Raw genomic sequence first — 115,343 nt, forward strand, 5'->3', positions numbered from 1 at the left:
CTTCTTTTCGACCAGTAACAATGTGCTTTACCGGTACCATCTCACCGGCACGCCTGACACGTTTCTGCTCACCGACGAATTCGCCTCGATGGCTGCGGACCCCAGCGGCACGATCTACATGATCGGCCGAACGGACATCGACGACGACGGATTCGCGGAAATCTATCGTTTGGATGATCCTTGCGGCGCCGAGCCGTCGCTGACCATCGTCGGCGATTATCTGCCCCGCCGCGTCGTATCGATGTCGTTCATCGGTGACACACTCTACATCACCTATCGCGCCGTCGCGGGCGAGAAACACTATCTCGCGACCGTCGACCTCGTCGCCCAGACCTACGCCGTTGTCGGACAAACCGGCGCGACGCTCGCAAACATCAACTCCACCGGCTACGACAACATCACCGGCAAGCTGTACGGTGTCGGAAACGGCGGCACACCGGATCTGCTCCTCATCGACTGGAAACTGGAAAGCGGCGTCGATCCTACTGCGACCGTCATCGGCCCGACCGGACAGAGCAGCTACACGTCCGGCGGCGATTTTCACGACGGCACGTATTATCATGTCGTCTCGGCGACGAATGCGGGCGTCAATGAGATTCTGCTCGGCACCCTCGATCTTGCCACGGGAGCATTCTCACTCTCGCGTGTTGTCGATTCCGGAATGCCCGTCGGTGACATCGGCCTCGCGATCATCGATATTCCGGAAGGCCAATCCTGCCCCAGTGTCGGTGGTTGCTGCTTCAACTCAAAAGGCCAGGGCTGCGAAGTCCTGACGCAGGCCGACTGCAACGCACTCGAGGGCAGTTACCTCGGTCATAACACGACGTGTGAGGACGATTCCGACGCGGACGGAATCACGGATTGCTTCGACGAATGCCCCGACACGCCGGCCGAGACGCCCGTCGATGATTTCGGATGCAGTTGCGCCCAACTTGGCAACGAAACCCCGCCGTCGATCGAGGGCTGCCCTGAAGATTTCGATGTCTTCCCCAAGGGCTGCGACTACACGATCGGCGACTATCGAAACTCCCTTGAAGTGTGGGACGATTGCGACGAGCTCGCGCAACTGACCATCACGCAATCGCCGGAACCGGGGACAGTCGTCGGCGAAGGTCAAACGCTCGTCACCATCACTGTCACCGATACGTCGGAGAACAGTGCCTCCTGCGAGTTCACAATAACGGTCTACATCTTCCCATGTGACTGCGATACGACGCCGCCCGTCATCGAAACATGCGGCGAGCCAGTGACACTTCAGGCCGGTGTCGATTGCACCGCTGAGGTGCCCGATCTGACCGGTGGTGTCATTGCCTACGACGAATGCAGCGAACCAACCGCGGTCGGCGAGCAGGGCAATTACGGATTGACGATAACGCAGAATCCGCCGGCAGGAACTCCGATCGGCATTGGTGACACGGTCGTGACCATTACCATTACGGACATGAGTGACAACTCGATCGACTGCGAAGTCACCGTCACGGTTGAGTTCGGCGAATGCTTCATCGATCCATGTGAGAACGATGAGACGCCGCCTGTCATCGAAGTCTGTCCGGAGCCTGTGACCCTGCAGGCGGATGAAACATGCTCCGCGTCGCTGCCCGATCTTACCGGCGAGGTCATCGCTTTCGATAATTGCCCATATCAGGAAGAACCGCAATCCAAGCCGTGGGACGAAGGTTCGAATGGAAACGAAAACCCCGTTCGAGGTGTCCAACCAGCCCTCACAATCACACAGGACCCGATCGCCGGCACCCCGCTGCCTGTGGGTCAGACGACCGTGACCATCACCGTGACCGACTCGTCGAACAATTCGGCCACGTGCGAAGTGACGGTGACGGTCGAGCAGGGTTCGTGCGTCAACGTTTGCGGTGAAAATGATCAGGAGGATCCGATCATCACAACGTGCGCGACCGACAGGACGCTACTGGCGGATTCGGAATGCAAGGCCATCGTGCCGGATCTGACCGGGGAAATCGTCGCGATCGACAATTGCTCGCCGGGCGAAGGTCTTGTCGTCACGCAGTCTCCAACGGCCGGAACGGTCATCGACGTCGGCGATACGCTCGTGACCATCACGGTCACTGACCAAAACGGAAACTCGTCAGACTGCACGGCGACACTTACGGTCGATGCCAACGGATGCGACCAGCCGATCAACGACAACAACAACAACAACAACAACGATAACAATAACAATAACAACAACAACATCAGCAACAACAATAACGAAGGACCTGGTCCGCAGCCGGTTCCTTGTGATCCGGCAACGGACAATTCGTTCAATATCCTCTTCAGCCTGCTGTTCCATGCACCCGTATGTGCCGTGGGCTGCCCGCTGTCGGTAGCGCTGACGATGTGTGGCTTCCTTGCGATTCGGTCCATGCGGCTCGGATCGCGCCGCCGGACCCGCCGCAGTCGGAAATAAGGGATCGATTCGCTCACCGCTGACAAGTTCACGGTGGCGATCGAACGCACACGACGCTTGTTGAGATGATTTCACGCGACGGGGTCGATTTCGGCCCCGTCGTGTTATTTCTACCCGATCGCAATGACACGCGATGCGGCCATGCGCCATGCTGGAGGGATCGGCGCTCGAGCGGCGCCGCAATTCACGAACGGCAGTGAACGTCGATAAGTGCCGCCCACCTGGCTGCGGACTGCTCCGCGTGCAGCCGTTCATCGAGCAGCGCACGGCCTGACGCACCCATTCGAGAACGAACTTCGCGATCGTCCGCCAGTCGCCGGATCGACTCAATCAGACCATCCACATCACCCTGTCGCACAGCCACTCCGGCGCCGCTCTCGCGCAGCCATTCCGCAATCTCGGAACGCTCGTTTCCGACAAATATCGCAGGCCTGGCCGCTGCGAAGATGCCATACGTCTTGTATGGCAGTGCCTTGTCGTACATCGCTTCGTGTTGAGAAATCAGGCAAATGTCGGCCGCCGTCAGCAGTTCCCCAAGCTGATCTGCGGGCTGATAGTCGATTAGCACCCCATTTGCGGGCAGATGTTCCCGAACGTACTCCCGCTGTGGTCCGCCGCCGATGAATTGGAATTGCAGGCGCGAGTCCCCTGCCAATCGACTGCACGCCGCCATAATTGTCTCGAACGGATGGGACAAGCCCATGTTCCCGGCGTACTGAATCACAACTTGGCCATTTGGATTGTGCCGCCGACGAAAATCGTTGTCAGACTGCACCTCCGAACTCGATGCTGCAAAATTTGCCAGTCCCAGAATCGCCGGATCGAATCCGTCATGAATCGTCTCGATATGTTCCGCGCCAAAACCGCGCGTCTCGATAATGCGTTTCGAGATGTCGCGCGAAATGCAAACCACACGCCGCGCATCACGCATCCAGCGACGATCAAAGTTCATCCACGTTCGATATACCGGAGACCATGACGACATCCGCTCCAGTGAAAGCGCAAGATCAGGATACAAGTCGAGCACGGTATATACATAAGGGCACCCGGCCGCCCGCGCAATCTTCCGAGCGATCCCCGCTCCGTGCGGAGGCGCCGTCGTCCCGATGACCAGGTCAATCGCCCCCAGTCCGGACGCGGCAATCGCCGCGTTGCGACCGAACGCAAGAAATCCCAGCCCCCGGCGCATGACACCCCTTGCCCCGATCGGCGGACGCTGCACGCGGACGATTCGAACACCTTCGTGCATCTCTTCATCCGGATATATACGCTGCGGATCGTCCCATGCCCGATTCCCCGCGATTACCGTCAATCGATCGTGCGAAAGCAGGCGTCGCAGGCGCGGAAGCCGGTCGCTCAGCACAGCGGCACTGGCACAAATATCCGGATGATAGAATTCGTTCAGAAAAACGATGTGTCGCTGTCGACTCATTGCAGACGCTCGCCGATCTCTCGCGCAAGTTCCTCGATCAACTGCGAGCGCTCTTCGTTCAACCTTGTCGATGGATCAAACGTCATGACAAGCATCGCCCCGTCATCAACTGGAAGCTCAACCACCGCGCCCTCGACAGACGGGCCCAGACCCTCCGATACCCTGCCAAGCTCGCCGACCGGCGTAATCACCCCGTCCACCGCCCACGGCCCGGTTTCAGACGCCTTTTTGTCGCCAAAACCTGACGCCACATCCGTCCGGGCCGCCTCGCTCCAGACCACCACGCCATTTTCCCGGCGCAGCTCGATCCGACGGCAACCCATCTCGCGCAATGCGATTGACAGTGCGTGCAGAATCTGCGTCTGATCGGCCGCCGAACGGATCTTGAGCTTCGCCAGCGCAGCCGCCGCGTGCAGAATCCGGGTCTCCTCGCGGCCGGACCAGCGGGCTGCCCAGCCGCCCCATTCCAGATATCCGAGCACGCGCGTGCCGAAGATCGCCAGAATCGCCACCGCCGCCATCGCCAGCCCCACCACCAGGTGATTCGCCGCAGCAGCCAGAATACAAGCCACCGACAATAGGAAGCTCACGGCGTAAATCTGAATCGCCGCCCGCGAGGGTGAGCGACTGCGATCCAGCAACCGATGATGAATATGATCCCGATCGCCCGCAAACAGCGGTTGCCCACGAAAAAGCCGTCGGGCGATCGTCAACAATGTGTCAAAGATCGGGTACCCCAATGCGAACAGCGGAACGAGGATCAACACGGCGGTGTGCGATTTCTGCGCCGACTGAAGCGATGCCAGCGCCAGGTACATTCCCAGCGCCAGCGATCCGGTATCTCCCAGAAACACACGCGCCGGATGAAAGTTGTACCGAAGAAAGCCGAGCAGCGCCCCGGCCAGCAGCAGCATCATCACCGACATGTAGTAATTGCCCAGCCAGATCGCAACAACCGCGTTCACTGTCGAGGCTAGAAAGCAGATGCCCGCTGCAAGTCCGTCTAATCCGTCCGTCAGATTCACGGCATTCGTCACGCCCACAATCCAGATCAGCGACAGCAGGTAGCCCACCGCCACCGGAAGCGGCACTGAATCAACGAACGGCATGGTCACCGCTTCGATCCGAAAACCGAGCGACACCGCAGCAATTGCAACCACCGACTGCACCATCAGCTTGATGTGCGGACGGACTGTGTGCCGGTCGTCAACGATTCCCAGCAGCAGCATCGCCAGCGTGCAGATCAGCAAACCGTAGACCTGCACTTCATACTCGCGCAGCATCTGCCCGACCCGGTTATCCAGCCGCAGCGCGACAAATGCCCCGACGAAGACAATCGCAAAAATCACCACGCCCCCGAGCGTCGCCGTCGCTCGTTCGTGGCGCTTTCGACCCCACGGCTGATCCACCCAGCCGAATCGCTGGGCCAGCAGAATGTAGGCCGGCGTGGCGATTGTCGTGGCCAGCGCTGCCGCGACGAAAAGAATCAGGTATGATTTGAACCCGCTCAGGGCGAGGACCCAATCGGGCCAGCGGGACGGAACAATGGCATCGGCAAGTGGCAAAATTCAATTCCTCGCGAAGCAATCGTCAGAATGCATTCTAATCGAATTGGACCGCGCGAGAACAAGGCGATCGGACCACGTGCTCTGCCGACCTTGACCGTCGACCCGAGTCACGAAAACAAACGGCATTCCCCTCGTGGCGGAGCCTGGCGCAACGACGCCGCCGAAAATGTCCAGATTGACGCAGTCCACCTGACGGCCGGAGAAACCACAGCGTGAGCCTGAGGCTGATTACAGGACGAGCCGGCAGCGGCAAGACACACTGGTGCCAGCAGGAAATCGTTCGGGAACTCACCCGCGAACTCATTGACGGGCCGCCAGTCATCATGCTCGTCCCGGAGCAAGCCGCCCTGCAAATGGAGCGCGGCCTGCTCGCCCTGCTCGAAACCCACAACACCAAAACCCTCGGCCGCTGCGAAGTCACCAGCTTCCGGCGGTTCGCCAATCGAATTCTCGCCGAATCAAGAGGACCCGCGCCCGTCCCGCTCACGCCGCTCGGACGTCAGATGGCGGTACGTCTGCTCATCAGCCGTCACCGCAAGGATCTTAAGGAGTTCGCAAAGATTGCCGATCGAGGCGGTTTCATCCGCCATATCTCGCACGGCATCGCTGAATTGATGCAGGAAGGCGTGTCGATCGACCAACTCGACGAGGCCGCCCGCCATGCCGAAGAAACAGCCGAACCGATGGCAGCCCGTCTGCACGACGCCGCGCTGCTGTATGGTGCCTATATGGACTATCTCGGCGATGCCCGCGTGGATCCCGAAGGCGTCCTCGACCTTGCACGCGCAAGGCTTGCCGGAACGACTCGGCTTCACGGCGCACGGATTCTCCTCGACGGTTTTGCCGGCTTCACCCGGCAGCAGGCTCGCATGATCCTCGATTTTTCGGCGTGCGCCTCGCAGGTCGATATTGCGATCCTCCTCGACGGGGCATCGTCGCCAGAGGACTCATGGCTCGCGCTGGATGAATCTCTCGATTCGAAACTCGACCTGTTCGCTCGAACGCGCAGCATGTGGCATTCACTTCGCCGAATGCTGATCGATCGCGCGATCATGATCGATTCACCGATTCACTTGCCGGGAAGGTCTCTTCGCTTCGATAAATCCGATGCGCTGCGCACGCTGGAATCGAGCCTCTTCAAAAACGCACCGGCTGCTTCAATCGAGAATCGTGTTCGCGAGCCTGGTTCGAACCCCGGCGCGACGCGCGCTGCCGAAGCAACACAAGCCGGCGCAATCGAGCAGAATTCAGTTCGCATCGTCCAAGCCCGCGACCGCCGATCGGAGGTGGCCTCCGCGGTGCGCGAAATCATCGATCTCACCCGGCGTGACAGCGACCCCATGCGCTACCGCGACATCGCAATCATCGTCCGCGATCTCGGACCCTACCACGACATTCTCTCTGCCGAGTTGGCAGCGCATGGAATTCCCTTCTTCATTGACCGGCGACGGTCGACCCACCACCACCCCCTTGTACAACTCGTCCGCGGATTGCTTCAACTCGCCGACAGCCGCGGCCCCATCGATGAGGCCATGATTCGAATTCTCAAATGCGGTCTTGTCGGCCTGCCGGATGCAACGACCGACGCAATCGAAAACCATGTCATCGCATTCAATCTTGCCTTTCCCTCGCAGTGGGAACGCCCGTGGCGAATACCTGCACCGACCGATCGAAATCCATCCGCCCGCACCGAGCCCGACGCCGATTTCCATGCAATCGAAGCGGCTCGATCCCGACTTGTGAACATGCTTGAGCCGATCTGGCCCAGAGCGTCCGCCGCGGGCGCACATCCAAAGTGTGGTACATGGCTTCGCCGTCTCTTAGCCGTGCTTCAATCGATGAACGTCGCGCAGACGCTCGATGCCTGCCGACGATCGGCCTTGACCAACGACGCCCTCGACGAAGCGGCGGAACACGAGCGGGTCTGGCTCGATCTTGTCAGATTGCTGGAGGAGATGGATGAATCTCTCGGTGAGGAGTTGATGACTGCACGGCAGCTTCGAGAAGTGCTCGAGTCCGGATTGTCAGACTTTTCACTCGGCCTGGTTCCGCCGACGCTCGATCAGGTCCTGGTCAGCTCAATAGAAAGAAGTCGCCACCCGCCCATACGTGCCGCGTTCATACTGGGGTTCAACGAGGGTCAGTTTCCGGCCCGTATCACCGAGGACACGATTTTCGGCGATGCCGAGCGCCGGTACCTCGCCTCGCAAGGGGCGAATCTCGGTCGCACTCGCGATGAATGCCAACTCGACGAGCGCACACTCGCCTACATTGCCCTGACACGTGCCGGGGAACTGCTCCGTATCAGCTACAGCGCCGCCGACGGTGCGAACCGTGTGCTCGAGCCATCGTCCTATCTTGTGTACGTTCTCGGAGCATTGCCCGAATTATGCATTGAACGGATTGAAGATGATTCCGTCGCGATCAGCACGCGCTCGCAGCTTGCACGCCGTCTCGCGCTGTCGATTCGACGCTGGGCGACCGACCAGTCTTCCACCGATGATGCCGCGACCTGGCTTTCGATCTACGAATGGGCTCGCACCGGCGCGGAGCCGCGAACCCGGGCCGCTGTTGCGGCAGCAATGCGGGCGCTCCAGCCGATCGAACCAATCAGACTCAGTACGCAAGCCGCCGCAGCGCTCTGGCCGCCGCCCTACCTAACCAGCATCACCCAGTTGGAGAAAATGGCGGCTTGCCCGTTCCAGCATTTCGCGGCATACGGACTGCGTCTCTCGGAACGTGCCCGACATGAGGTCTCACAGCAGCATCTCGGTAACCTGTACCACGCCGTGCTCGAACAGTTCGTCAACGAATTGATGGAAACCGGCAGGCAGCTCGGAGAGTTGACGGACCAGGAGATTGTAGACACATGTAACCGTCTCTGTGCACAGGCCCTGAATCTGTACGCCGACGCATTGGGTCTGTCAGAAGACGAGATTTGCAAAACCAGATGGCGGTTCGGCCGTGAACTGCCGTTTGCGTTGCGCGCACATCGCGAATTGCTCGGGAAAACATCCATCAAGCCCGCCATGACGGAAAAATGGTTCGGCGTGAACGATGGCGATCTGCCCGCAATCGAACTCACGCTGAAGAACAACATTGTTCATGTACGTGGAAAAATCGACCGAGTGGATTTTGTACAGACGAGCGACCGAAGGCTCGCCGTCGTTTTTGACTACAAACGCACGACGGAACGCCGGCTGAAGCTCGACATGGTCTACCACGGCCTGGCGTTGCAATTGCTCGCATATTTGCTCGTCCTGCGCGATGCGGATGCCCGGACCGCGAACCGATCCGGCGGCAGCGCCCGCATCGTCCCGGGCGGAGCCTTCTTCCTGCCCCTCCTCGGCCAGCTTGCAAAGGTCGATCATCCGGACGATGCGTCCGAACTATGCGATGAGATCATCAGCGCGCTGCGCCCGCGCGGCATCGTCGATTTCGATGCAATCGATGAACTCGACCCGGAAGCCGGTGATGGCAAATCGAAGGCTTTCGCGGTGCAGAAGCGAAAAACCGACCGGAAAATCAGCAATCTGGACAAATCCGATGCGGTGCCCGGGCCGGCACTGCCGTTAATCATCGATCATGTCCGGAGCCGAATGACAGAACTGGCGGAGTCCTGGATCGCCGGTGATGTGCGCGTATTGCCCTATCGATACGGGACCGAAATGCCCTGCACCCACTGCCTCTACCGCGCCGTCTGCCGCTTCGAGCATGCCACTCACCCGACTCGCCGGCTGGAGCCGATGTCGCGGACCGAGGTGATAAGCCGGTTCATTCCGATCAACGATTCCGGGGCAACAGACAGGAAACGGGACACGTACCTTGAGTGACATCGAGTGGACATCATCACAGAAAGAAGCGATCCACACCTTCGATCGCAGCCTGCTCGTCTCGGCCGGTGCGGGCAGCGGAAAGACCGCGGTGCTGGCCGAGCGCTGCGCAAAGCTCGTCCTCGATGCCGATCCGCCATGCGAGATTGATCAGCTGCTCGTCGTCACCTTCACTGAGGCGGCAGCCGCCGAAATGCGCGAGCGGATCGGCCGTTCTCTGCGCAAGCGACAGGCGGCCAATCCGAGCGACAGCCGCTTGAAGCGCCAGTTGTTTTTCCTCGATACCGCGCAGATCTCTACGATTCACTCTTTCTGCCGCACGATTCTCAATCGGTATTTCGCCCAGGCCGACATTGATCCCCAATCGCCGATCCTCGATCCGAATGAGGCAGCCATCATGAAGCGCGAAGCGGTCAGAGGTGTCTTCGACTCCTCCGCCGCGCGCCGAGACGCCGGGGGCGCGCAGTTCCTTGAGTTTCTTGCCGCCTATGGCTCATCGGAAAAGTACCTGCAGGACATCGTGCTTCGGCTCTGCGAGTTCCTTGCTTCACTGCCCGATCCCGAAGCCTGGCTGGACACGTCCTATCTGCGCCTGATGCACGCCAACAAGTGCGAACCATCCGAATTCTGGCTTGATTCTCTGGGAATACTGCTGATCGAGGAGTGCGCCGCGCGGAAGGAGATGGTAATCCACGAGCGTGCTCGACTGATGGCATTCTGCCCGGATGTCGACGAGGCCCGGCAGGCGCTTCGACCGTTCCTAGAAAGTCTCGACCAGATCGAGTCATCGCTCGAAGGATGGCGATCATCGCTCGAACGTGATCGATCCGCTGCCACAATCAATGAAGTTTGCCTCAAAGGCATTGCCGGGTTTCAATTTCCTGCCCTGCCGCGCAGACGCGCCAGTGCGAACGCCGACGAGTTGCTTTCCGTTTCCGCGACCGTGGTCAATCAGGGCCGGAGCGCGCTGGAGAAAATCCGCGACTCATTTCAAAAAGACCTTCAGGAACGCTGGAGCCGTTTCGATGTCGCCGGATGGACCGCCGGACTCGATCAAACCCTGCCCCACATGCTACAGCTGCTGGGCGTCGTCCGCGCCACGCGCGATGCCTACCAGAATGCCAAGCGCGAGCTGGGCGTGATCGATTTCAGCGATCTCGAAAGGATGACCTACGACCTGCTCCTCGATGAATCCAATGGCGTTGCAGCGCGTCTCCGCGACGAAATTCGTCACGTCCTCGTCGACGAGTACCAGGACGTAAGTCCGATTCAGGCCGAGATTCTCCGTCTCGTCAGCCGCGACGACGATCCGAACCGTGAAGGCAATCTCTTCACCGTCGGTGACGTCAAACAGAGTATCTATCGCTTCCGATTGGCGGAGCCCGCGCTGTTCCTGGCGCGACAACGCCGATTTATGGAAAACCCGACAGACAAGAAATTGTCCGAAACGTCCCCCGGCCAGGCGCCCTCGAAACCACCCGGACGCGCGATCGACCTGGTCAGCAATTTTCGAAGCGATTCGAAAATCATCGATGCAATCAATGCCGTCTTCGAGAAACTCATGGCGGCCGACCTTGGAGGAATCAACTACGACCGGCACGCCCGTCTGGTTTACGGCCCCAAGGCTGACGATTCATCGAGCGCAACGCCTATGGCATCTGGCGCGCCGCCAATCGAGTTGCACATACTCGAGACATTCAAACGGGCCGCTGCTGCGAAGGCGTCCGATGACAACGGCGACATGGACCGAATCGAGCTTGAGGCCTACGCAATCGCTGAGCGGATCAAGGCTCTCGTTGCAGAAGGACGCCAGTACGGCGAAATCGCCATTCTGATGCGATCCATGAAGCCGCGAGCCGAGATCGTCGCACGCACGCTCAACCTCCTCGGCGTTCCCGTCCACGTCCAGACCGCCGGCGGCCTATTTGATACACTCGAATCGCGAGATATCCTGTCGCTGCTCGCCGTGCTCGACAATGCACGGCAGGACATCCCCCTCGCGGCGGTCCTGGCATCGCCGCTGCTCGGTGATCCACTGGACGCGACAACGCTCGCCGGTGTCCGCGCATCGCTGGGACCGGACGGCCGATCTCTTCCTTTTCACGTGGCGGCATCAACCCTTGCCGCGGGCAACGATTCGTCTGAAATCGCCACGGCCCTGCGCAGCCGCTTCAGGATCCTCAACGATTGGCGTCGTCGCATTCACCGCCGGCCCGTCGCGGAAGTGCTCTGGGAAATCTACGAGGAATCAGGCTATCTCGCCTATGTGTGCGGACTGCGCGATGGTGAACAGCGCTATGCCAACCTTGTGGCATTGCACGAACAGGCCCGCAGATTCGGCGAATTCCAGCGGCAAGGCCTGAATCGCTTCCTGCAGTTTATCGATGCGATGCAAGACTCGGATCAGGACCTCGATGCCGGCGCCGTTTCAGTTCCGACCGGCAACGTCGTGAAAATCATGAGTATCCACCGCAGCAAAGGCCTCGAATTCCCGATCGTCATTCTGGCGGAGATCGGCAAAAAATTTAACACACAGGACGCCAGCGGCCCGATTCTCTACGATCGGCGGCTCGGAATCGCGATGAAAGCGGTCGACGCGGAAAAGCGAATCATCTATCCGACGCTCTCGCACAACCTCGTGCGGCAGGCCAACCTCACGGAGATGCTCGCCGAGGAGCTGCGCGTCCTCTATGTGGGCCTCACGCGCGCCAAGCATCGCCTTATTCTCGTCGGCACGGGCCAGGCCCACATGCTTCTCGGCGTCGAGAAATTCGAAGCCGGCCCGCTGTCAATTCTCACTCGCCGCAGTGCAACATCCTTTCTCGATTGGGTTGTCAGCGCCATCGGCGCCCAGCCGCGTAAACTCATCACTACACTCGATTCGCGCCCCGTAATCGGCCCGCTCTTCGCCACGCAATGCTACACCCTGGATCAGATGTCATCCTGGACCATTGAACCCAAGCCGCCCACAAAAGTGATCGAGAGGCTCCGCGCCGCAGCTGCAACCCTGCCGCTCGATGCACCTACTCCGTCGGCCGTCAGACCCGCCGCCGCCAAGTCCACTGGCGATGCGTTCAATCCGATTTCCATGATCGAACGCCGCCTCACCGTCCCTTATCCAGCCGAGGCGCTCACCCATGTCCCGGGCGTCGTGGCCGCCAGCATCTTGAAACGCACATGGAACACAATTTCCGACGACGATCAGCCAGTCGGCGCGATGCCCGCCGGACGGTCGCCCGGCATGCGAGCCGCAAATATCTCTCCCGCCGATTTTCGTCTGCCCGCATTCGCCACCTCCGAAACCGCTCCCGCCGGTCCAAGGCTTGGCACCCTCACGCACGAATTCCTGCAGCAGATTGACCTGACGCGCCCTTGCGATGAACAAGACCTGAAAGCACAACTCGCAGAATTCACGAGCCTCGGCTGCATCGGCGCATCCGAAGCGGCCGCAATCGATATCGAAGCCCTCGCATGGTTTTTCCAAACTGAGCCCGGGAAACTCCTGCGAAAGCCGGGCACGCGCGTGCTTCGCGAACAGCCGTTCGTGCTCAGCGTCGATCCAACAAAGTACGATCCGCGCGCAGTCGCCGGCAGCCCCGACGATATCATGCTCGTGCGCGGAATCATTGACTGCCTCTTCGACGCGGGCGATGGTTGGGAGGTCGTTGACTACAAGACCGATCGCGTCAGCGGGCCGGCCGTCGACGAGCGAGCCGCCATTTATGATGGACAACTCAAAATCTACGCGGCGGCCATCGAGGCATTATGGCGCAGCCGACCGTGTCGATCATGGCTGGCGTTTCTGCACCCGCGCCGGATGGTGCGGGTCGGTTGACCCAACGCGACGTCGCGAGCGATCCACCGACCCGTTATCATGAATCCGCACGCAGCGAAATAGCCGAACACCCGAATCAAGACCTCGACCGGCCAACCCGGCTCCCAAGAGCCTGCCTCGGACGAAACGGAGACTTCACCGCATGACCGGACCCGATCCCAGATGGCACAATGTCACGATCATTCGCCATCCTGTCGTACAGGAGCGACTGACCGTCGCAAGAGACAAACGCACAAACGTCGAGCAATTTCGAAGACTCGTCGGCCATATTGCTCGGCTGATGGCGTTCGAACTCACACGCGACTACGCCACGATTCCCGTCGAGATTGAAACTCCGATGGGACCGTGCACCGGCTGCAAACTCGCTCGCGAACTGACCCTCGTCCCGATTCTACGAGCCGGACTTGGCATGGCCGAGGGCGTTCATCAGCTCTTCCCCGGCGCCAGAATGGGTCACCTCGGTATCTTCCGGGACGAGCGAACGCTTGAGCCGGTCGTCTATTATGCCAAGCTTCCACCCAACATCGCCGCAACCGACGTCATCATCATCGATCCGATGCTCGCCACTGCCGGATCACTCAATACCGCGATCGATGCGGTCAAGAAAACCGGCGCGACCAGCATCAAGGTGCTCTGCCTCGTCACTGCGCCAGAAGGCATCGAACGACTCAACGCCCGACATCCGGATACGCAGGTGTACACCGCCGCGGTTGACGAACGGCTGAACGAACGCGGCTACATCATCCCCGGCCTCGGAGATGCCGGCGATCGCCTCTTCGGAACGGCCTGACCCATGGCAAGCGCGAAGGCGAACCGCCATGACCTCGCCTATGGTCTTCGCCCGCGCACGCCGGCCTTTTCGACCCATCCTTCGTTTCGGAGGAATTGGAAATACCAGTCACCTTCTGACGTTATGCTCTTCGACGCATCAATTTCAGAGGGCCCCGGCAAATGAGAACAGATCGATTGAACCGGCTTATCATTTCAATATCGTGGCTGGCTGGCGTCCATTTGGCTTGCGGCGCGCTGGCCGGTACGGAGGGCATTCCCACAACGGCGCCGACATCAAAGAAAGTCCGCATTCGGGGTTTCGAGCTCGAATCACGCCATCTGCTCGTCGATGGAATTGATCGAGAGTACCTGCTCTTTGTCCCCTCAGAAAGGCCGAACGCCAGTGACGCTCCGCCCATGCCGCTCGTCATGATGCTGCACGGCGGCGGCGGCAATGCAAGGCAGGCCGCCGACGAACTCACAGAGGGCCGCTGGATGGAATTGGCCGAACGCGACCGTTTCTCCGTCGCTTTCCCACAGGGCGTCGGCAATCATTGGAATGACTGCCGCAGTGACGACACTCGCGTGACCGGTGCGATCGCCAACGATACGAAGTTCCTGCTTAAAATGATTGACGACATCGCCGGTGCGCTCCCAATCAACTCAAAACAAATCTATGCCGCGGGCGTATCCAACGGTGGCATGATGTCTTTCCGGCTGGCGATTGAACTGCCCGAGCGTTTGGCCGCGGTTTGCTCCTGCGTCGGCTCCGTCGCGGCCAACTCCGAGTGCCGGACTCCGACAACGCCAGTCCCCATACTCTACATGGTCGGCACAAATGATCCGCTGATGCCCTACGGCGGTGGTCCCATTGCTCCCTCAGCGCGCAATCCGCTTGGACGCGGCACGGTCCTGTCTGCCATGCAAACTCTCGACTTCTGGCGCACCGTCAATCATGCCGACGCAACGCCAACGATCGAACACCTGCCCGATTCGAACAAGGACGACGACAGCTATGTTGTCATAACAGCATGGCGGCCCGATCTCAGTGATGCCGATCCGGCGCGGACTGGCGGCACGGCATCAGGCGAGACCGGCTCGCACACCCGTCGCACCCAGAAAAACGCGGATGCCTCAGGCGTAACCGCGGAAGTGGTCTACTACGAAATGATCGGCGGCGGCCACGGCTGGCCCGGCGGAAGGCAGCATGGACTCCTTTATCAGCGGATCGTCGGCAGGAAAAACCTCGATTTCAACGCGACTGACGAAACCTGGAAGTTCTTCTCCCGCCACGCGAAGCAGTAACCCCACGCCGGATTCGACCGGCAAATCGCATCATCCGAGCTGTCCGGTCAGTCGTTCACATGCCACAGCCACGGCATCACCAATCTTCGAAACGTCCGGGCCGCCGCCCTGTGCCATATCTGGACGGCCGCCCCCCTTGCCGCCGACGACCGGCGCGATCGCCTTGATCAGATCACCCGCCTTCACGCCCCGGCCCACGACGTCCGGCGTTACCGCCGCCAGCAGTGTCACCTTCCCGCCTTCGTCGCTCGCGAGCAGCACCGCCGCCGATCCGGCCCGCGAACGAAGTGAATCCGCCGCAGCGCGGAGTTGATCCGCCGTCGCGCCGGCCAGCGCGCCGCAGATTATCGAAACGCCGCCGGCTTTTGTCGCGTTCGCCAGCAGTTCATCGACGTGAGACATCACCGAGGCGGTCCCGGCCTTGGCGGCTTCTTTCTGCGCGTGTTTCGCTTTTTCCATCAGGTGGGCGATATCAGCACGCATGCGCATCTTCTCAACGACCGGCACCGCGTTTTCATTGATGAACGCCGTGATCTCCGCGATTCGCTGGGGGAGTGCGGCGGAATCAGCCTGAGCGGCATCCTTCAACAACCGTGCCAGCGCCGTGGCATGTTGTTCCACCCGCCTCGCGTGTTCGCCCGTGACCCCGACGACGCGGCGAATGCCCTTGGAAACTGCCGATTCTTCAATCAGACGGAAACGGCCGATCTCGCCCGTGCGCTTCACATGCGTGCCGCCACAGAATTCGACGGAATATCCCATCCACTTCGCATTCTTCGGATCCTGCAGCATCTCGTCGATCGGCGCGCCGATCGAGACCACGCGCACTTTCTCCGGATATTTCTCGCCAAACACCGCCCGCAGCGTATCAATCTGCCGAGCCTGCGATTGTTCAACCTCATTCTCCGAGTAAACCGGCAGATCGTGATTGATCTGTTCAACGGTGAGAGATTCGATCTTGGCGAGTTCACCCTCCGTTATCGCGGCGTTGTGCGACAGGTCGAAGCGGGTCTTCTCGTCATCAACGAGTGACCCTTTCTGCTGAACATGTTCGCCGAGAACTTCACGCAACGCCCAGTTCATGATGTGCGTCGCTGTGTGGTTCTTCATGATCTGCTGCCGGATCGGATCGACCACCAGCGAGCAGCTCTGCCTCTCCGTCACATGGCCCTTCGTGAGCACACCGAAATGAACGATCGCCGGACCATATCGCTTGACGGTTTTGACCTGAATCTCACCGCTGGCCGTGCTAATGCGGCCGGTGTCCGATACCTGTCCGCCTTGTTCGGCATAGAAGCAGGTCCGCTCCGTCGTCACATGGACGCGGCTGCCAACCGTCGGAGGCTCGCCGTCCAGATAATCGCACGCGGTGATCACACTCTCACATGCCGGGCTGTCGGAATACTTCCCCGAATCATCGCACGCGGAAAGCCCCGACAGGAATTCGGTCCCCGGTTCCTCGAATTGATCGCGCGAACCCTTGCCGCCGGTCCGAGCCCTCTCCCTCGCCGCCTCCATCAACCTCTCATACTCCCCGATGTCGACGGTAAGGCGCTGTTCCTCGGCCATGAGTTCCGTCAGGTCGATCGGAAAGCCGTACGTGTCGTGCAGCTTGAAGGCATCTTCGCCGCCAATGCGGCCGTGGTGATGCTTGCGCGCATACTCGGCGGCCTCGTTGAATAACGCGATGCCGCGATCGAGCGTTCGCCCGAAGGATTCCTCCTCGTCGCGCAGGATGGCCGCGACATGTTCAACGTTCTTGCCGCCGTGGGCTGATTTCAGTTCAGGGAATGCCGCGCCCATCGCCTCGGCCACCGCCGGCACCAGCCGGCACATGAAAGGCTCGCGCGTGCCGAGGTATTGCCGGCCATAACGCACGGCGCGCCGCAGGATGCGCCGCAATACATAGCCGCGCCCTTCGTTGCCCGGCACCGCGCCATCCGTCAACGCAAACGTCAGCGTACGGATGTGATCCGCCACCACGCGATACGCGATATCGCTCATCACCGCGGCGCGTTCGACGTCGCTCCGCGGATCAGCCCCGGCGTCCCTCACTTCCAATCGCCCTGTGTACGCGCCCGAACCGGTGACGGTCTGAATCGCCGCGAAGATCGGAGCGAAAACATCTGTGTCATAGTTGCTGAATTGCCCCAGTCGGCCGGCTTGCATGCCCTGAATCACTGAGCAGATCCGCTCGAAGCCCATGCCCGTATCGACGTGCTTGGAAGGCAGCGGCGTCAGCCTCCCGTCACTTCCGCGGTTGAACTGAATGAACACGAGGTTCCATATTTCCATCACACGGGCGTCGCCGGCATTGACCAGCCGTCCCCCGCTCTTGTCCGGCGTCAGGTCGATGTGAATCTCGCTGCAAGGGCCGCACGGACCGCTGTCACCCATCTCCCAGAAGTTGTCCTTCTTGTTTCCTGGATGCACCCGTTCAGGAGGCAGAATCTTCAGCCACAGTTCGCGGGCCTCGCTGTCAGGCTCAAGTCCCTCGCCCGCGTCGCCCTGAAAGTACGTCGCGTGCAGCCGATCGGCCTCAAGTCCCCACACATTCGTCAGGAGGTCCCATGCCCATGCGATCGCTTCCTTCTTGAAATAATCGCCGAATGACCAGTTGCCAAGCATCTCGAAAAACGTGTGGTGATACGTGTCATGTCCCACGTCGTCCAGATCATTGTGCTTCCCCCCGGCACGAATGCACTTCTGCGTGTTGGCCGCCCGCGTCGGCATGCCCGGCGTCGCGCCGGGCCATTTATCGACATCCGGTTCGCGCTGGCCCAGAAAGATCGGCTTGAACTGATTCATGCCGGCGTTCGCGAACATCAGAGTCGGATCGTCCTGAGGCACGCAGGAAGATGACGGCACGAATGTGTGCGCGCACTTTTGCCGGAAATAGTCAATGAACTCCTGGCGAATCTGAGAAGATGTTCGTTGCTTCATAGCCCGGCGATTATCGCGGGCTGCCCCCTTGTTCACAAGCCGTGCCGGTCGCTCGATCGCCCCCTCAACGTCGCAATGCGCCTCAATGGCCCCCGCCCGACAGATTAAGGCCCACAATCCCCAGGATGATGAGCCCGAGCGAGGTCACCTTGACGGCCGTCACCGGTTCCTTGAAGTAAATGAATCCGGCGATCGCGATCAGAGCCACACCGCTTCCGGCCCAGATGGCGTAACCCACGCCGATCTCCATTCGCTTCGTCGCGAAACTCAGGAAGACGACGCTCGCAAGGTACAGAACGATCGTGACGATTGAAGGTATCGGCTTCGTGAAACCGTTGGACAACTTCATCGCGATAACCCAGCCGGCCTCGCAGACAATGGCGATGATGAGATTTAACGCGATCATGGGCGGAGTATGGTACCGCCGTCCGGACTGGAATGATACAACGAGACACGGCCTCGCCGCCGCGCGAGACCGTGCCTCATGGTTCAGTCCATTGAGCGCCGTGGAGCGATGCTTCAGCCGCGTCTGGATCGCCGGCGCAGACTCCCGACACCGACCAGAAACAGAGGCGCCATCATGGCGGCCCCGCCACCCGCGCCACAAAGTCCCGCGTCGGGTCCATCCATTGGATCGCCGTCGGAGTTGTCATTGGCGTTGCTGTTCGAGTTGCCGTTGGAATTGTTGTTCGAGTTACTGTTTGAGTTACTGTTTGAGTTGCTGTTTGAGTTGCTGTTGCCGTTGTTGTTGTTGTTCTCGTTCGGAAGCGCGCCGGCTTCACAGGCGTCGCCGATGCCGTCGTTGTCCGAGTCTGACTGACTGAAATTCGCGATCATGGGACAATTATCACAGGCGTCTCCCACGCCATCATCATCGGAATCCAGTTGATCGGGATTGGCAATCTGCGGACAGAGGTCGCATGCGTCGCCGATGCCATCCCCGTCCAGGTCTGACTGATCCGTATTGTGAGTCCACCAGCAGTTGTCGCAGGAATCTCCGACGCCGTCGCCGTCGCTGTCTGACTGGTCCGGGTTGACAACCGTCGGACAATTGTCGCAGGCGTCGATGACGCCGTCGCCATCGGTGTCCACCTCACACTCGTCCAGCACGCCGTTCTGATCGCAGTCCTTGCCCGGATCGAGCTGAATCTCGATCGTGTCGGCGACGTTGTTATGGTTGCAGTCGAGCAGATGACCCTCAATGCGGATCAACAAGGCGCGCGTATCATTCAGATTCACGCCGAGGCTCGAAAATGGATACCATGGAAGGCCTAGATTCGAACGATAGTACACTTGCTGCTGCGGAGTGCCCATGCTTCGGTCGGTCGCGATCACGAATTGCTGATTGACCGACGGATTCCATCGCGCGCCGATGTAGAAGTTCCCGGAATCGATGCGAATCTGTGACGCCGAAATATTAAAGCCGTAGTAGTCATAACTATTCATTGCTGACAGGACTTGAACGGCGGGAATCTGCGCCACCAGCGTCCCCGGCAACCCGCCCAATCCGTCAGCCTTGAATACGACAATATCGAATTCCAGGGCGAGGTCAGCCGTTTGTGCCCGCCAGTTGATGCATACTGAATCGAGGATGTACGGATACACCGGCGGCGTGAATCGCTGAACCGCGAACACCTCGTACAGGCTCAAACTTGGATTCAGGCCGTAATCCACCGAGTCATCCGAAAGCCCGAATCCGGACACGCAATTGGGCGACGCGGCAGAAACGGCCTGCGGTCCGGTAATCACGTCCGCCTGAATTCGGGGCGCGCCCGAAAGTAAAACCCCGGCCGAAATCACCGCAATTGCGATTCTGTCCAGGCGGAACGATGAGCAAGTGTATTTGTGCATGGCTATCCGAGACTCCCCAACGAGAGGCGATCAAACTCTGGCCTGGCCACCATGGCCCGCCTTACCCCGTTGTAAACAAGACCCCGTGCCAAACCCCTTCCCGGACCGCCCGCAAACCCAGGATTCCGCGATGATTCCGCGCAGAACCTGCCCGTCCAGATGCCTGCCGTATCTTGCCGATATTAAAGGACATACGTTCGCGGACGACCGCGTCCGTTTCATTCGCAAACCTTGCTGGCTGCGATGCTTAGTACGGCCGGCCCGACGACTCATACGAGGAGCGCTCAGCCTGTGACGCCCGAAGATCGACGTGCCTTGATGTGGAGAAATTGCCGCCTGATCGGCGCATTGGTGTTCTATGCTTTCGCCTGGGTGGCTTTGCTCACATACAGTTCAACCGACTGGCCGAATCCCGCGATCTGGCCGCAATCCGATCCGGTCAGCAACGCCTGCGGCCGAGCCGGCGCCTGGTTTGCATTTCAATTCATGTATTACCTGGGTGTTGGGACGTTTCCGTTGTTTTTCATGCTGACAGTTGCCGCGTTGATGCAACTCATGCGCCGGCGCATCCGCGATATCGCATTGAGATGCACCGGATTGATGATGATCGTGTGCATTACGTCGGCTTCCGCGGCGCTGATTGACCCGACGCCGATCGACGGGCTGGTCGAAGGCCGCGGCGGAATCGTGGGTATTGCGATGGCGGAATTTCTCCGCACGAACCTTCAGACTTTTGGCGCGACGCTCGTTGTCGCGTTTGTCTATATCGTTGGCTTCCTGCTTGCGGCCGACGAGGTGCTGATCTTTCTCCCGCGAATCATCCGATGGTCGCGCGAGCGTCTGATCGAGGCTGTGGCGGCGTTTCGTGGCGCGGGGCAGGTGCGTCGGACGCTGACCCCGGTGCTTGCGGGTGCAGGAAACAATGCACCGTCGTTCAGTGCGCCCGGCACGCGCCGCAAAAAAGATACGCCGAAGGACCGAGCCGAGCCGAACGAAACGGACGAAGAAGACATTGTTGAAACGAACGACGACGACGATACCGACTCGATCGAAGATGCCATCGATGAGACACTTCCGAACGAAGCGGACGAGGAGCCGGTCGATGCCGCGGAGGAACCTCCGGACAGTCCGATCAACCGCGACCTGGTCATTCGCATGTTGGGCAAGGATCGGGCCCAGGGCAAGACACCGCCGAGCGCCTGGCCGAAGGAACTCGGAGACTATGTCCTGCCACCGCTGACGCTGCTGGGCGATCCCGAAGTGAAATACAGCGAGACACAGGAAGTCGTCGTCCGCGAGAAAGCGGAGATTCTTGAGCGCACCCTTCAGGATTTCCGAATTGACGTGCGCGTGGTGGAAATCGACACCGGACCGGTCATCACGATGTTTGAATTGGAGCTCTCTGCCGGGACAAAAGTAAGCCAGATCGCATCGCTCTCAAATGACATCGCCCGAGCGCTCAAAGCGCCGGCCGTCCGCGTCGTGGCCCCCATTCCCGGCAAGAACACGGTCGGAATCGAAGTGCCAAACACGGACAAGGAGAAGGTGCGCATCAAGGAACTGATCATGCTCGGCGGCGTGCGACCGACCAAGATGGCGCTGCCTGTGTTCATCGGTAAAGACGCCAGCGGAAACCCGCTGATTCAGGACATCGCGCGCATGCCGCATATGCTCGTCGCCGGCACGACGGGGTCCGGAAAATCCGTCGCGATCAACACGCTCATCATGTCAATTCTCATGACGCAACGACCGGATCATGTGAAGCTGATTCTTGTCGATCCGAAAGTCGTGGAGCTGTCCATCTTCAAGGAGATTCCGCATCTGATGTGTCCCATCGTCACGGACATGCAGAAGGCGTCGATGATACTTGAGTGGGCGACGCAGAAAATGGACGAACGGTACGAACTTCTCGCCGAAGCCGGCGTCCGCGATATCAAGGACTTCAACAATCTCGGCCGCGAAAAGATCTATGATCGATTCCAACCCGCGACCGAAGAAGAGAAGATGCAGATTCCCACCCATCTTCCGTACATCGTGATCGTGATCGACGAATTGGCGGATTTGATGATGACCAGCGGCAAGGAAGTCGAACTTTTCCTGAGTCGCCTGGCCCAGAAGAGCCGAGCCGTCGGTATCCACTTGATCGTCGCGACGCAGCGACCACAAGCCAACGTGGTCACCGGCCTGATCAAGAGCAATCTGCCCTGCCGCATGGCCTTTCGTGTCGCCAGCCGCATGGATTCCCGCATCGTGCTCGATCAGAACGGGGCCGAAGTGCTGATGGGAGAAGGCGACATGCTCTTTCTGCCGCCGGGCTCCTCCAAGCTCGTGCGCGCCCAGGGAACGTATATCGAGGACGACGAACTGCGCGCCGTGCTTGGTGACCTGGCTGAGAAAGCCCGGCCGCAATTCCATCATGAATTGCAGCGACTCACTCCCGGAATGTCGGAAGGCGACGGCGAGCGGGATCCACTATTCGACAAAGCCGTTGACATCGTCGTGGCAAGCAAGCGCGGCAGCGTGAGCCTGCTTCAGCGGCGTCTTGAGATCGGCTATTCGCGAGCCAGCCGGCTTATCGAACAGATGGCGACGGCGGGCATCGTGGGCGACTACAAGGGCAGTCAGGCCCGCGAAGTGGCGATCACCGAAAAAGAATGGGAAGACATCAAACGACAGCGTGACCGTGAAGTGAATGAGGGCAACTTCCGAGCAGACATGGACGCCGATGAAGACGATCTCTACGGCTCCGCCGATCTGATGGACGACGATGATGATGGCGTGCCGGACCTTATCGACGAGGCGGCCGACCTGAGAGACTGAGCGGTCGAACCTGACGCAGCGGAAAAAATTGCCGCCGTCCGCACGATTCGTGCGACTATTTGCAAATTGCCTCGCGCACGTTGGTGAGCGCCTGGTGCATCTGGACTTCGAAATTCGTCCATTCCGGGTCGAACCGCAATTCGCCGTGAATCGCTCTCAGTTGCGCAAAACGAGAAACCGCTTTTCCCAGCATCCGCATGGCCAATTCGATATTCAGCAGGGCTTGATGCAAATCGCCCGCCGTGAGTTCACCCGCTGTGGACGCGCTATCGCGATTCGTATCATTCGCCATGTCTCTCCGCGCTCCTGTCGTATTTGTGGAATGTGACCGGCCGAACCCGGATATTGCGTATCTTAGCTCTCCGGATGTGGAGTCGCAATTCGAGCGTGCTCCGGGCAATCAACCGCCCCGATTCGCTTTGGGGCCATTAATTCACGTCTGTCGAACCAACGGCGGCCTCCACGCGAAGGAAGCCCAGCTTCTTACATGCCGCGGCACAGATGATCGGCAGGAGAACGAATATGATGGCCGCCACCGCTATCGGCAGCATGGCCAGGAAGACACCGAGTAACACGAAACACAGCTCCAGCCCATAGCACATGACGACTGTCGACCGTACTGATCGACCCCGATCTCGCAATTGATCGTAAAAATGACTGCGATCGCCCTTGAACAAGGGCTTCCTGTTCAGACGCCGCCGCCCAACGGCCAACGCGGTATCGAAGATCGGAAAACCGAAAACGATGGTCGAACAAATCAAACCGCGCCAGCCCGCGTGCTCCGCAAAGAGCGCAATCATCGTCGCAATCGAGAATCCCAACAGCAACGAGCCGCTGTCACCCATGAACATTGAGGCTGGATTGAAATTAAAGAAAAGGAATGCGAGGCACGCGCCGATCACGGCGGCGGAAAGCGTCACCACCAGCAACGCTCCTGCCTTTGACATCGCACCACAGCCACCCAGCGGAGCCGCCAAAGTGATAAACCCGACGCATGCAATGGCCGTCACGCCGGCACACAAGCCGTCCATGCCGTCAATCAAATTAGTCGAGTTCGTTGCGCCGGCGATGATGAAAGCGATCAAGGCAAACGCGAGTGACGCGTGGACCGCAGACCATTGGTCCATCGCGGTGTCTCCGATGAGCGGCGCGGCGAGCGACGTCAGCAAGGTGCGTCCGACGCCGCCGTACAGAAGAACGCCCGCCACGGCGGCCTGCATGAACAGTCGAAATATCGGCGGCAAATGTCGAATGTCATCGATGAGGCCGATGAGCATCAGAATCGTCCCGCCGGCGGAGATCCAGAGGACGGCGTGCCCCGTCTGTGAGAATCTCTCGGCACTGAATCCGTCCGGCAGCAGAATGGTGAGAATCAGCGCGGCAAGCCAGCCCAGATAGATGGCGATACCCCCAAGATAGGGAATCGGCCGGTCGTGGGGTTTCAGGCCGCCGTCCGGACGGTCGAAGAAATCCAGCCGAATAGACGCGCGCCTGACAATCGGCCCGAAGATGAGCGCGACAGCCGAAGCTGCGACAAACGGCCAGATGGCGGCAGTGAAAAGCTCGCGCACAGGTGGTTCGCGTGAAAGCTCGCCGCGGCGTCGGCGAGGGCCGGTCTATTCTCCGTAGAACTTTCGAATGGCCTGAGCAATTCGCTCCTGTTGAGCGGGCTTCAACTCCGGATAGATCGGAATCGCCAGGACCTCATCCGCCGCCCGTTCGCAATTCGGCAGATCGCCGCGCTTGCCGCCGAGTTTTGCGAAGCACTCCTGAAGATGGAGCGGCACGGGATAATAGATTTCAGTGCCAATACCCTGCTCCGTGAGATGCTTTCGCAGTTCATCCCTGCGCGGCACGGCTATGACATACTGGTTGTAGATCGAGACGTTTCCATTCAGCACGCTCGGTGTTCGGACGCTGCTGCAGCCGGCGAACAGGCTGTCGTATCGTTCGGCATTGGCTCTTCGGCCGCGTGACCAGGAATCGAGATGGCGGAGCTTGACGCGAACGATGGCGGCCTGGAGCGCATCGAGACGGAAATTCCCTCCGACGATCTTGTGATAGTACTTCGGTTCGGATCCGTGGGTGCGAATGAGGCGGCACATTCGCGCGAGCGCGTCGTCATTTGTGACGATCATGCCGCCATCGCCGAAACAACCGAGGTTCTTGCTGGGAAAAAACGAAAGCGTGCCGCAATCGCCCATGCTACAGGCCGGCTTGCCGTGGTGTGTCGCGCCGATGCTCTGTGCGGAGTCTTCCATCACGGCGATGCCCCGGGCCCGGGCAAGCTTCATGATGGCGGTCATGTCGGCACACTGGCCGAAGAGATGCACGGGCACGATCAGTTTGGTTCGCGGCGTGATCTTTTCGGCGATCAAATCCGCATTGGTGTTGTAGGTGTGAGGATCGCAGTCAACAAAGACCGGCTTGGCATGGAGCCGAGCGACACAACCGCCGGTGGCAAAGAAGGTGAAGCTCGGAACAATGACTTCGTCGCCGTGGCCGATGTTCATCGCCATCATGGCACAGAGCAGCGCGTCCGTGCCGGAGCTCATACCAATGCCGTGTTTGCAGCCGCTATATGCGGCGACATCTTGCTCGCAGGCTTCGACTTCGGGGCCACCGATGAAGTACTGAGCATCGCACACCTTGTCCATCACGGCGCGAATTTCTTCACGCATCGGTGCGTATTGCCCCTTGAGATCAAGCAGCGGGATGGGTTCGTTCCTCGTGGCGGCAGCCGTCGCGGTGTGCATCGGGATCTTACTCCGGGATGAGCGGAACGCGTCGGCATCGCGCCGACCGGACCGTCGAAATTTCGTTAGCGAAGGTCCAGCGTAACGGGGGAATCCGGTTCAACGCAAGTACAGGTGAAATGGAGGTACCACGCTACGGGGGCCGCCCCGCCAAGCACGACGTTGCGGACATGAATCCAGCAACCGATCGCCGTTTTTTCCGCTATTCAACGACCCAGGTGTCACCGGCATTGAGCAGCGTTTCGAGATTGCCGGGGCCCTTGGCCTTGATGGCCTCATCTATCTGATGCTTCATGCCATCGTCAAATCGCGGACGATCGACCGCCCGGAAGACGCCGATCGGCTCGGGAAAGTTCGGATAGTGCATACGCGACAACGCGTAAGCGAGGCTGGGCTCTGACATTTTCTCGTCATGGAAGAGCAGGTCGTCCTCCTTGACCGAGCCTTCCTTAAGCGAAACGATCTCCGGCTCCATCCCGTGCATTCGGATACCCTTGTCGCGCGCGGCGCCGAAGATCAGCGGCTTGCCGTGCTCGAGGACGACCGTGGTTTCGCTCTTGGTATCCTTTTCGGTGGCATATTCCCATGCGGCGTCGTTGAAGATATTGCAGTTCTGGTAGATTTCGACAAACGCCGTGCCGCGGTGGGCGGCCGCTCGCTTGAGCACCTCGGCCATGTGGGCGACGTTTCGATCGATGGTCCTGGCGACGAAGGTCGCTTCGGCACCGATTGCGATTGAAAGCGGATGCAGGGGATTGTCAACGGATCCGAAAGGCGTGGACTTTGTCTTTTTACCGAGTTCGGAAGTGGGTGAATACTGCCCCTTCGTCAAGCCGTAGATGCGGTTGTTGAAGAGCAGGATCTTGATGTCGAGATTCCTGCGGATCGCGTGGATCAGGTGATTTCCGCCGATGGAGAGTCCATCGCCGTCACCCGTCACAACCCAGACCATGAGTTCCGGATTCGCGACCTTGACGCCGGTTGCAATCGCCGGGGCTCGACCGTGAATGGAATGGAATCCGTAGGTGCTGACGTAGTAGGGAAAGCGGCTCGAGCAGCCGATACCTGATACGAAAACCATCTTCTCCCGCGGCACACCAAGATCGGGGAGAATCTTCTTGACGGTCGCAAGGATGGCATAATCGCCGCACCCGGGGCACCAGCGGATGTCCTGATCGCTCGCGAAATCTTTTGCCTGCAACTGGGGAAGCGCTTCCGTAGCCATAATCATCAGATCCTGTAATTCAAACTGCCTGGGGCATACGCCCTTATATTCTAATCAATTCCTCAATGACCACCCGATCCAGACCGTGCTCACTTCGCGAGAAGCTCACCGATCCTGGCTTCCAGTTCGGAGATTAGGAATGGCTTGCCCTGGACCTTGTTCATCGCATAAGCATCGACCAGATACGTCGCCCGCAGAATGAACCGCAACTGCCCCGTGTTCAATTCAGCGACGAGCACTTTCTTGAAGCTCTTGAGCACCTTTTCGAGATTCTTCGGGAAGGGATGCAGATACCTGATGTGGGTGTAGGCGACCGATTTGCCCTCGGCCTGAACCCGCTCCACGGCGCTGCGAATCGCGCCGGCGGTGCCGCCCCAGCCGACAACAAGCAACTCGCCCGACTGTGGGCCATGAACGACCTGGTCGGGAATATCGTTGGCAATGTTCATCACCTTCTGGGCGCGGGTGTGAATCATGTGCTCGTGGTTGTTCGGATCGTAGCTGACGTTGCCTGTTCCGTCGGCTTTTTCGAGTCCGCCGATGCGGTGCTCGAGCCCCTTCGTTCCGGGGACGGCCCAGGGGCGGACCAGATTCGCATCCCGCTTGTAGGGATAAAACGCCGGACCGTCGCCGTTGCCGTTGGGTTCGGTGGCGAATTTGACGTCAATGCGGGGCAGATCCTTTACATCCGGAATGGACCACGGCTCCTCGCCGTTCGCGATGTAACCATCCGTCAGGAGAATGACGGGCGTCATGAACTTCATCGCGATGCGGCAGGCCTCGATGGCCGAATGGAAGCAATCAGACGGCGAACTGGCGGCAATGACACAGACCGGGCACTCTCCGTTGCGACCCAGAACGGCCTGGAAAAGATCCGCCTGCTCGGTCTTGGTGGGCAGACCGGTGCTGGGCCCGCCGCGCTGCACGTCGAGGATGACAAGCGGCAATTCAGTCATCACGCCCAGGCCGATCGCCTCACCCTTGAGCGCGAGACCCGGACCGCTGGTGCCTGTGATCGCGAGATCGCCGGCGAACGCCGCGCCGATGGCGGAAGTGATGGCGGCAATTTCATCCTCCGCCTGGAATGTCTTAACGCGGAAATTCTTGAATCGCGCGAGGTTGTGCAACACATCGCTCGCGGGCGTGATGGGATAGCTGCCGTAGAACAGTTCCTTTCCGCTCAACTGTGACGCCGCAACGAACCCGAGCGAGACTGCCTCATTGCCGCTGATGCGCCGATATTTCCCACGAGTGAGTTTGGCCTTCGGCACCTGATAGGCGTTCTGGAAGTACTCGCAGGTTTCACCGAAGGCATGTCCGGCGATAAAGGTCTTCCGGTTGGCGTCTTCGATGTCGGGGCTCTTGCCGAATTTCTGCTGGATCCACTTGAGGGTAGGCTCAATCGGCCTGCTGTACAGCCAGCAGACCAACCCGAGGGCGAAGAAATTCTTGCAGCGATCGATCTGCTTTTCGCTCAGCCCGGAGTCCTTGAGGGCTTCCTTGGTGAGCTTAGAGACCGGCACGCGGAAGACTTTTCGGCCTCGAATCGAACCATCCTCGAGCGGGTTGTTTTCGTAGCCGGCTTTCTTCAGATCGGTCTTGCCGAAGGAGTCGTCGTTGACAATGACCATTCCGCCTTCCCGAACGTCAGGCAGGTTGATCTTGAGGGCGGCCGGGTTGAACGCGATGAGTGTGTCGACGGTGTCGCCGGGAGTGTGGAGATCGTGGTTGCCGAAGTGCACCTGGAAACCGGAGACACCCGCAACGGTACCGGCTGGAGCGCGAATCTCGGCCGGATAGTCAGGGAAGGTGCTCACGTCGTTGCCGAAAATCGCGGACGTTCGAGTGAATTCCATGCCCGTTAGTTGCATGCCGTCGCCGGAGTCGCCGGCGAATCGGATCGTGACGTCACTCTGCTCTTGAACCGGTTTGTTGTATACTGCTGTGCTCATCGTACTTTATGAAGCCTCACGTCGCGTCCGAATACCTTCGCGGCATTGCGGCGGGTCGAACGCTGAATCTATGTGACTTTCCCATCATCCGAGCCGCGAACAGGCGGCACTCGGATGAATGACACATTCATGGTTATCCTAGTGGACGCTCCCGGCACGTTCCGTGACGTTTCGCGCGCAACAGTACCGGGACGCGCTCCGCACTACGGGCGATCTTCCTAAATGTTCGGCTTTATTCTCGTCGGGAATTGATGAAAGAAGCGACACAATCATCGTCTGGTTTAAGCGGACGTTTTCTTTCCGACCTCAACGGCTGATCGGCTTCTTACCGCCCGTCAGGCTGCCCCTTTCCGCAACCGTCTATCCCGCACCGTCGCGCGAGGCAGACCGCCAAAAAACAGATCTGTAGAATACCCCATGCAACGTCCGCTTTCCAGAGCGAATCCCATCGTTCCTGTTCAAAAACTGCTTGCTTGCCCTAACGCGAACGAGAATATAAACTTCCCCGGCTCGGAGGTGAATCCGACCGTTTCCGGAGTCCGGCGACCTCTCCGGCCTGCGAAATGCGGTCCTTTGGCTCCGAAACCGCGGCCATGGCGGAATTGGCAGACGCGCTAGGTTCAGGTCCTAGTGAGAGCAATCTCGTGGAGGTTCGACTCCTCTTGGCCGCATTTTCCCACCGCCCCGATCGCCCCAAACCGGGTCGCAGGGGGATTCCAGAAGCTGTGCAGCCCGGCCGGCTGGCATGACGCAGCGGACCGGCTCGATCCGGTACCGCAGTCGCATTGTGCCAGACCGAGAACTCTCGTCCTCGACGCGGCCGGGGCCTGTGAAGACTCATCTCGTTTATCCCGAATTCACACGCGGTAGCAGTTGCAATTACCGTGATTCCATGCGGGTTACGAGCCATCATCTCGACGCCGGATCGAGTTTCCGACGCACGGAAAAAGTACGTGGCGGACATAACTTGGGCGTAAGCTTCGACTCGATCGTCTCGCCTCACTGGACTTCCGCCGGTGATGCCACGATCGCGACATTATCCAGCTTGATACCGGAACTCGCCTGACTACCGCCTGATGCAAACCGGCCGCCGACGACAAGCTTTGAATCGTCGGTGAGCAGTGCCCGCACATCGAGGTAACCGGATTGAGCAAGCCCGGCGCCAAACGGCGACCACACGCCCCGGTCCCAGAACGCCAGTCCGTTTGCAGATGTCCCACCGGCCGTGGTGAAATTGCCGCCAATCGTCAGTTTGCCACCAAACGACCGGACAACCAGCACCGCCGGAGTACAGGGATCCCCGGCACAACCGCCAACGCCGTCGCCATATGCTGTCCATTTCGAACCGTTCCAGCGGGCTACACGATTCGCCGGGGTCGCGCCGATTTCCGTGAATGCGCCGCCGGCGACGAGCACATCGCCGATCACCGTCAAATCATGGACGGCCCCATCGGCACCGGCGCCAAACTCCGACCAGGCCGTTCCATCCCAACGAGCGAGGCGCCGGGCGGGTTCGGAGCCGGAAAAACTGAAGCTGCCGCCGGCGATCAGTTCCCCCTTGTACTCAGCCAACGCAAACACGGGGCCGTCGAGACCCTCACCCATCGCATGCCAGACTTGGCCGTCCCAACGAGCGATTCGCGAAATGGGTGTCTGCCCGCTTGCGTTGAAGAGCCCGCCGGCAATCAACTCACCGTTGAACTGGCCGATCGTGAGGACCGCCGCATCGAGTCCATCACCCATGGCATGCCAATCCGTGCCGTCGAATCGGGCGATGTTCTCCGTACCGACGATCCCCGCCTGGGTGAAGACGCCGCCGACAATCAAGTCAGCACCGAGAATACCCATGTCATTGATCGGCCCGGTGGTGCCTCCCGACTGAACCTTCCAGACGGACGGACTGACGGAGTCATCGAGCCACGAGAGAAAATTCGGTCCGCCGGCAGCGAGCAATTTCCCGCGATAAATCACAAACGCATTGACCGGACCGGTCAGTCCGTTCGCGACAGCCTGCCATGTGAATTGTGCCCGAGCGTTGTCGGGCTGGTTGCCGTCCGATGGCAACCCGATGCGAAGCGTTTCGCAGGCGCCCAGCGCGAGAACAATGGAAGGCAGTGCCCATCGCGCGCAAGACAAACGGCGTTTGCGAGGCCAGCCATTCGGTAAGACTCTACCTGATGCGATAAGAGACGCCGGATGCAGTTTGATAAGGCAGGAAGCGATCATCGAGTCATCCCCGTTCTGCGAGAGCGAGCATGATACCGCGGGCCCGGCGAATGCAATACGAGCCCGGCCGGCCCGCCAATTAAACGGGGAGAGCCATGAGTCGCCTATTCGATTCTCCGATCGCTCTGTTGCCTGAGCGCCGCGTAGTCGACCGGGCGTTTCTCGACGAACGCCCGCATTCCTTCGGCGACCTCGGCGGACCGATTGTGAATGCTCAACCAGTCCCGGGCGTGTCCGATCGTTGTATGCCAGGACAGGTCGCGCCAGAAATTGAGCTGCTGCTTGGCATAACGGATGCACTCGGGCATCTTGTCAATCAGCTTTGCCGACATGACATCCACCGCGGCATCGAGCCCGCTGCGCGGAACGATCTGGTTGACCAGCCCCCATTCCAGCGCTCGCTTCGCCGGGATTTCCTCGCAGAGAAACAGAATCTCCCTGGCTCGCCGGTCTCCGACAATCAGCGGCAGAAACTGGGTCGCCCCCGCCGCAGCGACACTGCCTCTCGCAGCACCGACCTGTCGGATGATGATATCGTCCGCCGCAATCGCCAGATCGCACGACATGTTAAACTCGTTTCCCCCGCCAACGACCATGCCGTTGAGCCGCGCGATGGTCGGTTTGCCGATATTGCGCAGGCGTTCATGGCATTCAATGAACAGGCCCATCCATTTCCAGTATCTGTCCGGCTGGTTCACGAATTCGTCGTTCTGCTCCTTGACGTCTGCGCCTGTGCAGAAGGCGCGGTCGCCTTCGCCGGTGAGAACGAGCACGCGGACATCATCATCCCACGACGCGTCCTGAAACGCGGCGTTTAACTCCAGCAGCATCGGGCCGTTTACCGCATTGAGTACTTCCGGCCGATTGAAGGTCACCGTCGCGCGATGATTGTGCTTTTCGTAGTGGATAAGCTTGAAGCCGAATGAGTCGGCCGGCCGACCGGCGTAGTTCATCTGAACCTCTCCTTGAAGCGTTCGCTCCGTCGCTCCCGACATTTTACGTTGGAACAGGGCATTGGCGCCAGCATAGTGTACCAATGTGGCGTGGCTTTGTGCGAGGCATTACGATCCGAGACGATGGCCGGGGCCGGGGCTTTGACACCCGGCGTCTGCGAGTCACATCACGGGGAGCCGGCGGATGGTTTCGGACAACGTGGCCACCGAAGTATGCAGGAAGTACCTGCGATTGCATCTGTGCGACGGCATCGGCGCGGTGCGCTTCGGCGCGCTCCTGCGGGAGTTCGGCGACATTGACCGCGTACTGGGCGCAAGTGTCCGCGAGATGGCACGCGTCCGAAGCATCAGTGACCGAATCGCGGAGCGCGTCGCCCGGGAACGCGGCGAAGTCGATGTCGATCGGGAGATAGACCTCGCGGGCAGCCGCGGCGTGCGCATCGTCTGCATGGCGGATGCTGACTACCCGGCGCCGCTGCGCATGATGGATGATCCGCCCCCATGCCTCTATTACCGCGGCACGTTGCAGCGCGAGGATGCCGTTTCCATGGCAGTCGTGGGTTCGCGCCAGTGCTCACGCTACGGCGCGGAACAGGCGGACCGGTTCGGCTCGCTGCTGGCTGGCGCGGGATTGACGGTCGTATCCGGCATGGCTCGGGGTATCGACTCGGCGGCGCATCGCGGCGCGCTTTCGGCCGGCGGAAGGACGCTTGCCGTCATCGGATGCGGACTATCTTATTTGTATCCACCGGAGGCGACCGAACTCGCGGAGCGGATCGCGGCGTCGGGCGCGATCCTGAGCGAACTGCCGATGAGCGTCGCGCCGGATTCAAAGAACTTCCCGCCGCGCAACCGGATCATCGCGGGCTTGTCTCTTGGCGTGCTCGTGGTCGAGGCGGCCCGGCGCAGCGGCGCGCTCATCAGTGCGAAGCTGGCATGCGAATACAATCGCGAGGTGTTCGCGATACCGGGCCGAATCGACGTCGCCAGCGCCGACGGATGCAATGAACTGATCAAATCGGGGGCGGCCAAGCTCGTGATGAAGCTGGAAGACATCATGCACGAACTGGGACCGACTGGCGAACTGCTCATGTCTGGGAGCGCCGCGTCAAAGCACCCTATCGACAATCAGACCACAACGGCCGAATCGAGCACGCTTTTCAATTCGACGGCCGATGAATCGATTGCGACCCGGAGCGGCGCGCCCGTGCAGAACCTGCCGCGACCCGGAGTGTCTCTGACCACACAGGAAAAGCACACGCTGGAACTGCTTGCAACCGGATCGATGCCGATCGAGACGCTGTGCGACGTAAGCGATCTGCCTCCGGCCCAGGTTGCGGCCGCCCTGACAAGCCTGCAATTAAAAGGTCTGATTCGCCGCAAGGCGGGCGATGATTTTGAGCGCATCGGCTGATCCGCCGTTCAGAAACTCCGCGCCGCGACATGCTCGGGCATCGATGCGGACGCTCAGTCCTCGTCCTTTAACCGTCGGCTCATCAACTCGCTCAGCGTCGCGATGACTTCCTTGCCCTCGAAGAGCACAGCATGAACCGCTTCGGTGATGGGCATTTCGACGCCGCATCGGGCTGCCAATTGGACCACGCTCCGCGTGGTCGGGATGCCCTCGATCACGGAAGGTGTCGATTTCATGACATCTTCAGGCTTGTTCCCTTTTCCGATCAGTTCACCGGCCGATCGATTGCGGCCCATCGGCGAGATACAGGTCGTCACCAGATCGCCCAGGCCGGCCAATCCGGCGAAGGTTTCCGGTCGGGCCCCCATCGCGACGCCCAGTCGCTGAATCTCGACCAGGCCGCGCGTAAGCAGCGCCGCTTTCGCGTTGTCGCCGGCCTTCAGTCCGTCCACGACTCCGGCGGCCAGGGCGATGACGTTCTTCATAGCGCCTGCGAGTTCGACTCCCAGCAGGTCGGTGTTGGTATATACGCGGAACCATTGCGACGAGAATGTCTGCTGCACAAGCCGGGCGACCTCGCGATTCTCGCTGGCCGCCACGACGGTCGCTGGCAGGCAATTCGCGAGTTCCGCCGCGATGCTCGGCCCGCTAAGGGCAACCACCGGCACGTCGCCCAGCACATCCTGTACGATCTGCGTCGGCCGAAGCAGGGTGTCATTCTCGATTCCCTTCGACACGCTCGCGACCGGAACGCCGACGGGATAATGTTCACGGATGGATGTCCAGATCGCGCGCATGTACTGGCACGGCACGGCGGTCAAAATCAACTCCGCGCCGCTGAAGACCGCCCGCGCATCGTGCGTGAAGGATACGCGATTGGGAATTTTCAGACCGGGAAGGTAACGCCGATTCTCGCGCGTCACCTTCAACGCTTCGATGTGTTCTCTCGAACGCCCCCACATGCGCACATGGATGCCGCGGTCGGCGAGCATCACGCCGCAAACCGTTGCCATTTGCCCGTCGCCGATAATGGCCACCTGTTCGATCATGGCGGCCTATTAAAACGAGGCACGCCGGTGGCGGCAACCGTGGCGACGAAGCACTTAGGACCCGTTATGCTCGCCGTGGAATACGACCTTATGCCGATTTGCCCATTCAGTCGTCGAGATCAAGGTCATCGAGCGTCAGTACACTCACATCCGCATCATCCGGGCCGACGGCCGTCCCGACGCCAATCGTTCCCATGCCCCATTGCCTGGCCAGGCGCAGATTAGCGGGCGAATCCTCGATGACCACACAGCGTGGCGGCGATTCGCCCAAGCCCTCGGCCGCAACGAGGAACCGATGCACGATGGCTCGGTCGGAGGACGTACTCAAAGCCGCCGGGCTGCCATCATCCGCCCGCATCGATTGCTCGCAGGATTCCACGACTATTTGTTCAAACCAGTCGGCAACGCCGAGCCGATCGAGAACACTGCGAGCGTTGCGACTGGCTGACACGGCCGCCAAGCCGATGCCGTCAGCACGCAGCGATTCCACCAATCTGGATACACCCGGCAGCACATCGGCAGGGCTCAGGCGAGACAAGGAAGCGACGTAGAACTCGTTCTTTCGCGACATGATGGAGTCCAGCCGCGACGGCTCCACCGACGATGGATCAATCGATGAAGCACAGAGAATCAGCTCCAGCGAACCGCGCCTCGAAACGCCCCGTAGCGCATCGCACACGGATTCGGGAAACGGCAAACCGGCCTCGCGAATCGCATCACGCCAAGCATTGAGATGAAGCGACGCTGTGTCGGCAATGACGCCGTCCACGTCAAACAGGGCGGCGCGAACCTGATGTCGATTCGAGAGAAACGGACGGCCCCCGTGCACCAGCGTTGGAATTTGAGAAGTCATACTATCGTTATCGACGATCACGGTGAATCGTCTCAAACCGATGTGCTTGACTCCCGCAACCCCGACGGCTGAAATCGGCGCCGCATGAACGCCGTACCCGGTAGGCCGACTATTCCCGATTCAACGCTCCGAGCGGTCCTGGTGTTTATCGCCATCGGTCTGTACTTCGGGCCGCCGTCTTTCCGCCGTACGATTCCGCCGCGCGGTCAATTCGTCGCGCTGGCCGAGTCCTTCCTGCGAGGCGAAACAAGCTTCACGATCGAGCCCGGATCGACACTCCGCGTCGGCGAGCTAATCGCCGCGCCAACGCCGAACCACTTTTATTGTGCGTACCCTCCCCTGCCGGCGCTGCTATTGATGCCGTTCGTGTGGCTATTCGGAACGGCGGTGACCATCGAGGGATTCACGAGGTCAATCAGTGTCGTCGTGGTTCTGTTGATTGATATGGTGCTCGCGCGCCTGCCGCAGCGCATGGGGCTTGCGCCATTGCCACAATCGACTCGCATCATGCTCACCGCGGGATTGGCTTTTGGTACGACGATCTGGACCAATGCCGACATCGGCATGGACTGGCATCTGGCGCACGTTGTCGCGCTGGCGGCCATGTTGATCGCACTGTGGGAATATGCCGGTGCGAATCGGCCTTGGCTGGTCGGAGCATGCATCGGTCTTTCCGCACTCTCACGGCCGACAACGATGTTCACCTGCCTCTTCTTCGCGATTGAGGCGATTCGCCGGCGAGAGTTTTCGAAACTGATCGGGCTGTCGATCGGACCGCTGGCCGCGATCGGCCTTCTGGCGGCTTACAACCAGGCTCGATTCGACTCTCCGTGGGATTTTGCGTATGACCGCATGTTGCTGACGGGCGAGGGCGCCCGGCTGATGGCAATGCATGGGCAATTCTCGATGGCTTACATCGGGCGAAATCTGTTCTGGTTTTTCGCGGCTCCACCGTGGCTGATCGAACCTCACAGATTTCCATGGATTGGATTCGATCCGCGCGGCATGTGCATGTTCATTGCGTCGCCAATCTTGTTGCCGGCGCTTTACGCGGCGATTCTTAATTGGCGTGACCCGGTGGTTCGGTCTGCGACGATTGCCGCGCTCCTGGCGCTCATTCCGTTGCTTCTCTACTTCAACACCGGCTACTGGCAGTTTGGACATCGGTTCAGCATGGACTACTGGCCGATGCTCATGATACTGACACTTTTCGGTTTCCGAGCGATTGGTCGGACGGCGGGGTTCACCCTGGCAGTGGCGTCCATCGCATTTCATGGCGTTGGCGTATTCCTGGCGCCGGTGGCTCACTTGCCGATTGATTGAGGTACCGAGTGCCACGGTTGTGCCGGCGAGCAATGGTCCCGGAAAAATAAATTCACCGGCATTTTATTTGGCACTTTATTAGACGTGGTGTATAATTGCGGAAAGAGCAGCGCAGGTGGATGCCGCTGTGATGATCAAGGCCGTTGGATCACGCGACTGTCAATCATACCCTGCATTATCATCATTATCAGTTTACTCCTGATGGTCGCGGTTCAGTTCATTGCATTCAATTGAGCCTTCCGGATTCATCACACCAGGCAGCAAACCTACCCTGTTCGTGACATTCTGATCTTTCTCTCACTGTGCGCAGGCATCGGCGCGGATTGTGGATTCCGCGCCATGCGTCAATTGCCATGAGCTTGACACTGCCCTGCTCACAGAGGCCGGAGAAGGTTCGCGCCCATTCCGCGCGCTCGCTCGATCTCGCATCGTAAACTGGTGGGACGGTCGGCGGCGCGTGGCGGGCGGTTTCGGCAGGTCCGTCACAGCGCCCGATCAACCCTCGATGCGTTGGACGCCGCCGAGCGCGCAGAACTCGGCAGGGCAGGTCCGCGCATTCGACGCGACCGCCGGTTCGAACGGAGCTTCCGACGACCAGCCAGTCGTCTTTTCGCTCGCTTTGCGGTGGTGACAGAACATTCCGTGAAGCCAGCAGAAAAGGAGGTGAAGGGAGAACCGATTGCGAATTCCGGCGGCGGTTCGCGGCGGCGGACCGCCGCTGCTTCTTACAAATCGCCGCCTGCGCGCGACCTCGGCTATTCGATGTCGTCGTTCGCCGCGGCGTTGTCGTTCATGCGGAGCGGCCTTGAGGAACTTTCCGAATTCGCGTCTGTATATTCGGCCATTTCAACAGCCTCGGCCGTAGCGTCCGCAATTTCGGCCGCGGCCGAGCCAGGTTGTTGCACGTCGCCAGAGTAGCCCGCGCCTTTCGGTGCGAGCTTCAGTGCCTCGACCTGGGGCAGGTCTTCCAATGATGGCAACCCGAACACTTCGAGGAACCGCTTCGTGGTGCCGTAGAGAATCGGGCGGCCCAGATCCTCCGCACGACCGACAATCTTCACGAGATTCATTTCGCGGAGCTTGTTGAGCATGTCGCCCGCCGCCACACCGCGCACCGATTCGACCTCGGCGCGGGTACAAGGCTGCTTGTAGGCGACGATTGACAGCGTCTCCATTGCGGCAGCCGTCAGCTTCGTCTCCTGCCGCACACGCAGGAGCTTGACCAGCCAGGTGTTGAATTGCGGCAAGGTGAGAATCTGGTATCCACCGGCAATTTCCTCGATTCGAAAGGAACTGCCTCGCGACCTGTATTCCTCATTCAACGCGTCGATGTGTCGCCGAACGTCCTTCGACGATCCGCTGCCCATGATCGACGCAATCCTGGCGGCCGACATCTGGGTATCCGAGGACAGCAAAATCGCCTCGACGATGCGATTGGGAGCGGGTTCGCCGGCTGCCGCCGTGTCCGAAGGCGTTGTCTGCTCAGTTGGAATTTCTTCAGACCGCGCGGCGTCTGATTCAGGAGAGAACTCCTCGGGAGCGTCGGCGTGCGTGGGGGTTTCCATGATCGAAGGTGCGCCGTCCATGGCGAAGACTCCTCAAAGCGTGGGTTCACGTTGCAGGCTCATATTGTAATGGATACAGGCCTTCAGGATCAAATCGTCGATGCAAAGCGTGTCCGCGATTGGCATGCGCGGCATGTGGTTCGCCGCCTCGATGCTCGATTTGAAAGAAGCATCCGTTGAAAAGCGGGATTGGGTTTGACGTTTTCTTTGAGTATGGGCCATACTGCCGACATGGAATGGAGCTTACTTTCAGGTCGCGCCGGTCTCGGGCTGCTGGTGCTGACTGTCGGCTTTCTCGGCTTCCTGGGGCAAGCCCGCGCAGAGCCGGATGAGCCGCGTTCTGTGGAGCAGCTCGTTGGGCGGCTCCGGACCGGCAATCCGGATGAGCGATCCGGCGCTGCGTACGCCCTCGGCGAAATTCACGAGAACGCCGAAGTCGTCATTCCGGCACTAATAATGGCCCTCTCTGATGAGAGTCCGCGCGTGCGATGGCACGCCGTCACTGCCATCGGAAAATTCCAGGAAAGCGGCATTTCGGCCGAAGCTCCCTTGCGCGAATTGCTCAAGCAGGGAGACCGGACGTTGCTTTTGGAAACGAGTGTCACGCTGGGGCGCATCGGCGCCAAGTCGGCGGAGACCGCCGATGCACTGCTTGCTCTGCTGGTCGAGCCGGATGCGGATATCCGACGCCAGGTGCTGGGCACGCTTGGAGCGATGGGCCCGCTCTCGGAGGCGAATGCTGAGCGAATTGTCCCCCTCTTCACTGACGATGACTGGAATGTTCGCACGGAAGCCGCAATCGCGTCGAGAAAAATCGGCGTTTGCACACCTGCGATCATAAAGGCCCTGGCCGGCGCGCTCGATGATCGAAACATTTATGTCCGGATCGCCACGGCCGAAACCCTCGGTTCGTTCGGCAAGCGTAGCAAGGTCACATCGCCGCGACTGCTGCATTTGATAAGCGAGGACAAAGACACGCGTGTGCGCCGCGCCGCATTGCTTGCAGTGGGATCGATGCGGGCGGACGATGAGGAAACACTGCACGCGCTCTCAGAGATTCTCATCGATCGGACCCATCCGCTGCGCCGAGAAGCGGTGGAGGTTCTCGGACAGATTGGCGAGCCGGCAGCCGCACAAATCGTCAGCGTCATCGCTGACGATGACAAGAACATTCGACGGCGGGCGATCGAGGCGATTCGGGAGATCGGTACGGGGGCGGTTCCACCGTTGTCCGCACTGTTGAGATCGACGGACCCGGGAATCCGCAAGCGCGCGGCGGAGGTGCTGGAGGAACTGGGCAAGTCCGCCGAAGCCGCAGTTCCGGCCCTCGGCGACGCCATGGAAGATCCCGACGATCTGGTACGCACCGCGGCAGTTCAATCGCTGGCTGCGATTGGCAAGACCAGTCTGCCGACTCTCATTCGAGGACTCAAATCCGAGCGCCTGTCGGTTCGAGAGGAGTGTGCCAGGGCTTTGCAGCGACTCGGTCGCAAGGCTGCGCCTGCGGTCCCGGCGCTTGTTGATGCGCTGTCAGACCCGGATGTGTCCGTGCGGGCGGGCGCGGCGCGGACGCTCGGAGCGATTGGCAAGGCCGCGAACTCTGCGGCCGGAGCCCTGATTAAGGCGATGGACGATCCTGACGACGGGGTGGCGTTGCGTGCGGCCGTGGCGCTGGGCAAGACTTGTGCGGAATCCGAGGAGACGGTCGCCCCACTGATCAACGCGCTGCTTCGGGGACGACCACGCGATCGGCGGGCGACGGTGTACGCACTGTCAAAAATGGGAGAGAAAGCGGTCGATTCACTGATCGAACTGCTGAAAAACGAGGACTCTGAGGTTCGCTGGCATGCAATCGACGCGATCGGCCGGATCGGTGCGGCAGCGCACGAGGCCGAGCCGGCACTGCGGGCACTGCTCGAGGACGAGGACGAGTCGGTCAGGAAAAACGCGGCATGGGCGCTGGTTCAGATCAGCCCCTGATGCCCGCCGCCGTGAACGAATCGCTGATTGAGATAACGTCGTTCTGACGATATCATTACGAAGCGACGGAACGCTCTTCCATCAGATGACGCCGGCAGGGATGCGCAGATGGCAAACGACGATCGGTGTATTGCGGTATTCGACTCAGGCATCGGCGGCTTGACGGTCGTTCGCGAATTGCAGCGCCGCCTTCCCAATGAAGAAATCGTCTATTTCGGCGATACGGCCCGGGTGCCTTACGGCATCAAGAGCGGCGAAACGGTCACGCGCTTCGCGAAGGAGAATTGCGAATTCCTGCTGCGCTTCGATCCCAAGATGATCGTCGTGGCGTGCAACACGGCGAGCGCCGCGGCGCTGCCGGCGCTCTCGGAGTGGCTTCCCATTCCGGTCAGCGGCGTGGTTGAGCCGGGCGCGCGTGCTGCGGTTCTTCAGGGTGAAGGTCGGACAATCGCGGTGATCGCAACCGAGGCGACGATTAACTCGGATGCGTATCGTCGCGCGATGAAGCGATTCCAGCCGGACGTGCGGGTGATTCAGAAGCCATGCCCGCTTTTTGTGCCGCTTGCGGAAGAGGGTCGTCGATGTGACGATCCGATCACCCGTGCGGTCGTGCGCGATTATCTCCAGCCGATTGTCCGGCTCGATCCTCGCGTGATCGTGCTGGGTTGTACGCACTATCCCCTTCTGCGGGATGCCATCGCCGAAGTCGCCGGACCGAAGATCGTCCTGCTGGACTCCGGCGAGCAGACGGCCAAGGCGGTCGTGCAACAGTTACAATCGTCCGATTCGCTTTCCTCGCGGCGCGGCCCGGGAAAACTAACCTGTTATGTCAGTGACAACCCGCAACGATTTCGGGAACTGGGTCAGCGTTTTCTCGATCATCCGGTCCTGGATGTCACGTGGATCTCGCCCGAGCAGTTCTTTGCCCATGACGTCAACGCCGCAGTCTGAAATCACGCTGATCGAGGCTCCGGCTCGATGCAGACCCTCACGGCGGCTTGCCCTGATCGTCCTGTCGCTGGGCACAATCTGTGTCGTCACTCCGGCATGCGAACGAACAGGTCGTGGCAAACTATTCGAAAGCCGGAAATCCAGCCGGGATTATCTCGATCTGGCGCTCGAGTCGCAAAACGCGGACGAACGCCGCCGTGGCGTCGTCGGTCTCGCAAAAGGGGCCGATGGCCAGCGAGACTGGGCCGTCAAAGTATACGATACGCTGGCGCGGACTGATCCGGACGCGATGGTTCGCTGCGCCGCGCTTCGAGCTCTTGTGCCGTGCGAGCATTCGCCTCGCGTCGATACCTGCATCAAGCTGTTGCGAAGCGCCAGTGGACCGATCGAGGGCGTTCGAGAGGCGCCGGCAACGGTTCGATGGCGGGCCGCCCTGCTGCTGGGCCACGCGGTGCGAAGCGGCGCCTTTTCAGACGAGGAACGCGGACGCATCGTCGAGGTGTTGATCGATCGGGGCGCAAAAGAGCCGGATCAGAACGCGCGCCTGGCGATGATTGAAACGCTTGGCTACTTCCCCGAGCGCCGGGTGATTGAAATGCTCATCGGCACGCTGGAGTCAGACAATTTCACGCTGCAGCACGCCGCCGAAATGTCGCTGGCGATGCTCACGGGGGTGACGCACAATCACGATCCGGATGCCTGGGCCGCCTGGTACAAGTCAGTCGCTGATCCGTTCGAGCGTGCCGGCACCATGCCGCCGGCCGCGCTGTCGAAGCGCGGCGCGAAGTCCCATTGGGATTGGCTGGGCTGGTGGGAGTAGTGAGCCAGCGTCTTGAAGTCACACGCCGGCGGCCGCGGGCGACATGGCGTCGTCCAGCATCGCGCAGAACTTCCGGTCACGGCGGCCTTCCCAGCTCTTGCTGTGATACGCGGCGGACGCAATGATCGGAAATGCGATCGTCGCTTCGCTGAACACCATTTGCTCGAAAGCTGTATCGACCTTGCCCCAGCTTGAGGCTTCCTTAAGCGTGCTGCTGGACAACGCCCCATCACGAACGTCGGCAATGGTGATTTGAATCGCGTATTTGTGCATTTCCGGATTGGCGCCCAGGATATCGGCCGCAACAACGATATCCTGCGTGAAATTCTTGGGCACGCCGCCACCGATCATGAAGAGACCTGTGACGGGATTCTTCACTTTGATCTGCGTCAATTCGTAGAAATCCTGCATGCTGTCAATTGTCATGCGGGGTGAGCCCATTCGCGTGCGAATGTACTCCACCAGCCCAAGACCGGCGGAGCAATCGTTGAACGCCGGCGCGAAGATCGGCACCTGCTTCTCAAAGGCGGTCTGCACGATCGAATCGACGCCCGCGCCATGCTCCTTCGCGTAGCGGCCCATCTCAAAGATGAACTCTCGCGAAGAATACGGCCTCGCATCCAGCCGCTCGGCGATCTTGAGGCAGGTTTCGTCGCAAACCCGCAGATCGTCTTCATCAATGAATGTGTCGTAGATGCGGTCGATGTGAAGGTCGCGCAGCTCGTTATCATTGAGTCCGGCTTTGTAAACTTCGGGCGCGATGTAGTGCCGGAATCCGAGCGCTTCGAAGAAGTCCTGATCGACGATGTTGGCCCCGGTGCTTACAACGGCATCAACCATGTTGTGCCGCATCATGTCGATAATGACCTTCTTGAGCCCCGCGCTGATGAGCGAACCCGCAAGACAAAGGATCACGGCGCATTCCTTGTCCCGCAGCATCTTCTCATAAATCTCTGCGGCGCGGGACATATCGCGAGCACTGAACGCCATCCGGCTCATTGCATTGATGAGCGGCCGCGTGTCAATCTGGGTGATGTCGATGTGCTCGATCGTCCTGGACAGCAGTTCCTTCTTGGTCGCCATACGAATCTCCGTCGGTAAGCGGGTCCGAAACCGGCGTGCCATCTTAATCGGACGGGCCCCAAGTCTCAACGCACCGTCAACCCCACATGAAAAAGCCCACGAGCGGTGGCTCATGGGCTCTTTGATTTCAGGTTTCAGGCAATCTGAATCCGCCGACTCTCTCGTCAGAAAGCGCTCGCGGTTTCGCCGGACCGGCGATTTCGCACCGAACCCAGCTTTCGCGCGGACTCCCACCGATCCGACTGGAGCACCGGATCGACACTTCGGCGATGATCCGAGAGCGTGTCGATCGGATCAAAAATCTCAAGACCCGGATCGCAGCACTGAATAAACCGCAAGCCCAGGCGAGCAATGCCGCGCTCCGGGCGACCGACGTTCATGACGACGGCCGTCTCATGCCGAATGCGTCGCGGTTCGCCGTCTTCATTGTTACCCGGGGTTTCAAACTGAAGATCGAGATAATCACCCATCCCGGGCGCGTTGAACGCCGTCATCACGACAGCAGCGCCGCCCGATGACAGGTCAACCAGATGTGCCGGAGCCTTCTCGGCCGCGCCATCCACGCGGATCATGATCGGAAGATTGGCCTGGGTTCGAGGGTCTCGTCGTCGTTCAAGCGGATCACGGACCATGATTTCGCCTCACAAGGGGTGAATCATCACAGACGCCCCTTCATTACATTTCGAGCGTCCGCCAAACAGCTTGCTCATCGGGCCGCGCCGACCACGCGTTAAGCTATTTTCGTTCCCGGACGACGCCGACAGGCGTGGAACTCGACAATATTGACAGAACTTCGATCCGCCCGACGCATCCAGGGAATACTTGTTTACCGCCTTTTTTCCGATTGCGGAGCACAATCGATCCCGAAGCGCCGATAAAATGGCCGTGAGGTCGGCTGGCGGACAGGCGAAGGGCGCGCGATTGATTCAAGGATCCCTCGCGGCAGTCCGGACTGATCAAGCAAAATTTCCCCAGATAGCCGCACTTGAAATGCCGCCCGTCTGCGGTCCTAATGTGCGATTTTCAATATTGAACGGTCCACCAACCAGAGGGCTGCCCGATGCGCTGGTCGCAATTCTTCATCGTCACCACCAAGGAAACTCCGAAGGACGCGACCGCGCCGTCGCATCAGCTCATGCTGCGTACCGGGATGATTCGCCAGTTGGCGGCCGGAATCTACAGCTATCTGCCGCTCGGCTATCGCAGTCTTCGCAAGGTTGAAGAGATCGTCCGCGAGGAAATGAACCGCGCGGGAGCGATCGAATTGCACATGCCGGTGCTGCATCCGATCGAACTGTGGGAAGAAACAAATCGAGTAGCCGCGATGGGCGAAGTCCTGCTGCGACTCGGTGGGCCCGAGGGCGATTGGCGTTCGCAGACCGTGCTCGGACCGACGCACGAGGAAGTGATCACCGAGATCGCCCGCGCGTATCTCGGCAGTTACAAGCAGTTGCCCATCAACCTCTATCAGATCCAGGTGAAGTTCCGTGGCGAGGCGCGGCCCAAATCCGGCGTGCTGCGGACCCGCGAGTTCCTGATGAAGGACGCGTACAGCTTCCACGACACCGCTGAAAGCCTCGATGAAGGCTACAGGAAGATGTACGACGCATACTGCCGGATATTCTCGCGCTGCGGCCTGCCCTATGTCGCGGTCGAAGCGGAGAGCGGTCCGATAGGCGGTGACGCTTCGCACGAATTCATGGTGCTCACCGATGCCGGCGAAGACTATGTCGCGCTGACCGAGAACAACGACTACGCGGCGAACACAGAGCGCGCCGTCTGCGCGGCTTTGGCACAACAGACCGAGGAGATGAAACCGCTAGAGGAAGTGCATACGCCGGATCAGCGAACGATTGACGAGGTCTCGGCATTTCTCGAGACGACGCCCGCTCGAATGATCAAGACCCTGATCTATGAATGTGCAACGGTTCGTGGTGATGACAGCGGAAAAGGAAAAACGCCGCCCGAACAGCTGGTGACCGTGGTCCTCGTTCGCGGCGATCACGACGTGAACGAAAACAAGCTATACCGCGTCACCAAAGCGCGACTCGAATTGGCCAGCCCCACCACGATTCAAAGGCTCACCGGCGCCGATGTCGGTTTTGCCGGGCCGCACAATCTCGATCGATCGGGCGTATCTTATCGGCTGATTGTCGATCAGGCCGTCAGCGTCATGCGCAATGGCGCCAGCGGCGCGAACAAAACGGATTATCATGCAGTCAACATCAATCCGGGCCGCGACTTCGCACTGGAAGGGCCGAATGTCGTGGTGGCGGACGTCCGCAACGTCGTTGACGGCGATCTGTCTCCGAAGGGAAGCGGTTCCCCGATCCGCCTGCGCAAAGCGATTGAAGTCGGCCATGTCTTCAAGCTGGGCACCAAGTACAGTGTCGCCATGAAGGCACACTATCTTGACAAGAACGGAAAGGCCCAGCCGCATATCATGGGATGTTACGGCATCGGTCTGACGCGCACGCTCGCGGCCGCGCTCGAAGCCCATCACGACGAAAACGGGGCGATCTGGCCGATGAGCATCGCGCCCTTCCAGGTGCTCATCATCGCGCTCGATCCGCGTGACGAGGAAGTCATGACCCTGGCGAGCAGGCTCCACGACGATTTGACCGCTGCGAATGTGGATGTGTTGTTTGACGACCGCGACGAGCGGGCCGGCTTCAAATTCAAGGACGCCGATCTGGTCGGCATTCCTCTGCGTGTGGTGATCGGCAAACGAGCCCTGGCGGAAGGCGTGGTGGAGTTCTCACACCGCCGCACTCCGAAGGATGTCCGCAAAATCCCTCCGGCCGACGTGCACCAGGCGGTGCTCGACGCCATCGAGAATTGACCGCGGTAGTCCGCGCCGACACGGTCGGTTGCGCCTCCCGGCGGCTTGCGAGAACGGCCGATTTCGCCTATCAATGGGAGCATGATCGATCGCCGTCACGCCCGAACGCTCGCCATGCAGGCTCTTTGTGTTTTCGACCATCTTGGGGACGAATTCGCCGGCGACCTGGATGCCTTTCTCGGCGATGAAAATCCTCCCGCGGAAGTGAGGAAGTATGCCCGCAGCCTCGTGGACGACTACCGAATCGATCGATCCGCGATCGATGAGTGCATCCAGTCAGTCGTCGAGAATTGGGAGTTGAAGCGGCTCGCTCCGATCGACCGAAATGTCCTGCGAATCGCGGTTTGTGAACTGTTCCACCGGCCGGAGGTTCCGCCGAAGGTGGCGATTAACGAGGCGATTGAAATCGGAAAAACCTTTGGCACGATGGAAACCGGCGCGTTTATCAACGGGATTCTCGATGCCGTCATGAAGCAGCGTACGGCAGGTGCTTCGGAAGCGACGGCCGAACCGGTCGCCCAGGACAGCTTAAACGGAGATGCGTAGGAATTTAGCATGGCCTGAATAGAAATCGGCATCACCAATCGTCCACAACAACGGTCCGCGTCCGAATTCACCCTTCGACTTTTATTCTCTTCAAATCCGCCATGGGTCTCTTCGATCGATTCAAGAAAGCGCTCACCAAGACCCGCGAGAAAATCGTCAGCGGGTTCAAGTCGATTCTCCCGTTTGGTCGTGCAATCGATGAAGCTCTGCTTGAAGATGTCTATGAGACAATGATCCGCGACGATTTCGGCCCCGCAACGGCCGACAAGCTGATCGGCGCCGTTCGCGAATCGTGGAAGAAAAAGGAAATCGCCCAGTCCCAGGACATCATCGAATTTCTGAAGCGATACATCATCGGCAAATGGCCGGCCGACATCCGATCACTCGCCAAGGCATCGAGCGGGCCGACGGTCATCCTCATCGCGGGGATTAATGGCAGCGGCAAAACCACGAGCGTCGCAAAGCTCGCGAATCACCTCAAGAAACAGGGCAATAAGGTCATGGTCGCGGCGTGCGACACTTATCGCGCAGCCGCGGTGCTTCAACTTACCGAATGGGCCGGCCGATGCGGCGTCGATATCGTCAAGCACGATCAGGGCGCTGATCCCGGCGCAGTCGCATACGACGCATGCGAGGCTGCCATCGCCCGAAAGATCGACATCCTTCTGGTGGACACGGCGGGGCGCCTGCATACGCAGGATCATCTCATGCGGGAGTTGAACAAGATCCAGCGCGTCGTTGAAAAGAAACTGCCCGGCGCGCCGCACGAGGTGCTGCTTGTGCTCGACGCGACGATCGGGCAAAACGCCGTTCAGCAGGCACGCATGTTCAGCGAGCATGTCAAGGTCAGCGGCATCATACTCGCAAAGCTGGATGGTAGCGCAAAAGGCGGTATTGTGGTCGGCATTCGCGACCAACTCAACGTGCCCGTGAAGTTTGTCGGCCTGGGTGAGTCGATTGACGACATTGAGCCGTTCGATCCGCATGTGTTCGTCGACGCATTGTTCGCCGAATGACCCCCACGGTCAGCCCTCCAAGGGACTAACGCCTCGACCCATCGGCTGTACCTCCTCATGGCTGGCTGAGCAGCAGATCCACAAAGGGCGGCACGTCTTCGTGATCGCATCGACCGTCACAGTTGATGTCGGCCGTCGGGAAGAACAGGAAGTTGAGATTGCCGACCGTCGCCTGCACAAAAATGCGAACGTCTGTTCCGTTGATGACGCCATCCGAATTCAGGTCTCCCGCGCCCAGACCGGCTCCCACCACCGACTGAATACCGGTGTAGGTTTTGTGGCGGGTCTTGATGACACCATCCGGAGCTTCCTCGATCGCAACAATATCCAGGCGGTGGTTGCCGCGGGCGAGGCTGCCAAGAGACAACGTGAAATCCTCGTAGTTGCGGGCTGCCTGTCCCGCTCCACCGGCCAGTGCCGCACCCACAAAATCAAAAGTCTCAAGCCGATCGACATACATGAAGACGCGGTCGATCGCGGGGCTTGAAGCCTGGGCGACGAATGCAGCAGGCAGTGCCGTGATGTCGGCATTGCAGTCATTTGAGGGCGAGACCAGCGTGAAATCCGGGTCCTCGATATCCACATAAATGACGATTCGGAATTCGCCGAAAAGCGGGCTGTCGGTCGGATTGCGATGCCGGAAAGCACGCACCGTGATATAGTGATAGCCCTCTCCCAGCGCCGCCGCATTGATCGTCTGCCGATACACGCCGGTCCCGCCGGTATAGCGGGGAGAATTTCCCGTAACGAAGTTTTCAAATCCGTAGCGCGGATCGGTGTGCAACGTGTTGCCCGGTCCGAAATCCACCTGCGAGTCGCCGTTGTAATCCACGAACCCCTGATCGATTCGGAACACCGCCTCGTCATCCGTATTCGGATCGAGCGGGTCGGTGTGGGCGGTCTGCAGGAGAATGTCAAACGTTTCCGAGCGAACGACTGTCACGGGATTCAGCCGCCGTCGATATGCCGGAATCCCGACTCCCTGTGGCGGCGCGACCGTAGTCGTCGCATTGTCTATCGAAAGCGTTCCTGTCGGAACGGCCGGTCCATAGATTACATATCCACGACCGTGGAATACGCCGTTCGCATTGCGATTGCGCGGCACATTGAGAAACTGTCCGTTCGGCGCGTCGCCATGTATGAGGCGGCCGTCTGCGCCGACGATAAGGAGGTTGGGAATCTGATTGTTCGGATCGACAATGGGATCGTTCGCATTGCCGGTCAGTTCATGCAGGCGTGTGCCCGCGGGAAAAGCGGTTTGAACGTTTCTCACATCATGGCCGTTTGATTCCAGGTCATTAAGCCCGACGAGCACATTGTCCGGACCGCTTGGCGTCCTGCGCGTGAAGGCCAGGACATCATTCTGCGACGGATTGACCGCATCCGTGTTGTTGATCGGAATGAAATAGCCGCGGGCGTACTGATTGTGAATCTTGATGAGCGTCGTGATTTCATTGCTGCCGAGTCCCAGCGCGTCGTCGCGCCCGTTTGCACGCGGAAAATTCGCCTGATTCGTACCGAATTGAAGCGCGTTGTGATAGACGATTGGAATTCCGGTGCGCATCAGCGTGTACGCCTGCACGACGGTGTCGTTCTCATCATCAGGAATGGTGTTGTCATGGCTGTTGACGTGATGGACGCCCAGACTGCCGTTGTTGAATCCGTCATCCGACAGGTCCACCGACGCGGACAACACGTTCGACCAGGACCCGGCGCCGTCCGCGTTGACGAGATCACGAAGCTGCCCCGCTTCGTTAAGGTCCAGCGCGTCGCGATTGCCGAATTCGGCGCCCTGCGCCGGCCACCCGCCGCCGTTGATCGACCGGCGGATCCAGTTCCGCATCGTGTTGTTGCCTTCGACGGCTTCGACAAAAGAGAACGGCGTCTTGACCAGCCCGTCAAAATCGACCCATCGCTGATAGACCACCGAATCCCAGAGATTGTCCCAGAACCATGTCTGAATGTGCTTGGCGGCATCCAGGCGAAAACCGTCCACCTTCAGCACTTCCAGGTAATACTGCGTTGAGCGCAGCAGAAGATCGTTGGCATTCTCGAGCACGGCATCGCCCGCAAGAGGATTCTCAAGATTGTACGGGAAGAACGTGAAGTTCAGCGTGCCGGGGTTGCGACTCGTCCCCGGATTCACCACGGCCTGGCCCGGCAGATCGAGATCGGGGTAAAACGCCGCATTGCTCGCCTTCGGGATGTTGTAAAGTGTCCCGGCGGGAATGTTATCCGGATGACCGGGAGTGACTGGATGACGAATGTACGAGTAGTTCTTCTGCTGCGCGATGTCGATCAGCCCCACGAGTCGACCATCATAAAGATTGTAACAGGGGTCGGCCGGTTGCTGCGACTGGGGGCACCCGCCGGAATAGACGTTGAAATCGCCATACAAATCGCCCGGACGACTTAGAACGAAGCCGGGGTAGCCGCCTTGTGTCACAAATGTGGCATCATTGTGATCGCGGAAGCCGTTGTGATTCATAATCAGGTCAACATAGACACGATTGGCCGCGCGGTGAAATTCGTCAACCATGATACGGAAGTCAGACTCGGTCCCGTAGTGAGTCGGACTTCCGGCAGTGCCAAGGTCGAATCGATCAAAAAGGTCGTAGCCCGCGCTGAACGTGCCGCCTTCGCCCTTCTGAATCGGCGGGAGCCAGACACATTCATACCCCGCGATGAACACGTCCGGCATGCGATGCCTGATCACGCTCCATTCCGCCTCGAAGTACTGAAGCATGACCGGCTCCGGCTCGTCGCCAAAAGTTGCGGAAGCCGGGATTGAGCAAACCGCCATGCACAGGCTCAACAAGATCGATTGTCGCATCAAACGTCCCCTCATGTCGTTTGTCATTTCTCTAATAAGGAAGCGAGTACGCAACTGGCCGCTGATCGCGTCGGGTCCCAGCCGCGCTGCTCGAACTGCGAGGGCAGACAACCCCGTGTATCAACGCAGCGGGCCGCGCATATTGCATCGCAGCCCGCCGCATAAAACCGTTCACACTCCGCATCAGTTCAGCAAGGCGTTGACGAAAGCCTGAATGTCGTTGCCGTTGATGCCCGCCGGTGGATTCGGATTGATGTCCGCTTTGAAGAGCGGACAGACATCCGAGTTCGTACCGAGCAGCACCTGAACAAAGACGTTGACGTCTGTCAGATTCACCTGCCCGTCACCATTGATGTCGGCGGGATGCGCGCCACAGAAGGCCGATTCCTCCAACTCGTAGGCCAGGCACTGCTCGCCCGCGAAGTTGGTCAGATTGATGGCCGGGCCAAATCCGAGGTTGCATACTTCGCCGCCCAACCCCGGCAGAAACTGATTGGATGCGAATCCTGTATTTCCCGTCACCAGTGCGAGGACTCGAATCTCCGGACCTCCGCCGGGAAGAATCTCGGCAATACCCAGATCGGCCAGCGAGATGCTCACTTCCATTCCCGAATCCACGTTGCCGGCATCGGCGTCGGATCCACCCAGACAATTGCAGGGCGAGCCGGCCTGTGTGCAGCCCGTTACACCGCCGACATTGTCGTTCCAGAATGCGACCAGCGCACAATTGTCGTTGTTGTATCGCGGATTCGGTCCCTGGTTGCCGAACCCGGTGTAGTTGTCCTGGGTCGCGACCGCCGGGCCCATATGCGACGGAATGTCCGTGCCGAGATACTGCGAAGGTGTCGAATACGTTCCCGAAATGACATACGTCTGCGGATTCAGCAACGCCGACACATCGACCGGATCGCCGGCCGTACTGACATTGGGAATGTTGTCACCGATGAACGCCGGCAGTGCCTGGTTGCTCCAATATCCCCCGCCGCTGGTGACGAACGCCGCAAGTTGAACAGTCGCTCCGTTTCCGCCCGGCGCGGCAAGCCCCAGCGAAGCGCGCGAAACTGCGAACTGATAGCCCGCCGTGGCGCTCGGTGCAAGCGATGCCTGCGTGTTATCGCCGGAATTGCCGTTGACCCCCGCGACATTGTCGTTGTTTGCGGCGTAGGTGTTGGATGCGATGGCGCCGTTCGTAACGCGGGTGATGTCGATCGGCGTGCTGGCCGTGTTATTCAGATTAACCAGCTTGGCCGTCTGGAACGAGTTGCCCGACCGCGTGGCCACGATCGCCCAGTCGGGATTGAAGCCGATCGGTAAGGCATCGTTCGTCAGACCCGTCAGCGCGCCGGGCCAGCCGGACGACCCTGACGTATTGATCGGGTTGGGCCCGGTTCCGACTGTCTCCAGAAGAATGACGATCGCGTTGCCGTTGCCTTCAAGGTTGCCGGTCAGACCGATGTAGAAATTGTTGGCGTCGTTCTGAAGGAACAGTTGATTCAGCTCACTGCCCGCATTGTCGCCCGCCGCGCGAAGCACGCCAGAAAGCGAATTCATATTCTGAAAACCGAGGATTCGCGACGTATTCAACTGGAGATCGGACAACTCGACCGCATACGACCCATCGCCAAACGTGGCGACTGAAATGGCGTAGTCCGCTTCGAGGCAGCTGTCGAGAACCGCGCCGTTCAGGCCCGTGCCGGGGCCGTTGCCGCCGACGGACTGAGGCGGTGTCGCGTTGCCGGCCAGCGTCGTTTCGCCGCCGGGCTTCGTGTCGAGCAGCACCACGTAGGCATTGCCGTTCAACTCGAGGTTGCCGGAGATGGCCAGCTTCAGGCGATCGGCCGTATTGCTGAGCCAGAGTTGGTTCATCTCGCTGCCGGCAGTGTACTGAACACCCGTCGGCGCCTGCGCGTCGCCGAAACAGCTGTAATTGTTCTGCACGGCCAGCGCATCCCCCGGATACTGCGCCGGAATATTGGTACCCGGCGGATTCGCGACGGTGAAGTTCGGGGCGCCATCAAATGAAAGCTCGATGGGATCAACCGTGATGTACTCGGCCGTGGGGAAATCAGCCGCGATCGACACCGGCGGATCGGAATCCGTTCGGAACCCGAGGCAATCGACGCCGCCGCCGACATCTTCCCGAAGATCCAGCGACCATGAATTCAGTGTTCCCGAGTTGCCGGTCACGTTGTCTGTCACGAACAGGATCCAGTCTCCGGCCGTCGGATCGACGTCGTTGAAAGTCAACAGCGAGTTGGTCGCCGGATTGTTGACATCGAATACTCCGGCTCCCGGAGCAACCCACGATGTCAGCGACGTGCCATCGTGAGCGAAAGTCGTCGCCATGTTCGCGCCGGACTGATTGCCGTTCCACAGTCGAACGGTTCGGTTCGAAGCGGGATTGAAGAGGTCGATGGTCAGTTCCTCAACCGCCGGGTGCGTGATGTTGACGGTCACTTCCAGGCCGGTGACGCGTTCGAGTCCCGCGCTCGTGGCATTCGTGGGTGTTAATGTGCTGGCAACCGTGGCCGGCGTGTCACCGACACCGGCATCGTCGATGACCGTCGGCGTGTTGACCGCGTCGGTCGACAGTCGGACTTCGCCGGTTGTCTTGCGAAGCGGAGGAAGCCACTGGTTGCTCATGAATCCGGAGCCGCTGATTACGGCCGCAACAATCTTGATCCCGGGATTTGCACCGATGTTGTATCCGAGACCGAAGCCCGGAGTCTGGCCCGTGCCGGGCGCTCCGTTGAGGTTGAGCGAGAACTGTACGCCGTTGGCGGCGGTGACCGCATTCAACGTCTGCTGGACAGGATCGTCGCCGGCAATGTTATTGACGCCACCGATGTTCTGAAGATTGACGCCGAACGCGTTCACGTCAGGATCGAGATGTCGCGCGCCGCTCGTGGAGAATTCCATTAAAACGACATCCGAAAAACCAAACGTCAAATCCTGCACGGTTGCGCGATGCTGTCCGTTTTGTCTCCAGTACTGAATGGCATATCGCGGGAAGAAGCCGTCGTGCAACTCCAATTCACCCAGTCCGCTGAATGCGCCGGAACCGCCCGTGTAGAACGATCCGTCTCCGAGCGGATTCGCGCCGAATCCGTCGCCGATATCCACGAAGATCACGATCGTATTGTTGAAGGTGTCATTGAGCGGCACGTTCCCGGATACACCGATGTACAGTTTCTGCGCATCGCTGGCGACATAGATTTCGTCGATCTCGGATCCGGGAGACAGCGAGGGCGAAAATGCCGCGGCATTGCCGAAACAGGTGTAGTTGTTCTGAGTCGAAAGCGCCGAGCCATACTTGCTCGGAATATTGACGCCATCTCGCAATCCGGAGGGCGCCGTGCCATCCGGATCGAGGAAGTAAGTCACAAACTGGTTGCTCGGAAACAGGAGTTGGAAATTGACGTTATTGGGCGGGTTGCCCGCCGGATCGTGCACGCCGATGCATGCGACTCCGCCGCCGACGTTGTTGGAGGTGGCCTTCAGTGGCGGAAGCGACTGATTGCTGATGAAACCCGTCCCGTTCACGAGGATCGCATGGACGCGGATGTCATCGGAGAACTGGAGCGGCGTCGAGTAACCGAGCAGATTCAGCGGAATTGCGAACTCGAATCCGTTCGTCGCGGTCGCAGCGTTCAACTGCTGCTGAGCCGGATCGCTCGCGGGCTCGTTGTTCACGCCGAGGAGATTTGAATTGTCCACGGCAAACTGTGTGCCCTGCGACAATGCCTGGCCGATGTCATTCGGATTGGTCACATTGTGAAGCAGCGCGGACTGAACGCCAAGATCATTCCACAGTGCAATCGCATAATTCGGACCGAAGTCGAGGGTGACACCATCCATCTTCCGAAGCGCTTCCGATCCCGTCATGTTCTGGGTATTCAGCACCGGATTGATGTTCGATCCGTCTGTCTCGATGAAGATCAGTACGGTATTCTCGAGGACATCGCTGGGCGTCAGGTTGCCGGTCACGCCGATATACAGCGTGTTGGCGTCGTTCCGGACAAAAAGCTGATTCAGCTCATTGCCCGTCGTCGGATTCGGAAGAATCGCAGCGCGATTGCCAAACCCGGTCGCATTGTTCTGAATCGTGGTGGTGGCCCCGCTGTACTTCGTTTGCAGGCTCTGACCGTCCACGTCTTCCAATGTCTCACAATCCACGCTGCCCGCGCGGACGAAGCTCAATCCCATACACAAAATCGATACCGCATGTACCACTGCAAGAACTGCGAACTGACGACGATATGACACCTTCCACCTCCTGATGATTCCTGTCCAGGTGCCGGCCGCACATGTCGGACGACCGGCTGACAAATTCGTTTCTCGATGACGCCTCCACCTGAGAAAAGCTCTCAGGTGGCACGCCCTTTGGCCATCTCTTTCGCGGCCGAGCCGAGCCATTCCCGCGCCTCGCGAAAGCGGATCGGACTTCGCCTGTGCGGCGACTGTTACGGCGGACGACTCCTCGTAGAACAGGGACTGTCGAAAACGCCCCCCCGGACACTGACCGGCGATTCTCCCTTGTGAGCATCGCCTGATTGATTCTATCAGAGGGTCATTTCAACCCCGCTGACATCGCCCGCCGGGAAACTTTCCCAAGCCCTGCATCACACCGCGAAACACCCGATTATCGGCCGCATGGGAATTCACTCGACGGTCTGCACTTCGCTGCTGCGATTCAGGCCGTTTCCCTCGCCGGACCACCGGGGCTTGCGCAGAAACACACGCGCCCAATAGCGCGTGGCGAATTCCTGCATATCCTGATAGCTGCCGCTTCGTGGTTTGCCCCACTCAACGTGGGAGTCGATGAACAGAAAGTTCATGCCCCGCGTGCCATGATTGTCTTCACCGGTCAGACCTGTTAATGAACCCACGGCTGTGTCATTACGGTTGCTCTGATCAGCCATGATCATGAAGTCGCCGTTGTCGTCAGTTCGGAACAAGGCAACATAGAAATAGCTGATGTGCGACTTTCGCAGATTGTTCTGCTCAGGAAGCGTGCGGGGAAGTTTGCGGAAATCATCGATCTCTTCGGTCGGCCAGAGGTCACCATTGCTCAGGGCGTCCTCTCCAGGCTTGTTATTGCCGCGATCGCTCGGGCAAAGCATCACCTTGGGCGCCGGCAAATAGATCGGATAGGCCCCGTCTTCTCGCGAATATTTCCGCTCCACAACATCCCGGATCATGCCCGCAAAATTGGGCCCCCAGTTGGGAGACGCAAGCTGTTGAACCGTGGCAAGCTCGGTCACCTCGGCATTCGCGTTGGTGGGCGACGGCTTGGCCGGAAACCAACTATTGAAATCCTCGGAATAGTTGATGAAAGCCGTTCCAAACTGGCGGAGATTCGTTCCACAGACGGCCTGTCGCGAGACTTCCCGAGCCCGTGACATCGCGGGAAGGAGGATGGAGATAAGCAGAGCGATGATTGAGATGACGACAAGTAGTTCGATCAGGGTGAAGCCGCGAAAGGTGCCGTCGGTACACTTCCGCCTGGAAGACGCCATGCGACCATCCATCACAGAGTACGAATGCAGCAAACATGGACAGGACTGGCATCGAACCGACCGATCCGTCACCGCGCTGAAATTCGAACTGGTTGACACCGGATTCCCTTCACATCATTGCCATCGACCAGCGGACGCGTTAAGCTTATGGTAAAACCTTTTACTCAACTAAGTATAACGTTTTCGTAACGTCGATCAAGAAAAACCCGGCAGAATCCGTGCATACCCCTGTAACTCACAATGGTTATGCCGGGCACGGGCTCCGCAAATGCCAATGGCGATCGTCCACTTAATGAGGATGTTAAACCGCAGCAATTCGGTGCGGAATCTTTCACGCGCACAGCGCCAACGCCGAAAATAGCGAGTTACAGTATGATAGAACGCACTGAGAAACTTTCCGTCGATGCAGACTGGATCGGCGGTTCTAAACCTGGATTGTCGCGAATGGCCAAACGCAAAGCCGTCAGTATCAAGGACGTCGCACGTGAGAGCGGTTCGTCCTTAACCACGGTATCTCTGGTGCTTAACAAACGGGACCGCCGGATCAGCGTAGAAACCCGACAGCGGATTCTGGAGGCGGTCGATCGACTGGGCTATCGCCCGAGCCGACTGGCACAGGGACTCCAATCTCAGAAATCGGGTTTCCTGGCGATCCTCGTTCCGCAACTTCGGCACGCCTTCGCCGACGCCTACTTCGGCGAGCTTATCAGCGCGATCCAGGAGACCGCACGCCAATCCGAATACAAAGTCATTCTTGAAGTTGCGGATGACGCTTACATCGCCGCCAAAGAGTACCTGGAGCTCTTCCGGCGCCATTTCATCGACGGCCTGCTCTGCCTCGGAATCACCAATAGAGACACCTACCTGCGAGATTTTGTTTCTGAGCAGTTCCCCGTAATCCTCGTCAACAACTACGTCTCGGACATCAGGCTCAATCACGTCGGCTGCGACTACGAAGCCGCGGGACGCCTCGCCGGCGAACACCTCATAAAACTGGGCCATCGAAAGGTCGGCCTCATTCACGGTGCCGCCGAGGTCCAGACGACGCACGATCTGCGGCGTGGCTTCGAAAGCGCGCTCAGAAAGGCAGGCGCAAAACTGCCACAATCCTGCGTGCATGACGGACTCTTCACCGAAGAAGGTGGCGCGGCGGCAGCTGTCGCACTGATAAAACGCGAACCGGGTTTGACCGCCCTCTTCGCCGGAAATGACAAAATGGCCATCGGCGCGCTGGCCGGCATCAAAAGCCTCGGACTCCGGGTGCCGGAGGACGTAAGTGTCATCGGCTGCGATGACATTCATCAGGGCGCGTTCTGCGATCCGCCGCTGACAACAATTCACACCCCGCTCTTTGAGCTGGGCCGCCAGGCTTGCAGCCGCCTGTTCGAGCTGATCGACGGCCGCATCGCCAGCGTGACAGAGACCTGCCGAGTCAGCGTTGTCGTCCGCCAATCCTGCGCCGCGCCGCGCAGCTCGCAATAGAATCCCATCAATTCGGCGATCGGTCGATCCAGCCGACTAAATCAGAGGAGCCTGAATGGGAATTGCAATTCTCTGGAACACGTTTTCAACGCGTTGTTTGCGTGCGATATCGGCGCGCTGGACCCTTGCCACCGCCCTGCTTCTTGGACTCGGCGTTTCGGCGGTCGCACGCGCCGATTCGGACGATCGCATCCATCTGGCGGGCTCGTTCAACAACTGGGCCACCTCCGACGATTCCTTCAAGCTCAACCACGTCGGAGATCGTTATGAGTTGCAGCGATACATGGGCTGCGGCCTGTACGAATTCAAATTCGTCTTCAATGGGACATGGCAACGACACCTCGGCGACGCCGGCGGCGAAAACCGCCTGACACAGCCGGGAGGCAACATTCACCTCGTTTGTCCCCAATCAGGCGAGTATCTGATCTGGCTTGACGTCGACAAGATGAAGTGGGGAATGGAGCATCGTCCGGCGTCTCGGCCGTACGCCATCATCACGATCGAGCGTGCAAGCTGCGACCACTACATTCTCGATCCGTCGCAGAGCATTCCAACCGCAGGCAAGACCCTCCTCTATCGTTGGGGCAGCGGTTCAAGCGACCTGGGGCCCAATGATTGGTACATCGAACGGAAGGAATACACCGATCATCTCTTCCTCAATGCCCCGGGACAGCTCGAAATTCAACTCGTCGTCACCGATGGCGAACTCGCGGACACGGCCGTCGTGAACGGCACCTTCGGCAATGGATTTCAGTTGTCCGCGCGAACAAACAAAACCGCATCGGCTGGAATGCATCTCGTCGGCGAGGACCTGTGGGCCGCCCCCTACACCGCTGACCACGATGGAACTGAAATCTTCATCGTCACCGGCACGGGCCGTGGCACCGACACGAGCCCGACATCCTTCACGGTCAGAAAAGACCGGACGTACTACGTACTCTACGACAACGCCCTTCGAACAATCAGCATCGAGACTTCAGGCTATCACTACTTCCTGTTTGATCCGAAAAGCGACGATCGTCTGCCCAAAGACCTGGTGCTGGAACGGGTGGACATCGTCGGCAGTTTCAACAACTGGAAAGCGGGAGTGACCCCGACGCGGCGGATCCACCCCGCGAAGTATGAAGCTCTGGTGCCGTTGCCCGAGGGACTCCACCATTACAAGTTCGCCGTCAACGGCGCGATCTTCCTCGATGACAAGACGGCCGATCCGAAGCTCAGCACCCCGGACAACCACGGCGGCCGGAACAGCGGCCTGTTGATCGGCGATGACGCAAAGCAGTTCGGCGAGGCAAAGCCCGATCACATTACCGCCGAAGCGATCAGACATTCGACGCGCCGGCAGGAGTACTTCGCCCCCTATTCGCGATCCGATGCCCTTGTCACGCTTCGGACGCTCGCAAACGACGTGGAGTCGGCAAGCCTGTGGACGGACGACTCGAACGATCCGATTCCGATGGCTCGCACTGAATCGCGTCTTGGATTTGACTACTGGCAGGCGACCGTCAACGCGCCGAGCGCCAGGCCGAACTACCGATTTGAAGTCGTCGACGGCAATACGAGCCGCTGGATGGACGCCGATGGCGTGCACGAAAAGCGAGCTGAGGCAAGTCACCCATTCACTGCGGAAATCAAGATGAGTTTCGAAACGCCGGATTGGGCTCGAAATGCGGTCTGGTACCAGGTCTTCCCGGAACGATTTCGCAACGGAACGCCGGACAACGATCCGCCGAGAACCGTGCCGTGGACGCACAAATGGCACGCGCCTTACAAAGCGCCTTCGGACGTCAAATCCGGTAGTCCGGCAGATTTTGAAGAAACCGGCGGCTTCTTTAATTACATATTTGATCGTCGGTATGGCGGCGATCTCCAGGGCGTTCGGGAGAAGCTCGGCTACCTCCGCGATCTCGGCATCAACGCCATCTACCTCAATCCCATCTTCCTTGCCGAGTCCATGCACAAGTACGACGCGTCGGATTACCGGCACATTGACGACTTCTTCGGCGTGAAGGACAGCCTGAAGAAAATCAAAGGCGAAACGATCGATCCCGCTACATGGCAATGGTCGGAGAGCGACAAGGTTTTCCTCGAATTTCTGAACATCGCGCATCAAATGGGATTCAAGGTCATCATCGACGGCGTATTTAATCACGTTGGACGGGATTTCTGGGCCTTCAAGGATGTACTGGAACACGGACGCGAATCGAAATTCGCGGGGTGGTTCGATATCGTCAGTTGGGACCCGTTTCACTACAAGGCCTGGGACGGGGACGATGGCTCGCTGCCCCGATTGAAGCACGACGATGCACTCGGGCTGGCCGCACCGGTGCGTGAACATCTCTTCGCTGTCACGCGGCGATGGATGGATCCCAACGGCGACGGCGATCCATCCGACGGGATCGACGGCTGGCGGCTGGACGTGGCCGCGGACATCAACGCGAATTTCTGGAAGGACTGGCGAAAGCTGGTTAAATCAATTAACCCAGACGCATACATCGTGGCGGAGCTTTGGGAAGAGTCGAAGCCATGGTTGGATGGACGCACCTTCGATGCGGTGATGAACTATCCCTTCGCGGTCCGCGCGCAGCAGTTCTTCGTGAACAAAGCCAGGGCGACGAAGCCGAGCGAATTCGATCAGGCCCTCAAGGACATGCTCTCCTGGTATCAACCCCAGGTGAACTATGTGCTCCAGAATCTCTATGACAGCCACGATACCGATCGGCTCGCATCGATGTTCATGAACCCGGACCTGGAGTACGACAAATCGAACCGATTGCAGGATAACGGGCCGAACTACAACGAAGCCAAGCCGACGCCCGACTGTTATCACCGAATGAAGTCGATGGTCACCTTTCAGATGACGTTCCTCGGTGCGCCGATGGTGTATTACGGCGACGAGGTCGGCATGTACGGCGCCGACGATCCATCGGATCGCAAACCAATGCTCTGGGATGATCTGCCGCCGAACGACGACCCGGAGGAACGAATCGAAAAAGACGTTCTTGAACACTTTCGGCGGCTCATTGCGATCCGCAATACATTTCCGGCGTTGCAGACCGGCACGTTCCGCTCCATCACATGCCGTGACGATCTCGGGGTCTATGGGTTTTGCCGGACTTCAGGCAGGGAATCGGTGGTTGTCGTGTTCAATAACAGCGACAAGGCCTATCGGCTCAACCTGCCGTCGCCATGGCCCAACGGTTCCAGAATCGTAAGACTGGATGATCCGAATCAGACCGAGCTGATCATGCCCGCGAAGGATGAACCAACCGCTCGACCGAGGGTGCGTCCAAAAGCGGACCTCGAAACAGATTTGAAGGTGGAGAACGGGCTGTTGCACGGAATGATGCTCGAGCCCCGATCGGCCGCGGTCTTCGCGGTGGTCGGATCGTGATCCTGCGGATTTCGGTGTTGAGTTTCGCTGACTGCGGAGTGTCGGACCGAGCCCTCATCGCGAGGCATGGCAATCAGGATGCTTCAGTAGGCGGCTGCCGTTAGGTCCTGCCGACCGGAACTGGGACGATCAGAGGCGTCACGCTTGCGATCCAGGAACCTGCTCATTCAATTTGCCAAGGCGGCTCGGCTGATCGTCGGGGCTGTGGCCGCCGCGATTTTGCTGTTCTCGTTTCTATGGGTGTTCGCCTATCGACCGATACGCGACGGCGTGCAGCGTGCGGACGAAATCGTCATCTCACTGATTCACTGGGGTGAAGATGATGAGGATCGAATCGTTGCCGATCTTGTCAAGGATTTTCTTGAACAGCCCGGCAACGAGAAAATTCGCGTACGCCGAACAAATCTCGGTCAGGCCGCAGCCGTCAATACCAAACTGCATGCGATGTTCGCTGCCGGCGAACCGCCCGATGTGTTCTATCTCGGATACGAAAAGGTCGCCGATCTCGCATCCAAAGACCTGCTCGCGGATATCGACCGCCTCATCGCCGATGATGTGGCCGCGGGCCGCGAAACGGTCGATCTGTCGGGCTATTTTCTGAATGTTGTCGATTGCTTCCGTTTCGATCGCGAGACACAGCGAATGGGCAACCGACGCGGTCGCCTCGTCGCACTGCCCAAGGATTTCACACCGGCCGGCTTCTATTACAACAAGACGCTTCTCGCCCGCGCAGGCGTGGCGGAGCCGCCGATTGCGGGCTGGACGTGGGAGGAGTTCATAACCGCGTCGCGAGAAGTCGCCAGATTGCCCGGTTGCTACGGTGCCGATTTTGTGACGTGGGAGACGATGGTCCGGCTGTTCGCATGGAACCACGGCGTGGACTTCCTGTCGAATGACTTCAGCGAACACTACCTGAACGATCCGAAGCTACATGCCGTACTCGCGACACTCCAAGGTTGGTTTCACAATGAGAAACGCACCTTGTTTTCCGCCAAGACTCAGCTCGAGACCGGCATGGAACCGTTTCTGGCGGGCAACGTCGGATTCGCGGGACCACTCGGCCGTTGGAAAGTGCCCACATACCGTCTGATTCGCAGCTTCGAGTGGGACTACGCCCCCCTGCCGCACTCTCAGGGATTGCCCGCCCGCAACGGCATCTTCACGGCCGCATGGGGCATCGCCAACAGCAGCCCTCGCAAGGCCGAGGCGTGGCGATTTGTCAAACACATGAACAGCCGCCCGGCGCAGGAGCGGATGTGCCGCGCCGGCCTCGCTTTGTCGGTTATCAAGGAAGTGTCGAATGGTCCGGATTTCATCGACGAAGGCCGACCCCCGCGAAACTATCGCGCCTATCTGGACGCCGCGGAATACGCGGAGCCGATCAACTGGCCGGCTGATCCGGCCTATCTCCACCAGCTGCGCGTACGACTGGAGAACATCTTCAAGCAAAATGCTGATATCCCGGCCAAGCTGGCCGAGGTCGACAGGGAGTGGCGACAGATCGAACGCAAGCACGCCAACGAAGTTCATTACACCCGGGTGAACTGGGCCGGTGTCATCGGATGGATTGTCGGACCCATCGGCGCATTCGCCGTCGGCGGGACGGTGTATTGGTGGGTGCGGCGCCCGCGCGGTCAGGCGATGCGGGAGGAACTCGCCGGTAACATCATGGTCAGCCCATGGGTGATCGGTCTGATGGCATTCACAGCCTTCCCAATCGTCATGTCATTCCTGCTGTCCTTCATGCGATGGAGCGGCATGGCCTCGCTGGACACGGCAAAATGGGTTGGATTCGACAACTTTGTGTCGATGTGGGAGTTCGACCCGACCTTTGTTCGCGCGCTCTATGTCACGACGGTGTACGCGCTGCTTGCCGTGCCGAGCGGCCAGATCGCAGCGCTTCTCGCCGCGATGCTGATGAACCATGAATGGAAAGGAATCGGCGCATTCCGAGCGATCTGGTATCTACCGAGTGTCCTCGCCGGAGTCGGCATGGCGGTCATGTGGAAGTGGGTGTTCCACCACGAACACGGGCTGATGAACGACGTGCTATCGAAAATCCTGCCGGCCTCTGTCGCACCGCCGGCGTGGTTTGAGAAAGACGCAGACCGCTGGGGCGTGCCCGCGTTCGCCATCGTCAATCTGTGGTCGATTGGCGGCACCATGATGATTTATCTGGCGGGGCTCAAAGGAATTTCAAAGGAACTGTACGAGGCGGCTGCAATCGACGGCGCGACCGGATGGCGTCGATTCCTGCATGTCACCCTGCCGATGCTCAGCCCGGTTATTTTCTTTAACGTCATCATCGCGATAATCGCTTCGTTTCAGGTCTTCACGCAGGCATTCATCATGACGGGCGGGGGACCGGGCAACGCAACCCGATTCTATGTGATTCAGCTCTACAACCAGGCTTTTGACCTGCATGACATGGGGTATGCCAGTGCCATGGCATGGCTCCTGTTACTAATCGTCCTCGGCCTGACGATCGTCGTCATGCGAGGCAGCAGGCGATTCGTGTACTACGAAGCACTGAAAGGCTGATGCACCGTTCGATTGGCGGCGGTTCGCATGAGTTCGCCGCGGCAGGAGCAACCGGGAAGGGAGCAGCTGGCCGAAATGATGTCGTCTCGCATCCAGAAAAGCCTGACTCTATTCGTCCTGCTCGCGGGATCCGTCGCGATGATGTTCCCTTTCTGGTGGATGATCGTCACCAGTCTTTCAACCGGCGAGGAAGCGAGTCAGTCAGCGTCCGGATTCCGACTCTGGCCCAGCGCCGCCCAATGGGCAAATTATCCCGCTGCCCTGAGCAGGATGGGAAGCCGCGAATGGATCGGATTCCTCGACGCCATGTCGAATACCGTCGTCATAACGACGCTGGTCGTCATCGGACAGGTCTTGTCGTGCAGTCTGGTGGGATACGCATTCGCGAGGGTGCGGTTTCGCGGCCGGGACGCCCTCTTCATCGTGATGATCGCGACGATGATGTTGCCGGCTCAGGTCACGATGATCCCGCTTTTCATTCTCTTCCGCTGGTTCGGATGGATTGACACGTTCCTGCCCCTTGTCGTACCCGCGTTTTTCGGGAGCCCCTTTTTCATTTTCATGTTTAGGCAGTTTTTCGCCCAGGTGCCCGAAGCGCTGGTCGAAGCAGCCCGGGTTGACGGCTGCGGTTCTTTTCGCATCTGGTGGCAGATCATGCTGCCCATCTGCAAGCCTGTCATCGCAATCACCGCCATTTTCACGTTCATCGGCGCTTGGAACGATTTTCTCGGGCCCCTGATTTACCTCCAAAGTGAGGAAAAAATGACGCTGGCCGTCGCACTGAACTCATTCCAGAACCAGTACGGCGACTTTCGCGATGCGAATTACCTGATGGCGGCGAGCATTGTCACAATGGTGCCCTGCATCGCGCTTTTTATCGTGGCTCAGAAGCAATTCATCAGCGGCCTGGCCCTCGGCGGCGTCAAGGGATAACGCTTTCCGGGGAGGGAATTGGATTGCCCCGGATCAAGCCCCGGGCTGGCGGTCGCCGCTCCCCGAAATCAACCAAAATTTGATCGCTCAGAGGTCTGGACGCCCAACGAAAAAGCGTCTACGAATTGCCGCGCTGGCGACGGCGATCTCGGGGCCAGACCCCGCAGATTCCCGCCCGCATTCGGTAAATATTCGCCTCGGTGATGCAGGCGAAACGGGGCCGCGGCGGCACCGCCGAAAATTGTGCTGACCCGCTTGACGAATCGTCGGAAATTCGCCAACTTCACAGCCGTTGGCGAAAGCGGTGGTCGCTGAGAGTGAGTGAATCATTAGGAGTAGGTCACGCATGGTCAAGCTAGGAGTCGGATCCGAAGACCTCTTGTTAACTGAAAAGGGGTTCGATTTTGTTGAAGTGTTTTTCGCCCGGTCGCGAAGCGAGGCCGACCGCTGCTGTCGCCGATTGGAAGCCGTCTCGATTCCGGCTCAGGTCGAATCAGCAGCGTCGCTGCCGTCCGAGTGCGGGGTGGCGGTGCTCGTGCCATCCACCAGGTTGGTCGAAGCGTCCGAAATTCTCACGCGGATGGCACACGACGATGAGGACGAAGACTTCGAAATCGATGACGACGATGAAGACGATGATTATGGGAGCGACGACGACCTCGAGTTCGACGGCGATGACGATGACGACGAATTTGACGATGACGACGCCGACGAACCTGAAGAGGACGACGATTTCTGACGATAGGCGAGGGGGGACCGATCTCGCCTGACGGGCCGGCCCCGCCGGAGGACCGTGCCGTGAGCCTACCTCATCGAGATCAGCGAGACGTAGTCGAATCGACCGTGATGCAGGACGATCGCCGAAAGACGGTCGTGGATCGTCGCGCCGGATTGGAACGCCGCCGAGGACCGGGGCGACGCCGGCCGGAGTCACGCCGCAGCGCCGAGGAAGGCGAACTCAACGAAGAGCAGTTCGAGTTCGTCATGGCAATCGACGAATACAAGCGAACGAACAAACGGCCGTTTCCGAGTTGGACCGAAGTGCTTGAGGTGATAAAATACCTTGGGTATCGCAAGGTTGCGGAGCGGGGGCAGCATCTGGACCGTTTGGACCCGGAGGAGGATTCCGGATCGTCGTTCAATGACTGACCCGAGCTTCCGGCCGCATCGGCGGCCCGGTCGACGAGCAGCATCCGGCCCATCGGCTTTCCTCGATGGAGCCTTTTGGCCGATAGGCATGTATCGTCGAATCGCATCGCGGTCCGTCAGATTGGCGATTCCCGGCCTCGCGGATGGTTGTCGCCCATGTTCGCATCCGGCTACCAGGTAACTGACGTTCTGATGCTCGTCCTTTGTGTCGGGCCGGTGGCGACCTATTTCCTCACACTCGGACTGGTCAACAGTCACGCCCGCCCCTGCATCATCACGAGTCGAGCCGACTTCATCTCCCTGACGATCGTGCTCATTCCGCTTCTCGTTGTGCCTTTGCCAACGCTCGCAGGCTCAAGCCATCTGTGGCTGCTCGGCCTGGCGACGCTGGGATTCGCGATGGCCTTCCATCGCCTGCTGCCGGCGGCTGACGCCGGTTTCGTGATTTATAACATCTCAGAAAAACGATGCCGTCGGCTGGTCGAGGACGCACTTCGCTCAATAGGTTGGCACGGTTCCTGGTCGGCCGAGACCTGGCACGATCGCGATGGCCGCTTCGCACTTTCACTGCGCAGCTTTACCCCGCTTCGCAACGTGACCCTCCATGTGGAACACACGGACGGCATCGATCCAGCCGTAAGATTGGCTGCGCTGCGCGCAGCGATGGAACATGAGTTCCGATCAGTCTCGCAGATGCCGTCGACGATGGGCGCATGCCTCGTCATGGTCGGCGTCGCGCTGATGATTATTCCCTTGTGGATGGTGAGCCGGCATATCGATCAACTGGTGGACGCCGTCACGTACCTTTTCGGTTGAATCGTCACCATCGTCCCCTGCCATGCCGCTTTGCTGCTCGAATCGCAGCGCCCATTCAGCCCTTCCCCCGCGCCTTCATCAGGGCATCTGGAAAGAGAACCGCTCCCGCACGAGTCGATTAAATCGTTCGATCAGCGCCGGCAGATCAACCAGCTTGTGCCGACCGTCTTCGATGACGGTGCGCCCGTTGATAATCAGTCGATCAACGCGAGCCGTCCGGCAGAGCATGATCGCGCCGAGTGGATCCTGCTCAATCGCGCCGGCGAGTGACAGATCGTCCCGCCGAAACATCGCAAGATCGGCCGAAAATCCGGCGGCAATGTTCCCAAGCCGTGGACGATTCAGAACCTCGGCGCTACCGACGGTGCCCAGTGAAAACGCCTCCGCCACGGACAAGCCGAGCGGCCCCCGCGCGGCTCGCTGAAGCAGCAGCGCCTGGCGAGCCTCCGCGAGAAGATGACCGCCGTCATTTGAAGAACTGCCGTCAACCCCCAGTCCCACTCGACCCCCGGCGTCCAGTAAGGCGCGAACCGGCGGAATCCCGCTGCCGAGTCGCATGTTCGATGACGGACAATGGGCGATGCCGGTCTTCGTTTCCGCCAGCCGACAAATGTCCGAATGGTTGAGGCAGACACAGTGCGCCAGATAAACATCAGGACCCAGCCAATCGAGCGAGTCCAGCAGATCGATCGGCCGCGCCCCGAATCGATTCAGGCAGTATTCCTCCTCGTCAAGCGTTTCAGCAGCGTGAGTATGCAGCAGCGCGCCGCGGGAGCGTGCCAGCGACGCGACATCTTTCATCAACTCCGGACTGACGGAGAACGGGGAGCAGGGCGCCAGATCGATCCGCCGCATCGAGTGCTCCCCGCCGTCGTGGAAGCGATCCATTGCCCGTTCACAATCCTGCAAAATCGCGCGTTCGTCCTCCACGCAGTCGTCCGGAGGCAGGCCGCCCGCGGAATGCCCCACGCTCATGGAGCCCCGGCAGGCGTGAATTCGCATTCCCATTTCCTCCGCCGCGTCGAGAACCGCTTCCAGCCGGGCATCCGTTCCCCGCGGAAAAATGTAGAAATGGTCGCTGGTGGTCGTGCATCCGGAGAATTGCAGCTCGGCAATGCTGATTTGCGCGGCAAGTTTGACGGAGGAGTAGTCGATATGTCGCCAGCGTTTGTACAACTGGGTCAGCCAGTCGAAAAGCGACGCATCCTGCACGCAGCGCAGACACCGCGTGAGCGACTGGTAAAGGTGATGATGCGTGTTGATCAATCCGGGAAGAATGACGTGCCCTGAGGCGTCGAACCGTTCACTCCGCCCGTCGGCCGTTCTCGCGGCGCCGTCGGCGCCCCCATCCCCGAGTTGGACTTCCGTGATAACGCCATCGCCGATGGAGATCGATTCGCACGGCGAAACAATCGGCGCACCGTCGCGATGTGCAATGAGCGTTCCGTTGAAAATTGTATCTGTCATCGCGCCATCCGCGCATGCTCGGGCGTTAAGCGATCCAGTCCGGACATGTCCTCCCCGCGTGAGGACTCGAAGCCGTTGATCATTTCCCAGACGCGCTGAGGAGTGCAGGGAAGCCGATCCGGCATGACGCCGATTGCGTCCCCGATTGCGCCCAGCACGGCCGGAACCGCTGCAATCAATGGCGGCTCACCAACGCCCCGCGCCCCGAAAGGTCCGCCCGGATCATCATGTTCCAGTATGACGGTCTCGATCTCCGGCACGTCACGAAAGGTCGGCAGAATGTAATCGGTGAAATTCGGATTGAGCATGCGCCCTTCCTTCATCACAACCTCTTCCATGAGAGCCATGCCGATACCCTGTGTCGCCCCGCCCACCATCTGCCCGGCGACCGACTGTGGATTGATCGCTCGTCCGACATCATGGCATGCGATATACCGCTCAACGCGCACTTCGCCCGTTTCCACATCAACCACCACCTGCGCGATATGCGATGCGAACAAGTAGGTGATGAACGACCGAGGCGACTGGCCGGTCTCAAAATTCTCGCACACCGTGCGCGGCTTGAAAATGCCTTCGCCGGTGAGCGAATAACCCCGCTCCCGGGCAGCCGATACGACCTCGCGAAGAGGCATGTTGATCTGACGATCGAACCGCCCGACGACGGCCCCGCTGACAAGGTCCAGTTCATGCGGATGAACCTGGAGCACCCGGCCCGCCACGTCGAGCACCTGTTCTCGAAGCTCGCTCGCGGCGATTTTCACCGCATTGCCGGTGAAATACGTCTGGCGAGTCGCCGACGACGAGCCGGATTCATGAGTGCGGTCGGTATCGGCCCAGACCACGTCAACGTCATTTGTCGCCAGACCCAGTTCTTCAGCCGCGATCTGGGCCATGATGGTGATCAGCCCCTGCCCATATTCGACGCCCCCGGTGTAAACCTCCAGCCGGCCGCCCGTCGAAAACCGTACCGTGGCTCGACTGGCATCAGGAAATCCGTCGCCATAGCCCAGCCCGAAACAGATGACACTCATGCCGACGCCGCGCCGTTGATGCGGCAGCAGCGGTGGGTCCTTCCGCCGTCCGCGATCAAACCGCGACCAGGCCGATTCGACACACTCCACGGCCGTGCAGATCGGGACCACCTGACCCGTCGTGACGCTGTCGCCGTTTCGAATCAGATTCCTCAAACGCACTTCACGACGATCCAGCTTCAGGCGTGCGGCAAGACGATCCATCATGCCCTCGTATGCGATCGCCATCTGGCAAGCGCCGAAGCCCCGCATGGCGCCGGTCGGATTGTTGTTCGTGAAGATGCCGTACACATCGACATGGATGTTGGGCACTCGATAAGGACCGGTCGCATGGCTGGCCGCCTTGCGAAGCACGGCCGGCCCGGTCGAGGCGTACGCGCCCTCTTCCGAAAAAACAGTTATCTTGGCGGCAGTCAGAATGCCTTCGCTCGTCGCGCCGAGCGTATAGTGAATTCGAAGTGCATGGCGCTTGTGCCGCGCCCGCATCGACTCCTCCCGGCTGTAGCGCATCGCAACGGTCTTGTTCGGGTGTCGCAATGCGACCATGCCAAGGTATATCTGGATGCTGATATCCTCACGGCCGCCGAACGCCCCGCCGGTCGCCGGGCAGATAATGCGAACGGTCTCCAGCGGAAGTCCCAGCGCCAGCGCAACGAGACGCCGCTCCTCGTGTGCCCACTGTCCCGAAACCTGAATCGTGAGGTGGCGGCCGTCCCAACGAGCCACGCCGGCTTCGATATCCAGAAACGCATGATCGACGGTCTGCGTTTCAAAGGTCTCGCTGACGACCACATCCGCAGCGTCAAGTGCCGCATCGGCATCACCTTTGCGAATGCGCTTGCCGCCCATCAGATTGCCTTCCGGATGCAGCTTCGGCGCATCGGGAGCCAGCGCATCATCCATTGTTGCGATCACCGGCAGCGCATCACACTCAACCATGACCGAATCACGGCCGAGCTGCGCCGCCCGTTCGCTTTCAGCGACGACGATGGCGATTGCATCGCCGCGATACAGGATGCGATCCTCGACGAGGACCGGATGATCCCGGTGAATCAATCCCTGGCGATTGGTTCCGGGAGCGTCCTTCGACGTATAGACCGCGATCACACCGGGGACTTCAAGCGCCTTCTCGGCCTTCACGGACCGCAGATTCCCGTGAGCGATGTCAGCTCGAACAACCTGAGCAAACAAGTCGGCGCGATCATGAAACAGGTCCGCGCCGTACAGCGCCGCGCCGGTGACTTTCTCGACACCATCAATTCGGCGGGCATTCGTCCCCACCGGGCCGCGGATCTCCTCCTTGTACGGCGTCGTCGAAGGTTCAACGAGCGTCTCGGATGCCTGATCGGGGCGAACCGATGCGACCTCGCAAGGTCGCGAATCTCCGGATATCTCGGAAGAAGGATCCTTCATGAATACACGACGTATTGGGAAAATCGCCGACCCGTAAACGGGCGACCTGACCAGTTCTCAACCCATCACAACGCGTTCAGGCCTTCTCACGCCCGGCACTGGCGCCATTCCTTCGCCGCGTCGCGAACCGCTTCACAGATCGATTTATAGCCGGTGCATCGGCAGATGTTGCCTTCCATCCCTTCAAAGAACTCGTCCTCGGTCGGGTCAGGTGTGCTCTCCAGAAGCACCTTCGCTGACATGATCAATCCGGGAGTGCAGTATCCGCATTGCGCCGCGCCGCTGGCCAGAAACTTTTCCTGTAGGATATGCAGCTTCTCCCCCTCGGCGAGACCCTCGATGGTCTCAATGCGGCAGCCTTCCATCTGAGGCGAAAGCACAAGACAGCTGTTCGTCGCTTCGCCATCGACGATGACTGTGCATGAACCGCATTCGCCTTCGAGGCACGAGCCTTTCGTTCCGGTCAGTCCCAGCCGATCCCTTAAAGTGAAAAGCAGGGTCTCATCGACCGGTACTTCGAGATCAACCGGCGCGCCATTGACGGTGCATCGGAGTCGCCACGAGGCATTGCAGACCCGTCGTTCATTCATGCTGCCGTCTCCTCGGCGGCCTGTTCATCCCGCAACTGGGTGAGCAATCGCCGCGTCAGCACGCCGCACATTGCACGCCGATAGGCCGCCGACGCGCGATGGTCGTCAATCGGCGCGACCTCCAACATGGCCGCCCGCGCCGCCTCCGAAATCGTCTCGTCCGAAATGCCGCCCTGCGTAATGATCGATTCCGCTCCGCGCGAACGAACGACCGTCGGGGCGACACAGCCGAAGCTGATTCGCACATCGCCGCGCGGAGAGAGGCCTACCGCACAACACACAATGCTGATGTTGATTGAACCACGCTTGCCGATCTTGTACCAGGCGGTGCGCCAGTCCGTCGGGAAAGAGACCCCCGTAATCAGTTCATCGGGCTGCAACGCGGTCTGTCGAAATCCTCTGAAGAAATCCGCGATCGAGATTGTTCGCGAGCCCCGGTCGGCATTGGAAAGTTCGACGAGCGCGTCAATCGCCAGAAGTGCAACACACCCGTCACCCGCCGGAGAGGCCGTGCCGAGATTCCCGGCGATCGTCCCCCGATTGCGAATGGCGGGCCCGCCGACCGTCATGGCCGCGTCCGCAAGGCAGCGGACAGGCAATCGTCCCAGTTGCGAGAAAGTCGCGCCGCCCATCACCCACAATGAATCAGTCTCGCGCCGCACGGCGCGAAAACCCTCGATCCGCGAGAGATCGAGAAAATGCGGCGGATGCCGTGACGATCGATTCATCGCGACGACGATGTCAGTCCCCCCCGCGATGGGAAGTACGTCACCGCCCATCTCCGCGCGAATACGCAGGGCCTCGGCGACGTCATGCGGTTGGTGGAACATGATCTTGCTTTCGATTTGCCGAGCTACCAGGCGGGCACTACCCAGTGGCATCCCGCGTGCCCCTCGCGTCGATTGTCGTCTCTCCGCCTGATCACATGCCCGATCCACCGAGCCGGTCAGTTCCCGTCCAAACATGCGCCGCACGATACGTCGGCTGTCGCCCCCCAACCCCGCTTACGTCCGAATAAATGATACGGATGGAATCGGCGTGCGACAAGTTGCTCCGGCAAGAGTTAGAATCGCGGCATATGAACCAACCCATCTCCGGAAATCTCGATGCCACGGAACTGCGATTCGCATTGGTGGTCAGCCGTTTCAACGAGTTCATCACATCCCGATTGCTCGCCGCAGCGCGAGATGTCCTGCTGCGCCACGGGGCCGCTCCTGAAAATATCGCGGAAATCTGGGTGCCCGGCTCGTGGGAGCTTCCACTCACGGCCAAAGTCCTGGCGGAAAGTAAACGATACGACGCGGTGGGGTGCCTCGGCTGTGTCATTCGCGGCGAGACGACCCATCACATTCATGTCGGAGGAGAGGCTGCCAAAGGCATCGCCGGTGTATCCCTGCAAACCGGTATCCCGATCGGATTCGGCGTACTGACCACCGACACGCTGGAGCAGGCGATCGCGCGTGCCGGGTCCAAGGCGGGCAACAAGGGCGCGGACGCCGCGCTCAGCATGATCGAGATGGCGAACCTGCTTCGATCGCTCCGCGCGACGAAGTAAATGCCCCGGCCAGATCGCGGTCGTTCGAGTCTGTCCTGACGGCAACCTGCTGGAAATCCAGATGCGCAGTCGCCCCCGTGAGAGAACCAGTAACTCGGACCCGAACCGCATCAACCTCCTCAACCAGATACTGTAGGCCGTCCCGGTCCCGAACATGCAGCCCGATGGCATATTCCCCCGGCGAGACATTAAGGTCGAAGCGGCAGCGAAACCTCATCCGGTCGCCCGCCGACACCGCGGCCAGCGACACGCCGAGCCGCGCACTGCTTGTCTCATACACCGTCAGCCAGTCGCGTGTACGGACGATCGATAGGCCGATCGACGGGTTGGGCACATGCGCCTCGAATGCCACGTCAAATTCCAGCACCACGGTCTCACCGGGCACTGCGCAGTGTTCGGCACTTCCCGCCGACCCGGCGCCGGCTTCTTGGCTGGTTCGCAGTCGAATGCAGGACAGATGAGCTGTCGGACGTCCCTGCGCATCACGGACGAGCAATGTGGAAGAATACGACCGGTGGTACTGGGCGACCGCCTCGGGCGACGCGCCGATGAAGCTCGATCGCCCTTCCGCAAGCACCATCGAGCGATGACAGAACTGCTGCACCGTCCCCAGATCGTGCGAGACGAACACAATCGAAACGCCCCGCTTCAGGAATGCTCGCATCCGATCAATGCAGCGGGAACGGAATTGCGCATCGCCGACCGACAGGACCTCATCGACGAGCAGTACGTCAGGATCGACATGGGCGGCGATGGAGAACCCGAGACGGGCATACATCCCGCTTGAATAGTGCTTCACCGGCATGTCGATATGCTCACGAACCCCGGCAAATTCGACAATCTCATCGAAAAGGCGCCGAGCTTCCGAACGCGACATTCCCAGAATCGCTGCATTCAGATACACATTCTCACGCCCGGTCAGCATCGGATGAAAGCCCGCCCCGACCTCGATCAACGCCGAAACCCGGCCATCGATCGCGACGCAACCCTCATCCGGCCGCATGATGCCGGCGAGCAGTTTCAGCATGGTGCTCTTGCCGGCGCCATTGTGACCAATGATGCCGAAACACTCGCCTCGCACTACATCGAACGAAATATCCTCGAGTGCCCGGAACTTCCCGTTCACCCCTCCCTGTGCGTGTCCAATCGGCTGCCGAAATCGGCGGGCGACCGCGCCGTAGAGCGAGTCGCAACGTTCGCCGCGCTGAAAGAACTTCGAAACGGATTGAACGGAAATGATCGTGCTTTCCAAGTCTGATTCCACCCGCAGTCGGGCCAACGATCGACCGGCGAACGGCGCTTTCAGGCAGCACGATTCACGGCCGACGCCGCGCGGCGCCCTCTCATTCATCGGAATTCGCGGGCTGAACCATGCAGCAGGATTTGACCCGCCGGTGCCGTCGCGCGCTGCCACCCCATGAATCGACCCAGAATTGGCTTTGCAGTCGTCAGCGCGTGCCGCGAACCAACACGATTCACGTCGGCGGCATCTTCTTTCCGCACAACGGCGTGTTACAATTGCCCAATGGGATACAAGGGTGGGAACGGACAGCTTCACATGTCACGACGGGCAATCCTTTTCTTCCTGACTGCGACGGGCTTGATCGGACTGAAATTCGGCCAGTTCGGCTGCAACAGCTCGTCCAGGGACAATCACCCGTCTGACTCTCGTCGATCCAGCGAAAACCAGGATTCCCACATATCCGATCAACGCTCCGGCGCTGAATCCATCCACGCGTCGGATTCAGCGCGGTCCCCCGCCGAAAACCGAATTCTGCCAGAACGCCCGACGCGCGACCTTGCAACCGCGACAACAACCCCCGTATTCGAGGATATCACCAAGTTCGCGGGCCTTCTTAATCGGCATCACAAGCCGACGCTCGATCCAAAGCTGGACAACATCATGGCCTGGGTCGCCAGCGTCGGCGCGGCGGCCGCTGCGGCGGATTACGACCGGGACGGCTGGATCGATCTTTTCGTCACCGATTCCGCCAAGGGCACGCCCAACCACCTCTACCGAAACAACCGGGACGGCACCTTCACCGACGTCGCCGCCCGCGCAGGACTGGCCGACTGGAACAACGATCAAGGCACCGCGATGGACGCCGTCTGGGGCGATTACGACAATGACGGATGGCCCGATCTCTACGTCGTCCGCTGGGGCGAGGACATCCTCTTTCGCAACAATGCCGACGGTACCTTCACGAACGTCACCCCGAAACTCTTTCGGCGTCGCGACGGCTCGCCCGGCATGCAGTGGGCCAACGGATGCGCCGCGATCTGGCTCGACTTCAATCTCGACGGCCGCCTTGATCTATACATCGGAAACTACTTCGACGAGTACGACCTCTGGAATCTCACCACCACGCGCATCATGCACGACGACTTCGAAAACTCACGGAACGCCGGCCGCAATTTCCTCTTTCGCCAGAATGCGGATGGCTCCTTCACGGAGTGCGCCGCTGAAATGGGTGTTGACGACACAGGTTGGACGCTCGCCGTCGGCGCCGCTGACCTCAACAATGACGGTTGGCCGGACATCTACGCGGCCGACGATTTCGGCCCCGATCAGCTTTTCCTGAACGGCCGTGGCGGCCCCTTTCAAAACGTCTCTGCGACTGCATTGGGGCATGACACGAAGAAAGGAATGAACGTCGACTTCGGCGATGTGAACAACGACGGATGGCTCGACATATTCGTAACAAACATCACGACCGCCGAATACCTCCAGGAAGGCAACATGCTCTGGTACAACAACGGCATCGACCCCGCCACTGGTGATTTGACTTTCACCGATATCTCGCTCGAAGCGGGCGTATTTGACGGTGGCTGGGGCTGGGGCGGTAAATTCCTCGATTACGACAACGACGGCGATCTCGATCTCTTCTCTGTCAACGGATTCATCAGTGCGGGCGAAGGCAGCTACTGGTATGACCTCGCCTCATGGACAGTGCTCGGGCAGGATTCAGCCGAGGCCCGAAATTGGCCGGCGATCGGAACGCGCACGTTCTCAGGCTACGAGCGCAACCGACTCTGGCGAAACGACGGCAATCTCGCATTCACCGAAAGAGCCGAAGAAGTCGGACTCGGGAGCCGTCGTGATGGGCGAGGAATCGTTTGTTTCGATTTCGACAACGACGGCGATCTTGACTTGTTCGTGGCCAATCAGGATCAGGAGCCGAATTTCTATCGAAACAACGCCCGCGCTGCCACCGACGACGACCGAAATTGGCTCTTGGTCCGGCTCGAAGGCGATCCATCCACCGGCATCACGCGCGACGCGATCGGCGCCCGCGTCACGATCGTCACGCCCGCGCAGCGGCTGATCCGCGAGCGCGACGGTGGCAACGGCTACGCAGGCCAGAGCGATCCCCGTTTGCATTTCGGACTGGGACGCGAGCGACAAGCCACCTTGATGGAAGTGCGATGGCCCGACGGCGGCCTCCAGTACATCGAAAACGTTGCGGCGAATCAAATCGTCCGCGTCGTGCAGGACCCGGAGAGATATGTCAATAACACGGCATTCTCGGTGAATGCGCCAAGGCCCGCTCGCGTCAACGGTGAAGCTCATGGACATGACATCGACCCCGCGACGACGGCAAACCCCGCCGAAATGGACCGGCTCATCGGCCGCCTGGAGCGAGAGTTGCGAGCAAGGCCCGATTCGTACCGCATCGCCAGCGCCTACCGCACCGCCTGCGCCGAAGCTGGCAAACACGATCGCGCGATAGAGTTTCTCAAGAGACTGGTCCAGTCCGGCGCCGGCGAACCAGCCGCCCGAATCCATCTGGCGTGCGCCTACGTGGACAAGATTCGAACATGCGGCGGAATCGCGGCCATCGTCAGCAAAGGCACGCTCGCGAGAAAAGCGCTCGACCAGCTCGATGAAGCGTCCAAAGCGAAACCCGACCTGTGGGAAATCTATTACTGCCGGGCGCAGAATCACCTGCATTGGCCGCGCTCGCTGCTGCACTCAAAGGACGCTATATCCGACTTCCGACGATGCATCGAGCTGCAGCGGCGTTCAGGTGACGAAAGCATGACACCATACTTTGTCCGGACCTATGTCGGCCTGGGCGATGCCTACGTAAAGGACAAGGATTACGCCGCTGCAAGGGCTGCCTGGCGCGAGGGCCTCGATCGCTTCCCCGAGGACTCGGATATCAAGGCGCGTCTCTCGCTGACGGACGACTCCGCGCTCCTGCGATTTGTCGAGGATCAGCGATCACTCGAGCGACGCATCGACACCGACCTGGGTTTCCTGGAAAGTGCCGACGCAACGACACAACCGAAGTGAGCCGCGAAATCCCATCGCGCCCGGCAGGATTCGAACCTGCGACCGTCGGATTAGAAATCCGATGCTCTATCCAGCTGAGCTACGGGCGCAACACACGCGGAATGCTAATCGATTTGTCCCCGATCGACCACGCCGGCGCGCGGAGCCACGCCGGCTCGTCGGCGGCCGAGGTTGCGCACGCGCGAGCAGGTCCTGCGGCGGCGACACCGATTCGCGACGTGCCACCGACGCGATGTCAGTCGTTGCACACGGTGCCTGATCGTTTGAGCTATGCGTCCGTCGCCTGATCCGGCGTATCGCAGATGGTGAAAAATCGGTCCAGTTTGGTGATCTCGAAAACACTTCGAACACGAGCGGACATGCCGCAGAGAATCAGCTTGCCGGCATGTCGGGTGACTCTGCGAAATACCTCAACCAGCGTCCCAACCCCCGATGAATCCATGTAAGGAACTTCAGACAGGTTCAGCACCAGACGCTTCGGCCGTTCGTTCGCCAGATCGACCAGCGCCGAATGCAGCGCGGGGGAACCGCGCAAATCAATATCACCCGCAAGATCGACGAACGTCGCGTCGGGCGTCTTGCGCACGCTCTTCACCAGGTTTTCCGGTCCATTCGACATGAATCTCGAACCGTCGTTCTTTCAGCCGACTATGAAACGGACGCCGGTTGATCCCGGCGCTCCGTCACAAACTTGACCATGCGCAAACACATGCCGCCATCACTCGGACAGCTGTACTCGGCTTCATCCATCACCGCGCGAATGATGTGAACACCCAGTCCGCCGGGGCGGACGTCATCCAGATCGCGACCACAGATACTCTGCGGATCGACTTGCCGGCCCTTGTCGCGCACTTCAATCGCGATGCCTCGACGTCCGAGGTCGGTCCGAATGCCGGAAAGCGTGATGGTGATCGGCTGGTCCGCAACGCCGCCGTACCCGTGCTTGATCACGTTTGCAATCGCTTCATCGATCGCAAGCACGAGACCATGTGCCTCGGTCTGACTGAACCCCTCGGATGCCGCCAGTTGCTCCACGGCGCCCCGCACTACCGGCAAGCTCCGGGAATTGCTCGTGATGTTCAGGACGACGATGTTTTCCTGACGCATGGGTGTATTCTAGCGGGAAGTCGTCCCACCCTCTACCGCGTCCGATCCGGCGGAATCCTTCGCAAGGCCCTCGCGAGCCGATCGCCTGTGATGGCCCTGGCGAACGTACTCACGCCAGCGCTCCACGGACCGAGTACGTTGCTCGAAATCCGCCGCATAGTCGTAGCCGAGCCGCGTGCCGGTGATTCGCTCCAGGGCAAGGATCGCGAAAAAGCGGACGCCGTCATCCTCGTCCTCAAGCCGATCAACAATCAGCGGAACCGCCGCGAGATCCTTTGCCTCCCCGGCTGCGCGGATCGCAAGGATGCGATCGCCCGCACTCTCGGACTGAATATTCGCGTGAAAGTGCCGCGGACTGGCGCATCCGGCGAACACCATGCACAATGACGCCAGCGCCCTCAAATAAGGGCTCGCATCAGCCAGTCTGTGAAGGGGGGCACGCCGCATACGGAAACGCCGCCACGATGAACCATGATCGTTCGCGCTCGTGCGTGGAATAGGGTCCGGATCGGCCACCATATCCGCATGTTATGATGCGGCGCCCGGAATCACAACGTCGGGCGGCTCGCGGAGACGCCTTTCGATGCCTTGAGACTGCACGACAAGCCGCCTAAGATCGCTTCTTCATGCTTCGGTCGCCGTCGGCCGTCGTGCCTTGCGGACAGAACCGGCGCATCTCGAAAGATCGGAGGCCCAACGGAATGACCTCATCCACGGATCAGTTGGATATCGTCTTCACCGCCCCCCACCCCGACGACCTTGAAATCAGTTGCGGCGGCACGATCGCGAAATTGGTGAAACTAGGCTATCGCGTCGGCATGATTCACATGACCAACGGCGAACCGACACCGCTCGGCGACCCGGAAACGCGGTTGAAGGAAATGAAGGCGGCAGCCGACATACTCGGCGCGACGGTCTGCGAAATGATCGGCTTAACGAACCGGGTGTTAATGGATGGACCGGAAGCCCGCTTCGCGCTCGCGACCGTTTTGCGAAAGTATCGACCCCGCATTCTGGTGGGAATCGCCGGTCGTACCGTGGCGGCCTCCCCCGATCACTACCAGGCGCAGTTGATCACCGAAGCGACCCGTTTCTACTCACAATTGACGAAATGGAACGACCGCTTCGGCGGAACCGAGCCGCACGCAATTGAGCATTTGATCTATCGACCCCTGGTTCGGTCGGCGGAATTGCTGCACTTTCCGGCGCAGTTTGTCGTCGATATTTCCGAGACGATCGATCAGAAAGTTGCGGCCGTCGCGTGCTACCGATCGCAGTTTCCGGCGGAGCGATTTGAACGCATGAGACACTACATGCTGTCGATGGCAGGCTACGAAGGAGGCATGTGCGGCTACAACTACGGCGAGCTGTACGCCTTGCCGCGCCCGATCGGCACGCGCGATCCGCTTCAGTTGCTTGAAGGCTGGCCCGTTCCGTCGCCGATTGAGCCGCCGCGGCTGTGAGAAAGGCGTTTGGGGATCGGCGCAAAATGCTGTCTTTGATGCCGCAAAATGGCGGCGATCATCGTCATTTTCATGGGCCGTGGGATGCCGATTTGAGGCGATTACATGCTCTTTTTGACGTTGACGCAGCGGCCTCGGCGGCGCTTTCGGGCGATTAATTTGCGTCCGCCTGGCGTTCGCATTCGTGCACGGAAACCCTGCTTGCGGAAGCGTTTACGATAACTCTTGCGGTGTGGATAATGCATCGGACAACCTCGTCTGGCATCACTTCAATCGTGTCGAGCCGGATAGTTTAGCGGCTCCCCCCGCCGCACGCAAGCGGCGATGAAACGCACCATTTTGCGCGCGTTTGCGCCGCGTCACAAACGACGCCGACACGAACGGTGCGAGACGTTTCCTCCCACCCCGCCGCAGGCCATTTGCCTGCGAATCATGGGCCAGGGTCGATAAAAACCCGCGAAACGATTCAATAATGCGGATTTAGAACAAAAACACCATTTGCGGGCCGTCAAGCGGTCTGCTAGACTCCCTTGCCAGCCGCGGGAGACGCGGCCTGAGTGCATCGGAATAGAACGCCCAACCATTCAGGGCATCAAACGATACGCAGATCGAGGAGAACCTGTTCATGGAGCAATACGAGAAGCTGAAGCAGCTCGTTGAGGCATGCGCGGAAGACGTCGCGAAGGCCGAAGGCGGGAACAAGGCGGCGGGCACGCGGGTTCGGAAGGCGATGCAGGAAATCAAGAACGCGGCTCAGGACGTCCGCAAGAACATCCTCGAAGTGCGATCGTCGGCCACCGAATAGGCGAACGCCTCGCATCTGCCGCCGAATGGCGTCGGTCGCACCGCGACATATCCGACTTCGGCGCCGCCGGAATTTGCACACCACGCAGGCAATCGGCTTGCCCGCGCCCGGCGGGCAATGCGCCAATCGCGAGCCTATCCATTGCGGAGGGCCGCATCACGACCAAACGGAGCATTTGATGCCCCCACCGCCAATCCTGGACGCCGCGCAACTGGACTGTTCGCGGATTCTTTATTCCCGTGACGAAATCTACGAAGTGCTGCCACAGCAATTCGAATTTTCGCAGCTTGACGGCATTATTTACGCCGACGATGCGAACATGGTCTACGCAGCCTATCGCGACGTGCGGGCGGACGAGTGGTGGTGTCGCGGGCATATGCCGCAGCAGCCCATTTTTCCGGGGGTGCTGATGATTGAATCGGCCGCACAGCTCTCGGCGTTTATGCAAAAGAAAGTGGCTCCGGAAGACGGCATCATGGGGTTCGCCGGGGTTTATGACGCCAAATTCCGTGATTCCATTTTTCCGCCCAATCGAATCGTTCTCGTGGGACAGGTGATCGACGCCCGTGTCCGGAAGTTCCAAACGAAGGTTCAGGCCTTTGTGCGGGGCAACATGGCTTTTGAAGGGATCATTGCCGGCACCAAGCTGAAGCTGCCCGGGTGAGCCCCCCTGCATTTTCTTCCAGCCATCTCGGATTTTCGCGTGTGAAGCGACGGCGAGGACCCATTGCCCGATTTCGCCAGCGGTGGTGACTCCCGTGTTTTTGGCGCACGCCATAAACGAAGAATCCCGGCCATTCGCACGGCCGGGATCCATCGCCTGACATTCAATCGTTTTCGCGCGATCGGCCGTACAGCCGTCCGCGGCATTACATGTATCGCTTCGCTGCGTCCTTCAGCTTCGGGGCCATATTGGTTTTCTCCCACGTGAAGCCCGCACCGGTTCGCCCGAAGTGGCCGTGGGCGGCGGTTTCCCGATAGACCGGCCGCTTGAGCTTCAGATAGTCGATGATGCCGGCGGGCTTGAGCGGGAAATGCTCGCGAACGAGTTTCTCAATCAGGTTTTCGCTGATGCGGTTCGTCCCCTCGGTGCTGACCAGGACGCTGACGGGATCGGCGACGCCGATCGCGTAGGCGAGCTGGACCTCGCAGACATCGGCCAGGCCGGCCGCGACAATGTTCTTGGCGACATGCCGTGCCATGTAGCTGGCAGACCGGTCCACCTTTGAGGGGTCCTTGCCGCTGAAGGCTCCGCCGCCGTGCGCGCCGCGTCCACCATAGGTATCGACGATGATTTTTCGTCCAGTCAGTCCCGTGTCACCATGCGGTCCACCAATGACAAAGCGGCCGGTGGGATTGATGTGGAACCTGATCTTGTTGTTCCAGAGTTTCGGGCATTCATCCATCACGACGGGCTTGATGACCTGATCGATGATCGCCTTGCGAAACTTGTCGTTCACGTTCCCATTTCGGTCGAGCAGTTCGCCCCGCTCCTCGTGCTGTGTCGAGATGACGACAGTCTGGAGGCCGATCGGCTTGTGGCCGTCGTAGGCGATAGACACCTGACTCTTGCTGTCGGGTCTGAGCCAAGCCAGTTTGCCGGATCTGCGAACCTCCGCCAGTCGTTCGACGAGGCGATGTGAGAGGTGTATCGGGAGCGGCATGAGCGCCCGCGTTTCGCGGCAGGCAAAGCCGAACATGATTCCCTGATCGCCGGCTCCCTGCTCATGGGACTTGCTGGCGGTGACGCCCTGGCTGATGTCCGCGGACTGGCTGTGTATGGTTCGGATGACCGCGCAGCTGAGGTAGTCGAATCGGCCGGCGGGATCGGTGTATCCGATGTCCTTGATGGTCTGGCGGATCTTTTCCTCGATGCTGTTGAGCGCGAGTTCGGCCTCCTTGTTGTGAACGGTGACTTCGCCGGCCACGACGACCAGTCCGGTTGTGCAGAGGGTTTCGCAAGCCACTCGAGCATTCGGGTCTTTTTCGAGCAGCGCGTCGAGGACCGTGTCGGAAATCTGGTCAGCCACCTTGTCGGGGTGGCCCATGCTTACCGATTCCGACGTAAATACATGCGTACCGTTCACTTGCTTTTCAGCCTTGCTCACAGAGCCGCCTCCGTTGACTGGGGGTTGAGATTCGAGAGTATTCGGCCCATAAGTCGCCAAGCCGAATCGAGCCAAGCATCTTATAGACAGTGATCCGCCGTGACAAGCCGGGCGGGGTGAAGCCGTGGCTGGTGAAATTGACCAAACGGCATGAGCGAGCGGGCTATTGGCGGACCGTGCTGAGCATCTGACGAATCGAGGCCTCGTGCATGGCGATCGTTTTCGCCGGACCGAGCGCCCGGAAGAACCAAGGCCCGCCGCCGGTTTCGACCACTGCCGCCAGCATCCGGTAGTCCGACGCCGTCGGGTCGCTGCGCTGGCCGGTCATCATGTTCGATGCGACGTATCGGCCGGTGACATTGAGCACGGTCACCTTCATGCCGCCTGCCTGGAATTCATCCACGGTCGAGGCTGATTCAGGAAGCGCGGAGCCGTCCTCGCCAACGAACATGCCCTTCCAGCGTTCGAGATTTGCTTCGACCGAGCCGCCCTGCCCTGGCCCGAAATAGAAGACGATCAATTCGGCGTCTTCCGGATCGCCTTCCGCCCGCGGCAGACCGTAGTTGGCCTTTCGCAGGGACGATGTGACCGGCTTGACGGACCACGAATCAGGCGTTTCGTACTGAAGTTCCGAGCCCTTTGATGGCGCGGTCATGGGTTCGGGCCCGCCACCGAGCGGCGGGTGACCGGGAGGGAGTGCCGCAGCACCGGCATCGGCCGGCCTGGCCGGAGGCGTTGAATTGAGCGGCGGATGCCCCGGCGGCAGGCCTTGCTGGGCCGAGGACGCGGGAGCGGCATCCTTGTTCAGATACTCGGCCAGCGCGTCGGAGTCCCGGGTCTTTGTGTTGGACGAAGGGGACACGGCTGCCGGCGTCTGCTGACTGGGTTGTTTATCGCAGGCGAAACCGACGACCAGGGCGGTAGCGCACATGCCATATGCGAGTGATTTCAAAAACAAGCGCTGCATGATTGGGGTTCCTTTGTCGCCCTGGGGTGCATCGGTGCCATGTCCGATGCCTTCGATTCAGGGCCTGTCTCGGCTCGATTGCAGATTCATGGCAGAGCCGAACCTCGGTCCGACGCGCCTGAGAGCGATTCATCCGCTCCGCGGCGGCGGCTCGGGTCGTGATAATACAGGAAACGCCATAATCCGTCAGCACCGTGACAAGTCGTACAGGCATTCGGCGGCACGAACGGGCGCAGCAGAAGGCGAAGGGGCCTTCGCTGTTCTGGCGGCATCCCGGCCAACCGGACAAGCTGTTGCGGATCGAGAACCTGGCCGTGCGGCACGTGGCATGTGCGACAGGTGATCCGGCCGCGAGGATCGACGTCTCCGTCATCGTTAAACAGCGGTAACGCAGACTGCGCGCCGTCCACGAAGAGGCTTGTCAGCGGCAAATCGGGATGCGTGGCGACCGCGGGCGGATGCGATGTCCCGCCCTGGCGATGACAGGCGGAGCAATATCGATCCTGTCCGGTCATCCAGCCATCTTCCACGCTGACGATGCCTGCCGGGGGTCTTGTCAACAGGCTTCGCTCGACGACGGACGAATCGGCATGAAGCGAATGACAGGCCGCGCAGGCGGTTGAGCCGGATCCGAGATGTCCACCGTGCGGATCGTCCGCCGCCAAGCCCTGACCGATGATCGCGCGGGCGGAATCGGGATTGATCGCACCGTGGCTCGTGAGGAGCACCTGACTGACATCGCTATGGCACTGCACGCACAGGCTGCCCGGGGACTGGCCTTCCGCGACGCGCGCGAGCGACGGGGTTCGTGCATGTGGATCGTGACAGGTGCGGCAACCGATCTGATCGGCGCCGGCGGCGTCGCAACTTAAGGGGAGCGTCCCGGCTCGAGAGGTATCGTTGATTTCTCTCGGATGGACGGCGGCGAATGATCCGCCGGACTCCCAACCCGCCGCCACGTGACATGCCGTGCAGGCCGCCTCGGCAATCGCAGCGGCGGTCGTTGCTTCGCCGTGGGCATTCATCCTGGGCGGCACGCGAAAGAGGTCCGCCGGCGACGAACCATGTGGCTTGTGGCACGCCGTGCAGGCATCGCCGGTGAGTGACAGGTTCAGCGCGGCAGTCGAGACCGAACCTCCGGGGTGGGCATTGTGAAAATCCGTTGCGGACTGATCGTGCATCGGGCCGTCCGCCGGAAGCGTGGCGCGAACGATCGTCGCGCCCGTGATGGCCTCGCGAATTCGAGACCGGGCCGCGTGCTCCGCGTTTTTCGGCGCGACGGCCGTAAGGTCGTGTGGGCCGCCGAGGAGGCGTCCCTGTTCGGCGTGACAGGCGAGGCATGTGTCCGTCGGTGTGCCACGCAGGTAGCACCCGAATTGCGTTTCGTGGGGGTTATGGCAGCCGACGCAATTGTTGCCCGGATGGTTGTGCGAGGGGAGCGCACGGCTCTGGGCACAACGACCCTGCTGATGGCAGGTGATGCACTGGCCGATGGCGTCGCTTGGGTGGGGTTCGGGGGCGCGGGCGTAGCGATGGAACATATGGCAGGCACTGCAAGGTCCGCCTGATTCGGGGGTCATTCCGAGGCGATTTTTCTCAGTGGCGAAATTGGTGCGCAGGTCGTGGGAGGTTCCGAAGAGGGATACTTTTTCCGAGTGGCAATTGATGCACATTTCGCTGTTGTGCAGGTCGGCGGCAAGCATGAATCGCTCGCCTTTGCCATGATGCAGCTTATGGCAGGACAGGCAGATCAGCTTTTCTCCGTCGCCGATTCGGGTGCCCATGCGCTCGATGGCCGCCTTCTGCTGCGCGTTGACGACGGGGCTGAGCGGATGCTCGGCATGGCCACCTTCGCGAAACATGCCGGGCCGCATCATTCCGTGGCATGTGACGCACAGCTCATTTGATGTCACGCCCATGACCAACAAGTGATCGGTTGACGAGCCGTGCGGCGTGTGACAGACCTGACAGGTTATCTCCCGCGAATTCGGAGCGGCCTTTGCGCCGGCCGCGATGAGCGCATCGGGGACGGGCCACGGCATGCCGCCAGTGGGATGGGTGCCAAATCCGACGCCGCGCGTGTGATCCTCGTGGCAGCCCATGCAGAGCTGACTTGCGGCGTTTTCAACGCGCAGAAAGACCGAGGTACTCAGATCGCCGGTGAAATTCCCGCCGGTGTGAGCCGAATGACAGGTGCGACACATGATTTTGCCGTCGGCGAGGGGCAGTTCACTGGGGACCTTCATGTAGTCAGGCGGCGCGATGCCGGTCTGATGGCCATGTTCGAGCCAGACACGGCGGCGCGAATCCGCGATGGACCCATCGTGACAGGAGATGCACACCTCTGATCGGCTGACGTGGGGCAGTTCAGGCGTTGAAGGAGGCGGATCGACAATGGGTGTGGACTGGCCGTCCTTGAGCGGCGACATCCATTCCATGTGGCAGACGGTGCAGCCGCGCGCTTCGCGGCCGAAGAGCTGTGCCTGCGATCGGCGCTCCGTCGTCCGCGGAATGACGATGGGTCCACGGGTGATCTGACAAGCCCGCGCGCGATTGGACGTCAGCTCGGTGACGTACAAACGATCTTCCTGGATCGCGATGCCCATCGGCGTTTCGAATTTGAATGGATTTCCGGCACGATCCCGGACGACATCGATAAAGCCTCCGCTCGCATTGAAGACGTGGATGACCCTGGTGACGCTGTCGGACACCCAGATCTGACTCTGCGAATCGACCGCGACCCCCTTGGGCCGATACAACTCGCCGGGAAGTATGCCGTAGGCGCCAATCGATCGGGCGGGACGGCCATCGGCGAAGTACATCGCGACTCGGCCGTTGATGACGTCGGTGACGAGGGGCTGACCTTGATCGTTCGTCGCGATCATGAAGGGATGATTGAAATTTCCCAATGACTCGCCAAAACGCCCGAAGGCCGTCTGCTCGCCGGTATCGAGGTTGAGTCGAATTATGCGGTGATTGTCGTTGTCGACGATCCAAGCGGTCCGGCCATCCGGGGACAGAGCGATGTCTGTCAAATCGGGAGTGCGACCATCGCCAGCCGGATTGATGGCGAAGACGTCCGCAAGCGACCCGTCTGATTCGAGGGAAATGATGCGGACATGGTCTGCGTCGGCCAGCCAAAGCCGATCTCGGTTATCCACGGCGATCCCGATCGGGCGTCCCAACGGAATGTCACCGGCCTGATGAAACGATCGCAGCAGTGTGCCGTCGCTTGAGAATTCAAGCACGCGGCTGTTCACTCCGTCCGCCACGAAGACGCGCCCATCGGAGCAGGCGGCCACGTCCGTCGGCATCATCATCGCGGAATCCGGCGAACCACGATATTCGACGAAATCCTCGCTGAGCATGAACGGAGTCTGCTCGGCGAGGACTCCGAGCGGGGTGAACGATAGGGCAAGAACGAATGCGAAAAATCTCGCAGCCCGTTTGCTTGGTGAGGAGCTGTTCCAGTTCCGGCCGCGCGAAGCACAGAGGGTGTCGCCACTTCGCGACTGCACGAAACTGTCGAGGTTTGCAGCAGCGAGATGGCGCATGAGCAACGTGAATGCCGAAGAAATCCATGGATCAGACGTCGGATCCAATTAAAAAGACCCGCAGTCGTGTTGAAACGCGGGTGAATTATATCGAAATGGTGAGTACGATCACGCGATATTTTTGAGTCGTCCGGCGAACGGACGATGCCCGGCCTTTGCGGTGAGCGCCGGCGAACCGAATGAATCAGACCTGGTCGGTCACGAAGTTGAAACGGAGTGGAAGATGAATCAGGGAAACACGAAGGGTCCATTTCTCTCACCGGCCGAACCGGTCAACGGCGGATCGTCGTCCGACGGGTCGAGCGACAAGGTGACGTCATCGAAGGATTCAACTGATTCCTGTCAGAATGCCGCGACGCCTCCGGGCAAACCACGATGGCGAGTGATAGCCCGCAAGGCGTGCATCAGCGGATTGTTGCTGATGGTGCTTGGCGCACTGGGTCTGGGTGGCGCGGAATACTACACGGCGCGGCCTGACTTCTGCGGGACCTGCCACGTGATGGACCCGTACTATCTTTCCTGGTCGAGCGACAAGCACGGGTCTGAGCACCATGTGAAATGCATTGAGTGCCATTACGCGCCCGGGGAAAAGTACACATTCAAGGCGAAATTCAAGGGACTCTCGCAGGTTGCCAGCTATTTCAGCGGTCGATATGGCTCGGCGCGGCCTCGTGCGCACGTTTCGAATGCGAGTTGCCTGGTTTCGGGGTGTCATGGAGACAATGCGTTTCGGGAAAAGAAGCTGATGCTCGGCAAGGAAGGCACCGAAAAGCGACTCGTCGGCGACAAGATGACAGATGTCGAACGGCATCCGACCGTGCAATTCGTACACGAGAAGCACCTCGGCGGCGCGGAGCGGCTGGGGGAAACCGACGCTCAGATTCTGGAGATCGAGACACGCCTCAGGGCGCAACTCAGCCCTGAAGCCATGCGGGAGGTCGTCGACGCGAGCAAGTCGATCCTTCCGTCGGCGGAACGCGACGGCGAACTCACCGATCTTGTGCGGCGCGGCGTCATCGCGCCGGAGTTCGAGGAGGACGCGAGACAGCTTCTTCAACTGGAGCATCGACGGCTGAGACTGGAGCAACTGCACGATCTGAACTGCACCGCCTGCCACACCTATGACGCCAGCGGGCAGAACCACTTCGCAGTTGCGCTGACAACCTGCTTTACATGCCACTTCACGAATCAAACATTTAATTCAGACACCGGCCGCTGTCTGACCTGTCACGAAGCGCCGACGCGGCAGTTCATTGTTCACGGGACCACGACGACGACCGACGGCGTGACGAAGACCGCCATGATGGATCATCGCGAGATCATAGACCGCGGCATCAACTGTGCGAGCTGCCATTTTGATGTCATCCAGGGCGATGCCGTCGTCAGTGTCCGTGACTGCCAGCGGTGTCATGATTCCGACAAGTTTCTGAAGGACTTCGCGGATCGTGACACGCGGACGGTCTCCGAATACCACCGTATCCACGTTCATGGTCAGCGCGCTCACTGCCTCGACTGCCATCGCACCGTCAAGCATGAGTTGATCTCCGCCGAGGAGACGACGGCGAGTGGTGATTTCCTGCGGCCCGTCCTCAACGATTGCCAGCACTGTCATCCGAAGCACCATGAGGAGCAGGTGACGATGCTCATGGGTGAGGGCGGCAAGGGACCTGTTCACCCGATGCCCAACGCCATGTTCGGATCCCGCCTGAACTGTCGCGGCTGTCATACGCAGTCCGGCAGCGACTTCAAGGGGGACCGGCTCATCAAGGCAACGCAGGCGACGTGCGTGGCATGTCACAGCACAGACTACGAGAAGCTTTTCAACCAGTGGATGAGCGAGATCGAAAACTACCTTAGCGAAGCGGAGGCCGCGTTGAAACGGGTCGACGCCAAGGTGGCCGAGATGCGCGGGGCCGGGACTGAACCGGCTGCAGAGACGCTCGCGCTACTGGAGCAGGCACGGGCAAACATTCACTATGTCGCGACCGCCAATGGCATCCACAACAAGAACTATGCGATGCAACTACTGGAGATGAGCATCCGCGATCTGGACGACATGATCCTACGCTTGTCGCAATGAGAGCGGCGGCGTCAAATTCCGGGCAGCAACACCGTGCGAACGGAAACGATGGCCGACGACTGGCGCAGCTCTTCCAGCATCGTATCGGGCAAAGCGGCATCGCATTTGATGACCATCAGCGCCATCTTGTCGCGCCGTGATAACATCATGTCAGCGATGTTGATGTTTCGCCGGCCGAACAGGGTTCCGACGGTCCCGATGACGCCCGGGCGGTCGTCATTGAAAATCATAACGAGGAAGCCCTCCGGCACCATTTCCATCCGGTAGCCATCGATGGCAAGAATGCGCGGGCGATTGTCGAGAAAGACGGCGCCCTGCACCTCGTGAAACTCCTGTCCGCGCTCGAAGCGCACTTTGACCATATCCGGAAAGTCCATTCGAGACGACTGATTGACATGTCGGACCTCGATGCCGCGCTGTTCGGTGAACGGCCGCGCGTTGACGAGATTGAGACGAGCCTCGATGTGCGGATTCATCAATCCGACAACCGCCTGCAAAGCCAGCGTCGGCCCGAGCGACGCTAGTGATTCGCCTCCGGCAGTGGTGACTTCGACGCGATCGACGCCTTCAGCAGCCCAAGCGGCGATTATGGCGGCCATGCGCCCGGTCAGATCGAGCAACGCCCGGTCGCGCGCCGACAGGTCAGTCGGCAGACCGGTTACATTGACGGCATTCCGTATTGTGCCATGAATGAGAAAGTCCAGCATTTCATCGACGGCCTCGGTCGAAACAGCAAGCTGTGCTTCCTGAGTTGATGCGCCGAGGTGTGGCGTGAGCACCACATTTCTGGCGGACAGCAGCGGGCACGATTTCGGTGGTTCGCACTCGAAGACATCCACGGCCGCGCCGGCGAGTGCGCCAAGATCGAGCGCCGCCGCCAATGCAGCCTCGTCAACCAATCCGCCGCGAGCGCAATTGATCAGGACGGCGGACTTCTTCATTTTTGCCAGTCGGGCCGAGTTGATGAGATTTCGCGTATCGTCGGACAGCGCGGCATGCAGCGTCAGACAATCGACCATGGGCAGGAGGTCGTCGACCTGCTTAACGACCGTCACCCGGCCATCCATCGCACTTTCAGCACGGATGAAGGGATCGAACGCGAGCACCTTCATCTGGAAAGCGAGCGCCCGCTCGGCCACCGCGCGACCGACCCGGCCCAGGCCGACAATGCCAAGCGTCTTTCCGGCGAGTTGTTCTCCGACGTAGTCGCCCCGCTTCCAACCGCCGCCCGCCACATGGCTGTGTGCGGACGGAATTCGCCTCATGAGCGCAAGCATCATCGCCATGGTGTGCTCGGCGGTTGAGATCGTGTTGGCGTCGGGCGTGTTCATGACGAGCACGCCGGCGGCTGTCGCGGCGGCCAGATCGACATTGTCGACGCCCACGCCGGCGCGTGCGATGCCGCGTAGGCGGCCGGATCTGGCAAGCACCTCCGCGGTGACTTTGACGCCGCTGCGAATGATCAAACCGTCGTACTGACCGACGGCATCGGCCAGGTCTTCCGGAGAGAGTCCGACCCGAACGTCGAATTCAATACCGGCCGCCTGCCGCAATCTGGCGAGTCCTTCTTCAGCAATGGGATCAGCGATGAGGATTTTTAGTGGAGACATAGTCTGAAAAACAATCGCTCGCTTGGAGTTGTCAGCCTCTTTGCCGTGTTCACGGATCGATCGAATTCCGCAGCCGCTCATGCCGCGCGGTTCAGGCGTTTGTCTGAACGGCCGCCCCTAACAGGGAATTGCGCGGTCATGGCCCCGCTGGACCGGCCAGGGGCTTCACTTCGACCTTGATGACCTTGTCCTTCATTCCGGCAATTGCTTCAATCAGGGTGGAAGCGGGCGTCTTGTCAAGCTGGATGATCGCCAAGGCGGCTTCGTACCCCTGATAGATCGTGTTGCTCATCTGCTTCACGCTGATATTTGCGCGACTGATCACATCGAGCACGCTAGCGAGGACACCCACTTTGTCATAATGCCTGACGACAAGCTGGCACGCCGCGTTGCAACGCGTTTCGATGTTTACGCAGTGCAAGACCTCGCCCGTCGCGGCGAAGACCTTCGCGATCCGCACAGCCTCGTCGGCGATAGCCTGCTGGGCTTCATCGGTGGACGCGCCAATGTGATGCGTCGCGTACACGACGCCGCCGGCTCGAATGATCTCCGGATGAAACTCCGCCTGGCCCACGCCCGGCTCCTTCGGGAATACATCCAGTCCGGCTCGAATCTGTCGATCGCGAATGGCGTCCAGCAGCGCGGAATAATCGAGGACATCCGCCCTCGCGGTGTTAATCAGATAGGCGCCGGGCCGAAGCTGCTCGATCACTTCGGCGCTGATCAGGTTTCGGGTCTCGGGAGCGGCTGCGACATGGACCGTGAGAATATCGCATCGCGCCGCGGCCTCAGCCGGGCTTCCGCAGCGAATGACGCCCAATCGCGTCGCGTCGTCGTGGGTCAGCGATCGGCTGTAGGCCACCACGTTCATTTCAAACGCCCGCGCCCTTGCGATGACCGCCCGACCTATCTCTCCGGTACCGATGACCCCCAGTGTGCGTCCCTTCAGGCCGCGCGCCTTTGAGTATTCCTTTTTGTTCCACGTTCCCGCGCGAAGATCGACCGTGGCGTCCACAATCCGCCGATCGAGCGCGAGGATTAGCCCGAAGGTCAGTTCGGCGACGGCAACCGCGTTCTTACCGGGACAATTCGCGACGGCAATGCTGCGCCCGGATGCCGCCGCCACATCGATCGTGTTGTAACCAGCTCCCGCCCTGATGATGAGACCCAATTCTTCCGAAGCCTCGATCGCATCCCGGGGCACTTCGGTGCCGCGGACAATCAGGATGTTGCATCGACTCGATGCCACGGCCTCACGCAGCGCGGCATCCTTCAAAGCAGGCTCATACTTCACTTCAAAACCGGCGGTTCGCAGCTCGTCCAATCCGCCCGCTTCAAACTGATCGGCTACCAGGACCCGTAATGCCATCCAACTGACTCCTCAATCGCACAAAACTCACATCATCCGGCGGTCCGATTATCCACATCGCAGCGCGCCTGGAATGGGCATCATGCACTGTCGCCGGGCATCCTCGCTTGCCGCGCGCCGGCCGTCAACGGACCGAATCCCGTACGACCGGCGCAGCGAGTTTTCAACAATTTCAGGAAAACGACGCGGCCCCGCCAAACGGTCGGTTTGCGCGGGGCCGTGGTGAGGAGAGAGTGAGGCTGGATTTGTCGCGCCGGACGCCGCCGCGCGGACTTCGCGGTCATGGGGTGTCCGGCTGCCGCTGTTCATTCAAGCCGACGGCGATTGCCACGGCGATCAGCCACCGACCACGTGTACTTTCTCCGGATTGACGCAGTGCAGAAATTCGTCGTGGTCGCGATACGCAGCGATCACTCGGATCATCTCCTCTGCAACCGCGTCCTGGGCCTGATGGGTCGAGGCGCCGACATGGTGCGTGCCGTACAGGTGCGGCTCGTGACTGATGGGATCCTTGAACTCGGGATCCGTCGCAGTCGGCTCCAACTCGTACACATCGAGCGCGGCCCCTGCAATGTCGCCGCAACGCAGCGATTCTGCGAGCGCCGTTTCGTCCACCACCCCGCCGCGACTGCAATTGACCAGATAGGCCGTCGGCTTCATCAGAGCCAATTCACGCCGACCGATCATGTGGCGAGTCTGCATTCCACCTGGGACATGGAGCGTGATGAAATCAGCCTCCTCAATCAGGTCGTCAAACCTTGAATACTTGACGCCGAGTTGCTTCTCAAGTTCGGGCCGGCGAATCACGTCGTAATACATGACATTCATTCCGAAGGCGGCCGCACGGCAGGCCACTTCCTGTCCGACACATCCCAATCCGATGATGCCGAGCGTGCGGCCTTTGAGTCCGAGCGCTTCGCTGCTGTATTTTTTCTTGTTCCAGACTCCGCGCCGCAGGTCGTCTGTTTCGTCAACGATCTGCCGATCGAGCGCGATCATGAGTCCGATCGTCAATTCAGCGACCGCGACCGAGTTCATTCCCGGACAATTGCAGACCCGAATTCCGAGTTCATCGGCCGCAGCGACGTCGATGGTATCGAAGCCAGACCCGGCGCGAATGACGAGTTTTAGCCCGTGGCCCGCCTCCAACACGGGACGGGGAACCTTGGTTGAACGGACCACCAGTACTTCACAACCGGTTTCGGCAACGGCGTCGGCCAAGTCTTTCCCCGTCAGGCCGGTCCTGCTGAAGACTTCGCAGCCCATTGACTTGAGTCTGGAAATGGCGAAGTCCGGAATTTTGTCAGCGAGCAGAATTTTCATGCGGCACCTCCTCACGAACGATTGCACACCACAATCCCGACTGCATTGATTTCAGACCCGGTGGAGCGGACTGATTGCGCACCCGGGTTCATGTACCAGGATGGCGCCGGGAGCCGCTGAATTCCGCCGTGTTTGAAGGACAGCCTGAGGAATTCAGGGCAATTGTCGTGCCATCGTCCGGAACGGCGCCGAAGGAACGCTTCAAGCACGAAACAGTCCTGAAAGCGGAAGCCTGCCCACTCCGGGGGACAAATCACCCAAACTCGTTATCATCTCCGAAGCTGACAAGCGATTGGCCGCCGTATCTTTCCGCACTTCCGTGGAACAACGCGCTTTAATGCGGAAATCTCAAACGGAACGAGGCGACATGACCCGCGTCGGAGTGATCGAACCGACGGCTGCCGGAACTGCGAGAGGCTCTGAAATGTCGAATCAACCGCATAAAGTTGTCGATCCGATTCACGGATTGCGGGCGTTCCTTGCCCTGGACGCGATCGTTCGCCTGTTTCTCTGGTCGGGCTCCATCGTCGTCGCGGTCGGCTGTATCAGCGCGCTGGGCGACTGGCCGTCGGTTCCGCTGATTCGCTCGGACTTCGGAACCGCATTGCACTGGATCGGCACGCTGTGTCAGTTCGCGTTTCTGTTCAATGTGAGTTACGTGCTGCTGCTATCACTTCTGCGCCTGCCGATTCCGACACCGAAGCCGGGACGATATACGCTGGTGCCGGGCAAGCCGCCGGATAGACAACTGGTCTGGGCGTGTCTGGCGGCGACGCTGACAAAAGCCCGTTACGAACCGCCCTTTCCGGGCTTTCTCGTTCATCACGTCGCGAGTCTTCCGCCGTTCTGCTGGATTTATAACAGTGTTGTCGGCCCGAAGACGAAATCGTGCAGCGTGACAGATGTGAAGTTCATGGACCCGTTCGGAATTGAAGTCGGGAGGAATGTGGTCTTCGGCCTGGGCACGATCATCTCCGCCCATGCTCAGGGGCGCGACGACATCACGATCCGCAAGACTCGAATTGAAGACAACGTCATATTCGGCGGCAACGTGATCGTGTATGACGGCTGCACGATTGGACAGGGCAGCGTCATCCTGGGAGGCGCCATCGTGAAGTCGGGCACGGTGGTGGGAGAGAACGAAGTGTGGGGAGGCATTCCGGCACGGAAGCTGAAGACGCTCCCGCCGTTCGGTTCGCCCATGTCGGCCGAGGACGAGTTTTCTGTGTAGGTGCCGCGGGTGTGTGGCGCAGACTGCTATATGAAGAGGGCCGCCGACGCATTTGTCGCAATCGTCCCGCACCTCACGTATTTGAAAGATCATGCTAAAATGACGCTGATGCGGACGGCATTGGCCGGCCGTTGGAATTCACTGGGTCGCGTGCGCGTTGCACTCGAAATCGGATCGGGCAACGACGCGGCGGGTTGTCGGCTTGTTACAAGGCCGACTGGCGACGAGAGTCATTCATAGACCGGAAGACATGTCCGACACGTCTTTTATCTTGATCGTTGAAGATGAGCATTCGCACGGGGAAGCCGTGAAAGAAGGTCTTGAGCGCGCAGGCCACGCGTGCCACCTGGTTGATTCAGTCGACGAGGCGCTCGCTTCGCTCCGGCAGCGCGCCCCCCATGTGGTGGTGTCGGACTATCGGCTGGGCGGCCACATCACCGGCCTTGAACTGCTCTCGCGGGCGCGCCAGATCAGCCCTTGGACACAGTTCATCCTTATTACGGCGCACGGCGATGAGCAACTCGCAAGGGACGCCTTCAAGGATGCCGGCGTATTCGACTATTTGAAGAAGCCTCTGGATCTCGAACTTCTGCGAAGACAGGTCAGCAGCGCCGCCCGGCAGGCGAAGATACTTCGCGAGAACTACCAACTGGCGGTTCTGCATCAACAGGCGGATTCGTTCGAGGGAATCATCGCGGTCAGCGGCGCGATGAAGAGCGTGCTGAACCGGGTCCGAAAGCTGGCGAAGACCAAGCTGACGGTGGTGATTTACGGCGAATCCGGTACGGGCAAAGAGCTGATCGCTCGCGCCATCCATAACAACTCTGACCGCCGGAAAAAGCCGTGGGTGGCCGTGAACTGTGCCGGCATTTCGGAGGGAATCCTCGAATCGGAGTTGTTCGGCCACATCAAAGGTTCGTTCACGAACGCCTTCGCGGACCGGCGCGGCTACTTTGAAGAGGCGGACGGCGGGACCGTATTTCTTGATGAGATCGGAGACATGCCGCTTCCGATGCAGGCGAAGCTATTGCGCGTTCTTGAGAACGGCGAGGTGCTGCGTGTCGGTTCGAGCAAGCCCGTCCATGTCGACGTCCGAGTGGTCGCCGCGACGAATCGCAATCTCAAGGAGCTGATTGGGGAGAGGAAGTTTCGCGAGGACTTGTTCTTCCGAATCAATCAGGCCGAGATCAATCTGCTCCCGCTGCGCGACCGGCCGGAAGACATTCCCCCATTGATCTATCATTTTGTGCAGATGGCGAACACAATTCAGGGGACGCAGGTGCGTAAGATCACCCCGGAAGCGCTGCACCTGCTGACGCGATATCGCTGGCCGGGGAATGTTCGCGAGTTACAGAATGTGATCAGCCAGGTTGTCGCCATGTGCGACGGGGATACGCTCGACGTGCGCGACCTGCCGGCGGTGCCGCCAATCAATGCCACGACAGAGATTGTGCCGGTGACGACACGCAGCTACGCCAATATCACGCTGCGTGAGCTGGAAAAACTGGCGATTCAGCATGCCCTTGCGAAGAATCAGGGCAACCGCGAAAAGGCGGCGAAAGATCTCGGAATCGGCGCGCGGACACTCTATCGCAAGCTGCGCGAGTTCAACCTATCCTGATGCGATCGCGAACCTGGGCGACGGGAAACGTCACTGTACCGGGGGGTCCAGTTTGTCGCCTTCGGAGATGGCGACTGAATCCGCGAAAAAGGTGATCTCGGTCTGAGGCCCCTTGATCGCTTCGACTTCGTCGACGGTCTTGCCGTTGTCCTCGGCGTAGTGGCGGGCGTCGGCCTCGCTCAGGGTGAGGACCTCGACGGTTCCGTTCATATAGACCTGGTGCCCGCCGGCATTGCGCGGGACAAGGAATCCGTCGCTGCATGCCTCACTTTTGGTGAAACGAACGCGCGCGGTGTGCGTGCCGTCCGTGACGGTCATCCAGCAGCCGCGGTTCTTGCAGACCTCGACAATCCGACCCTTCACGCAAATGCGATCGCCTTTGAGCGAATCGGCTCGAGCGACGACATCGCTCAGGGTCATGACTTTTTTCACTTCGCTATGACCGCCGTACACCTTGAATCCTTGGGTGTTCTCGGATGTCTGACAGCCCACGGCGAACATGCAAACGGCTACAAACGGCATGACAACCAGCTTCTTCACGGCCGACTCCTACAGCGCGACGAGGACCTCGCGCCAACATCTTGCCTTAGAAATCCCAAAACGACCGTAACAGAATATCGCCGACTGATCCATATGCAAGCTGCGGATGGCTTTATCGGTGACGGCGCTCCGCGGGGCTCCCATCGTCCGGGTGGTCGAAGACCATTCGCCCGCTCATTCGGACTGAGCCGCGCCTGTGACGATGAATCTCCGGATCGACATCGAGCAGCTTCCTTGAGCCTGAGGATGATGCCGAACATCGGCCTTGCCGGCGGATTTGATGAGTCGAGGGACCTGCAGGCGTGTTTGATCAACCCATTCCCATCAGCTTCAATCGATCGCCATATTTCAGCATCAGCGATTCGCGAAGCGCTGCGAGCCGCGGGTTCTGGAGATGCGGATCATTGCGCAAATAATCAGCCGCATCCTGTTGGGCAGAGCGAAGAATGTCGCCGTCGTTCACGAGATTCGCCACGCGCAGGTCGGGCAGGCCGTGCTGCCGGACTCCCAGCATCTCACCCGATCCGCGAATGCGCAAATCCTGCTCCGCGATTCTGAAACCATCCGTGGTTTCCAACAGGACGTTCAAACGCTCATTCTCCGCCGCGCGAGCCGATCCGGTCATTAAGAGGCAGTGCCCCGGCTTGTCACCTCGGCCGACGCGGCCCCGCAACTGGTGCAACTGCGACAGGCCGTATCTTTCGGAATGTTCGACAACCATGCAGGTCGCGTTCGGCACGTCGATTCCGACCTCGATCACGGTTGTCGCGACAAGAACCCGCACGCTGCCAGCGGCAAATTTTGCCATGACGGTCTCGCGTTCGTCCGTTGTCATTCGACCATGAAGCAGGCCAACGGTGAAGCCACGGAACTCGACGTCGCGAAGCCGCTCAAACTCGACCGTTGCCGCCTTCGCTTCAACCTTGTCTGACTCGTCGATCAGTGGATAAACGACATAGGCCTGCTCGCCCGCCGCGAGTTGCCTTCGCACAAACTCCCACGCAGCGGGCCGCATGGAAGGGAGCACCATTCGGGTCTGAATCGGGCTTCTTCCGGGTGGCAACTCGTCGATGGTTGTGGCGTCCAGGTCACCGAAGACCGTCATGGCGAGCGTCCGCGGAATCGGGGTGGCCGTCATCACGAGGTAATGCGGCGCCGGTCCCTTGGCGCGAAAATTGGCCCGCTGTCTGACGCCAAATCGGTGCTGTTCGTCAATGACGACGAGGCCGAGTCGCTTGAATCGCACGTCGGCCTGAATGAGTGCATGGGTGCCAACCACCAGATCAAGCTGTCCCGCCGCAATCCGACCGATGATCTCCCGCCGCGCAGCAGCGCGGAGTCCGCCGACGAGCAGCGCGTTTCGAACTCGGCTGCCCGCCAGATAGCGGTCGATCGATCGGGCATGCTGCTCCGCGAGCAATTCCGTCGGCGCCATGACCGCGACCTGCATTCGATTGGCGATCGCGACGAGCGCCGCATAGAGCGCCACGACGGTTTTTCCGCAACCCACATCGCCCTGGAGCATGCGCTGCATTGGCCGCGCCTGGGCCAGATCCGCCGAGATTTCCTGCACGGCGCGGTTCTGCGCCGGGGTCAGGGGAAATGGGAACCGCGCCCTGATGCGCCGGTCGATTTCATCGCTGGAATGCAGTGCCGTGGCCGTTGCGCTCGCGGCCCGCTGCCTTCGTGCAATCTGGGTTGCCAACTGAAGCAGGAGCAGTTCGTCATAGGCGAGCCGCCGCCTGGCCCGTTCGACGTCCGCGTCGACCGTGGGCCGATGCAGGACTTCAAAGGACCATCGGCGCGGGGCAAGATCGCGCTTAAGCAGATGATCGGCGTCGTGCCATTCGCTCACAAGCGCGAGCATCCGGTCCAGGTTCACGGCGATCAGTCGCGCGATCTGCTCGCTTGAGAGCATCGCGGTTGCGGGATAGACGCCCGCCACGCTCGCCGGGTTCTTTTCATTCGCCGGCGCCGCGTCGCCGCCCAGCACCGTGATCTTCGGATTGACGATCTGCGGCCGATCGCGATAACCGCGAACCTGCCCCGTCAATCGAACGATCATGCCCGGCTTCACCCGATCGATCATCCACGGCGCGTTAAACCACACCGCACCGCAGCGGGCGGAGTTGTCTGTCACGGTCGCCGCCACGGATCGACCGAATCTCCCGCCCTGCAAGCGAACGGCCGTGACCTGCCCGACGATGGATGCGGTCATGCCTTCGTCAAGATTCGCGACGAGACGCTCCTCGGTGCGCTCGTGGCGCACCGGCACGTATTCGAGCAAGTCGCCGATCGTTCGGACGCCCAGCCGCGCGAATGATTCAGCCCGCTTTGGACCGACTCCCGGGAGAAATTGAATTTCGTCGGAGAGGTTGAACTCGCGGCGCCGCGTACTCTCGGCCGCTTTGGGGCGACCGGGCGGTGTCACGGAATGATGAGCTTCATTCCCACGGGCAGATTGGTTGGATCGGTGACGCGCCGGCGATTTGCGACCAGTATCCTCCGCCAGTCGCGGCTGTTCCCGTAGTACTTCTCGGAGAGGGTCCATAGCGTGTCGTTCGGCTGCACGAGGTGAATACGGCCCGGAATTTGTGTGGCGTCGAATTGATCGTCCGATGGCGAGACGGACGATGCCAGTTTGCTGCCGCCGTCATTGGTCGGAGTCGCGCTCGGCGGCGACTTCGGCGCACAAGCGGCCGCGGTGATGATACAGACGGCGGCGAGCATCCCGATTGAACGCCGACTTCCGATCCAGCGCCCCCGCAATCGCTCGCTTCGATTCAACACGCGATGCCTCGGTCGCCACTTGCTGAGCATATCGGGCCTATTATGACGCGGTCCGGGTTTGAATGGAACCGGTCGAATTATGTCGCGGCCGCCCCATTTGACCCGGACATCCTGCGACCTCACAATCAACCGGATTCAACTTGCGGTACCGCTGGTCACACAGAGGAGATCTCGCCACATGCCCTTGCTCGTCACCGGAACCGTCGGAATCGATACCGTGGAAACACCGACTGCGCGCGTCGATAATGTTCCCGGCGGTTCGGCCTTTCATTTCGCCATGGCGGCCGCGCTGGTCGGTCCGGTTCGACTCGTCGCTGCCGTGGGTGACGATTTCCCTGCTGAACACCGCCGATATTTCGACGGGTTGCCGATTGATATCACAGGGCTCGAGATCCGCAAAGGCTCCAAGACCTTCAGTTGGCATGGGAAATACCTGGACGACATGAATCAGCGGGAAAGTCTCCGCACCGACTTGAACGTGATCGCCGAGGCCCCGCCGCCGATCCCGGACGCCTATCGCGATTCGGACTATGTCTTCCTCGCGAACACCCATCCGGCAGTGCAACGCGGTTTCCTTGAGCAGATGCACCAGCCCAAGCTCGTCGTAATGGATACGATGGATCTTTGGATCAACATCTGCAAGGACGAACTCATGGCCACGCTTCGAAAAGTTCATGGCGTCGTAATGAATGACAGCGAAGCGCGGCTCCTGACCGGCGTTCGCGATGTGATTCCCGCGGCGCGGCAGGTTCTTGCGGCGGGACCTCGATTCGTCATCGTGAAAAAAGGCGAGCACGGCGCGATGCTCGTCACGGCCGACGAGATCGCGTCGCTCCCGGCCTATCCGACGGCCGGCGTGGTCGATCCAACCGGGGCAGGGGACAGTTTCGCCGGGGGCATGATGGGTTACCTTGCCCGGGTCGATCGACACGATACCCGAGCTATCAAGACGGCGATGGCCTACGGAACGTGCACCGCTTCAATCTGCATCGAGGACTTTTCCAGCGAGGCGCTGCGGCGCGCCGACCCGAATGAAGTTCAGCGTCGACTGGCGCGCTACAGCGACATGCTCACCATCGATGCATGAACGCGAGTTCACGTCGCACCAAATGAACGCGGGCGCAACCTTCGGTCGCGCCCGCGCATTCCACCTTGATTCGAAGCGTCAGCCGCCAGACCGCATCACGGGGCGTTCAACAAGGCGTTCACCATTCCCGCGATGTCATTCAGATCCAACGCGGCGTTCTGGCTGAAATCGCCGGCGCAAATCTCCGCCTGCGACGGCGAGCCCAACAGGCCGTTGACGAACGCCTGCACGTCCGCTCCGTTGACGCTGCTGTCACCGTTCATGTCGCCGTCGGCCGCGCCGCACGGCTGATCGCAGCCATCCGGGATGCTGTCGTAGTCGAGATCGACCTGCGTTCCGGCTTCAAGCTCGCAGCCGTCGCTCGCTCCGTCCAAGTCACAATCGGCCAGCGTCTGACAACTGTCCGGCACACGATCGGGACGGCCACGACTTCCCGCATCCGCGAGGAAGGCCTCCAGATTGGCGAAGTCCTGCTGGGTGAATTCAGGGTGCGAACCCCCCGGATGATTCGTGGGTGGAAGCAGTTTGTTCCATATCTGGACGCGCGACTTGTTGCGCAGGCTCGGTCCGGGGCAGGGCCCCCCGCACGGGAACGGATCGCCGATGCCACCGGTCCCGTTCACATTGTGGCAGAAGATGCAGGTCGTTGAGAACAGGGCTCCTCCCTGCGAGGCATCTCCGAGCGGGCCGCCGTCGCAGTCAAGCTGGGGATTTGATGCGATATCGCACTCGTCCGGAACGCCGTTCTGGTTGCAATCGGCGCTGGTTTCGTTCGCGATGTCGATCGCGTCATTCACGCCGTTGCCGTTGCAATCGCAGCCGGGCACGCCGGGCTCGCACTCGTCCGGGATACCGTTGGCGTTGCAGTCGAAACTGGTGTGGCCGGCGATGTCGTCGGCGTCGTCGATGCAATTGCCATTGCAGTCCGGCGGGCCGGCCGATGCGCAAGCCACGAATGCATCGACGCCAGCCTCCACGACATGCCCCGTGCCGGCGTCGGTGGCGATGAAGCGGATGCGGATATTCGAGCCGGCCGCGACCTGCCCCGCCGCCCCGCCGACGAGAATCGTATCCTCTCGCCACGATGCCGCAGCCGCGGCATAGGTTCGCACCAGCGTCCAGTTGGTTCCGCCATTTGTCGAGACTTCGACGGTCAAGCCATCGCCAGGACCGAGCAAGCCGCCAGGCGTGTCGTTAAGCCAGTAGGCATAGCGAATCTGCCCGCCCGACGACAGGTCGAACACGGGCGATGTCAGGATGGTGGATCCACCGTCGACATCGCTGTCGCAGTTATTGACGCCGCCGTTGCTCAGCATCGAGTTATCGGTGAGATAGCACTGGCCGGCGCCGCCGAAGGCCGCCGGCGGCGCGCCGCGGGACGAGCAGTTCACGGGCACGCCACGATTCCAATGGCCGTCGGTCGCGTTGCCGCTGACGGTCCAGCCCTGGTCGGCTTCAAACTGATCTTCGAAAACCGGGTCGCAATCCGGGATGATCTGGCAACTGCAATCGCAATTCAGCGAATCCGGTGGATCACACTGTTCGCCATCCTCCACGGATCCGTTGCCGCAGTCGCCGATGACAGGAATATCGCACTCAATGCGATAAATGAATCCGGTCACGCAGACGATATAAAGCTCTCCGGCCGCATCCTCGCCGAAGGAGACGATCGCACTGATCGAACCTGCGTCAGGGGTGATGTCCGCCGTGCGATCCTGCAATTGAGAAAGCGTCGACCCGTCGTAGCGGAACGTTCGAATATAGTTGCCGCCGTAATCGGCAAAGAAATAGGTGCCCGACAAACCGGGAATCGCACAGCCTCGATAGACATAACCGCCGGTAATGGAAATGGTTCCGCTGTCAGAATGATTCACGACATGGATCGGGAATTTGTAGTTCGCCGCCGGTCCGCAACCGCTCGAATTGTATACCGCGTTGCCCTCGTAGCAACGCCAGCCGTAGTTCTCGCCGCCGATGCTGGATGCCGGCTGAAAATTAACTTCCTCCCAGACGCTCTGACCGACATCGGCGATGTAGAGGTCGCCGGTGAGGCGATCGAAGGAGAATCGCCACGGATTGCGCAGGCCTTTGGCCCACACTTCCGGCAACCAAGCGCCTCCCGGATTGTCCGACGGTACGTAAGTCGGCGGATTGTCCACGTCCAGACGAAGCATCTTCCCGAGCAATGAGGCATCGCTTTGAGCCAGATTATTCGGGTCACCCTGACTGCCGCCATCTCCGGTGGCACAGTAGAGCCTGCCGTCCGGACCGAATTGCAGCTGGCCGCCGTTGTGATTACTGAAGGGCTGGGTGATTTCCCGAAGTATGACGGCGCTTGCGGCGTTCGCGATGTTCGGATTGGCGGAGACGGTGTATTCGACGATTCGGGTGCGCCGCGGATTGGCGAGTGTCGTATAGTTGACATAGAACTTTCCGTTGGCGGAATAATTCGGATGGAACGCCATGCTGAACAGCCCGTCCTCGCCGCCGGTCCGCACGAGCGACGAGATATTCAGGAACGGCGTCGGCAATAGGGCGCCGGACGTCAAGTCAAGAATCTGAATGACGCCGTTAAGCTGGGTGATGAACAGCCGCGTCGTATCCCCGGGCGGTGCACATGCAAAGGAGGGAGATGTAGCCGTCGCGACGAGGGTGGCTTTCAAGTTGCAGATTTCGGCACACTCGTCGGGGATTCCGTCGGCGTTGCAATCGGAGCTGCGCAATTCGGTGATGTCCAGATAATCATCCAGGCCGTTGTTATTGCAGTCTATCAGGATGCGGTCGCCTCCGGGGCCGACGATGGACGCCGTGGCAATCGCCGGCGTACCTTCGGCGAACAGGCTGATCACGGCGTTTACATTTGCCGGCTGGACGTTGGTTTCGAAACGGAAGTTGTACAGCGTGCCCCATCGCAGCGCGTTCGAATTGGCGCCGACGTTCACCATTGTCCATGTCATGGTGTTTCCGGCATAGCTCGGAACCCAATCCGTCCCGTCGCGATTCACATTTCCGATTCCATCGCCGGAGTGGTAAGGCACGTCATGGAAACCGACATTCCGAACGGTGCCACCGATCGTCACGGGGATCGAGAATGAATCCGCGCCGCGCTCGGAATTCAAATTCTGAACGGCATATTCATACCGGTAGTAACCGTCGCCGAGGTCCGTCGCCTTGGCCGCGATGATGTAGAGGCCGTCGTTGGGAACCTGCACGTCGGCTTCGACCACCGCGGGATCGTTATCCCGCCAGGCTCGAATGCCGGCCTGTGCCCGCTGCGTGGCACCGGTCAGGACGAAGGTCCGGTCATTGCCCGTTCCGCTGATCAACACGCGCCGATACGACGCGTTGTTGTTGTTGTTGCCGGCGGCGGCATCGTCCGCGGTGACATACTGTCCTTCTACAAAATAGAGCGCGTTGGGGTCCTCCAAATCGCTCAGATAGACCTGTAGCCGTCGGGCAATCGTGCCGGAATATGACGGATTGGCGATGGGATGCTGATGAACGCCTGTCGTCGGATTAACCTGATACTTCGGTCCCGCGCCGCTCTGGCCACCGTTTCGACTGGCGCTGTATGGGTCGGAGCAGCCGACGCCAAGCGCCACTTCGCCGTTCTGGGGTGAGCAACTTGTGCAGCAGGCCGTGCCTTGCAACGCGAAGAAGCCGTGCTTAAGCCACGATTGCCCAATGTGCTCGAAACGTCCGTTCGACAAACGGAAGAAATTCTGCCCAATCACCGGATGCCGGGTCTCGTTTCCGCTGGCGCCGTTGTCCAGCCAACTCAGAGGCTGTGTTCCGATGTTGCAGGAAGTCGTGCCGACAGCGAATGCGTCGACATAGACATTGCCTCCGATATTTACCGCCGTCACCTGATAGGCGGAGTTCCCGGAATCGCCGACCAGTTCGCCCACGATCACATCCGGACCGACGTTTCCGTTGCAGGCCCACGACGGCCCGCCCCGCGGCTCGCCCTCCAGATCGTAAACAATGTGCGTGGGCTCGTTCACGCCGTCGATGGTGTCGTCGCCGCCGGCCGGCGCGAGCACGACGGTTGCGTCCAACTGCCCGATTCGAGCACCGCTGAGCGTTGGACGATCGAGCGCTTTGGCCAATTCGCCCGTGATCACGACCTCCGGCGCGCGAAGCCTCCATTCCTGCGCTGCCGAATCCCATGCGACACGGGCGTTCAGCAATTCGACGGCGAGCGGCATCACGCCAAGCAGCATACGACCGCTCTCCAGGTCGGCGAGATTGACGGCAGGATCGATGATCTCCACCCGCCGGTCGGACACGGCGAGCCGGATTCCGCCTTCGAGCCTGAAAAGCCCGCCGACAGGGTGTGGCACGGCCATGACACTGGCGGCTGTCCATTCCCGGGTCCGGGATGCGTCGAAGGCTTCAGTACCCGCGTCGACAGGGCGAGCGTTCCCGGTTGAGCTGATGCGAGACACCTCAAGCTGCAGCTCGCCGCACGCCACGGAGTCGATCGTCAGGTCAAATTCGGTGTGCGCGACGGACCATCTGGTTTCCGCGACAGCGGGCGAGGCGATGGCGCAAAAAATGGCCACGACTGTGGTTAGGCCGCGATGCATCAATTTCATCTGTTCGTTTTCCTTCTGTTCGGTGTGTGACGCGAGGCACGCCAATTGGCCAAGGATGTAGAAACCTGTCGGCGGTGCGATGTCGGTCGGACTGCACCGTGAGCCCGCAGGTCAGGTGAGAAACCAGCGAAGGATGGACTGACGCGGCCGTCCGGCGGCCCCGCTTCCCCAGACCCTCCATTCTTCGCATTGTGGCGGAATCGGACGCTAAGTTCAACGAATCATCGCTGGAGGCTCGGAGGTATTTCGGTCTGCCACGGGCCTGCGAGAATTGTGGCCCCGATCACACGCAGTGTCTGTCCGCCAATAATTCTGTTGACCGGTAATGCCTGGAATTGTAGAATACTAACGAGCGCTTGCTCGCATGGTATTTGTGCGCTCGGAGTGACCGACTATGCCCGCCGCTGCAACCTCCACAAAGTCACAGATCCATCAGGCGGCCTGTCGACTGTTCCGCGAACGGGGTTTTCATGCGACAAGTGTCCGCGATATCGCCGAAGCGGTGGGACTGCAGGGCGGCAGCCTCTACGCCCATATGAACAGCAAGGATGATCTTCTCTGGGAGATCGTCAACGTTGCTGCCAATCAGTTTTTCGGCGCGATTCGCCCTATCGCTGAATCCGACACCGACATCCTGCACAAGCTGCGACGGGCGATGATCGCTCATGTGAACGTCGTCGCAAGCGATCTCGACGCCGCGGCAGTGTACACCGTCGAGTGGCGGCATCTTTCGCCTGAGCGGCGTTCCGCGGTTACAGCCCGGCGCGATGAATATGAAGGACTCTTCTGCTCGCTGGTATCTCAGGCGATCCAGCAGCGATATCTGACACCGACGGACGCGGCCGACGCGACGCGATTCATCCTCTCATCCCTGAATTATGTCTTCACATGGTACAAAGCCGACGGTCCGCTTTCTCCACTGGAAATCGGCGTCATGCTTGCGGACTACATCTTTGACGGCCTCAAACGCCGCACCGTCTAGCAATCCGGAGACTGGCATGGTTTCATTCAATACGCAGCATCTGACTGACGACAAACCCGGCGATCCCGGCTATGAACGCCAACTGTCCGCGTTCGAAGCGCGAATCAGCCGGGGAGACAAGGTCGAACCCGGCGACTGGATGCCCTACGACTATCGTCAGCAACTCATCCGCCTGATCCACGTTCACGCCAACAGTGAAATCTGCGGCGCGCTTCCGGAAGGGACATGGATTCCCCATGCTCCGAGCCTGAAACGAAAACTCGCCCTGGTGGCAAAGGTTCAGGACGAAGTGGGCCACGGCCAGCTTCTGTATCGTGCGGCGGAAACGCTCGGCAAGCCGCGCGAGGAGATGATCGAGGAGCTCATCAGCGGCAAGGCGAAGTACTCCAACGTCTTTCACTATCCGGCCGAGTCCTGGGCCGACGTCTGCGTCATCGCCTGGCTGATCGACGCGGCCGCGATCGTGAACCAGAAGATGATGGCAGACGGCTCGTACGGGCCGTATGGCCGGGCGCTCAAACGAATCTGTTATGAAGAGGCGTTTCACCTGACGCATGGCTATGACATGTGCATTTCCCTGGCGACAGGCACGCGGCTTCAGCGCGACATGCTTCAGGATGCGGTCAATCGGTGGTGGAAGCCGATCATGATGTTCCACGGGCCTTCGGACAAGGAATCGAAGCACACAGAGCTGCTGATGCGCTGGGGTATCAAGCTGCGGACCAACGATGAGCAGCGACAGGAGTTTCTACGGAAGTATCTGCCCAAGATGCTGAACCTCGGCCTGAAGATTCCGACCGAGTGGGAGATGCGATTCGACGAAGCAACAAAGACGTGGCACTACAACGAGCCGCAGTGGGACGAGTTCCTTCACGTGGTGCGAGGCAACGGCCCCGTCAGTGCCCAGCGGCTTGAGACAAGGCGACTGTCACACGAACAAGGTCGCTGGGTGCGCGAGGCGCTGGCGGCCGCCGCGGCGGGCAAGCGCGTTCCGCTTCCGCCGACGGCTTATGCAAACCGAGGCTGACCATGACGCAGACGCCCGAACAGGTTTGGGAGGTTTTTCATCAATCGGCGCGCGGCGAGCCCCATGTCCACGTCGGCTCGGTCCACGCGACGGACGCGGACACGGCGGTGTTGATGGCCAAGGAGCAATTTGCCCGCCGACTGGCATGCGTCAACATCTGGGTCGTTCCATCAGATGCCATTACTGAGACACCTTATGAAGACGCGGACATGTTCGAACACGGAACGGACAAGAGCTATCGCGAAGCCTTCGGATATGAGACCACCAAGCGTGCAAAAGCCGTGGGCGACGCGGCGGAGCTATGAGATGTAAACGGCCGACCGGACGGTCGCCACGCGGGAAACCCAGATGACAGCACAAACCGAAAGCCCAATTTCGATTCCGCCGAGCCTGAATCCGGCCATTATTGACCTGCTTTATCGCCTCGCGGACGACGGGTTGATCATCGGTCATCGTAATTCGGAATGGACCGGCCTGGGTCCGATCCTTGAGGAGGACATTGCGTTTTCGTCGGTGGCTCAGGACAAAATGGGGCACGCCCTGGCGATCTACAATCTCCTGCATGAACTCGGCGAACCAGCGCCGGACCAGCTCGCCTTCTTCCGTGATGCCGCAGAATTCCGCAATTGTTCCCTCGTCGCGCTCGAGTGCTTTTCGGAGACCGATGCCGCATCGACACCCTCGCTGCGAAACAACCCGACGCGCGACCGGCTCGTCTCGCATGGCGACTGGTCGCTCGCTCTGGTTCGACAGTTTTTCTTCTCCGAGGCGGACTCGGTGCGTTTCAACGCGCTGGCGAACAGCACTTTCGAACCGCTCGCAATTCTCGTACGAAAATTCCGCGGCGAAATCAAGTATCACACACTGCACGGCCGCACGATGATGCGCCGATTGCCCGCCGCGACGCTCGAAGGCCGCTCGCGAATTCAGAAGGCGGTAGACACGCTCTGGCCGCATGCACTCGGGCTGTTCGAGCCGACTCGATATGACAAGCAGCTTTCCGATGCCGGCATCTGCCCTGGCGAGTCGGTCCTGTGTGAACAATGGCGCTCCGAAGTGGAACCCATCCTGCGCGAAACGGGAGTTCACATTCCGACGACCGCCGCACCGGTATATGGCGGGCGCGCCGGAAAGCACTTGACCGAGATGGTTTCGCTGCTTAGCGACATGCAGAAAGTAGCGCGGATGGACCCGGACGCGAAGTGGTGATCGCGCCGGCAATCGGCACCGTCAGTCCGATTCCGAAAGTTGAGGCGCAGTCCATGATGAGCACGACTCAACAGTCAGCGACGACGTTGTTGCGGGTCCGGCGCGCGATTGAATCCGTGACCGACCCCGAAATTCCGATTCTCTCCGTCGTTGACCTGGGCATCATTCCCGATATCCGGGTTCAGCAAGTCGATGGTCGCACGCGCGTCGAGGTCGACATGTGCCCCACTTTCGCCGGCTGCCCGGCGCTCGATGTGATGCGATCCAGCATCAAATCCGCCGTGGAAGAAGCGGGTTTCGACGATGTGACCGTCCATGTCGTCTTCGATCCGCCCTGGACCAGCGATCGCATCAGCCTCGAAGGGCTGCGCAAGCTGAAGGAGTTCGGGCTTGCACCGCCGACTCACTGCAACGGGTCCATGAAAGAGGACATGCTGCACCAGGTGTCCTGCCCATTCTGCTCCTCCAATAACACCACGCTGGAATCGATTTTCGGCCCGACACTCTGCCGCGCGATTCACTACTGCAATGACTGCCTCCAGTCGTTTGAACAATTCAAGCCGGTATAACACGCGGTTGAAATCGGTTCCGCCCCGGTGGAGACGCAGGTCAGCCGCCGGACTCAATCCGGAACTTGACCGTCACGACGACCTGCACGTCCTTGTCGATCGTTGAGGTGTCGTAGGTTCCCCAGTCGGTCACTTCGGTCGACAGTGGCTGCGTCACCTGGAGCACACCCATCTGCGCCGATCGCACCTCGGCCACCCGGCAACCGGTTTCATTCGCGATATTGTCCGCGCGGGCGCGCGCATCCTTCGCGGCGTCGGCCATCAGCTCGACCTTGAGCTTTGCCAGATCGCTGTAGTAATAGGCCGGCGAACAGGAGAACACGAGGATTCCCTCCTGAATCAGTTGTGTCACCTCGCCGGCAGCCCGGGCGACGCGATCCACATCGGTCGTCGTGACCGTGAAGCCTCGCACGAGGCTGTATCCGCTGATTTCCCGCGTCTCGTTGCCCTTTGCATCGCGAACATGGTGTTCGATGGTGCTGATCGATGACATCCCGATTTCGCCGGCCTTGAATCCCTGCTGATCGAGAAACTGCCGAACGCGAGTCACGCTCTGGTCGAGTATTCCGAAAGCCGCCTTGAGCTCCTTGTCCTCGCCGCGAACGCTGATATCCCAAACGGCCTGATCGGATCGAATTCGCTTGCGAGTCGATCCTTTGACCGTGATGATCTGTTCCGCCTTAAGGCTCTGCTCTCCCCGTGCGACGTAGGCACGTGAGGCCACGACGGTGCTGCTGATCGCGCCGACGATTGCCGCCAGGGTAACGAGAGCGGCGGCCGCAGCAAAATTGAAACGAATGTTGTATTCCACGACGATCCTCCCTGATGTCAATGAAGGGGCGCTGCAAGCCTTCCCTGGCTCCCAGCCATTTTTCGCGCGCCCAACTATCCCGCTACGTCGCCCACGCCGACTCGGTTCGAACAGTGTTTCGGCCGGCCGGACCGTCTGACCTCGTCAATCCGACCGTTAGAGGCGACCTCGCGGGGCTGCTATACTCGTTGCCCCAGCCGCCTGTACACTGGACGAGGATATCCGCGTTTGCTCACCGGGTACGCGGACCTGAGAAACGATGCCGTCGTCATGGCAGGATCATCGAGAGGAGCAGGATTCATGTCGCCCGATCTATCCATCTCGTTTTGCGGAGTCCGAGCTCCGAATCCCTTCTGGCTGGCTTCGGCCCCGCCGACCAACAGCGGCTATCAGATTCGCCGCGCCTTCGAAGCCGGCTGGGGAGGCGCCGTGTGGAAAACACTGAACCACGAGCCGATCGTGAATGTCTCCTCCCGGTACGGCGCGATTGACTACGACGGTCGAAAAGTGGCCGGGCTGAACAACATTGAGCTGATAACCGATCGTTCACTTGAAGACAATCTCCGCGAGATTCGTGAGATCAAGCGGGAGTTTCCCGGCCATGCCGTCTTCGTTTCCCTCATGGTTGAGTCCAAACGGGAGACCTGGCATGACATCGTGAAGCGAACGCAGGACACGGGCTGTGACGGCGTCGAGCTGAACTTTGGCTGCCCGCACGGCATGAGCGAACGCGGCATGGGATCGGCCGTCGGGCAAGTGCCCGAATACGCGGAGATGATCACGAGCTGGGTCAAGGAAGCTGCAACGATTCCGGTCATGGTGAAGCTCACGCCGAACATCACGGATGTCCGCGCCGTGGCCCGGGCGGCCAAACAGGGCGGCGCTGATGCGGTCTCGCTGATCAACACCATCAACAGCATCATGGGCATCGATCTCGACACCTTTGGTCCGAGGCCGGCCGTCGCCGGGAAAGGTTCGCACGGCGGCTACTGCGGCCCCGCCGTCAAACCGATCGCGCTCAACATGGTGTCAGCCATCGCAACCGATCCGGACTGCAAGGGATTGCCGATCAGCGGAATCGGCGGGATTCAGGCATGGCAGGACGCGCTGGAGTTCATGCTGCTCGGTGCGGGTAGCGTGCAGGTCTGCACCGCGGTAATGCACTACGGCTTCCGGATTGTGGAACACATGATCAGCGGAATGACGAACTGGATGCGCGAGAAGCGATTTGCCCGCGTGACGGATTTTCAGGGCAAAGCGGCGCCGAACATTGTGGACTGGGGCGATCTGGACCTCAGCTACAAGGTTGTGGCTGAAATCGATCAATCGAAATGCGTGCACTGCGGGCTGTGCTACATCGCCTGCGAGGACGGGTGCCACCAATCGATCAAATGGGAAAAAATGCCTCTGGCCGACTTCGAGAAGTCGTATGGTGCGAATGGCTCATTCATCAATCCCAACATGGAGGCAACCCGCAGCGGCGGGGTCAACTGTCTCCCCGGCGCTGGCGATGGTTACGTCGGGATCTTTACGATCAATCAAGACACCTGCGTGGGCTGCAACATGTGCTCCCTCGTGTGCCCGGTGCAGAGTTGCATTTCGATGAAAGAGCGACCAAGCGGGCTGCCAAGCATGACATGGAAGGAATACCAGCGGAAGCTGGCCGCCGGAGAAGTGCAGAAAATCAAGCCGCCCGAACATGTATGATCGTCGCCGCGCCATCGGCGCGTCACAGGCCGAGCCTAATGATCGGTGTCATTTGGCGGGATAAGGCCCTGCCGGATCATCTCAATTCGCTCACGATGCCTGTGGCTCATTCTAACGAGCTGTTGCACCGACCAGCCGACCGTCCCGATAATTGCAATCCACGCCCACCACGGAAACACAGTTAGCACGTTTTGCAGATTTGTCATGCGCAAGCCTCCAATTTCGACGCCACGCCGAACCGAAGTGTATTGTCACACGCATGACGAATATTTTCCAATGAGCGGCGCCACAGGCAAGGGTGTGCGGGCCGGACCGGTCCCTCAAAACGCACCGGCGGTCAGAATCGAAGCGGGATCGCCAATAACACGGGGCGCCAGGATGACCTCGGCCCACTTGCGGGCGCGATATCCGAAATGGCTTCCGGTATGCCCGTACTTGAGCCAATCGATGCGCCATTCGTGCTGATTGATCCGATCCGCCTTGAGCAGATTCCCGCGGGCATCGACAAAACCCGTGTGCCCGGCCGAAAGGGTGTTCTTCCGGTCAATCGTACCGAACAGGGACGTTCCCCAGCCCACGATGCCATCGGCGCGACTATAGAAATTGTCAATCGCATGACATCGCGACCGCACAATCGAGAGGTTGTAATCATTGGAGACCGCCGCAGCCGTGAGAATCAGGCGATCGAGCATCACATCGTCCGGAAGCATTTCGACCGCCATGACCGCCAATCCACCGCCACCGCTGTTGCCGACGAGAATCACGGCGCGGCCGGGGCTCTTCCGGCGGGCCTCCGTAAGACGATCGGCAATGCGACGGGCTCGCTGTTTGTTCGCCTCATAGTCAGTCAAGTTGCGAATGGGTTGGAATGCGGACGTCTCCCACGGAATGACCTCGACCTCATATTCAAGCTGGGCCGCCGCGATGGCGTCGCACAATCCGTCCCGCATGCCTGTCAACTCCGACGGCTGCCCCACGATGCCGGGAATCATGAAAATCGTCCCTGCCTGCATTCGCTTCTCGCGATCGACTGTGGGTTCGGCCTCGCCGGGTTCCCGCCGATCAGGCACGGCTCGCGATGTCATGGGGCAATCTCGCGTCCCGCATGCTTCATTCATGGCGCCGGAGGTAGGGATCGCGACAGATTCACCGTTCACGCCCTGTCCAGCGTCCGCGCATCCCGCACCGAAAGCGAGACAAATCGCCAGCATGTAGGACGAATGCCCGCTGTGCCAAGACCGCTTGCGGCGGGCGCATGAAACCGTGCGATGGGTGGACATCTGTCTGGCATCCTCCTCGGCGAAGGGCTTCGGACAGCCCGAAGCAACTGTCGTCCCCTTGGTACACGCAAGTTGTTCGATTCTTCCTCAATAGAAAAATATATCAAACGGGCCGCCGTACTCGGGACCGAATAATCATTGTGCTGGCTGTTTGCAGAAGGGATCGATGTCCGAGAACGCGCGCGGGCAGCAAACGCAGAGGGAGCGCCATGCACCGCACGACCACCGACGGAGAAGCGATTTGATCGATTAGACTATTCCGACCGGAGTGCACCAAGAATCGGCGCGCGAGCCGCCGCGCGGACCGCCAGTCCGCCTGCTGAGAGACCAATCACAAAAACGGCCGCGATGGTCCATGCGAGCGACTTCCAATCGACATCGTGCGGCCGCGACAGAATGTGCGGCAACACCGCCGAGATCGCAGCAACCACGCCGATCAGCAAACCCGTCGAGAGCACGGACGCATTCTCCGCGAACACCATCAACTCCACCCGACGCCGGGAGAAGCCAAGTGCTCGGATCAGTGCGAACTCTCCGCGCCGCTCGGTGATGTTGCGCAACATGACGGCCGCCAGCCCGAGCGTGCCCATCATCAGTCCGATTCCGCCCAGGGTCTGGAAGGCGGCCATGTATGTGTTTTCCACGGCTCGGTAACGATTAAGCCTCGCAAGAGTGAGCTCTGCATCCACGCCATAGCGAGAGAGATCGCGTTGAAGATGTTCGAGGACCTCGCGCGACTTTTCGGTCGCTGTCGCCATGAGGACGAGTCCGAAACCCGACGCGGACGGGTAAAGATCCTTGAACGAGTCTTCCGACACGATTAACTCACTTTGGAGCACGCTGCCTGAGAGCATTCCGACAATTCGCAGCCGCCGCTGCCGCCCCGCTTCGTCGGCCACGACAAAATCATCCCCCAGTCCGATCTTGAGCAGCCATGTCAACGCGTTGGCATCGCCGATCGCGGGAATTGCGCCGTCTGCGATCGGATGGCGGAGCAACGTCCACGGATTGCCCCGTTCTTCCGCCGTTCGAGCCAGACTGGACTGAAATCGAAAACCGCCTCGATCGATGAATGAGGCCGGCGCGCCGAGAATTCGAGGCCGCGCCACGCTGTACAGGTTCAGGCAACTGGCATCGTCACCCGGCTTGAGTCGCAAGGGCATGATCGTGCTTCCCGTCAGCAAGGCAGCCGTCGCGTCCGAGATGCCGAGATTCTCGCGACCTGATTCAATTGCCGGATCGAACGGTAGCGGAATGGAGGCTTCCATGATCTCAGAGTATCCGCCCGTGCCGCCATCCCTGGCCAATGCACCGCCGCCCTCGGTGTGGCGCGCGGCTCCGACGGCAATAATGACGAACGCCGCACATGACAGCAGCGCTGCCGTCGTCAATGTTCGACTGCGCCGGCGACTCGCATTTCGCACGCTCAGCCGAACGATCGCTCCGAGTCCGCCGCGATAAATCACGGATGTCGGCGGTCGCCCAATCAGAATCGCCAACGCCGCCAGTCCGGCCACCAGTAGCGCGGTCCCACAGACAAAAAACGCCGTGACCGCGGGCACCGCGTCTGTAGCTATTGCCGCGACGATCGCGCCCACTCCGACCAGCGCGGCCACCAGCAACGTGCGGATCGCCCAGCGGCTCGCGCGCCGTCCGGGCCATGCCGCGCGGCGCTCGATCAACTCCGGCTTTTTCGCATTGGAGACAACCTCGTCATCAATGGTCGCCGTGCCAGACAGGAGCGCCCGGGGCGAGTGCCTCGACAGGCCGCGCATGGCGATCTTCAGCGACCCCGCCGCAATAAGAAATGACGACGCCAATCCGACGGACAAACTAATCATCGAAAGATGCAGTCCAAGAAATGTCGCGCCGACTGCATCCACCCACCATGTCCTCAGCCCGGCCACCATCAGCCACGCATACAACGCCGCACCGGCCGTACCCAACACGCCGCCCACAGCCGCGACAATTGCTCCCTCCGTGAAAAAGAGCCGGCCGATCACCCGCTGAGGGAATCCCAGCGCCGCCAGCAAGCCAATCTCCGAAGCCCGCCGCTCCAGGTTGAGCCGAAAAACCAGGCCGATCAACATGCCCGCGGCCGCGATGATGAAGAAGCTGAACGAGATGAAGAGCATACCGAAATCGGTGCTGCCCTGGCCGGCGGCGGTCGCCCTAGCCCGGATATCGTCAAATGTCACGCCGACCCGCTCCGGGTTCAGTTCCGCCGTCAGCGCCGCTTCGAATTGATGCCGGAAATCCGCCGACGTCATCGATTCAGGTGTAGCGATTCGCATCGAAGTGAGTCGACCGTGCTGCGGATCTCGATCGGTCCAGAGTCGCTGGCCGGTCGCAAGCGCAATCAGCGCCTTGGGCGTGCCCCTGAATTGTTTCCAATAGGACTCATCGGCCGGCGTGATGCGCTTCAGGTCGATCCGAAACTGGCTTGGCGGATTCCATGCTGAAAGCGTCGCCGCATCGGTGATGCCCCGATACGCGGGCAACAGGCCGACCGGCGCCAGATCGGCGGATGCGTACCGTTCCGCAATCACGGTGAAGTCGTGTGTCGATTCCGCCAGTTCTCCGCCGACCGCGCCGCTAACGTAATATGTCATCTTCGCGCGGGAATGATCGCTCGTCGCCGGTCCAAGCTGACCCACGATCCAATCGCAGAAAACAATGCCGTCGGGTCCGACGGAGTTCCATTGCGGCGCGATTTGCGGCAGCAGCAGGTCAATCGCGGTCTGATCCATCGCCGCGACGACGGAGTAAGGAACCGATCGTCCGGTGTCCGTGCTTGTTCCGGAAAGCGCGATGTCGTTTGCAAGGTAGGTCAGGACACGACCCACACGGGCCTGAACCCGTTCGGCCGCTCGTTCGACCGCCGATTCCATCTGCGGATCCAGCAGCAGACGCTCAGACTCCACCGCGAGGTGGGACGGAACATCATACGACACGATGCGAAGGTCGAAATCAGCCGGCGAGATCGCGTGGGCCAGCCGGTCGTTCAGCGTGTGTATCACATTTGATGCGGATGTCCCGCGGCTCGATGGCAAGGCATCGGCACCCGTGGACTGCCCCTCCAGGCCGCACAGGATCGCGTTGACACGGCCATCTCGATCGATCGATCGCTGGATCGCCGCGAGCGGAA

The 115,343-nt window shown here is 60.1% G+C and carries 78 protein-coding genes and 2 tRNA genes (2 of these 80 cut by a window edge); 37 read left to right on the forward strand and 43 right to left on the reverse strand.

The window, feature by feature from the left end; all coding sequences use genetic code 11:
* Positions 1-2,425, forward strand: the 3' portion of a protein-coding gene (locus KF841_09525; protein MBX3395594.1) for an HYR domain-containing protein. The gene continues 104 nt to the left of window position 1, outside the view; 2,425 of the gene's 2,529 nt are visible here — the last part of the coding sequence; the start codon falls outside the window, past its left edge; it ends in the stop codon at positions 2,423-2,425.
* Positions 2,426-2,609: 184 nt separating this feature from the next.
* Here the strand turns inward: KF841_09525 and KF841_09530 are convergent, their stop codons facing one another.
* Together KF841_09530 and KF841_09535 are read right to left on the reverse strand one after the other, a co-directional pair.
* The gene (locus KF841_09530) at positions 2,610-3,857 is read right to left on the reverse strand and encodes a glycosyltransferase family 4 protein (protein ID MBX3395595.1); all 1,248 of its coding nucleotides are present in this window, start codon (positions 3,855-3,857) and stop codon (positions 2,610-2,612) included.
* On the reverse strand, positions 3,854-5,422 hold the full coding sequence (locus tag KF841_09535) for an undecaprenyl/decaprenyl-phosphate alpha-N-acetylglucosaminyl 1-phosphate transferase (GenBank protein MBX3395596.1): 1,569 nt from the start codon (positions 5,420-5,422) through the stop codon (positions 3,854-3,856). Before KF841_09535 ends, KF841_09530 begins: the two co-directional genes overlap by 4 nt.
* A gap of 215 nt (positions 5,423-5,637) precedes the next feature.
* Between KF841_09535 and KF841_09540 the strand changes: the two genes are divergently transcribed.
* The 4 genes from KF841_09540 (at position 5,638) to KF841_09555 (ending at position 15,169) form a co-directional block, all read left to right on the forward strand.
* Positions 5,638-9,258 carry an exodeoxyribonuclease V subunit gamma gene (locus tag KF841_09540; GenBank protein ID MBX3395597.1) on the forward strand — a complete coding sequence of 1,207 codons (3,621 nt, stop codon included), beginning with the start codon at positions 5,638-5,640 and terminating at the stop codon, positions 9,256-9,258.
* Complete coding sequence (gene addA, locus KF841_09545; protein ID MBX3395598.1) at positions 9,251-13,093, forward strand: helicase-exonuclease AddAB subunit AddA; 3,843 nt, start codon at positions 9,251-9,253, stop codon at positions 13,091-13,093. Before KF841_09540 ends, addA begins: the two co-directional genes overlap by 8 nt.
* Before the next feature lie 142 nt (positions 13,094-13,235).
* Positions 13,236-13,883 carry a uracil phosphoribosyltransferase gene (gene upp / locus KF841_09550; protein MBX3395599.1) on the forward strand — a complete coding sequence of 216 codons (648 nt, stop codon included), beginning with the start codon at positions 13,236-13,238 and terminating at the stop codon, positions 13,881-13,883.
* Between the two features lie 176 nt (positions 13,884-14,059).
* Positions 14,060-15,169 carry a hypothetical protein gene (locus KF841_09555; protein MBX3395600.1) on the forward strand — a complete coding sequence of 370 codons (1,110 nt, stop codon included), beginning with the start codon at positions 14,060-14,062 and terminating at the stop codon, positions 15,167-15,169.
* A 30-nt stretch (positions 15,170-15,199) separates the two neighbouring features.
* Here KF841_09555 and alaS read toward each other — a convergent pair whose 3' ends face one another.
* The 3 genes from alaS to KF841_09570 form a co-directional block, all read right to left on the reverse strand.
* On the reverse strand, positions 15,200-18,112 hold the full coding sequence (gene alaS / locus KF841_09560; protein ID MBX3395601.1) for an alanine--tRNA ligase: 2,913 nt from the start codon (positions 18,110-18,112) through the stop codon (positions 15,200-15,202).
* An 82-nt stretch (positions 18,113-18,194) separates the two neighbouring features.
* Positions 18,195-18,518 carry a multidrug efflux SMR transporter gene (locus KF841_09565; GenBank protein MBX3395602.1) on the reverse strand — a complete coding sequence of 108 codons (324 nt, stop codon included), beginning with the start codon at positions 18,516-18,518 and terminating at the stop codon, positions 18,195-18,197.
* Between the two features lie 113 nt (positions 18,519-18,631).
* On the reverse strand, positions 18,632-19,558 hold the full coding sequence (locus KF841_09570) for a thrombospondin type 3 repeat-containing protein (GenBank protein ID MBX3395603.1): 927 nt from the start codon (positions 19,556-19,558) through the stop codon (positions 18,632-18,634).
* A gap of 723 nt (positions 19,559-20,281) precedes the next feature.
* Between KF841_09570 and KF841_09575 the strand changes: the two genes are divergently transcribed.
* On the forward strand, positions 20,282-22,783 hold the full coding sequence (locus KF841_09575) for a DNA translocase FtsK 4TM domain-containing protein (protein MBX3395604.1): 2,502 nt from the start codon (positions 20,282-20,284) through the stop codon (positions 22,781-22,783).
* Positions 22,784-22,838: 55 nt separating this feature from the next.
* Here the strand turns inward: KF841_09575 and KF841_09580 are convergent, their stop codons facing one another.
* From KF841_09580 to KF841_09600, 5 genes are all read right to left on the reverse strand, one after another.
* Positions 22,839-23,075, reverse strand: a complete 237-nt coding sequence (locus KF841_09580) for a hypothetical protein (GenBank protein ID MBX3395605.1) — start codon at positions 23,073-23,075, stop codon at positions 22,839-22,841.
* A gap of 136 nt (positions 23,076-23,211) precedes the next feature.
* Positions 23,212-24,354 (reverse strand): undecaprenyl/decaprenyl-phosphate alpha-N-acetylglucosaminyl 1-phosphate transferase, encoded by a 1,143-nt coding sequence (locus tag KF841_09585; protein MBX3395606.1) that lies wholly within the window; start codon positions 24,352-24,354, stop codon positions 23,212-23,214.
* Positions 24,355-24,399: 45 nt separating this feature from the next.
* Entirely contained in the window at positions 24,400-25,539 is a 1,140-nt protein-coding gene (locus KF841_09590; GenBank protein ID MBX3395607.1) for a DegT/DnrJ/EryC1/StrS family aminotransferase, read from the reverse strand.
* Positions 25,540-25,741: 202 nt separating this feature from the next.
* Positions 25,742-26,764, reverse strand: a complete 1,023-nt coding sequence (locus KF841_09595) for a 2-oxoacid:ferredoxin oxidoreductase subunit beta (GenBank protein MBX3395608.1) — start codon at positions 26,762-26,764, stop codon at positions 25,742-25,744.
* Between the two features lie 89 nt (positions 26,765-26,853).
* Positions 26,854-28,716 (reverse strand): 2-oxoacid:acceptor oxidoreductase subunit alpha, encoded by a 1,863-nt coding sequence (locus KF841_09600; protein ID MBX3395609.1) that lies wholly within the window; start codon positions 28,714-28,716, stop codon positions 26,854-26,856.
* A 587-nt stretch (positions 28,717-29,303) separates the two neighbouring features.
* Here KF841_09600 and KF841_09605 point away from each other — a divergent pair.
* Positions 29,304-29,387 (forward strand) — tRNA-Leu (locus tag KF841_09605).
* A gap of 328 nt (positions 29,388-29,715) precedes the next feature.
* Here KF841_09605 and KF841_09610 read toward each other — a convergent pair.
* Positions 29,716-30,852 (reverse strand): hypothetical protein, encoded by a 1,137-nt coding sequence (locus KF841_09610; GenBank protein ID MBX3395610.1) that lies wholly within the window; start codon positions 30,850-30,852, stop codon positions 29,716-29,718.
* 194 nt (positions 30,853-31,046) lie between these two features.
* Positions 31,047-31,895 carry an enoyl-CoA hydratase/isomerase family protein gene (locus tag KF841_09615; GenBank protein MBX3395611.1) on the reverse strand — a complete coding sequence of 283 codons (849 nt, stop codon included), beginning with the start codon at positions 31,893-31,895 and terminating at the stop codon, positions 31,047-31,049.
* 184 nt (positions 31,896-32,079) lie between these two features.
* Here KF841_09615 and dprA point away from each other — a divergent pair, with 184 nt between their 5' ends.
* Positions 32,080-33,309: a DNA-processing protein DprA gene (gene dprA / locus KF841_09620; GenBank protein MBX3395612.1), complete on the forward strand. Its 1,230-nt coding sequence runs from the start codon at positions 32,080-32,082 to the stop codon at positions 33,307-33,309.
* A gap of 53 nt (positions 33,310-33,362) precedes the next feature.
* On the opposite strand, the gene KF841_09625 is transcribed toward dprA, so the two are convergent.
* Together KF841_09625 and KF841_09630 are read right to left on the reverse strand one after the other, a co-directional pair.
* The gene (locus KF841_09625; GenBank protein MBX3395613.1) at positions 33,363-34,358 is read right to left on the reverse strand and encodes an NAD(P)-dependent glycerol-3-phosphate dehydrogenase; all 996 of its coding nucleotides are present in this window, start codon (positions 34,356-34,358) and stop codon (positions 33,363-33,365) included.
* 106 nt (positions 34,359-34,464) lie between these two features.
* Entirely contained in the window at positions 34,465-35,211 is a 747-nt protein-coding gene (locus tag KF841_09630; protein ID MBX3395614.1) for an HAD hydrolase-like protein, read from the reverse strand.
* 84 nt (positions 35,212-35,295) lie between these two features.
* Here KF841_09630 and KF841_09635 point away from each other — a divergent pair, with 84 nt between their 5' ends.
* Complete coding sequence (locus tag KF841_09635; GenBank protein ID MBX3395615.1) at positions 35,296-36,534, forward strand: hypothetical protein; 1,239 nt, start codon at positions 35,296-35,298, stop codon at positions 36,532-36,534.
* A 755-nt stretch (positions 36,535-37,289) separates the two neighbouring features.
* Here KF841_09635 and scpB read toward each other — a convergent pair.
* Positions 37,290-38,120, reverse strand: coding sequence for an SMC-Scp complex subunit ScpB (gene scpB, locus KF841_09640; GenBank protein MBX3395616.1), 831 nt, complete (start codon positions 38,118-38,120; stop codon positions 37,290-37,292).
* 192 nt (positions 38,121-38,312) lie between these two features.
* Between scpB and KF841_09645 the strand changes: the two genes are divergently transcribed.
* The 3 genes from KF841_09645 (at position 38,313) to KF841_09655 (ending at position 41,850) form a co-directional block, all read left to right on the forward strand.
* A complete protein-coding gene (locus tag KF841_09645; protein MBX3395617.1) occupies positions 38,313-40,079 on the forward strand; it encodes a HEAT repeat domain-containing protein in 1,767 nt (588 codons plus the stop codon).
* A gap of 108 nt (positions 40,080-40,187) precedes the next feature.
* Positions 40,188-41,030 carry a glutamate racemase gene (locus KF841_09650; protein MBX3395618.1) on the forward strand — a complete coding sequence of 281 codons (843 nt, stop codon included), beginning with the start codon at positions 40,188-40,190 and terminating at the stop codon, positions 41,028-41,030.
* A complete protein-coding gene (locus KF841_09655) occupies positions 41,008-41,850 on the forward strand; it encodes a HEAT repeat domain-containing protein (GenBank protein ID MBX3395619.1) in 843 nt (280 codons plus the stop codon). Before KF841_09650 ends, KF841_09655 begins: the two co-directional genes overlap by 23 nt.
* Positions 41,851-41,868: 18 nt before the next feature.
* Here KF841_09655 and KF841_09660 read toward each other — a convergent pair whose 3' ends face one another.
* Both KF841_09660 and KF841_09665 read right to left on the reverse strand, forming a co-directional pair.
* Positions 41,869-42,933: a deoxyhypusine synthase gene (locus tag KF841_09660; protein ID MBX3395620.1), complete on the reverse strand. Its 1,065-nt coding sequence runs from the start codon at positions 42,931-42,933 to the stop codon at positions 41,869-41,871.
* A 164-nt stretch (positions 42,934-43,097) separates the two neighbouring features.
* Positions 43,098-43,565 (reverse strand): PilZ domain-containing protein, encoded by a 468-nt coding sequence (locus tag KF841_09665; protein ID MBX3395621.1) that lies wholly within the window; start codon positions 43,563-43,565, stop codon positions 43,098-43,100.
* Between the two features lie 428 nt (positions 43,566-43,993).
* Here KF841_09665 and KF841_09670 point away from each other — a divergent pair, with 428 nt between their 5' ends.
* From KF841_09670 to ftsY, 3 genes are all read left to right on the forward strand, one after another.
* The gene (locus KF841_09670) at positions 43,994-45,775 is read left to right on the forward strand and encodes a proline--tRNA ligase (GenBank protein MBX3395622.1); all 1,782 of its coding nucleotides are present in this window, start codon (positions 43,994-43,996) and stop codon (positions 45,773-45,775) included.
* A gap of 81 nt (positions 45,776-45,856) precedes the next feature.
* The gene (gene nusB, locus KF841_09675; GenBank protein ID MBX3395623.1) at positions 45,857-46,321 is read left to right on the forward strand and encodes a transcription antitermination factor NusB; all 465 of its coding nucleotides are present in this window, start codon (positions 45,857-45,859) and stop codon (positions 46,319-46,321) included.
* Between the two features lie 101 nt (positions 46,322-46,422).
* Positions 46,423-47,337, forward strand: coding sequence for a signal recognition particle-docking protein FtsY (gene ftsY / locus KF841_09680; protein MBX3395624.1), 915 nt, complete (start codon positions 46,423-46,425; stop codon positions 47,335-47,337).
* Between the two features lie 55 nt (positions 47,338-47,392).
* Here the strand turns inward: ftsY and KF841_09685 are convergent, their stop codons facing one another.
* From KF841_09685 to KF841_09695, 3 genes are all read right to left on the reverse strand, one after another.
* Positions 47,393-50,170 carry a hypothetical protein gene (locus tag KF841_09685; protein ID MBX3395625.1) on the reverse strand — a complete coding sequence of 926 codons (2,778 nt, stop codon included), beginning with the start codon at positions 50,168-50,170 and terminating at the stop codon, positions 47,393-47,395.
* Positions 50,171-50,353: 183 nt separating this feature from the next.
* Positions 50,354-54,436: a proprotein convertase P-domain-containing protein gene (locus KF841_09690; protein MBX3395626.1), complete on the reverse strand. Its 4,083-nt coding sequence runs from the start codon at positions 54,434-54,436 to the stop codon at positions 50,354-50,356.
* 395 nt (positions 54,437-54,831) lie between these two features.
* Positions 54,832-55,689: a DUF1559 domain-containing protein gene (locus KF841_09695; protein ID MBX3395627.1), complete on the reverse strand. Its 858-nt coding sequence runs from the start codon at positions 55,687-55,689 to the stop codon at positions 54,832-54,834.
* Between the two features lie 444 nt (positions 55,690-56,133).
* Between KF841_09695 and KF841_09700 the strand changes: the two genes are divergently transcribed.
* The 7 genes from KF841_09700 (at position 56,134) to KF841_09730 (ending at position 66,004) form a co-directional block, all read left to right on the forward strand.
* Positions 56,134-57,171, forward strand: coding sequence for a LacI family DNA-binding transcriptional regulator (locus tag KF841_09700; protein MBX3395628.1), 1,038 nt, complete (start codon positions 56,134-56,136; stop codon positions 57,169-57,171).
* A gap of 55 nt (positions 57,172-57,226) precedes the next feature.
* Positions 57,227-60,565, forward strand: coding sequence for an alpha amylase N-terminal ig-like domain-containing protein (locus KF841_09705; GenBank protein MBX3395629.1), 3,339 nt, complete (start codon positions 57,227-57,229; stop codon positions 60,563-60,565).
* Positions 60,566-60,709: 144 nt separating this feature from the next.
* A complete protein-coding gene (locus tag KF841_09710; GenBank protein MBX3395630.1) occupies positions 60,710-63,106 on the forward strand; it encodes an extracellular solute-binding protein in 2,397 nt (798 codons plus the stop codon).
* Positions 63,107-63,181: 75 nt separating this feature from the next.
* On the forward strand, positions 63,182-64,039 hold the full coding sequence (locus KF841_09715; protein MBX3395631.1) for a carbohydrate ABC transporter permease: 858 nt from the start codon (positions 63,182-63,184) through the stop codon (positions 64,037-64,039).
* Positions 64,040-64,385: 346 nt separating this feature from the next.
* Positions 64,386-64,778: a hypothetical protein gene (locus KF841_09720; GenBank protein ID MBX3395632.1), complete on the forward strand. Its 393-nt coding sequence runs from the start codon at positions 64,386-64,388 to the stop codon at positions 64,776-64,778.
* A gap of 59 nt (positions 64,779-64,837) precedes the next feature.
* On the forward strand, positions 64,838-65,188 hold the full coding sequence (locus tag KF841_09725; GenBank protein MBX3395633.1) for a hypothetical protein: 351 nt from the start codon (positions 64,838-64,840) through the stop codon (positions 65,186-65,188).
* Between the two features lie 156 nt (positions 65,189-65,344).
* Positions 65,345-66,004, forward strand: coding sequence for a hypothetical protein (locus KF841_09730; GenBank protein MBX3395634.1), 660 nt, complete (start codon positions 65,345-65,347; stop codon positions 66,002-66,004).
* A 78-nt stretch (positions 66,005-66,082) separates the two neighbouring features.
* On the opposite strand, the gene KF841_09735 is transcribed toward KF841_09730, so the two are convergent.
* The 4 genes from KF841_09735 to KF841_09750 all read right to left on the reverse strand — a co-directional run bounded on the left by KF841_09735 (position 66,083) and on the right by KF841_09750 (position 71,335).
* Positions 66,083-67,471 (reverse strand): 8-oxoguanine deaminase, encoded by a 1,389-nt coding sequence (locus KF841_09735; protein ID MBX3395635.1) that lies wholly within the window; start codon positions 67,469-67,471, stop codon positions 66,083-66,085.
* Positions 67,468-69,915, reverse strand: a complete 2,448-nt coding sequence (locus KF841_09740) for a xanthine dehydrogenase family protein molybdopterin-binding subunit (protein ID MBX3395636.1) — start codon at positions 69,913-69,915, stop codon at positions 67,468-67,470. Before KF841_09740 ends, KF841_09735 begins: the two co-directional genes overlap by 4 nt.
* Before the next feature lie 86 nt (positions 69,916-70,001).
* Positions 70,002-70,505 carry a (2Fe-2S)-binding protein gene (locus tag KF841_09745; GenBank protein MBX3395637.1) on the reverse strand — a complete coding sequence of 168 codons (504 nt, stop codon included), beginning with the start codon at positions 70,503-70,505 and terminating at the stop codon, positions 70,002-70,004.
* The gene (locus KF841_09750) at positions 70,502-71,335 is read right to left on the reverse strand and encodes a xanthine dehydrogenase family protein subunit M (GenBank protein ID MBX3395638.1); all 834 of its coding nucleotides are present in this window, start codon (positions 71,333-71,335) and stop codon (positions 70,502-70,504) included. Before KF841_09750 ends, KF841_09745 begins: the two co-directional genes overlap by 4 nt.
* Before the next feature lie 248 nt (positions 71,336-71,583).
* Here KF841_09750 and KF841_09755 point away from each other — a divergent pair, with 248 nt between their 5' ends.
* Positions 71,584-72,060, forward strand: coding sequence for a 6,7-dimethyl-8-ribityllumazine synthase (locus KF841_09755; protein MBX3395639.1), 477 nt, complete (start codon positions 71,584-71,586; stop codon positions 72,058-72,060).
* Here the strand turns inward: KF841_09755 and KF841_09760 are convergent.
* Positions 72,008-73,312 carry an ABC transporter ATP-binding protein gene (locus tag KF841_09760; protein MBX3395640.1) on the reverse strand — a complete coding sequence of 435 codons (1,305 nt, stop codon included), beginning with the start codon at positions 73,310-73,312 and terminating at the stop codon, positions 72,008-72,010. The genes KF841_09755 and KF841_09760 overlap by 53 nt on opposite strands.
* 306 nt (positions 73,313-73,618) lie before the next feature.
* On the opposite strand from KF841_09760, the gene KF841_09765 reads away from it, so the two are divergent.
* Positions 73,619-76,357 carry a VCBS repeat-containing protein gene (locus tag KF841_09765; GenBank protein ID MBX3395641.1) on the forward strand — a complete coding sequence of 913 codons (2,739 nt, stop codon included), beginning with the start codon at positions 73,619-73,621 and terminating at the stop codon, positions 76,355-76,357.
* Between the two features lie 15 nt (positions 76,358-76,372).
* Here the strand turns inward: KF841_09765 and KF841_09770 are convergent.
* The 4 genes from KF841_09770 to KF841_09785 all read right to left on the reverse strand — a co-directional run bounded on the left by KF841_09770 (position 76,373) and on the right by KF841_09785 (position 77,842).
* A tRNA-Arg gene (locus KF841_09770) sits at positions 76,373-76,446 on the reverse strand.
* A gap of 179 nt (positions 76,447-76,625) precedes the next feature.
* Complete coding sequence (locus tag KF841_09775) at positions 76,626-76,976, reverse strand: STAS domain-containing protein (GenBank protein MBX3395642.1); 351 nt, start codon at positions 76,974-76,976, stop codon at positions 76,626-76,628.
* A 29-nt stretch (positions 76,977-77,005) separates the two neighbouring features.
* Positions 77,006-77,464, reverse strand: a complete 459-nt coding sequence (locus tag KF841_09780) for an ATP-binding protein (protein ID MBX3395643.1) — start codon at positions 77,462-77,464, stop codon at positions 77,006-77,008.
* A 9-nt stretch (positions 77,465-77,473) separates the two neighbouring features.
* Positions 77,474-77,842 (reverse strand): HEAT repeat domain-containing protein, encoded by a 369-nt coding sequence (locus KF841_09785; protein MBX3395644.1) that lies wholly within the window; start codon positions 77,840-77,842, stop codon positions 77,474-77,476.
* A 323-nt stretch (positions 77,843-78,165) separates the two neighbouring features.
* On the opposite strand from KF841_09785, the gene KF841_09790 reads away from it, so the two are divergent.
* The gene (locus tag KF841_09790; protein ID MBX3395645.1) at positions 78,166-78,927 is read left to right on the forward strand and encodes a PIG-L family deacetylase; all 762 of its coding nucleotides are present in this window, start codon (positions 78,166-78,168) and stop codon (positions 78,925-78,927) included.
* 101 nt (positions 78,928-79,028) lie between these two features.
* Here the strand turns inward: KF841_09790 and KF841_09795 are convergent, their stop codons facing one another.
* Positions 79,029-79,172: a 50S ribosomal protein L34 gene (locus KF841_09795; GenBank protein ID MBX3395646.1), complete on the reverse strand. Its 144-nt coding sequence runs from the start codon at positions 79,170-79,172 to the stop codon at positions 79,029-79,031.
* 380 nt (positions 79,173-79,552) lie between these two features.
* On the opposite strand from KF841_09795, the gene KF841_09800 reads away from it, so the two are divergent.
* Complete coding sequence (locus tag KF841_09800) at positions 79,553-79,732, forward strand: histone H1 (protein MBX3395647.1); 180 nt, start codon at positions 79,553-79,555, stop codon at positions 79,730-79,732.
* 178 nt (positions 79,733-79,910) lie between these two features.
* Entirely contained in the window at positions 79,911-80,396 is a 486-nt protein-coding gene (locus KF841_09805) for a beta-hydroxyacyl-ACP dehydratase (protein ID MBX3395648.1), read from the forward strand.
* Positions 80,397-80,601: 205 nt separating this feature from the next.
* Here the strand turns inward: KF841_09805 and metK are convergent, their stop codons facing one another.
* The 3 genes from metK to KF841_09820 form a co-directional block, all read right to left on the reverse strand.
* Positions 80,602-81,819, reverse strand: a complete 1,218-nt coding sequence (gene metK, locus KF841_09810) for a methionine adenosyltransferase (protein MBX3395649.1) — start codon at positions 81,817-81,819, stop codon at positions 80,602-80,604.
* Between the two features lie 184 nt (positions 81,820-82,003).
* Entirely contained in the window at positions 82,004-82,807 is an 804-nt protein-coding gene (locus KF841_09815; GenBank protein MBX3395650.1) for a hypothetical protein, read from the reverse strand.
* A gap of 86 nt (positions 82,808-82,893) precedes the next feature.
* Positions 82,894-86,175, reverse strand: a complete 3,282-nt coding sequence (locus tag KF841_09820; GenBank protein ID MBX3395651.1) for a cytochrome c3 family protein — start codon at positions 86,173-86,175, stop codon at positions 82,894-82,896.
* 409 nt (positions 86,176-86,584) lie between these two features.
* Between KF841_09820 and KF841_09825 the strand changes: the two genes are divergently transcribed.
* On the forward strand, positions 86,585-88,441 hold the full coding sequence (locus KF841_09825) for a NapC/NirT family cytochrome c (GenBank protein ID MBX3395652.1): 1,857 nt from the start codon (positions 86,585-86,587) through the stop codon (positions 88,439-88,441).
* Between the two features lie 11 nt (positions 88,442-88,452).
* Here KF841_09825 and serA read toward each other — a convergent pair whose 3' ends face one another.
* From serA to KF841_09840, 3 genes are all read right to left on the reverse strand, one after another.
* The gene (serA, locus tag KF841_09830; protein MBX3395653.1) at positions 88,453-90,132 is read right to left on the reverse strand and encodes a phosphoglycerate dehydrogenase; all 1,680 of its coding nucleotides are present in this window, start codon (positions 90,130-90,132) and stop codon (positions 88,453-88,455) included.
* Positions 90,133-90,187: 55 nt separating this feature from the next.
* Entirely contained in the window at positions 90,188-91,420 is a 1,233-nt protein-coding gene (locus tag KF841_09835; protein ID MBX3395654.1) for a hydroxyacid dehydrogenase, read from the reverse strand.
* Positions 91,421-91,756: 336 nt separating this feature from the next.
* Entirely contained in the window at positions 91,757-92,743 is a 987-nt protein-coding gene (locus tag KF841_09840; GenBank protein ID MBX3395655.1) for a hydroxyacid dehydrogenase, read from the reverse strand.
* A 367-nt stretch (positions 92,744-93,110) separates the two neighbouring features.
* On the opposite strand from KF841_09840, the gene KF841_09845 reads away from it, so the two are divergent.
* Both KF841_09845 and KF841_09850 read left to right on the forward strand, forming a co-directional pair.
* Positions 93,111-93,974 carry a hypothetical protein gene (locus KF841_09845; protein ID MBX3395656.1) on the forward strand — a complete coding sequence of 288 codons (864 nt, stop codon included), beginning with the start codon at positions 93,111-93,113 and terminating at the stop codon, positions 93,972-93,974.
* A 250-nt stretch (positions 93,975-94,224) separates the two neighbouring features.
* Entirely contained in the window at positions 94,225-95,595 is a 1,371-nt protein-coding gene (locus KF841_09850) for a sigma-54-dependent Fis family transcriptional regulator (protein MBX3395657.1), read from the forward strand.
* A 30-nt stretch (positions 95,596-95,625) separates the two neighbouring features.
* Here the strand turns inward: KF841_09850 and KF841_09855 are convergent, their stop codons facing one another.
* On the reverse strand, positions 95,626-96,135 hold the full coding sequence (locus tag KF841_09855; protein ID MBX3395658.1) for a DUF4920 domain-containing protein: 510 nt from the start codon (positions 96,133-96,135) through the stop codon (positions 95,626-95,628).
* A gap of 310 nt (positions 96,136-96,445) precedes the next feature.
* The gene (gene recG, locus KF841_09860) at positions 96,446-98,686 is read right to left on the reverse strand and encodes an ATP-dependent DNA helicase RecG (protein MBX3395659.1); all 2,241 of its coding nucleotides are present in this window, start codon (positions 98,684-98,686) and stop codon (positions 96,446-96,448) included.
* 417 nt (positions 98,687-99,103) lie between these two features.
* On the opposite strand from recG, the gene KF841_09865 reads away from it, so the two are divergent.
* Entirely contained in the window at positions 99,104-100,012 is a 909-nt protein-coding gene (locus tag KF841_09865; GenBank protein MBX3395660.1) for a sugar kinase, read from the forward strand.
* A 95-nt stretch (positions 100,013-100,107) separates the two neighbouring features.
* Here the strand turns inward: KF841_09865 and KF841_09870 are convergent, their stop codons facing one another.
* Positions 100,108-104,610, reverse strand: a complete 4,503-nt coding sequence (locus tag KF841_09870; protein MBX3395661.1) for a PQQ-dependent sugar dehydrogenase — start codon at positions 104,608-104,610, stop codon at positions 100,108-100,110.
* A gap of 394 nt (positions 104,611-105,004) precedes the next feature.
* Here KF841_09870 and KF841_09875 point away from each other — a divergent pair, with 394 nt between their 5' ends.
* From KF841_09875 to paaJ, 5 genes are all read left to right on the forward strand, one after another.
* A complete protein-coding gene (locus KF841_09875; protein ID MBX3395662.1) occupies positions 105,005-105,592 on the forward strand; it encodes a TetR family transcriptional regulator in 588 nt (195 codons plus the stop codon).
* A 16-nt stretch (positions 105,593-105,608) separates the two neighbouring features.
* Entirely contained in the window at positions 105,609-106,619 is a 1,011-nt protein-coding gene (paaA, locus tag KF841_09880) for a 1,2-phenylacetyl-CoA epoxidase subunit A (GenBank protein ID MBX3395663.1), read from the forward strand.
* A 2-nt stretch (positions 106,620-106,621) separates the two neighbouring features.
* Positions 106,622-106,924 (forward strand): 1,2-phenylacetyl-CoA epoxidase subunit B, encoded by a 303-nt coding sequence (locus KF841_09885; protein MBX3395664.1) that lies wholly within the window; start codon positions 106,622-106,624, stop codon positions 106,922-106,924.
* Between the two features lie 85 nt (positions 106,925-107,009).
* Positions 107,010-107,828, forward strand: coding sequence for a phenylacetate-CoA oxygenase subunit PaaC (gene paaC / locus KF841_09890; protein MBX3395665.1), 819 nt, complete (start codon positions 107,010-107,012; stop codon positions 107,826-107,828).
* Positions 107,829-107,884: 56 nt separating this feature from the next.
* Positions 107,885-108,397, forward strand: coding sequence for a phenylacetate-CoA oxygenase subunit PaaJ (gene paaJ, locus KF841_09895; GenBank protein ID MBX3395666.1), 513 nt, complete (start codon positions 107,885-107,887; stop codon positions 108,395-108,397).
* A 40-nt stretch (positions 108,398-108,437) separates the two neighbouring features.
* Here the strand turns inward: paaJ and KF841_09900 are convergent, their stop codons facing one another.
* A complete protein-coding gene (locus KF841_09900; protein ID MBX3395667.1) occupies positions 108,438-109,208 on the reverse strand; it encodes an SIMPL domain-containing protein in 771 nt (256 codons plus the stop codon).
* Between the two features lie 300 nt (positions 109,209-109,508).
* On the opposite strand from KF841_09900, the gene preA reads away from it, so the two are divergent.
* Positions 109,509-110,915 carry an NAD-dependent dihydropyrimidine dehydrogenase subunit PreA gene (gene preA / locus KF841_09905; GenBank protein ID MBX3395668.1) on the forward strand — a complete coding sequence of 469 codons (1,407 nt, stop codon included), beginning with the start codon at positions 109,509-109,511 and terminating at the stop codon, positions 110,913-110,915.
* A gap of 35 nt (positions 110,916-110,950) precedes the next feature.
* Here preA and KF841_09910 read toward each other — a convergent pair whose 3' ends face one another.
* The 3 genes from KF841_09910 to KF841_09920 form a co-directional block, all read right to left on the reverse strand.
* Positions 110,951-111,121 carry a hypothetical protein gene (locus KF841_09910; protein ID MBX3395669.1) on the reverse strand — a complete coding sequence of 57 codons (171 nt, stop codon included), beginning with the start codon at positions 111,119-111,121 and terminating at the stop codon, positions 110,951-110,953.
* Positions 111,122-111,235: 114 nt separating this feature from the next.
* Positions 111,236-112,000: a hypothetical protein gene (locus KF841_09915; protein ID MBX3395670.1), complete on the reverse strand. Its 765-nt coding sequence runs from the start codon at positions 111,998-112,000 to the stop codon at positions 111,236-111,238.
* 449 nt (positions 112,001-112,449) lie between these two features.
* Positions 112,450-115,343: the 3' portion of an FtsX-like permease family protein gene (locus tag KF841_09920; protein MBX3395671.1), read on the reverse strand. It continues 634 nt past the right edge of the window; only the last 2,894 of its 3,528 coding nucleotides appear in the window; its start codon lies off the right edge, out of view — the gene reads right to left on this strand; its stop codon occupies positions 112,450-112,452.

The organism is Phycisphaerae bacterium, assembly GCA_019636475.1.
Taxonomy (GTDB): domain Bacteria; phylum Planctomycetota; class Phycisphaerae; order UBA1845; family UTPLA1; genus JADJRI01.

Bases quoted from the DNA above. Each gene is read 5' to 3' on its own strand.
- KF841_09910 (MBX3395669.1), bottom strand. From the start codon at position 111,121: ATGACAAATCTGCAAAACGTGCTAACTGTGTTTCCGTGGTGGGCGTGG.
- KF841_09840 (MBX3395655.1), bottom strand. From the start codon at position 92,743: ATGAAAATTCTGCTCGCTGACAAAATTCCGGACTTCGCCATTTCCAGA.
- KF841_09865 (MBX3395660.1), top strand. From the start codon at position 99,104: ATGCCCTTGCTCGTCACCGGAACCGTCGGAATCGATACCGTGGAAACA.
- KF841_09870 (MBX3395661.1), bottom strand. From the start codon at position 104,610: ATGAAATTGATGCATCGCGGCCTAACCACAGTCGTGGCCATTTTTTGC.
- KF841_09575 (MBX3395604.1), top strand. From the start codon at position 20,282: ATGTGGAGAAATTGCCGCCTGATCGGCGCATTGGTGTTCTATGCTTTC.
- KF841_09835 (MBX3395654.1), bottom strand. From the start codon at position 91,420: ATGGCATTACGGGTCCTGGTAGCCGATCAGTTTGAAGCGGGCGGATTG.
- KF841_09590 (MBX3395607.1), bottom strand. From the start codon at position 25,539: ATGCACACCGCGACGGCTGCCGCCACGAGGAACGAACCCATCCCGCTG.
- KF841_09780 (MBX3395643.1), bottom strand. From the start codon at position 77,464: ATGCGTCAGGAAAACATCGTCGTCCTGAACATCACGAGCAATTCCCGG.
- KF841_09580 (MBX3395605.1), bottom strand. From the start codon at position 23,075: ATGGCGAATGATACGAATCGCGATAGCGCGTCCACAGCGGGTGAACTC.
- KF841_09825 (MBX3395652.1), top strand. From the start codon at position 86,585: ATGAATCAGGGAAACACGAAGGGTCCATTTCTCTCACCGGCCGAACCG.
- KF841_09750 (MBX3395638.1), bottom strand. From the start codon at position 71,335: ATGTTCCACCAACCGCATGACGTCGCCGAGGCCCTGCGTATTCGCGCG.
- KF841_09655 (MBX3395619.1), top strand. From the start codon at position 41,008: ATGACGTCAACGCCGCAGTCTGAAATCACGCTGATCGAGGCTCCGGCT.
- KF841_09735 (MBX3395635.1), bottom strand. From the start codon at position 67,471: ATGACAGATACAATTTTCAACGGAACGCTCATTGCACATCGCGACGGT.
- KF841_09845 (MBX3395656.1), top strand. From the start codon at position 93,111: ATGACCCGCGTCGGAGTGATCGAACCGACGGCTGCCGGAACTGCGAGA.
- KF841_09765 (MBX3395641.1), top strand. From the start codon at position 73,619: ATGTCACGACGGGCAATCCTTTTCTTCCTGACTGCGACGGGCTTGATC.
- KF841_09570 (MBX3395603.1), bottom strand. From the start codon at position 19,558: ATGAATAGTTATGACTACTACGGCTTTAATATTTCGGCGTCACAGATT.
- KF841_09600 (MBX3395609.1), bottom strand. From the start codon at position 28,716: ATGAGCACAGCAGTATACAACAAACCGGTTCAAGAGCAGAGTGACGTC.
- preA (MBX3395668.1), top strand. From the start codon at position 109,509: ATGTCGCCCGATCTATCCATCTCGTTTTGCGGAGTCCGAGCTCCGAAT.
- KF841_09815 (MBX3395650.1), bottom strand. From the start codon at position 82,807: ATGCAGCGCTTGTTTTTGAAATCACTCGCATATGGCATGTGCGCTACC.
- KF841_09755 (MBX3395639.1), top strand. From the start codon at position 71,584: ATGAACCAACCCATCTCCGGAAATCTCGATGCCACGGAACTGCGATTC.
- KF841_09635 (MBX3395615.1), top strand. From the start codon at position 35,296: ATGAACGCCGTACCCGGTAGGCCGACTATTCCCGATTCAACGCTCCGA.
- KF841_09630 (MBX3395614.1), bottom strand. From the start codon at position 35,211: ATGACTTCTCAAATTCCAACGCTGGTGCACGGGGGCCGTCCGTTTCTC.
- KF841_09915 (MBX3395670.1), bottom strand. From the start codon at position 112,000: ATGACATCGCGAGCCGTGCCTGATCGGCGGGAACCCGGCGAGGCCGAA.
- KF841_09705 (MBX3395629.1), top strand. From the start codon at position 57,227: ATGGGAATTGCAATTCTCTGGAACACGTTTTCAACGCGTTGTTTGCGT.
- KF841_09820 (MBX3395651.1), bottom strand. From the start codon at position 86,175: ATGCTCAGCGAGGATTTCGTCGAATATCGTGGTTCGCCGGATTCCGCG.
- paaA (MBX3395663.1), top strand. From the start codon at position 105,609: ATGGTTTCATTCAATACGCAGCATCTGACTGACGACAAACCCGGCGAT.
- KF841_09875 (MBX3395662.1), top strand. From the start codon at position 105,005: ATGCCCGCCGCTGCAACCTCCACAAAGTCACAGATCCATCAGGCGGCC.
- KF841_09645 (MBX3395617.1), top strand. From the start codon at position 38,313: ATGGGCCATACTGCCGACATGGAATGGAGCTTACTTTCAGGTCGCGCC.
- KF841_09595 (MBX3395608.1), bottom strand. From the start codon at position 26,764: ATGGCTACGGAAGCGCTTCCCCAGTTGCAGGCAAAAGATTTCGCGAGC.
- KF841_09625 (MBX3395613.1), bottom strand. From the start codon at position 34,358: ATGATCGAACAGGTGGCCATTATCGGCGACGGGCAAATGGCAACGGTT.
- KF841_09530 (MBX3395595.1), bottom strand. From the start codon at position 3,857: ATGAGTCGACAGCGACACATCGTTTTTCTGAACGAATTCTATCATCCG.
- KF841_09795 (MBX3395646.1), bottom strand. From the start codon at position 79,172: ATGCATTATCCACACCGCAAGAGTTATCGTAAACGCTTCCGCAAGCAG.
- nusB (MBX3395623.1), top strand. From the start codon at position 45,857: ATGATCGATCGCCGTCACGCCCGAACGCTCGCCATGCAGGCTCTTTGT.
- KF841_09685 (MBX3395625.1), bottom strand. From the start codon at position 50,170: ATGCGACAATCGATCTTGTTGAGCCTGTGCATGGCGGTTTGCTCAATC.
- KF841_09650 (MBX3395618.1), top strand. From the start codon at position 40,188: ATGGCAAACGACGATCGGTGTATTGCGGTATTCGACTCAGGCATCGGC.
- KF841_09775 (MBX3395642.1), bottom strand. From the start codon at position 76,976: ATGTCGAATGGACCGGAAAACCTGGTGAAGAGCGTGCGCAAGACGCCC.
- KF841_09730 (MBX3395634.1), top strand. From the start codon at position 65,345: ATGTTCGCATCCGGCTACCAGGTAACTGACGTTCTGATGCTCGTCCTT.
- KF841_09885 (MBX3395664.1), top strand. From the start codon at position 106,622: ATGACGCAGACGCCCGAACAGGTTTGGGAGGTTTTTCATCAATCGGCG.
- KF841_09790 (MBX3395645.1), top strand. From the start codon at position 78,166: ATGACCTCATCCACGGATCAGTTGGATATCGTCTTCACCGCCCCCCAC.
- KF841_09670 (MBX3395622.1), top strand. From the start codon at position 43,994: ATGCGCTGGTCGCAATTCTTCATCGTCACCACCAAGGAAACTCCGAAG.
- KF841_09615 (MBX3395611.1), bottom strand. From the start codon at position 31,895: ATGAACTACGCCGGTCGGCCGGCCGACTCATTCGGCTTCAAGCTTATC.
- ftsY (MBX3395624.1), top strand. From the start codon at position 46,423: ATGGGTCTCTTCGATCGATTCAAGAAAGCGCTCACCAAGACCCGCGAG.
- KF841_09805 (MBX3395648.1), top strand. From the start codon at position 79,911: ATGCCCCCACCGCCAATCCTGGACGCCGCGCAACTGGACTGTTCGCGG.
- KF841_09800 (MBX3395647.1), top strand. From the start codon at position 79,553: ATGGAGCAATACGAGAAGCTGAAGCAGCTCGTTGAGGCATGCGCGGAA.
- KF841_09660 (MBX3395620.1), bottom strand. From the start codon at position 42,933: ATGGCGACCAAGAAGGAACTGCTGTCCAGGACGATCGAGCACATCGAC.
- KF841_09740 (MBX3395636.1), bottom strand. From the start codon at position 69,915: ATGAAGGATCCTTCTTCCGAGATATCCGGAGATTCGCGACCTTGCGAG.
- dprA (MBX3395612.1), top strand. From the start codon at position 32,080: ATGGTTTCGGACAACGTGGCCACCGAAGTATGCAGGAAGTACCTGCGA.
- upp (MBX3395599.1), top strand. From the start codon at position 13,236: ATGACCGGACCCGATCCCAGATGGCACAATGTCACGATCATTCGCCAT.
- KF841_09565 (MBX3395602.1), bottom strand. From the start codon at position 18,518: ATGATCGCGTTAAATCTCATCATCGCCATTGTCTGCGAGGCCGGCTGG.
- alaS (MBX3395601.1), bottom strand. From the start codon at position 18,112: ATGAAGCAACGAACATCTTCTCAGATTCGCCAGGAGTTCATTGACTAT.
- KF841_09695 (MBX3395627.1), bottom strand. From the start codon at position 55,689: ATGGCGTCTTCCAGGCGGAAGTGTACCGACGGCACCTTTCGCGGCTTC.
- paaJ (MBX3395666.1), top strand. From the start codon at position 107,885: ATGAGCACGACTCAACAGTCAGCGACGACGTTGTTGCGGGTCCGGCGC.
- KF841_09745 (MBX3395637.1), bottom strand. From the start codon at position 70,505: ATGAATGAACGACGGGTCTGCAATGCCTCGTGGCGACTCCGATGCACC.
- KF841_09715 (MBX3395631.1), top strand. From the start codon at position 63,182: ATGATGTCGTCTCGCATCCAGAAAAGCCTGACTCTATTCGTCCTGCTC.
- KF841_09850 (MBX3395657.1), top strand. From the start codon at position 94,225: ATGTCCGACACGTCTTTTATCTTGATCGTTGAAGATGAGCATTCGCAC.
- scpB (MBX3395616.1), bottom strand. From the start codon at position 38,120: ATGGACGGCGCACCTTCGATCATGGAAACCCCCACGCACGCCGACGCT.
- KF841_09700 (MBX3395628.1), top strand. From the start codon at position 56,134: ATGGCCAAACGCAAAGCCGTCAGTATCAAGGACGTCGCACGTGAGAGC.
- KF841_09665 (MBX3395621.1), bottom strand. From the start codon at position 43,565: ATGGTCCGTGATCCGCTTGAACGACGACGAGACCCTCGAACCCAGGCC.
- recG (MBX3395659.1), bottom strand. From the start codon at position 98,686: ATGGACCCTCTCCGAGAAGTACTACGGGAACAGCCGCGACTGGCGGAG.
- serA (MBX3395653.1), bottom strand. From the start codon at position 90,132: ATGAGCGGCTGCGGAATTCGATCGATCCGTGAACACGGCAAAGAGGCT.
- KF841_09720 (MBX3395632.1), top strand. From the start codon at position 64,386: ATGGTCAAGCTAGGAGTCGGATCCGAAGACCTCTTGTTAACTGAAAAG.
- KF841_09785 (MBX3395644.1), bottom strand. From the start codon at position 77,842: ATGGTGTTCGCCGGATGCGCCAGTCCGCGGCACTTTCACGCGAATATT.